This window comes from Crassaminicella indica (assembly GCF_019203185.1).
Taxonomy (GTDB): Bacteria; Bacillota; Clostridia; order Peptostreptococcales; family Thermotaleaceae; genus Crassaminicella; species Crassaminicella indica.
The window spans coordinates 1,095,757-1,211,099 of sequence record NZ_CP078093.1; the positions used below are offsets into that span (position 1 = coordinate 1,095,757).

102 protein-coding genes, 1 tRNA gene, 1 other RNA gene, 6 pseudogenes, 1 riboswitch and 1 other annotated feature (2 of these 112 only partly in view) are annotated in these 115,343 nt (G+C 30.6%); of the genes and pseudogenes, 79 read left to right on the plus strand and 31 right to left on the minus strand.

What is annotated here, in order from left to right:
* The 7 genes from KVH43_RS05185 to KVH43_RS05215 all read left to right on the plus strand — a co-directional run.
* Window positions 1-535 carry the end of a hypothetical protein gene (locus tag KVH43_RS05185; RefSeq protein WP_218283791.1) on the plus strand. 887 nt of this gene lie to the left of the window's left edge, so the window shows 535 of its 1,422 coding nt (coding positions 888-1,422); its start codon lies off the left edge, out of view; it ends in the stop codon at window positions 533-535.
* A gap of 511 nt (window positions 536-1,046) precedes the next feature.
* Window positions 1,047-1,682 carry a dCTP deaminase gene (gene dcd, locus KVH43_RS05190; RefSeq protein WP_218283792.1) on the plus strand — a complete coding sequence of 212 codons (636 nt, stop codon included), beginning with the start codon at window positions 1,047-1,049 and terminating at the stop codon, window positions 1,680-1,682.
* Window positions 1,682-2,125: a hypothetical protein gene (locus KVH43_RS05195; RefSeq protein ID WP_218283793.1), complete on the plus strand. Its 444-nt coding sequence runs from the start codon at window positions 1,682-1,684 to the stop codon at window positions 2,123-2,125. The genes dcd and KVH43_RS05195 overlap by 1 nt, the downstream gene beginning before the upstream one ends.
* Window positions 2,126-2,162: 37 nt before the next feature.
* A complete protein-coding gene (locus KVH43_RS05200) occupies window positions 2,163-2,459 on the plus strand; it encodes a DUF2584 family protein (RefSeq protein ID WP_218283794.1) in 297 nt (98 codons plus the stop codon).
* Between the two features lie 240 nt (window positions 2,460-2,699).
* The gene (locus tag KVH43_RS05205; protein ID WP_218283795.1) at window positions 2,700-3,026 is read left to right on the plus strand and encodes a hypothetical protein; all 327 of its coding nucleotides are present in this window, start codon (window positions 2,700-2,702) and stop codon (window positions 3,024-3,026) included.
* A 37-nt stretch (window positions 3,027-3,063) separates the two neighbouring features.
* Window positions 3,064-3,336 carry a transposase gene (locus KVH43_RS05210; RefSeq protein ID WP_218283796.1) on the plus strand — a complete coding sequence of 91 codons (273 nt, stop codon included), beginning with the start codon at window positions 3,064-3,066 and terminating at the stop codon, window positions 3,334-3,336.
* 215 nt (window positions 3,337-3,551) lie between these two features.
* Window positions 3,552-3,989, plus strand: coding sequence for an IS3 family transposase (locus tag KVH43_RS05215; protein ID WP_218284081.1), 438 nt, complete (start codon window positions 3,552-3,554; stop codon window positions 3,987-3,989).
* 88 nt (window positions 3,990-4,077) lie between these two features.
* Here KVH43_RS05215 and ltrA read toward each other — a convergent pair whose 3' ends face one another.
* Window positions 4,078-5,883: a group II intron reverse transcriptase/maturase gene (gene ltrA, locus KVH43_RS05220; RefSeq protein ID WP_218282640.1), complete on the minus strand. Its 1,806-nt coding sequence runs from the start codon at window positions 5,881-5,883 to the stop codon at window positions 4,078-4,080.
* A 754-nt stretch (window positions 5,884-6,637) separates the two neighbouring features.
* On the opposite strand from ltrA, the pseudogene KVH43_RS05225 reads away from it, so the two are divergent.
* The 13 genes and pseudogenes from KVH43_RS05225 to KVH43_RS05285 form a co-directional block, all read left to right on the plus strand.
* Window positions 6,638-6,820: pseudogene (locus KVH43_RS05225) on the plus strand (integrase core domain-containing protein); the annotation flags it as partial.
* A 242-nt stretch (window positions 6,821-7,062) separates the two neighbouring features.
* Window positions 7,063-8,358, plus strand: a complete 1,296-nt coding sequence (istA, locus tag KVH43_RS05230) for an IS21 family transposase (protein WP_218282865.1) — start codon at window positions 7,063-7,065, stop codon at window positions 8,356-8,358.
* Window positions 8,351-9,103, plus strand: a complete 753-nt coding sequence (istB, locus tag KVH43_RS05235; protein WP_218282866.1) for an IS21-like element helper ATPase IstB — start codon at window positions 8,351-8,353, stop codon at window positions 9,101-9,103. The genes istA and istB overlap by 8 nt, the downstream gene beginning before the upstream one ends.
* Window positions 9,104-9,493: 390 nt before the next feature.
* Window positions 9,494-9,769, plus strand: a complete 276-nt coding sequence (locus tag KVH43_RS05240; RefSeq protein ID WP_218283797.1) for an RpnC/YadD family protein — start codon at window positions 9,494-9,496, stop codon at window positions 9,767-9,769.
* A 136-nt stretch (window positions 9,770-9,905) separates the two neighbouring features.
* A complete protein-coding gene (locus KVH43_RS05245; protein ID WP_218283798.1) occupies window positions 9,906-10,523 on the plus strand; it encodes a ribonuclease H1 domain-containing protein in 618 nt (205 codons plus the stop codon).
* Window positions 10,524-10,922: 399 nt separating this feature from the next.
* Entirely contained in the window at window positions 10,923-12,533 is a 1,611-nt protein-coding gene (locus KVH43_RS05250; protein ID WP_218283799.1) for a BCCT family transporter, read from the plus strand.
* Between the two features lie 835 nt (window positions 12,534-13,368).
* A complete protein-coding gene (locus tag KVH43_RS05255; protein ID WP_218283800.1) occupies window positions 13,369-13,974 on the plus strand; it encodes a YidC/Oxa1 family membrane protein insertase in 606 nt (201 codons plus the stop codon).
* 382 nt (window positions 13,975-14,356) lie between these two features.
* Window positions 14,357-15,520 (plus strand): protease inhibitor I42 family protein, encoded by a 1,164-nt coding sequence (locus tag KVH43_RS05260; RefSeq protein WP_218283801.1) that lies wholly within the window; start codon window positions 14,357-14,359, stop codon window positions 15,518-15,520.
* Window positions 15,521-15,760: 240 nt separating this feature from the next.
* A complete protein-coding gene (locus KVH43_RS05265) occupies window positions 15,761-16,480 on the plus strand; it encodes a GntR family transcriptional regulator (RefSeq protein ID WP_218283802.1) in 720 nt (239 codons plus the stop codon).
* Between the two features lie 20 nt (window positions 16,481-16,500).
* Complete coding sequence (locus tag KVH43_RS05270; RefSeq protein WP_218283803.1) at window positions 16,501-17,814, plus strand: 6-phospho-beta-glucosidase; 1,314 nt, start codon at window positions 16,501-16,503, stop codon at window positions 17,812-17,814.
* Between the two features lie 175 nt (window positions 17,815-17,989).
* On the plus strand, window positions 17,990-18,682 hold the full coding sequence (locus KVH43_RS05275; protein ID WP_218283804.1) for a response regulator transcription factor: 693 nt from the start codon (window positions 17,990-17,992) through the stop codon (window positions 18,680-18,682).
* Window positions 18,660-20,714 carry a sensor histidine kinase gene (locus KVH43_RS05280; protein ID WP_255547821.1) on the plus strand — a complete coding sequence of 685 codons (2,055 nt, stop codon included), beginning with the start codon at window positions 18,660-18,662 and terminating at the stop codon, window positions 20,712-20,714. The genes KVH43_RS05275 and KVH43_RS05280 overlap by 23 nt, the downstream gene beginning before the upstream one ends.
* Window positions 20,715-21,007: 293 nt before the next feature.
* Window positions 21,008-22,564 carry a putative polysaccharide biosynthesis protein gene (locus KVH43_RS05285; protein ID WP_218283805.1) on the plus strand — a complete coding sequence of 519 codons (1,557 nt, stop codon included), beginning with the start codon at window positions 21,008-21,010 and terminating at the stop codon, window positions 22,562-22,564.
* A gap of 313 nt (window positions 22,565-22,877) precedes the next feature.
* Here the strand turns inward: KVH43_RS05285 and KVH43_RS05290 are convergent, their stop codons facing one another.
* Complete coding sequence (locus KVH43_RS05290) at window positions 22,878-23,489, minus strand: hypothetical protein (protein WP_218283806.1); 612 nt, start codon at window positions 23,487-23,489, stop codon at window positions 22,878-22,880.
* Window positions 23,490-23,618: 129 nt separating this feature from the next.
* On the opposite strand from KVH43_RS05290, the pseudogene KVH43_RS13220 reads away from it, so the two are divergent.
* Together KVH43_RS13220 and adhE are read left to right on the plus strand one after the other, a co-directional pair.
* Window positions 23,619-23,843, plus strand: a pseudogene (locus KVH43_RS13220) (hypothetical protein); the annotation flags it as partial.
* 466 nt (window positions 23,844-24,309) lie between these two features.
* Window positions 24,310-26,913: a bifunctional acetaldehyde-CoA/alcohol dehydrogenase gene (adhE, locus tag KVH43_RS05295; protein ID WP_218283807.1), complete on the plus strand. Its 2,604-nt coding sequence runs from the start codon at window positions 24,310-24,312 to the stop codon at window positions 26,911-26,913.
* A gap of 25 nt (window positions 26,914-26,938) precedes the next feature.
* On the opposite strand, the gene KVH43_RS05300 is transcribed toward adhE, so the two are convergent.
* Window positions 26,939-28,903, minus strand: coding sequence for a Cache 3/Cache 2 fusion domain-containing protein (locus KVH43_RS05300; RefSeq protein WP_218283808.1), 1,965 nt, complete (start codon window positions 28,901-28,903; stop codon window positions 26,939-26,941).
* Between the two features lie 240 nt (window positions 28,904-29,143).
* On the opposite strand from KVH43_RS05300, the gene murI reads away from it, so the two are divergent.
* The 5 genes from murI (at window position 29,144) to KVH43_RS05325 (ending at window position 33,776) form a co-directional block, all read left to right on the plus strand.
* Window positions 29,144-29,914, plus strand: coding sequence for a glutamate racemase (gene murI, locus KVH43_RS05305; protein ID WP_218283809.1), 771 nt, complete (start codon window positions 29,144-29,146; stop codon window positions 29,912-29,914).
* A 112-nt stretch (window positions 29,915-30,026) separates the two neighbouring features.
* Window positions 30,027-30,461 carry a DUF1893 domain-containing protein gene (locus tag KVH43_RS05310; protein WP_218283810.1) on the plus strand — a complete coding sequence of 145 codons (435 nt, stop codon included), beginning with the start codon at window positions 30,027-30,029 and terminating at the stop codon, window positions 30,459-30,461.
* Window positions 30,462-30,627: 166 nt separating this feature from the next.
* Window positions 30,628-31,173 carry an ECF transporter S component gene (locus KVH43_RS05315; RefSeq protein ID WP_218283811.1) on the plus strand — a complete coding sequence of 182 codons (546 nt, stop codon included), beginning with the start codon at window positions 30,628-30,630 and terminating at the stop codon, window positions 31,171-31,173.
* A gap of 131 nt (window positions 31,174-31,304) precedes the next feature.
* Window positions 31,305-32,099 (plus strand): Cof-type HAD-IIB family hydrolase, encoded by a 795-nt coding sequence (locus tag KVH43_RS05320; RefSeq protein ID WP_218283812.1) that lies wholly within the window; start codon window positions 31,305-31,307, stop codon window positions 32,097-32,099.
* A 165-nt stretch (window positions 32,100-32,264) separates the two neighbouring features.
* Window positions 32,265-33,776, plus strand: a complete 1,512-nt coding sequence (locus tag KVH43_RS05325) for a 2-isopropylmalate synthase (RefSeq protein WP_218283813.1) — start codon at window positions 32,265-32,267, stop codon at window positions 33,774-33,776.
* A gap of 215 nt (window positions 33,777-33,991) precedes the next feature.
* Here the strand turns inward: KVH43_RS05325 and KVH43_RS05330 are convergent, their stop codons facing one another.
* A complete protein-coding gene (locus KVH43_RS05330; protein ID WP_218283814.1) occupies window positions 33,992-34,336 on the minus strand; it encodes a sulfite exporter TauE/SafE family protein in 345 nt (114 codons plus the stop codon).
* Complete coding sequence (locus KVH43_RS05335) at window positions 34,333-34,686, minus strand: sulfite exporter TauE/SafE family protein (RefSeq protein WP_338028362.1); 354 nt, start codon at window positions 34,684-34,686, stop codon at window positions 34,333-34,335. Before KVH43_RS05335 ends, KVH43_RS05330 begins: the two co-directional genes overlap by 4 nt.
* 255 nt (window positions 34,687-34,941) lie before the next feature.
* Between KVH43_RS05335 and KVH43_RS05340 the strand changes: the two genes are divergently transcribed.
* From KVH43_RS05340 to KVH43_RS05360, 5 genes are all read left to right on the plus strand, one after another.
* Complete coding sequence (locus KVH43_RS05340; RefSeq protein ID WP_218283815.1) at window positions 34,942-35,901, plus strand: 3'-5' exoribonuclease YhaM family protein; 960 nt, start codon at window positions 34,942-34,944, stop codon at window positions 35,899-35,901.
* A gap of 210 nt (window positions 35,902-36,111) precedes the next feature.
* Window positions 36,112-36,194: riboswitch (cyclic di-GMP riboswitch) on the plus strand.
* 68 nt (window positions 36,195-36,262) lie between these two features.
* On the plus strand, window positions 36,263-37,567 hold the full coding sequence (locus tag KVH43_RS05345; RefSeq protein WP_218283816.1) for a GGDEF domain-containing protein: 1,305 nt from the start codon (window positions 36,263-36,265) through the stop codon (window positions 37,565-37,567).
* 401 nt (window positions 37,568-37,968) lie between these two features.
* Window positions 37,969-38,352 carry an aspartate 1-decarboxylase gene (gene panD, locus KVH43_RS05350; protein ID WP_218283817.1) on the plus strand — a complete coding sequence of 128 codons (384 nt, stop codon included), beginning with the start codon at window positions 37,969-37,971 and terminating at the stop codon, window positions 38,350-38,352.
* A gap of 80 nt (window positions 38,353-38,432) precedes the next feature.
* Window positions 38,433-39,284, plus strand: a complete 852-nt coding sequence (locus KVH43_RS05355; protein ID WP_218283818.1) for a M15 family metallopeptidase — start codon at window positions 38,433-38,435, stop codon at window positions 39,282-39,284.
* An 86-nt stretch (window positions 39,285-39,370) separates the two neighbouring features.
* Window positions 39,371-39,700, plus strand: coding sequence for a hypothetical protein (locus KVH43_RS05360; protein WP_218283819.1), 330 nt, complete (start codon window positions 39,371-39,373; stop codon window positions 39,698-39,700).
* A 234-nt stretch (window positions 39,701-39,934) separates the two neighbouring features.
* On the opposite strand, the gene KVH43_RS05365 is transcribed toward KVH43_RS05360, so the two are convergent.
* Genes KVH43_RS05365 through nuoE form a run of 4 tightly spaced genes read right to left on the minus strand, consistent with a single transcriptional unit; the run spans window position 39,935 to window position 44,390 of the window.
* Window positions 39,935-41,683 carry an NADH-dependent [FeFe] hydrogenase, group A6 gene (locus KVH43_RS05365; RefSeq protein WP_218283820.1) on the minus strand — a complete coding sequence of 583 codons (1,749 nt, stop codon included), beginning with the start codon at window positions 41,681-41,683 and terminating at the stop codon, window positions 39,935-39,937.
* A 12-nt stretch (window positions 41,684-41,695) separates the two neighbouring features.
* A complete protein-coding gene (locus KVH43_RS05370) occupies window positions 41,696-43,489 on the minus strand; it encodes an NADH-quinone oxidoreductase subunit NuoF (protein WP_218283821.1) in 1,794 nt (597 codons plus the stop codon).
* 21 nt (window positions 43,490-43,510) lie between these two features.
* Window positions 43,511-43,903, minus strand: coding sequence for a (2Fe-2S) ferredoxin domain-containing protein (locus KVH43_RS05375; RefSeq protein ID WP_255547822.1), 393 nt, complete (start codon window positions 43,901-43,903; stop codon window positions 43,511-43,513).
* Window positions 43,893-44,390 (minus strand): NADH-quinone oxidoreductase subunit NuoE, encoded by a 498-nt coding sequence (nuoE, locus tag KVH43_RS05380; protein WP_255547823.1) that lies wholly within the window; start codon window positions 44,388-44,390, stop codon window positions 43,893-43,895. Before nuoE ends, KVH43_RS05375 begins: the two co-directional genes overlap by 11 nt.
* 198 nt (window positions 44,391-44,588) lie before the next feature.
* On the opposite strand from nuoE, the gene KVH43_RS05385 reads away from it, so the two are divergent.
* The 8 genes from KVH43_RS05385 to recR all read left to right on the plus strand — a co-directional run bounded on the left by KVH43_RS05385 (window position 44,589) and on the right by recR (window position 51,707).
* A complete protein-coding gene (locus KVH43_RS05385; protein WP_218283823.1) occupies window positions 44,589-46,169 on the plus strand; it encodes an ABC1 kinase family protein in 1,581 nt (526 codons plus the stop codon).
* Window positions 46,170-46,391: 222 nt separating this feature from the next.
* Window positions 46,392-47,141 carry a CsxC family protein gene (locus tag KVH43_RS05390; protein ID WP_218283824.1) on the plus strand — a complete coding sequence of 250 codons (750 nt, stop codon included), beginning with the start codon at window positions 46,392-46,394 and terminating at the stop codon, window positions 47,139-47,141.
* A gap of 187 nt (window positions 47,142-47,328) precedes the next feature.
* Entirely contained in the window at window positions 47,329-48,069 is a 741-nt protein-coding gene (locus KVH43_RS05395) for a hypothetical protein (protein ID WP_218283825.1), read from the plus strand.
* 179 nt (window positions 48,070-48,248) lie between these two features.
* Window positions 48,249-48,337 (plus strand) — tRNA-Ser (locus KVH43_RS05400).
* 22 nt (window positions 48,338-48,359) lie between these two features.
* Window positions 48,360-48,624, plus strand: an RNA gene (ffs, locus tag KVH43_RS05405) — signal recognition particle sRNA large type.
* A 276-nt stretch (window positions 48,625-48,900) separates the two neighbouring features.
* Window positions 48,901-50,520 (plus strand): DNA polymerase III subunit gamma/tau, encoded by a 1,620-nt coding sequence (dnaX, locus tag KVH43_RS05410; RefSeq protein ID WP_218283826.1) that lies wholly within the window; start codon window positions 48,901-48,903, stop codon window positions 50,518-50,520.
* A gap of 173 nt (window positions 50,521-50,693) precedes the next feature.
* Window positions 50,694-51,038, plus strand: coding sequence for a YbaB/EbfC family nucleoid-associated protein (locus KVH43_RS05415; RefSeq protein WP_218283827.1), 345 nt, complete (start codon window positions 50,694-50,696; stop codon window positions 51,036-51,038).
* Between the two features lie 69 nt (window positions 51,039-51,107).
* Window positions 51,108-51,707: a recombination mediator RecR gene (gene recR, locus KVH43_RS05420; protein WP_218283828.1), complete on the plus strand. Its 600-nt coding sequence runs from the start codon at window positions 51,108-51,110 to the stop codon at window positions 51,705-51,707.
* A 14-nt stretch (window positions 51,708-51,721) separates the two neighbouring features.
* Here recR and KVH43_RS13420 read toward each other — a convergent pair whose 3' ends face one another.
* Window positions 51,722-51,904, minus strand: a complete 183-nt coding sequence (locus KVH43_RS13420; protein ID WP_218283829.1) for a recombinase family protein — start codon at window positions 51,902-51,904, stop codon at window positions 51,722-51,724.
* A 492-nt stretch (window positions 51,905-52,396) separates the two neighbouring features.
* Between KVH43_RS13420 and KVH43_RS13425 the strand changes: the two are divergent.
* Window positions 52,397-52,534, plus strand: a pseudogene (locus tag KVH43_RS13425) (recombinase family protein); the annotation flags it as partial.
* Between the two features lie 14 nt (window positions 52,535-52,548).
* Here the strand turns inward: KVH43_RS13425 and KVH43_RS05435 are convergent.
* On the minus strand, window positions 52,549-52,887 hold the full coding sequence (locus KVH43_RS05435) for a hypothetical protein (RefSeq protein ID WP_218283830.1): 339 nt from the start codon (window positions 52,885-52,887) through the stop codon (window positions 52,549-52,551).
* 591 nt (window positions 52,888-53,478) lie between these two features.
* Here KVH43_RS05435 and KVH43_RS05440 point away from each other — a divergent pair.
* The 8 genes from KVH43_RS05440 to KVH43_RS05475 all read left to right on the plus strand — a co-directional run bounded on the left by KVH43_RS05440 (window position 53,479) and on the right by KVH43_RS05475 (window position 65,347).
* Window positions 53,479-54,018: a hypothetical protein gene (locus tag KVH43_RS05440; RefSeq protein ID WP_218283831.1), complete on the plus strand. Its 540-nt coding sequence runs from the start codon at window positions 53,479-53,481 to the stop codon at window positions 54,016-54,018.
* Between the two features lie 140 nt (window positions 54,019-54,158).
* Window positions 54,159-54,461 (plus strand): YaaL family protein, encoded by a 303-nt coding sequence (locus KVH43_RS05445; RefSeq protein WP_218283832.1) that lies wholly within the window; start codon window positions 54,159-54,161, stop codon window positions 54,459-54,461.
* A 115-nt stretch (window positions 54,462-54,576) separates the two neighbouring features.
* A complete protein-coding gene (locus KVH43_RS05450; RefSeq protein ID WP_218283833.1) occupies window positions 54,577-54,849 on the plus strand; it encodes a pro-sigmaK processing inhibitor BofA family protein in 273 nt (90 codons plus the stop codon).
* Between the two features lie 401 nt (window positions 54,850-55,250).
* Window positions 55,251-58,790: a pyruvate:ferredoxin (flavodoxin) oxidoreductase gene (gene nifJ, locus KVH43_RS05455; protein ID WP_218283834.1), complete on the plus strand. Its 3,540-nt coding sequence runs from the start codon at window positions 55,251-55,253 to the stop codon at window positions 58,788-58,790.
* 144 nt (window positions 58,791-58,934) lie between these two features.
* Entirely contained in the window at window positions 58,935-59,546 is a 612-nt protein-coding gene (locus KVH43_RS05460; RefSeq protein WP_218283835.1) for a 50S ribosomal protein L25, read from the plus strand.
* A gap of 216 nt (window positions 59,547-59,762) precedes the next feature.
* Window positions 59,763-61,754: an MASE3 domain-containing sensor histidine kinase gene (locus KVH43_RS05465; protein WP_218283836.1), complete on the plus strand. Its 1,992-nt coding sequence runs from the start codon at window positions 59,763-59,765 to the stop codon at window positions 61,752-61,754.
* 72 nt (window positions 61,755-61,826) lie between these two features.
* On the plus strand, window positions 61,827-62,840 hold the full coding sequence (locus KVH43_RS05470) for an alpha-hydroxy-acid oxidizing protein (protein ID WP_218283837.1): 1,014 nt from the start codon (window positions 61,827-61,829) through the stop codon (window positions 62,838-62,840).
* A 50-nt stretch (window positions 62,841-62,890) separates the two neighbouring features.
* Window positions 62,891-65,347, plus strand: coding sequence for an EAL domain-containing protein (locus tag KVH43_RS05475; RefSeq protein ID WP_218283838.1), 2,457 nt, complete (start codon window positions 62,891-62,893; stop codon window positions 65,345-65,347).
* A 32-nt stretch (window positions 65,348-65,379) separates the two neighbouring features.
* Here the strand turns inward: KVH43_RS05475 and KVH43_RS05480 are convergent, their stop codons facing one another.
* Complete coding sequence (locus KVH43_RS05480; protein ID WP_218283839.1) at window positions 65,380-66,738, minus strand: chloride channel protein; 1,359 nt, start codon at window positions 66,736-66,738, stop codon at window positions 65,380-65,382.
* Window positions 66,739-67,097: 359 nt separating this feature from the next.
* Here KVH43_RS05480 and KVH43_RS05485 point away from each other — a divergent pair, with 359 nt between their 5' ends.
* Window positions 67,098-68,267 carry a class I SAM-dependent methyltransferase gene (locus KVH43_RS05485; protein WP_218283840.1) on the plus strand — a complete coding sequence of 390 codons (1,170 nt, stop codon included), beginning with the start codon at window positions 67,098-67,100 and terminating at the stop codon, window positions 68,265-68,267.
* A 133-nt stretch (window positions 68,268-68,400) separates the two neighbouring features.
* Here the strand turns inward: KVH43_RS05485 and tyrS are convergent, their stop codons facing one another.
* Window positions 68,401-69,627 (minus strand): tyrosine--tRNA ligase, encoded by a 1,227-nt coding sequence (gene tyrS, locus KVH43_RS05490; RefSeq protein ID WP_218283841.1) that lies wholly within the window; start codon window positions 69,625-69,627, stop codon window positions 68,401-68,403.
* Between the two features lie 46 nt (window positions 69,628-69,673).
* Window positions 69,674-69,875: a binding site (T-box leader), on the minus strand.
* A 207-nt stretch (window positions 69,876-70,082) separates the two neighbouring features.
* Here tyrS and KVH43_RS05495 point away from each other — a divergent pair.
* Window positions 70,083-70,550, plus strand: a complete 468-nt coding sequence (locus KVH43_RS05495; protein ID WP_218283842.1) for a QueT transporter family protein — start codon at window positions 70,083-70,085, stop codon at window positions 70,548-70,550.
* Window positions 70,551-71,347: 797 nt separating this feature from the next.
* On the opposite strand, the gene KVH43_RS05500 is transcribed toward KVH43_RS05495, so the two are convergent.
* Window positions 71,348-71,647, minus strand: coding sequence for a hypothetical protein (locus tag KVH43_RS05500; RefSeq protein ID WP_218283843.1), 300 nt, complete (start codon window positions 71,645-71,647; stop codon window positions 71,348-71,350).
* Window positions 71,648-71,820: 173 nt separating this feature from the next.
* On the opposite strand from KVH43_RS05500, the pseudogene tnpA reads away from it, so the two are divergent.
* Window positions 71,821-72,014: pseudogene (gene tnpA, locus KVH43_RS05505) on the plus strand (IS200/IS605 family transposase); the annotation flags it as partial.
* Between the two features lie 90 nt (window positions 72,015-72,104).
* Window positions 72,105-72,443, plus strand: a pseudogene (locus KVH43_RS05510) (DUF4158 domain-containing protein); the annotation flags it as partial.
* A gap of 55 nt (window positions 72,444-72,498) precedes the next feature.
* On the opposite strand, the gene KVH43_RS05515 reads toward KVH43_RS05510, so the two are convergent.
* Complete coding sequence (locus tag KVH43_RS05515; RefSeq protein ID WP_218283844.1) at window positions 72,499-72,942, minus strand: hypothetical protein; 444 nt, start codon at window positions 72,940-72,942, stop codon at window positions 72,499-72,501.
* Window positions 72,943-73,143: 201 nt separating this feature from the next.
* On the minus strand, window positions 73,144-73,560 hold the full coding sequence (locus KVH43_RS05520; protein WP_218283845.1) for a DUF5412 family protein: 417 nt from the start codon (window positions 73,558-73,560) through the stop codon (window positions 73,144-73,146).
* 738 nt (window positions 73,561-74,298) lie between these two features.
* Here KVH43_RS05520 and KVH43_RS05525 point away from each other — a divergent pair.
* Complete coding sequence (locus tag KVH43_RS05525; RefSeq protein WP_218283846.1) at window positions 74,299-74,559, plus strand: helix-turn-helix domain-containing protein; 261 nt, start codon at window positions 74,299-74,301, stop codon at window positions 74,557-74,559.
* 386 nt (window positions 74,560-74,945) lie between these two features.
* The gene (locus KVH43_RS05535; protein ID WP_218283847.1) at window positions 74,946-75,134 is read left to right on the plus strand and encodes a hypothetical protein; all 189 of its coding nucleotides are present in this window, start codon (window positions 74,946-74,948) and stop codon (window positions 75,132-75,134) included.
* 44 nt (window positions 75,135-75,178) lie between these two features.
* Here the strand turns inward: KVH43_RS05535 and KVH43_RS05540 are convergent, their stop codons facing one another.
* From KVH43_RS05540 to KVH43_RS05555, 4 genes and pseudogenes are all read right to left on the minus strand, one after another.
* Window positions 75,179-75,892, minus strand: coding sequence for a hypothetical protein (locus tag KVH43_RS05540; RefSeq protein ID WP_218283848.1), 714 nt, complete (start codon window positions 75,890-75,892; stop codon window positions 75,179-75,181).
* 379 nt (window positions 75,893-76,271) lie between these two features.
* A complete protein-coding gene (locus tag KVH43_RS05545; protein ID WP_218283849.1) occupies window positions 76,272-77,342 on the minus strand; it encodes a sodium:calcium antiporter in 1,071 nt (356 codons plus the stop codon).
* A 185-nt stretch (window positions 77,343-77,527) separates the two neighbouring features.
* A complete protein-coding gene (locus tag KVH43_RS05550) occupies window positions 77,528-78,727 on the minus strand; it encodes an RNA-guided endonuclease InsQ/TnpB family protein (protein ID WP_218284087.1) in 1,200 nt (399 codons plus the stop codon).
* A 25-nt stretch (window positions 78,728-78,752) separates the two neighbouring features.
* Window positions 78,753-78,845: pseudogene (locus KVH43_RS05555) on the minus strand (MerR family transcriptional regulator); the annotation flags it as partial.
* A gap of 277 nt (window positions 78,846-79,122) precedes the next feature.
* Here KVH43_RS05555 and KVH43_RS05560 point away from each other — a divergent pair.
* The 8 genes from KVH43_RS05560 to KVH43_RS05595 all read left to right on the plus strand — a co-directional run bounded on the left by KVH43_RS05560 (window position 79,123) and on the right by KVH43_RS05595 (window position 89,861).
* On the plus strand, window positions 79,123-80,907 hold the full coding sequence (locus KVH43_RS05560; RefSeq protein ID WP_218283850.1) for a methyl-accepting chemotaxis protein: 1,785 nt from the start codon (window positions 79,123-79,125) through the stop codon (window positions 80,905-80,907).
* Window positions 80,908-81,025: 118 nt separating this feature from the next.
* Window positions 81,026-81,604 (plus strand): TerD family protein, encoded by a 579-nt coding sequence (locus KVH43_RS05565; protein WP_218283851.1) that lies wholly within the window; start codon window positions 81,026-81,028, stop codon window positions 81,602-81,604.
* Between the two features lie 208 nt (window positions 81,605-81,812).
* Window positions 81,813-82,424 (plus strand): TerD family protein, encoded by a 612-nt coding sequence (locus KVH43_RS05570; RefSeq protein ID WP_218283852.1) that lies wholly within the window; start codon window positions 81,813-81,815, stop codon window positions 82,422-82,424.
* Between the two features lie 21 nt (window positions 82,425-82,445).
* On the plus strand, window positions 82,446-83,027 hold the full coding sequence (locus tag KVH43_RS05575; protein ID WP_218283853.1) for a TerD family protein: 582 nt from the start codon (window positions 82,446-82,448) through the stop codon (window positions 83,025-83,027).
* A gap of 144 nt (window positions 83,028-83,171) precedes the next feature.
* Window positions 83,172-84,362, plus strand: a complete 1,191-nt coding sequence (locus tag KVH43_RS05580; protein ID WP_218283854.1) for an HpcH/HpaI aldolase/citrate lyase family protein — start codon at window positions 83,172-83,174, stop codon at window positions 84,360-84,362.
* Window positions 84,313-86,799 (plus strand): phosphoribosyltransferase, encoded by a 2,487-nt coding sequence (locus tag KVH43_RS13370; protein WP_218283855.1) that lies wholly within the window; start codon window positions 84,313-84,315, stop codon window positions 86,797-86,799. Before KVH43_RS05580 ends, KVH43_RS13370 begins: the two co-directional genes overlap by 50 nt.
* Window positions 86,796-87,596, plus strand: a complete 801-nt coding sequence (locus KVH43_RS05590; protein ID WP_218283856.1) for an HAD family hydrolase — start codon at window positions 86,796-86,798, stop codon at window positions 87,594-87,596. The genes KVH43_RS13370 and KVH43_RS05590 overlap by 4 nt, the downstream gene beginning before the upstream one ends.
* A 273-nt stretch (window positions 87,597-87,869) precedes the next feature.
* Window positions 87,870-89,861 carry a methyl-accepting chemotaxis protein gene (locus KVH43_RS05595; protein ID WP_218283857.1) on the plus strand — a complete coding sequence of 664 codons (1,992 nt, stop codon included), beginning with the start codon at window positions 87,870-87,872 and terminating at the stop codon, window positions 89,859-89,861.
* 54 nt (window positions 89,862-89,915) lie between these two features.
* Here the strand turns inward: KVH43_RS05595 and KVH43_RS05600 are convergent, their stop codons facing one another.
* A complete protein-coding gene (locus KVH43_RS05600) occupies window positions 89,916-91,598 on the minus strand; it encodes a methyl-accepting chemotaxis protein (RefSeq protein ID WP_218283858.1) in 1,683 nt (560 codons plus the stop codon).
* Window positions 91,599-91,750: 152 nt separating this feature from the next.
* Window positions 91,751-93,775, minus strand: coding sequence for a methyl-accepting chemotaxis protein (locus KVH43_RS05605; RefSeq protein WP_218283859.1), 2,025 nt, complete (start codon window positions 93,773-93,775; stop codon window positions 91,751-91,753).
* A 397-nt stretch (window positions 93,776-94,172) separates the two neighbouring features.
* On the opposite strand from KVH43_RS05605, the gene KVH43_RS05610 reads away from it, so the two are divergent.
* Entirely contained in the window at window positions 94,173-94,718 is a 546-nt protein-coding gene (locus KVH43_RS05610) for a DUF2284 domain-containing protein (protein WP_218283860.1), read from the plus strand.
* Window positions 94,719-94,735: 17 nt separating this feature from the next.
* Here KVH43_RS05610 and aroF read toward each other — a convergent pair whose 3' ends face one another.
* Genes aroF through KVH43_RS05655 form a run of 9 tightly spaced genes read right to left on the minus strand, consistent with a single transcriptional unit; the run spans window position 94,736 to window position 101,099 of the window.
* Window positions 94,736-95,512 (minus strand): 3-deoxy-7-phosphoheptulonate synthase, encoded by a 777-nt coding sequence (gene aroF, locus KVH43_RS05615; protein ID WP_218283861.1) that lies wholly within the window; start codon window positions 95,510-95,512, stop codon window positions 94,736-94,738.
* Window positions 95,505-95,987, minus strand: a complete 483-nt coding sequence (folK, locus tag KVH43_RS05620; protein WP_218283862.1) for a 2-amino-4-hydroxy-6-hydroxymethyldihydropteridine diphosphokinase — start codon at window positions 95,985-95,987, stop codon at window positions 95,505-95,507. Before folK ends, aroF begins: the two co-directional genes overlap by 8 nt.
* Window positions 95,980-96,345 (minus strand): dihydroneopterin aldolase, encoded by a 366-nt coding sequence (folB, locus tag KVH43_RS05625; protein WP_218283863.1) that lies wholly within the window; start codon window positions 96,343-96,345, stop codon window positions 95,980-95,982. Before folB ends, folK begins: the two co-directional genes overlap by 8 nt.
* Window positions 96,333-97,190, minus strand: coding sequence for a dihydropteroate synthase (folP, locus tag KVH43_RS05630; RefSeq protein ID WP_218283864.1), 858 nt, complete (start codon window positions 97,188-97,190; stop codon window positions 96,333-96,335). Before folP ends, folB begins: the two co-directional genes overlap by 13 nt.
* A 21-nt stretch (window positions 97,191-97,211) precedes the next feature.
* Window positions 97,212-97,772 carry a GTP cyclohydrolase I FolE gene (gene folE, locus KVH43_RS05635; protein WP_218283865.1) on the minus strand — a complete coding sequence of 187 codons (561 nt, stop codon included), beginning with the start codon at window positions 97,770-97,772 and terminating at the stop codon, window positions 97,212-97,214.
* 46 nt (window positions 97,773-97,818) lie between these two features.
* On the minus strand, window positions 97,819-98,634 hold the full coding sequence (locus KVH43_RS05640) for an aminotransferase class IV (RefSeq protein ID WP_218283866.1): 816 nt from the start codon (window positions 98,632-98,634) through the stop codon (window positions 97,819-97,821).
* A 12-nt stretch (window positions 98,635-98,646) separates the two neighbouring features.
* Window positions 98,647-100,011, minus strand: a complete 1,365-nt coding sequence (gene pabB, locus KVH43_RS05645) for an aminodeoxychorismate synthase component I (RefSeq protein ID WP_218283867.1) — start codon at window positions 100,009-100,011, stop codon at window positions 98,647-98,649.
* Complete coding sequence (locus tag KVH43_RS05650; RefSeq protein WP_218283868.1) at window positions 100,001-100,594, minus strand: anthranilate synthase component II; 594 nt, start codon at window positions 100,592-100,594, stop codon at window positions 100,001-100,003. Before KVH43_RS05650 ends, pabB begins: the two co-directional genes overlap by 11 nt.
* 25 nt (window positions 100,595-100,619) lie before the next feature.
* Window positions 100,620-101,099, minus strand: a complete 480-nt coding sequence (locus KVH43_RS05655; RefSeq protein ID WP_218283869.1) for an HD domain-containing protein — start codon at window positions 101,097-101,099, stop codon at window positions 100,620-100,622.
* A 215-nt stretch (window positions 101,100-101,314) separates the two neighbouring features.
* Between KVH43_RS05655 and KVH43_RS05660 the strand changes: the two genes are divergently transcribed.
* From KVH43_RS05660 to KVH43_RS05730, 15 genes are all read left to right on the plus strand, one after another.
* A complete protein-coding gene (locus KVH43_RS05660; RefSeq protein ID WP_218283870.1) occupies window positions 101,315-102,481 on the plus strand; it encodes a THUMP domain-containing class I SAM-dependent RNA methyltransferase in 1,167 nt (388 codons plus the stop codon).
* 40 nt (window positions 102,482-102,521) lie between these two features.
* Complete coding sequence (locus KVH43_RS05665; protein ID WP_218283871.1) at window positions 102,522-104,738, plus strand: sigma 54-interacting transcriptional regulator; 2,217 nt, start codon at window positions 102,522-102,524, stop codon at window positions 104,736-104,738.
* Between the two features lie 339 nt (window positions 104,739-105,077).
* Entirely contained in the window at window positions 105,078-105,257 is a 180-nt protein-coding gene (locus KVH43_RS05670; protein ID WP_218283872.1) for an aspartyl-phosphate phosphatase Spo0E family protein, read from the plus strand.
* The gene (locus KVH43_RS05675) at window positions 105,254-107,248 is read left to right on the plus strand and encodes a methyl-accepting chemotaxis protein (protein WP_218283873.1); all 1,995 of its coding nucleotides are present in this window, start codon (window positions 105,254-105,256) and stop codon (window positions 107,246-107,248) included. The genes KVH43_RS05670 and KVH43_RS05675 overlap by 4 nt, the downstream gene beginning before the upstream one ends.
* 111 nt (window positions 107,249-107,359) lie before the next feature.
* Entirely contained in the window at window positions 107,360-107,521 is a 162-nt protein-coding gene (locus KVH43_RS05680) for a hypothetical protein (protein WP_218283874.1), read from the plus strand.
* 283 nt (window positions 107,522-107,804) lie between these two features.
* Window positions 107,805-108,848 (plus strand): spermidine/putrescine ABC transporter ATP-binding protein, encoded by a 1,044-nt coding sequence (gene potA / locus KVH43_RS05685; RefSeq protein WP_218283875.1) that lies wholly within the window; start codon window positions 107,805-107,807, stop codon window positions 108,846-108,848.
* Between the two features lie 2 nt (window positions 108,849-108,850).
* Complete coding sequence (locus KVH43_RS05690) at window positions 108,851-109,687, plus strand: ABC transporter permease (protein WP_218283876.1); 837 nt, start codon at window positions 108,851-108,853, stop codon at window positions 109,685-109,687.
* Window positions 109,681-110,448 (plus strand): ABC transporter permease, encoded by a 768-nt coding sequence (locus tag KVH43_RS05695; RefSeq protein ID WP_218283877.1) that lies wholly within the window; start codon window positions 109,681-109,683, stop codon window positions 110,446-110,448. The genes KVH43_RS05690 and KVH43_RS05695 overlap by 7 nt, the downstream gene beginning before the upstream one ends.
* A gap of 8 nt (window positions 110,449-110,456) precedes the next feature.
* Window positions 110,457-111,515: an ABC transporter substrate-binding protein gene (locus tag KVH43_RS05700; protein ID WP_218283878.1), complete on the plus strand. Its 1,059-nt coding sequence runs from the start codon at window positions 110,457-110,459 to the stop codon at window positions 111,513-111,515.
* A gap of 142 nt (window positions 111,516-111,657) precedes the next feature.
* Window positions 111,658-112,221, plus strand: coding sequence for a biotin transporter BioY (locus KVH43_RS05705; protein WP_218283879.1), 564 nt, complete (start codon window positions 111,658-111,660; stop codon window positions 112,219-112,221).
* 26 nt (window positions 112,222-112,247) lie between these two features.
* Window positions 112,248-113,225 carry a biotin synthase BioB gene (gene bioB / locus KVH43_RS05710; protein ID WP_218283880.1) on the plus strand — a complete coding sequence of 326 codons (978 nt, stop codon included), beginning with the start codon at window positions 112,248-112,250 and terminating at the stop codon, window positions 113,223-113,225.
* Between the two features lie 159 nt (window positions 113,226-113,384).
* Window positions 113,385-114,008: an accessory gene regulator ArgB-like protein gene (locus KVH43_RS05715; protein WP_218283881.1), complete on the plus strand. Its 624-nt coding sequence runs from the start codon at window positions 113,385-113,387 to the stop codon at window positions 114,006-114,008.
* A gap of 12 nt (window positions 114,009-114,020) precedes the next feature.
* A complete protein-coding gene (locus tag KVH43_RS05720) occupies window positions 114,021-114,146 on the plus strand; it encodes a cyclic lactone autoinducer peptide (protein WP_218283882.1) in 126 nt (41 codons plus the stop codon).
* 65 nt (window positions 114,147-114,211) lie between these two features.
* Window positions 114,212-114,694, plus strand: coding sequence for a hypothetical protein (locus KVH43_RS05725; protein WP_218283883.1), 483 nt, complete (start codon window positions 114,212-114,214; stop codon window positions 114,692-114,694).
* Window positions 114,695-114,708: 14 nt separating this feature from the next.
* Window positions 114,709-115,343, plus strand: partial view of a sensor histidine kinase gene (locus KVH43_RS05730; RefSeq protein WP_218283884.1) — the 5' portion only. Its footprint extends 205 nt past the window's final position; 635 of the gene's 840 nt are visible here — the first part of the coding sequence; its start codon is at window positions 114,709-114,711; its stop codon lies beyond the right edge, outside the window.

Genomic DNA, 115,343 nt, shown 5'->3' on the forward strand with positions numbered 1-115,343 from the left:
TGATAATGATATTAATATAGCGTCTATACTTTCTCAAGATGCAGTGGAAGCAGTTTTTTCAGGGGCATCTATAATAAGGAAGAATATGGAAGAAGATGTTATAGAGGGTGTTGCAGGTAAAGGCAGTGCTTTTATGATTGGAGAAGAAAGACTGTATAATCTACCAAATGATGTTATTAGAGAAGTTAAAAGGCTAAACAATAAAATACGAAGTTATTATAGATATATAGGTGAGGTATCAACAGAATGGGTTTATGATGGAGAGCATGTATGGGTAGTTCAATTGAATCAATTAAAATCAAGTGGAAATAAAAGTGTAATAGTTGAAGGCAATCCATTATATTATAAAGAATTTGATGTAAGTAATGGTCTAGATGAACTTAGAAAATTAATTACAAAATTAGAAAGAAAAGATATAGGAATTGAATTAGTTGGTAATATAGGAGTCACAAGTCATTTTGGAGATTTGTTAAGATTGTCTAAGATACCGTCAAAATTAAGGTATGATGGAAAGACTAAGAATAATATATTGTAAAACATATAGTGTGTGTAATAAACGGTATATTTTCCTAAAAAGTGGCATGATAAATATCGGCTCGGGAGGTATGCCGTTTATGACTTTTAGCAGATGAAAAGTGGAAAAAGCACATAGATAAAGTTAAATAACCAATATATATTCTTAAAAACCATAGTTATAGCGAAATGATGAACCATACCATAAATAACGGCGGTTTTGTTGATGAGTTGAAAGGTAGAATATTGAATTTTTCTTAGATGTACTGGAATATAGCCTCATTCTCTTTGGTTTTCCAAGGGACGTGGTTTTTTGTTTTGTGGGGGAATTTTAGTTAGTTGTTATTAGTTTTTAAAAAGTCGTAGTTGTCGTTGGGAAGGGCTTGAAAATGAGTAGTAATTTCAATAAAGATTGTAATAATATGACATGTATGATAAAATATAAATTTTATAAAATAGGTATAAGGTATTAAATTTTAAATTCAAGTATGATAATATATATGGTGTAGAATCAATATTAAGGGGATAGTATTATGATATTAAGTGATAAAGAAATAAGAGATAGGATTGAGAATTACAAAAAATATGATTTAGAAAAGCCACTTATAGAAAACTTTAAAGAGGAAAGACTTCAAGGGGCTTCATATGACATATCTATGAATAGTATAATTCATAGATATAAAACTGAATTTAGGACTATTGACTTAAGAAATCAGAGTGAAATTGATAATATTTATGACGAAGCTGAAATAATTAATGGATATGAGATAGCTCCAAAAGAATATATATTAATAACACTAAATGAAGTTATTAATTTGCCAAGTAATATAATAGCACATGTAAGACCAAGGACTAGATTTACTAGATTAGGATTATTACTAAGTAATCAGCACTGTAATCCAACTTATTCAGGAAAACTTCAATTAGGATTATTTAATGCGACACCCTATGCAATAAAAATATTTCCTGATTTAAAAATAGGTCAATTTGTATTTGAAGAATTAAAATCTATACCGAGTGAAAATAAATGGTATAAAAATAGTAAAAATGCGATTTATAATAATGAAGAGAAGTTCATTGGTTCTAAAATAAGCGATGAGATTAAAAGAAAAGCAGAAGATGAATATAACAATATATTGAAAAATTTGCTTAACAGTGAGGATGAGTAATGGATTGTAAAATAACAAAGAAAATGATAAATGCTTATATAGAAAGCCAAAAAATTTCTCATAGTGGGACTTTAGAAGAAATAGAATACATAAAAGATTCTGCAAAAACGAATTTTTTCAATGATATAAAAGAAGAAATAGTTGCTTTGGAAAAAGAAAGAATAAAAAAAGAAGCAGAAGTTGAAATTGAAAAATTACAACAAGAGAAAAAAATAAAACAAATCAAAGTATTAATGTATGAAGGTTTTATTATTGCTTTTTTAGTTGGGTTAATAGTAAATCAAGCTACAGAGATTCTTAATCTTTCTAAAGGAGTACCAACAAAGGCAGCAATAACTTTATTATGGATGACTGTGTTAGGAATAGGAACGTTAATTGTGTATAACCATAAGTTTTTAAGTGATATAAGTAATATAATTAAAGAAAAATTCCATAAACAATAGTCTCTATAATATAGAAGTGAAAGTGAGGATTAGAAACATGGGTGTTGTATATGAAATGAATTGGTATTTAGTAGCAGCAGATAAAAGTCAAATTATAAAGATAAATGATAATGAATATATGTTACAAAAATCAGATAGAAGAGTATATCCAATAGATTCTGAAATACCGCTTATAATTAAGAATCTTGGCTGTATAGCTATAGTAAAGATAAATAAGTTTGAAATTGATAAAAGTAGTACAAATATAATATTTTCTATTGTGAAGGAATATAATTCAGAAAGTGAAATTGCAAAACATTATTATGAAATGTATATGAATATGAAAAGGATGTAATAAGAGGATAAGGATGATATTATAGAAATGTGGCTTTAAGAAACCTCAAAGGAAAAAGCAATAAAAGGTTTAATTAGTACAGAAAATTATGAAGAATTGTTAGGGATAGAGCCACAAAGAGCCTATGAATCAGTAAATGGAGATACAATAATGTATGCAGAATTAGATTTTTAGCCTAAGAGAGTGACAAGGAAAATGTTACTTTCTTAGGCTTTTATTATTTTGAAGGGAGAGGATATTTTGAAAGCATGTGAACTAAAGAAGATAGTAAAAGAAATTTTAAAGACTTATAAAGAGGAGCTAGTAGATGATGGAGAAATTCTAGGGGAATATATTAGCATTACCCACGATGAATATGAAGACATAGTTCCCAAAGGAGCTTTTAGAAAAGAAGATGATGAATATTTAATAATGGCAGTAGGGACAGTAGAAACAATAGAACAAGAGTTAACAGTATATCTTATCTATAAGTATAACGATAAAGCATACTATCTTACAGTAGTAAATGAAGATGAAGAAATTGAAACCTATGGTGTTAGTATAGAATCATGGACACACTTAGTTTAACAAGATAAACTATAATTAGATGAAAGGGTGTGTCCGTATGAATATTAATGGTAAAAGATACAACGAAGATTTTAAACAAACAATTATTGAATTATATAACTCTGGTAGTTTAGTATCAGAGTTAGAACGTAAATATGGTGTAACTAGAACAACAATCTATAAATGGATTAAAGAAAACAAAGTAATTAAAGTAGAAGATCAAGAACCTATTACTCCTAAAGATATAGCTGAGATGAAAAAGGAAAATGCAAAGCTCAAGGAGGAAATTGAAATCTTAAAAAAGGCTTTAACCATATTCGCGAAAAAATAGATATTCAATCATTAATTTCTTTTATCGAAGATAATAAGAAAAAACATAATATTAAATTGTTATGTAAAATTTTAGAACTACCTCGTAGCACTTATTATGACTGTAGGTCCAGAGAAAAATCTAACAGATCTCTTGAAAATGAAAAACTAAAAAAAGTCATTATGTCTGTTTATCTAGATAGTAAAAAGCGTTAAGGTGCTCCTAAAATTAGATAAATACTAAAATCTCGTGGATGGTCATTAAGTCTAAAAAGAATACAAAGGTTAATGCAAAAGCTAGGTATTAGATCAATTGTTCATAAAAAATTTAAGCATTATTCTTCTAAGTGTAATGAAATAATAGGTAAAAACATCATTAAAAGAGATTTTACAGCTACTTGTATAAATCAAAAGTGGGTAGCTGATATTACCTATATTTATACTATTAAAAATGGTTGGTGTTATCTAGCATCAATAATGGACTTATATACAAGAAAAATCATAGGTTACTCATTCTCTAAATCTATGACCACTGAATTAACAATAAAAGCTTTAGAAAATGCTTATTTAAACCAAAGACCTAACGGTCAAGTTATCATTCACTCTGACCGAGGAAGCCAATACACTAGCTATGAATATATGAAAAAGGTTAAAAGTCTAGGATTATTCGAATAGGTAAGGGTTTGAAGTTATCTCCACCTTTTCCCCTCGACCACACCCTGCATGAGACTTTCGAACTCACAAGGCGTTCCATCTTAAACTTTTAATCTAAATTAATCAAATTACATTCTTTACGATATTTGTTTACTTTCTTCAACTGTTTTACGTTCAATTGAAGTTTGTTCATATATCTATCAATCGTCTCTTTTAGTGTTGCATGTATTAACTTGTGAACATCCTTGTGTATTGCTATGAGATTAGCAAATTCATCTTTTCCACCTAATTCTGTTGGCTTTATATGATGTATCTCCACTTCATTAGCACATAAGAATTTACCTGTGACCAAGCATTTTCCTTTCTGTGATGAGTATTTAGAGAGTTTGTTATCTGCTAATTCAACCGTATTATATTCGTATATATTATTCATAAGCCTTTGTATTTCAGTAGACACATTAGGTTTTAGTTTCTTGTATATTAATTCTCTACCTTGAGATGTATAGTTACATATATTTTGTGAAAAATTCATCACATTTTTAGTCTGTATGTCTGCTATTGGATGGAGATATAAACCTGCTACCTTATGTGTTTTAAAGTTATTTTTATTGAACTTTTTGTATGTTTCGTTGGGTTTAATAGGAATTTCACATTTACCTATTGATTTTAGACGATTGAATAGGGTTTTGGAAATTTGATAGGCTATTTTACTAAAATCTCTGTTAATATGCGTTGCATATTTGTAGTAGTTTTTAATCCCTATAATATATATGTTGTATTTATTGACTGTACTTGTTAAAGGATTTTTTTGTATATTTAAAATTAAATCTCTTAATCTTGATTTAATCTTCTCCTTTTTCTTTTCCATGACGAATGTATTAGCAACATGTTTGTTTCTCTTTTTTACTACTTTAATCTTGAATCCTAGAAAATCTGAACTTTTCTTTCTAAGATTTGTTATTTGAGATTTTTCTGTTGATATATCCAGTTTCAAATTATTCTTTAAATAGTTTTTAATTGCATGAAATATTTTATTTGCTGTTATGTGATTTCTAGTGTAAATTTTGAAATCATCAGCGTACCTTACAATGAACATTTCTTTTAGATTACTATATTTTTTAAGTCCCAAGTATTTACTGTCTACTCTTGAATATCTGTATTTGGTTTCAAAGGTTTCCCATTGGTCACTAACCCACCAATCTAATTCATTTAACACAATATTAGACAGTAAAGGAGATAATATACCTCCTTGTGGAGTACCTTCAGTTGGTATCCCTATTCCTTCTATTGGTGCTTTTAGCATTTTACTAACTATTCTAAGAACTCTCTTATCTTTGATACCTATATCATACATCTGTTTTAATAATTTTGTATGATTTACGTTATCAAAGAAACCTTTTATATCTATATCTACTACATGATGCATCTTCCCTATATTAATTAGGTATTGATTTCTTGACATAGCATGATGAGTTGACCTATTAGGTCTAAATCCATAAGAATGTTTGTGGAATCTTGCTTCGCATATTGATTCAAGAACTTGTTTGAACATTTGCTGTATAATTCTATCTCTCATAGTTGGTATTCCTAAAGGTCTTGTTTTACCGTTATCTTTAGGGATTTCTACCCTTCTAATCGAGTTGGGTTTGTAATTCTTTAGTGTGTCTCTTATTTCTTTCACAAATGTACCTTCATCCTTGACTTTATAATCTGCTATTGTCAATCCATCAGTACCTTTAGTTTTACTTCCTGTGTTAGCCTTGATGTTTCTATATGCAAGAAGTATATTTTCTCTTGATGTTATGATTTCATATAATCTAAGACCGTTAGTGGCTCTTTTCTTACTTCTATCATATAACCAATCGAATGTTTCTTGCATACCGTAATATTCGCTATATCGTAATGCTGTACTCATTGATGGCGTGTTGTTCTCCTTCCATACAGAAGTCCCATCATCTTACCTGACCCTATGAGTTTCATTTAATTAGTTCAGTTTTCAAAGTTCAAGACTTGGGACTATCCCTCCGCCACTTATTATCATGGTTTCATAGGTACTGTGTCCCTACTTTCACAAAAGTAAATTCATTTCAATATCATTTGATATCTTATAGAAACCAACCCGATTAGTAGTCGTTTAGATAGTTGACTTTTGCTTACAATGTTCCGATTAACTTAGCTTTTACATATATCCTTAGATGCTTACTATGAGCCTGTTAATTTATACCTTCGTTGTTAGGTATTCCGAATTTCTTAATTGACAAACATACTTTTCGGTAATTAACCCCACTAGTTGTGGTTTAAATATTTCTATTTAATAAGAATTTAGACTCGTACATTCGCAAGTTCGTCAGTTCATTTAAGAACATTCTCACCGTAGATATTTTCTAGCACTCCGACCTATCATACACTCAACCACCTCTGGTTCGCATTTCGTGGTGGTAGGTTATTATCCCACATGCCTTACGGTATACTCTTAGCCGACTTTACCTAGCTTCAAACCCTTAATGTCTACTAAACATTAAACGCTTGTAGGAGTATCAAGTAATTCGTTTCAGCCTACATGAAGGCTTCATTCCAAATTTCAGTTAATCAGTTAGATTAAATGTGATTTCATTAATCCTCTCTTTTCGTGATTAATCACTTATAGAGAAACATTTCGCACATCTATTTCTTTTAGCAGTAAGGGTAATCCCTATGATAATGCTCCAATAGAATCATTTCATTCAATATTAAAAAAAGAAGAAGTTAATCATAAAAAGTATAGAGATTTTAATGAAGCTAAAAAATCTATCTTTGAATTCATTGAGTCTTGGTACAACAGAAATAGAATACATAGTAGTATTGGTTTATGACTCCAGACCAATTTGAGAATAATTTAAAGTCAGCTTTTTAATTTGTTAAACTTTTTGTGTCCAAAATATTGACATAAGCCCAAAGAGATTGAAGGAAATGAATATGTTTTTCAAGATTTCAATAGAGCATTAACAAGGAAGGTTATAAGTGATAACATAAGAATGTAAGAAAATGATCATATAAGAATGCACAATTACTGCAAAACAATATATAATTATCTCTGAAATTAATGGAGGTAATTATGATAATAAAAAATAATATAAATACAAATATAGAAATTAATACATTAGAAGATCTTCATAAACTGAAACCTTTCATGGAGGTAGGAAACTTGAAAGTGAATAAAAGCCAAATAGCAAGAGAATTAGGCGTTGATGCTCGTACTGTTAGTAAATATATAAATGGCTATACTAAGCCCACTACAAGAAATAGTTCATCCAAAATCGATAGATTTTATCCTATAATCAAAGAATTATTAAGCGATGAATCAATACAAGTATTTTATTATAAGCGTGTATTATGGCAATTCTTAAAAGACAATTATAGCCTTGATTGTGCTCAATCATCATTTCGTAGGTACATTTCTAAGCATGAAGAATTTAATAATTATTTTAAGAAAAGGCGAAAAAATTATGCATCTAGCGTTGCCCCTATGAGATATGAAACGTCCAAAGGACAACAAGCGCAAGTAGATTGGAAGGAGAACATGGAGTTTGTATTAAGCGATGGTGAGATAATTAAAATAAATATATTTGTGATTATCCTTTCTTACTCAAGATTCAGAGTTTATAGATTGTCACTTAGTAAAACACAAGATATTTTATTATCCTTCTTAAGCGAAGCTTTTGAAACCTTCGGAGGTGTCCCACATGAATTATTAACGGATAATATGAAAACAGTTATGGATGAACCAAGAACCAATTATTCAAAAGGAAAGGTAAATGCAAAATTTCAACAGTTTGCAAGCGACTATAATTTTAAGGTTTGTCCATGTATTGCTGGCAGACCCAATACAAAGGCAAAAGTAGAAGCTCCAATGAAGCTATTAGACGAGATACGTGCGTATAATGGAATGTTAAATTATGATAAATTAAATCAACTTGTAACAAAGCTTAACAATAGAATAAATAGTACATGTCATACTGCAACAGGTAAAATACCCATTTTACATTTAGAAAAAGAAAAAGACTCCTTATTTGAACTTCCTAGGGAACAAATAAGAAATCTTTATTCAATCACAACAGTATCTGTAACAGTAAATCCTCAAAGTATGATTCATTATAAATCAAACCAATACTCTGTACCCCCAGAATATATTGGAAAGAAGCTACAGCTACAAATATATGATGGTCAAATACACATTTATTATAACACAAATTTAGTTACTATTCATAAGGTGAAAAATCAAAAACTAAATTATCATCCACAGCATTATGTAGCAATTAGCTCTTTGACTTTAAATAATCCACTTGAGGAAATAGAAACGATTGCAAAAAATAACTTGAAGATGATAGGAGAGATATACCAGAATGAATAGTTCATACACACAATTAGTAAAAAACCTAGAATACTTGAAATTAAAACAAATGATTACACATCTAAATGATGTAATAGACTTTATAAACAAGAATAATCTTTCTTTTGTAGAAGGACTTACTAAACTGACAACCCATGAAATCGACTTCAAAGAAGCAAATATGATTCGTTCAATGGTAAAAGTAGGGGCTTTCCCTCATACAAAGGAAATCAAGGATTTTGACTTTGATTTTCAACCAAGTATTAATAAGCAACAAATTTTAGATTTTGCAACTCTACGGTTCTTAGAATCGAAAGAAAATATTGTATTTCTAGGCTCTAGTGGGGTTGGTAAAACACATTTAGCTACTTCAATAGGCATTGCAGCAGCTAAAAAAAGATATAGTACATATTTTATAAAATGCCACGATCTTCTTCAGCAATTGAAGAAAGCTAAACTAGAAAATAGACTTGACGCTAGGTTAAAACATTTTGCTAAATATAAATTGTTAATTATTGATGAATTAGGGTACCTTCCAATCGATAAAGATGATTCAAAGCTATTTTTTCAACTGATAGATATGAGATATGAGAAAAAAAGTACTATCCTTACAACAAACATAAACTTTAATAATTGGGATGAAGTTTTCTATGATGCAATAATAGCTAGTGCTATTTTAGACCGAATTCTACATCATGCTCACATTATTTCTATTAGTGGAAAATCATATAGACTAAAAGATCATTTTAAACAAGATGCTGAGTAAAAAACTACATTTTTAAATGATCAAAAAGTTACATTCTTAGCTTGACATTTATATTACGAAGAGCTATATTGAGAATCATCAAATATTTATACTTATTTTAAGTGTTGTTTTGATTTTATATAACAAAATAAAATAAATTCAACTAAGCATGGAAAGAACCACAAAAAAGCAGCATGAAAGTAGAAGACATTAAGATCAAAAATGTGTTATAACATTAGGTTATGAGGTATAATAGAAGTAGGTAGGTGATGAAATGAAAATACAAAATCCTCTTTTAGAGATATATTTATAAAGGATAACAAGGGATTACAAGAATCTATCTTAAGAGCAGCAGAGTATCTACGAGAATTAGACGATAAACAAACAGGGATAGAATATTTTGAGACATTTATGAGATATGTTTTGAACGCAGGACAGAATTTAGATAAAACAGATATTGATGAAATAATTGAGAAAATTGAAAAGACCTATCCGGAAGGGAGTGAAGTAGTAATGACTTTAGCTGAAAGATTTAGAGAAGAAGGAAAAGAAGAAGGTATGAAGAAAAGCTTAGAAAGAGTGGTTCAAAAGTCAATAATAAAAGGACTTACTACTGAAGATATTATTGAAATTACAGGACTCAGTAAAGAAGAGATAGAAAACATAAGAAAAAGAATGCTTATATAGGAGTCTGTCACTTAATTTAATATAGATTAGTGATAGATTTTTCATATTTTCTAAAGATATTAGTACTTTCAGGAAGTGATAGAAATTTGTATAAATACTTATGAATGATAGAAGAATTATTTGAGGTGAAAAATATATGGGGAAAAATAAATTTTATGCTGTTCGAAAAGGACGGCAAACAGGTATATTTATGACATGGGCAGAGTGTGAAAAAGCAGTAAAAGGATACTCTGGTGCAGAGTATAAAAGCTTTTTGAAGTTAGAAGATGCTGAGTTATATATTGAAAATAAAGTAGAAAATAATGTATATAGAACAATTGAGCAATTAAAAGATTTTGAAATGATTGCTTATGTTGATGGAAGTTATGATCCTAAAATAAACTATTATAGTTATGGTGTTATTACTTTCTTTAGAAGTGAAAAAAAATCTTTTTCAGGCAAAGAAAAGATTGAAAAATTACTAGAAATGAGAAACGTAGCGGGGGAGATACAAGGGGCTAGAGTTGCTATGGATTATGCACTTCAAAAAAAAGCTAAAAAGCTTTACTTGTATTATGATTATGAAGGAATAGAAAAGTGGGCAACTTCTGCTTGGGAAGCTAAAAAAGAAGGTACAAAAGAATATAAAAAATATTATGATGAAGTATCAAAAAATTTAGAAGTAATATTTGTAAAAGTAAAAGCTCATTCTGGAGATAAATATAATGAAGAGGTTGATAAATTAGCTAAAAAAGCTTTATATGAGCAGGAATAAGGCAGAATGTTGAGGGCGTTTTGACATATGCTTGCATTTATGATATAATTCAAACGAGGGAAGTAATGGCTATGAGTAGCTCGTGCATGAGGTATAGTATGTGAAAAATAATTCTATTTTTCGTAGACTATATTCGAATGTATCATTTAAAAGTAAAAATAGTCATGAAAACCAGGTGATTAAAGAACTGGGGCTTGTTCAGGATCTATGTGAATAGGTGATGAGCTATACTATCAAGGTGGTATAATGTGAGCAATTATGCGAAACGTAAGCACTCTAACTCTTATCTTAAATGATAAGTTAGAGTGCTTTTTTGTATAAAAAAAGACTAGTAAATTTAGTGTGTTTTGAAAAATTTTAAGATGAAAAAATATAATTTATGAGGAGGAGATTGCAAGAATGAATCAGAATATTCGTAATATTAAGAAATTACACAGCAGAAATTTTCAAAGATTTGGACTGGACATGAATTTATTTGTTTCCATTGCCTCAGCAATTTTGGTTTTAGGGTTTTCAATTTTTACGATTGTTAATCCTAATGGATCAGCAACCATTTTTGATGGGGTAAAAAATTACCTTACAATTCATTTTAATTGGGTTTTTGTATTGACTGTTAATTTTATATTATTGTTTACCATTTTTTTAGGAATATCAGACTTTGGGAAGATTAAATTAGGTGGATCGAAAGCAAAACCTGAATTTTCAAATTTTGCCTGGTATTCTATGCTGTTTAGTGCAGGAATCGGAATCGGAATCTTTTTTTATGGGATTGCAGAACCAATTTATCATATGCAGAACTTACCAAATAGCCTAACAGGGAAAAATCCAATTGTTGATGCTTTTAAAATTATGTATTTACACTGGGGATTTGCTCCATGGGCTATATACTCTCTTTCTGCCATAGGATTAGGCTACTTCGCCTATAATAAGAAATTACCTCTATCTCTAAGAAGTTTATTCTATCCAATATTTAAAGATAAAATCTTTGGACTTTTAGGTGATGTTATCGATACATTAGCTGTATTGGCTGTATTATTTGGATTGGCAACTTCATTAGGTCTAGGAGCTCAACAAATCAATTCAGGACTAAATTACATCTTTGGAATTCCTATGAATGGTACTGTACAAATTGTAATCATTGCTATTATTACATTTATTGCAACTTTATCTGTAGTGAGTGGTGTTTCTAAAGGAATCAAGCTCCTTAGTGAAGCAAACTTTTTCATATCTGGTGCATTTTTATTGTTGATCTTATTGATTGGACCAACAGCTTATATATTCTCAACATATCTTTCAAGTATGGGTGCTTATTTGACAGAGTTTTTTCATATTTCTTTATTTACAGGTGTAGCAGAAGCTGATAAAGTATGGCAGGGTAGCTGGACTATATTTTATTGGGCTTGGTGGGTTTCTTGGACACCCTTTGTAGGTACATTTATTGCTAGAATTTCTAAAGGTCGAAGCATTCGCGAAATAGTATTTGGAACTATTTTCTTTTCTTCGTTTATTATTTTCTTTGCCATGACCATTTTAGGGGCTACCGGTGTATATCTTAATCAAATCCATAACAATGTTATCGTTCAGGCAGTTAACGCTGATATATCCACTGCACTATTTGAAATGATTGCAAACCTTATAAAATCTAACCTTTTACAGAGTATAATTTCTTTTATTGGAATGATGGCAGTAGTACTTTTCTTTGTTACTAGTAGTGATTCAGGTTCATTAGTGGTTGATAATCTTACAAGTGGAGGGAAAATTGATTCTCCTAAAACACAAAGAGTTTTTTGGGCTGTCATGGAAGGGTTCATCGCAGCATCTGTTTTAATGTTAGGGGGAACAAGAGCACTCACTACATTGCAATCGGCTGTCATCGCTACAGGATTACCTTTTAGCATACTCATGCTAATGATGTGTTATTCAATATATGTAGAATTGAAAAAAGAAATGAAAAAACATAAAAACTATCGATTAACACAGTTAAAAACAGAACTAGATAAGATTGCTTAATAAAGGGGCTGTCGGTAAATCATTAAATTGATTAACCGATAGTTTCTTTTATAAAAAAACATGACTATAGTAATCTGTTTGGTAGTTTTTGATTATTATGGTAATGCTTTAAATCTAGTTGCCCATTTTTAAATCTATGATATTTTTGAAATGAATAATTTAGAGACAAAAATAAGGTTTATAATAATAGTATTTAAAAATAAAATTGTAACTGGAATTTTGATGCTAAATCTCTATTAATTCTTTGAAGAATTTGTTTAATGGTAATTTATTTGATATAATTAAATTCTGGAACATTTATATACACCACCTGTTATGTTTTGTGTAGGAACTTAATTATAACAAGGTTTTGTATAAGTATTTTTTTGTTTTATCTCACTGGAAATCTATTGAATTGTTTTACACTATGATAGTATGATTAAGTATCCTTGTAAATTTTTATTTTGTAGATATATTTTATTGTAAACAAGATTTCAAATGAGAAGGATATCTAAGTAGGATACGCTATTTAAGAAGAATCTAATATTAGAGAGTTGATTTTTATGAATGTTGATGTTAGTATTTTATATTTTTTATCTTTGTTAATTTTAATACCTATAGTTTCATATGGTGCATTGATTATATCCAATAATTTTAGGAATAAATTTAATAATAACTATTTAAATTTGATAAATATCATTTGTTATCGTAGGTGTGTTAACTTTAACAAAATATTAATTGTGTCAGATTATGAATCTTATCATAAATATCAAATCTGGAAATTTTATAATCAATACTAATATTTAAAATTATTCACTCTATAAAATACTCAAATAAATATAAAGGAGAGATAATTTTGGATATTATTATAAATATATTTAATATGATCTACGATTTCACTAATGATTATGGGATTGCAATTGTTATATTTACTTTATTGGTAAAATTAATGATGCTACCCTTGACAATCAAACAAAAGAAAGCATTAAAGTTTAGTCAAGAAATATCTATTAAAGTAAGTGCTTTAAAAGAAAAATATTCTGCAAATCAAGAAAAATTGCAGCAAGAAATTACAAAACTATATTTAGAACATAAAGGTATGTCATTTGGGTTTTTATTAATGTTTTTACAAATGCCAATTTTTTATATTTTGTATAGATTATTTTCTACCAATATAATTGATACAGGGACAGTTTTAACCCCTTGGTTATTTACTTTATCAAAACCTGATCCATATTTTATATTACCAATAATCTATATACTTTTACAAATATTACCTAGCTTATTGCAGCATTTTAATGTAATAAAAAACAATGCAATTCCAAAACTAACAATCTCTACGTTCATTACCCCAATTATTGTTGCATTATTAGTTACAGTGAAATTGCCAGCAGGTTTAGGGTTATATTTTGTAACAAATACGATCATTACAAATATCGAACAAATTCTTTTAAAAGTTTAAGCTAAGGCTCTCTATGGGCTTTAGTTTTTTTATTTATCTAAGAAAAAAGAGAAAATAATCAAGGAAGATTGTTTGCATTTGTAGGAAGGTAGTGATATGCTATTATACCTTCAATGCAGATGTTAATGGAGCATTAAATATATTGAAAAAAAGTAGAGTTGTGTGCTTAAATGTACTATATAGTAGAGGCGAAGTGGATACGCCTAAAAGAATAAGGATAGTTTAGACTATCAATCTTCTTTTAAAACTCCCACTTAAACAAAGTAAGTGGGGTGTAGTTCATAGCTAGAATAAAAAATTATGATGAAGGGAACTTTTTTATAATAAACTACGTCTACATAATATAGAAAAACATTTAAGCTGGAAAGGGGAGTAGATTATTTTGAAAAAATTTAATAAAGTCGTATTAATAACATCAATGATTACAGTTGGAGCAATGTCTATAATTGGATCAGCTTCAGAAATTACTAAAAAAATTGAGGCATATATTAATCCAGGAATAAAAGTAACACTAGATGGAGAAAAGCAAATTTTTACTGATGAAGATGGGAAAATATTGCAACCTATAATGTATGAAGGGCGTACATATCTTCCTGTAAGAAATATAGCTGAATTAACAGAAATGAATGTTGTTTGGGATCAAAATACTAAAACAATTATTTTAGAACATAAAGATGTGGACAAAGCTATTGGTAAAATAAAGTTAAAAGAGAATCCTACAACAGGCTACACTTGGAAATATGATATTAAAGATAAAGATATAATTCAAGTGATTTCTGACAATTATGAACAAGGTGAATTACCTGAAGGAGCGAAGAGTATAGTTGGAGAAGGTGGAACGCATACTTGGGTAATTAAAGGATTAAAAGAAGGTGTAACTACAATAAAATTTAGTAAGCAAAGAGAATGGGAAGGAGATAGCTCTGTTGTTGAAGCAAAAGAATTTATTGTAACAGTATTATCTGATTTACAAGTGAGAATAGAAGAGAATAAAAAGGTTTATACAGGTGGAAATAAATATTTTGATGAAACAACAGGTTTTTATAAAATCACTGGGTCAGTAAAAAGCATACGACAAGGAAAAAATGGTATGATTGCTATGGTTGAAGGAGAAGGACAGTATAAACAAATAAAATTCAATATAGGAGAAAAAACTAAAGTTGTTACTATGGAAGGAGATCAACTATCACTTAATGACATAAAAGAAGGTACTAGACTTGAAGTGTTTTATGGACCTAAAATGACAAGAAGTCTACCTCCAATTGCAACTGCTGAAAAGGTTGTTGTTCAAGATACTATTTGCAAAACTGGAGAAGTAAAAAATATTTCTACTACTAAGAAAGGAACTTCAATACAAGTATCGGTTCTTAAAAATTCTATTATTTATCATATAGCAGAAAATACTGAAATAGTAGATGCTTTTGGTAAAAAACTATCTATTAAAGATATAAAAGAAGGTACAAAGATTAAAGCATATAGTGGACTTGCAATGACTATGAGTTTACCACCTCAAACAACTGCTAAGAAAATAGTAATTATTAAATAAAAAACATAATAAATATGAAGATAAAATAGTCAGAAACCATGCTTTCTATATAACATGAGGAAAGCATGGTTTCTATTTAAAGAGATATAATAATCTTAACAATCCTACACGTTTGACTTGAAATAAATAATAATATATGATATTTTATAATCAAGGTGGTATAGACCACTTATCCAATATTGGTTTTAACAAAACAAATTATTGAAATTAAAGTAAAATATGGAAGGAGTTAAACTGAATATGAAATTAGATGATAATAGTCCAATTCCTCTGTATTATCAATTAGAAAACATAATAAGAAAAAGAATTGAAGAAGGTATATATAAGGTGGATGTAAAGATTCCATCAGAGAGAAAGTTAAGCGAAGAATTCAATTTAAGTAGAATGACTATAAGCAAAGCGATCAATAATTTAGTTGAAGAAGGAATTTTATATAGAAAAAGAGGTCAAGGAACCTTTGTTTCTAAAAACAAAGTAGAATTTTTTCCAGGACTTATGGGATTTACTGAAATCATGAAAAAGAAAGGTATGAAGCCTTCAAGTAAAGTATTATCTCAAAATATAATATTACCAGACAAACATTTATGTGAGAAGCTTCAAATTTCAGAAAGTGAAAAAGTTATTTTCATACAAAGATTACGTTTAGCAGATAATGAAATTATTAACTTAGAAAAAGCATATGTTCCCTATTCTTTATGTCCTAAATTACTTGAAGTTGATTTATCTGTTGAATCTATATATAAACTCTTAACTGCTGAAGGATATAAACCTTCAAAAGCAGAGCAAGAGATTCAAGCTATTTTATCGAATGATGAACTTAGTAAGTTTCTACAAATAAATGTTGATGAACCTATTTTAAAGCGTAAAAGAATAACCTATTCAAAAAATACTCCTATAGAATATACGCTTAATTACTATAGAGGAGATATTTACACTATGATTATGACAATAAATAATTAAATATAAGGAGAGTGATGATCATGATAAATAAAAGAGGATTAAAAATAGCTGTAATTGGAGGAGGAAGTAGTTATACTCCTGAAATTATTGAGGGTTTTATTAAGAGACATGATGAATTACCTGTAAAGGATTTATATTTAGTTGATATTGAAGAAGGTAAGGAAAAATTAGAGATTGTAGGAAATCTTGCTAAAAGAATGATTGAAAAAGCTGGAGTGGATATGAATATCTACCTTACTTTGGACAGAAGAGAAGCAATCAAGGATGCTGACTTTGTAACAACTCAATTTAGAGTAGGATTATTAGATGCAAGGATTAGAGATGAAAAAATTCCTTTGAAATATAATTGTATTGGTCAAGAAACTACAGGGGCTGGTGGATTAGCTAAGGCTTTAAGAACTATTCCAGTTATATTGGATATTTGTAAAGATATTGAAGAGCTTTCTCCTAATGCATGGTTAATAAATTTCACAAATCCAAGTGGAATTATTACTGAAGCTGTTCACAAGCATACCAAAGTAAAATGTATTGGGTTATGTAATGTTCCTATACTTATGCATATGTTAAGTGCAGATGTATTAAATGTAAATAAAGATGATATAAGAATGGATTTAGTAGGGCTAAATCATTTGGTTTGGGGTAGAGATGTGATATATAAAGGAGAAAGTAAAATTGATGAGGTTATAAAACATTTAATTGCTGGAAAAGGGTATACGGCTAAGAATATTCCTGATATTGACTGGGGAAAAGAGTTGTTAGAATCTTTAGGTATGCTACCATGCCCGTATCATAGATATTATTATTTAACTGATGTTATGTTAAAAGAAGAGATTGAGACAGCTAAAAAGGAAGGCACTCGTGGAGAAATTGTTAAGAAAGTAGAAAAAGAGTTATTTGAATTATACAAGGATCCAAACTTAAAGGAAAAGCCTAAACAATTAGAAGATCGTGGAGGACAGTATTATTCTGATGCTGCTTGTGAATTGATTAGTGCTATTTATAATGATAAAGGAACTATTCATTATGTGAATATTCAAAATAACGGTACTATAAATTGTATTCCTAATGATTCGGTTATTGAAAGAACTTGCTATGTGGATAAAGAAGGTGCACATCCATTTAATGTTAAACCTTTACCATCTAAAATTAAAGGACTTTTACAGGTAATTAATGAATATGAAGCGTTAGCAGTAGAAGCTGGTGTGTATGGAGATTATGGTACTGCTCTTCAAGCTTTAATCATCCATCCATTAGTAGAAAGTAGTAGTGCTAAATATATATTAGATGATATAATTAAAGAAAATATTGATTATTTACCTCAATTCAAAAAATAGAATAGATTATAATGGAGAATCCTCAACAATTTGTTGGGGATTTTGATTTAGAAATATATAGTGTTAGGATTGTTTTTTTTTCTTAAGAAATCTGTAAGAATTATAGTAGTAAAATTTTAGAAAATATATGCTAATATAGCTATATGAGATATCTCAAAAGGTATAGGAGTGAAATATGCATATGTATAATATATTGGTTGTTGATGATGAAAAAGAAATAACAGATGCTATAGAGGTTTATTTAAAAAACCAAAATTATAATGTTTTTAAAGCATATAATGGAGAAGAAGCTTTAGAAATCTTTGAAAAAGAAGAAATTCACTTGGTGCTTATAGATATTATGATGCCCAAGTTAGATGGTACCAGTGCAACTATTAAAATAAGAGAAAAAAGTACAGTACCTATTATTATGCTTTCTGCAAAGTCAGAGGATATGGATAAAATATGGGGACTTAATATAGGGGCTGATGATTACATTACAAAGCCTTTTAATCCAATGGAATTATTAGCAAGAGTCAATTCTAATATTAGAAGATATACAAGCTATTCAAATGCTAAAGAAGATAAAGATAATGTGATCAAAATAGGAGGGATTGAGTTAAATGATGAAACTAAAGAGATATTAGTAGATGGGGAAGGGGTAAAGGTTACTCCCCTTGAGTATAAGATTCTTTATTTACTTATGAATCATCCCAATAGGGTATTTTCTATAGAAGAGATATACGAAAAAGTGTGGAAAGAACCAGCTTATAACCCAGATACAGTGACAGTTCATATAAGAAGGATTCGAGAAAAAATTGAAATCAATCCGAAGGAACCAAAATATTTGAAGGTGGTGTGGGGAATTGGATACAAATTTGAACAATGATATAAAGGATGAAGAGAGATTTATTAAAGAAAAAGCAAAAAAACAGCAAAATAAATTTAGGACATCAGCTTTTGTGACTGTATTGATGATTTTAATATTTGCAGTAGTTTCAGTAGGGAGTTATGCACCTGTAAAGGAAATTGTATTTAATACAGAAGGGAATACAAAAGCTTATATACAGAGCAATAATTTTATTTATACATTGGCTAATCTAACGAGATATTTAAAAAAATCAAAACTAGAAGGCAAGGACTGGTATAACTATAGATATGAAGAATTAAAAAGCATTAAGTATTATATAAGCAATAAGGATAAAGCAATTAGTATAAGCAACATGTCAGATGTTACAGAAAATGAAGTGCAAGAGCAAATAAATAAAAGTCAGTTTTATATGCATGTGAAAATAGATGAAAATGGAAATCCTAAAATAGAAAGTTCATTAGGAGAAAAATTTAATAAATCTGCATTTATAGATGGATTAAATTTAAGACATGTAAAGAAAATGGAATATGCTAATTTAGATATTTTATATATTGTTCCGAAAAATTTAGACAACTATAACGATATATTTATATATAATATAAAAGATTTTTCTATAATGTCATATTGTATATTAATTTTAGCAATAGGAGCATTAAGCATCATTATTTTAAGTATTATAGCTTTTTCTATACCTTATGATATACAAAGGGAAATACCTATTTGTAGGTTTTTTAATAAAATGTTTTTAGAATTTAAGGGACTATTTTGGCTTGGATTTATTTGCTGTGTTTGTATAGGAGGGATATACTATTTTGATAATAGCCTAGAAGGATGGTCTAAATTTATAGATATCATCTATAGCACTAATGTATATTTTTACCTTATATTAATTCCTATAACCTTTGTATTATACTTACTTATTTATTTAAGTATTGTATATATAAAATATATTTATCATACAGGATTTAAAAAAGGTTTTATTGAAAACAGTATTTTAGGCAAAATATGTATTTACATTTTTAGGAAAATAAAAAAGACATTTCAAGAAATAATAAAGATAGATGTAACGAAGGATATTCATAAAAAACTTATTATAATATTAGGGATCAATTTAATAGCACTATGGATTATTGCACTGTTTGGACCATTCGGAATTGTTTTAGGAGGTATTTATACTCTGTTTTTATTTAAATATTTGTTAAAGCTTATACTTAAGGTAAAGGCTTTAAATGATGCGAGCAAGAAGCTTAGTGAAGGAGATTTTAATATCGCCTTTGAAGAAAATATGGGCATATTTAGTCCTATATGTGAGAATTTAAACAATATTAAAGATGGATTTAAAGTAGCAATTGATAAAGAAATAAAAAGCCAGCAGATGAAAACAGAGCTTATTTCAAATGTTTCTCATGACCTTAAAACTCCACTTACATCTATTATTACTTATATTGATTTATTGAAAAAAGAAGAGATTAAAGATGAAACACAAAAGGAGTATATAAATATCCTTGATAGAAAATCAAAGCGGTTAAAGGCACTTATAGAAGATTTATTTGAGGCAAGCAAGGCGAGTAGTGGGAATATTGACCTTAATTTAGAAAAGTTAGATGTAGTCGCTTTATTTAGGCAAACATTAGGAGAGATGGAAGAAAAAATTAATCAAAGTACACTTCAAATGAAAATGAAGCTACCAGAAAATAAAGTTATTTGTGAACTGGATGGCAGAAGAACCTATAGAGTTTTTGAAAATATTATGAGTAATATCTTAAAATATGCGATGCCTCATTCAAGAGTATATATAGATGCTTTAGAAGATGAAAAAGAAATAAGCTTTATATTCAAAAATATTTCAGCTTATGAAATGAATTTTGATGCAGATGAGATAACAGAGCGTTTTACAAGGGGAGATAAATCTAGAAATACGGAAGGATCAGGACTAGGACTTGCAATTGCAAAAAGTCTTATGGAGCTTCAAAATGGAAATTTATCAATCACTATAGATGGAGATTTGTTTAAATTGATTGTTACATTTCAAAAATCGGAAAATATATAAATAAATCAGAAGATAATAAAGGTAACACAGAGTGTGTTATCTTTATATGTTTATTCGTAAGCGTCAAACTATAGACACATAGGAATACCAAAATTTATAAGAGCTAATACTTCTATAAAAATTATGGAGGTGTTATCTATTTTAAAATTGATAACTAAATCATATGAATGGAAGTAGTCAGTTTGTTTAGAATTATAATATCTATTCAAAAAGATTCCATAAGTAGTTCTATATTGGGTTTTGTTATATAATATAAAAAGTGGAAATTTAAAACAAAGAAAATGGAGGTATACATGAAAAATAAATCTTTTTTAAATGGTGCATTTATTTTAGCTGCAGCTGGTATTATTTCAAAATTTATTGGCTTTTTTTTTAAAGTACCTATAACTAGATTAATTGGTGCTGAAGGGTTAGGTTTATACAATTATCCTTACAATCTTTATAGTGCTATGCTTGCAATATCAATTACAGGTTTACCAGTAGCAATATCCAAGCTTGTTTCAGAAAGAATTGCGCTAAAGCAATATAGAGCTGTCCATAAAGTTTTTAAAGTAGCATTGATTTTGATGAGTTTTGTAGGGATATCTACTTCAGCTGTTCTATTTGTAGGAAGTAAAATTATAGTAAATAAATTTTGGCCTCCAGGAGCATATTATCCACTAATGGGATTAGTATTTGCACCTATATTTGTAGCCTCCATGTCAGTATTTAGGGGGTATTTTCAAGGAATGCAGTTGATGATGCCAACAGCTATTTCACAGATTTTTGAATCTTTTGGAAGATTAATAGTTGGATTAGGGTTAGCTTATTTTTTGGTTAATAAAGGAATACCTTATGCAGCTGGTGGTGCATCATTTGGAGCAACAGCTGGAGCTATATTAGGTTTAATAGTTCTTATCATTTCATATCTCAAAATACATTCTAAATTAAATAAAAATATTCAGAAATATAAAGTGATAGAAAAAGAAGAATCTTCCATATTTATTATAACTAAGATTTTATCAATATCTGTACCTATATCAATTGGTGCTGTAGCTAGTTCAATGATGTCTTTAATCGATTCATTAATGATTAATTCTAGACTTTTAATTGCGGGATTTTCTGTAAAAGAGGCTTCTGTATTATATGGTCAGTTAGGAGCTGCAAATACACTTATAAATTTTCCTCTTACTGTAAGTATTGCTATTGCAGCTAGCATTGTACCTGTAATTTCTGAGGCTAAGGTTCATGAAAATTATTATGAAATACGACAAAAATTAGAAGAAGGAATAAAAATGGGTTTTTACATTGGATTACCAGCAACAATGGGACTTTTTATTTTAGCTGATCCTATTTTAGCCTTTATATTTCCAACAATCAATGGAGGGGGAAAACTACTTCAGTTGCTTGCAGTAGCTTTAGTTTTTATAACATTAAATCAAATATTAACAGGAGCTTTACAAGGATTTGGAAAGGTTATGATTCCAGTAAAAAATCTTTTTTTAGGTTCAGTAGTCAAGGTTATAGTAAGTTATTTTTTAACCATTCAACCTGCATATAATATAAAAGGTGCAGCTATAGGAACAATAACAGGGTACATTATCGCTTTATTATTGAACTATAAAGATATTAAAAAATATACTAAGATTAAACTTAAAGTCAATGATATTTTTATAAAACCTATAGTGTCTGTAATAGGTATGTCACTTGCCGTATTCTATACATTTAACTATTGGAGTGGAGTACTTAATAGTAATAATATAGCTACTTTAATATCTATATTAGCAGGGGCTATTGTATATGGTACGATACTTCTTTGTGTTGGAGGTATAAAGATAAAGGATGTTTTAATGATTTTTAATAGGAAATAGAAATGATTTTTTAATTATTAAGGAGCTTGACCGTTTTGGAAGAAATGCTGTTGAAATATAGAAAGAATTATCAAAGTTGAAAGATACAGGAGTTAAGGTAATAATCTTAGATATGCCCTACTTAAATAGCTTCTCAAATGACGATGGATTTAATGGTACAAGATATAATGCTTACGGTGTACTCTTATATGGCTCAGATGGAACGAGAAAAAATCTCTCAAAGGGTTGGAATGGCTGTCGCAAAATCGAAAGGGAAACAAATTGGGCGAAAAAAGTTTACAGAGAAAGATTTGCCAAAATGCTTTGAAAAGAACTATTTTTTTATATTCTGAGACAACTTCTTGTTGATTTCAGTTTCAATTTGATCATTTGCTTCTTTACATATCTTATTTAGATCTCTAAAAAAAGTTTCTGTGACTTTTGGAAATACAATATTTCTAGGTAACAAATTATTGTCATCATAATAATCTAAAAAATAAATAACGTCATTTTCTTTAGCTAAATTAGTTATTTTTCTTATAGTTTTTGACTGTTCACTAAATAAAGATATATTTTTTTCTTTGAGTAAATATTCTAGATTTTTTAAATATCTACCAACTTCATATATTGTAATATTTGACGTTCCAAATTTAGGATTTAAAAGATCATATTTAGAAAGTGCAATATTTGTTCTAAATATTTTGTCTTTCAAATACTCAATCTTTTTTTCTATTTTGTTGAGCTTGTTTATTTCTAACTCATTTTTTGAAAGTAATATATTATCTAAATCTTCAAGTGTATCAATTATAATATATAAAATACCAGTAAAATTATATTTTATAAATCTGTTAGTGTCTTTTGTTTTTTGTATTAAATTATTTGTAAAAAAAATATTTAAGAAAATAGAACAAAGTAAAATACAAATTAATAACCTATTATTTTTCATAGAGACTCCTTTCGTGTAATATAGAATAATCCAAAGTTTTATTGTTTGGCATACTATTAATAGTATACTAAGCATTAGTTTAACATGTAATTATTATCTAATTATAACATAAATGTATTCCATTTATTAACAAATATTCTCTTTCAGATGGCAGATGTAGCTTTAAATAATCCTGATGGAATAATAAAAGAAGTCCTATTTCCCATTGTTAGTGAAAAAACTTTAAGTGCTTTGATTAAAGAATTTAAAAATACTGGTTCTGCATATCGTAAAAAAGTATATACAGTTATGAGATCTTTATATGGTAGACATTATCGGCGTATGGTTCCTGAGATATTAAATACATTGGATTTTTTTCGGTGTGATTTTCGCCGCAATTAATTTGAAATATAGTATATGTAAGTATCAATTGGTGAATAATAAAGGTGAAATCATATCAAACTTTGTTTTAAAATTAACAAATAAAAAATGTTAAAATATAAACAAACAAAAACCTTGTAAAATAAATTTTTTAAGCTAAAAAACGAGTGAAATGCATTAAATAAAGCACAAAACGCAAAAACAAATGGTCAGAATGGAAATAAAATGAAAAAATAATACTTGAACGATATAAAACTTTGTGATAATATTAACATATAATTTAAATCAAATAATTTTTCAGATAAAAAATATTAGAAAAATAGACTAGAAACAAAAGTTTTTGATTCTAAAAAGCAAAAAATATATTTTTTTTAAAAAATAATGTTAAAAAATTAACAAATCGATCCGATAAGATTGGATTGGTAAATAAAAAATATTTTAATAGAAAGAGGGTTTTTATATGTTAGTGACAACTACAAAGGAACTAATGAAAAAATTAAAAGAGATTAAGGAAGCTCAGAGGAAATTTGCTAATTACTCTCAAGAGCAGGTTGATGAAATATTCAGACAAGCGGCTATGGCAGCAAATAATGCAAGAATAAAGCTTGCAAAAATGGCAGTAGAAGAAACTGGAATGGGTATTGTAGAAGATAAGGTTATTAAGAACCATTTTGCTTCAGAATATATTTACAATAAATATAAAGAAGAAAAAACTTGTGGTGTTATTGAGCGCGACCACGCTTTTGGGATTACAAAGGTTGCAGAGCCAATTGGTGTTGTGGCAGCTATTGTACCTACTACCAATCCAACCTCTACAGCTATATTTAAAGCGCTTATTGCTTTAAAAACTAGAAATGGAATTATATTTTCACCACATCCAAGAGCTAAAAAATCAACTATTGCCGCTGCAAAAATTGTTCTAGAAGCAGCAGTAAATGCTGGAGCACCAAAGGGAATTATAGGATGGATTGATGAGCCTTCTGTAGAGCTTTCACAATGTGTAATGAAAGAAGCAGATATGATTTTAGCTACTGGTGGACCAGGAATGGTTAAAGCTGCATATTCATCAGGAAAACCAGCTATAGGGGTAGGTGCAGGAAATACACCTGCGATTATAGATGAAACTGCTCATATAAAAATGGCAGTAAACTCAATTCTTCTTTCAAAAAGCTTTGATAATGGTGTGATCTGTGCTTCAGAACAATCTGTTTTAGTAATGGAAGAAGTATATGAGAAGGTGAAGAAGGAGTTTATAGAAAGAGGTGCTTATTTATTAAAAGAAGATGAAATTGATAAAGTAAGAAAGGTTATATTGATAAATGGTTCGCTTAATGCAAAGATTGTTGGCCAACCAGCTTATCAGATAGCTAAGATGGCAGGAATCAAAGTGCCAGAAGCTACAAAGGTTTTAATAGGAGAGGTTGAATCTGTAGAGCTTGAAGAACCATTTTCTCATGAAAAACTATCTCCTGTTCTTGCAATGTATAAGGTGAAAAGCTTTGATGAAGCTCTTGAAAAAGCAGCAAGACTTGTAGAATTAGGTGGTTTTGGTCATACTTCTGTATTATATACAGATCAAGTTCAATCGCAGGACAGAATAGAAAGATTTGGTGCAGCTATGAAAACAGGAAGAACGATTATAAATATGCCTTCTTCTCAAGGTGCTATAGGAGATATTTATAATTTTAAGTTAGCTCCTTCACTAACTCTTGGCTGTGGTTCATGGGGAGGAAATTCTGTATCAGAAAATGTTGGGGTAAAGCATCTTCTAAACATTAAAAACGTGGCTGAGAGGAGAGAAAATATGCTTTGGTTTAGAGTTCCTGAGAAAATTTATTTTAAATATGGATGTCTTGGGGTTGCGTTAAAAGAATTGAAGGATATGGGCAAAAAGAAGGCATTTATTGTAACTGATAAGGTGCTTTACGATTTAGGATTTGTTGATGAAATTACAAGGGCATTAGATGAAATAAAAATTGATTATAAAGTATTTTCTGATGTGCAGCCAGATCCAACATTAGCTACTGCTAAAAAAGGTGCAGAGGAAATGAAAAGCTTTAAGCCAGATACAATCATTGCGTTAGGTGGAGGCTCTCCTATGGATGCTGCTAAGATTATGTGGGTAATGTATGAACATCCAAAAGTGAGATTTGAAGATTTAGCGATGAGATTTATGGATATAAGAAAAAGAGTATATAGATTCCCTAAAATGGGTGAAAAAGCTATGATGGTAGCTATACCTACTTCAGCAGGTACAGGATCAGAGGTTACTCCTTTTGCAGTTATAACAGATGAAAAAACAGGTGTGAAGTATCCACTAGCTGATTATGAGTTAACGCCAGATATGGCTATAGTAGATGCAGAATTGATGATGAACATGCCAAAAGGACTTACAGCAGCTTCAGGAATTGATGCTTTGACACATGCTTTAGAAGCTTATGTTTCAGTACTTGCTTCAGAATATACGAATGGATTAGCTTTAGAAGCTATCAGATTAATATTTAAATATCTGCCACAAGCTTATGAAGAAGGTTCAAAAAATATAAAAGCTAGAGAAAAGATGGCTCACGCTTCAGCTATGGCAGGGATGGCTTTTGCGAATGCTTTCTTAGGAGTATGTCATTCAATGGCTCATAAATTAGGAGCTATGCATCATATTGCACATGGTGTAGCTAATGGATTATTGATAAGTGAAGTGATTAGATTTAATGCAGTAGATAATCCAAGAAAGCAAGCTGCATTTCCACAATATAAATATCCAAATGCAAAATGGAGATATGCTAGAATAGCTGATTATCTAAATTTAGGTGGAAATACAGATGAAGAAAAGGTAGCATTATTGATCAAGGCTATTGATGAATTAAAATCTAAGGTGAATTTACCAAAGACAATTAGTGAAGCAGGAGTTTCTAAACACAAATTCTATGCTACTTTAGATGAAATGAGTGAGCAAGCTTTTGATGATCAATGTACAGGAGCTAATCCAAGATATCCATTGATTAGTGAGATAAAGCAAATGTATATAAATGTTTTTGAAGGATCAAAAAAAGAAGACAAAAAATAATCTCCAGTTGTCTGGAGATTATTTTTTATGAATAAATATCAGAAAACTCAATTTTTATTTTTTCTACATTGGTTCTTTTTGAAAAATCATCTTTTTGAGTAGTATTTTTTTCTTCAGGGACAAATTTTACTGGCAATGTAACTATAAATTCTGTTCCTTTACCGTATATGCTTTTTGCAGAAATATTTCCATCATGCATTTCTACTAAGGATTTTACAAGAGACAGTCCTATGCCGCTTCCTTCATGACTTCTGCTTAGTAGAGGGTCTACCTGCTTAAACCTTTCAAATATTTTTCCTATTTTATCCTTTGGAATACCAATCCCCGTATCCTTTACACAAATTTGAATTTTATCTTTCTTATCATAAATATTTACTTGTATAGTATCTCCTTTATGTGTAAATTTTACTGCATTAGAAATAAGGTTGAGCATAATTCTTTCGATTTTTTCTTCATCAAAAGCCATAAATTTTTCTTCTATATCTGTATCAAATATAAGGCTTCTTCCTTTGCTTTCTACATATTCAACAGTAGATAATGTGATATTTTCAACAACCTCTATAAGATTTTTATTTTTTAAATTTAGCTTCATGTAACCAGAATCTATTTTTGTAATGTCAATCAAGTTATTGACTAATCTTAAAAGCCGATAGCAATTTTGATGAATGATATTTATATGATGGGTCAACTTTTTACCTGTAATAACTGCATTTTCATTTTTTGCATAAAAAGAAAATAATTGTGTTGTTGATAAAATCATGTTTATAGGGGTTTTTAGTTCATGAGAGATATTTGAGAAAAATTCTGTTTTTATATGATCATGACTAATGATTTTTTGTAGCAATCTTTTGTTTTCGTTGAGCATATGATTGAAGCTGTCTGACAATATACCAATTTCATCTTTGCTTTTTATATCAGAATAAACAGTTAAATCACCTTTGCTGACGGTTTCCATATAATCTTTCAATTTATTGATAGGCTTTACTAATGTATTTGCAACAAATAAAGATACTATAACGCATATTAAGGATACTAATATGCCTATGAATAATGTCGTCTTAAGAATAGCTATGGAAGAAGATTTCAAATCATCATAGTTAGCTGTTGCAATTATGTATAAGTCCCAAGGTTTAAAATATTTATAAGCAGCCATTTTATAAACTCCTTGAAATTCATATTCTATAATGCCATTTTTTGTTTTGAATATTTTTTGAGAAAAATCAAAGGAGGATAAATTTTCTCCTTTGATTTTTGGATGAACAAGAACATCTCCTTTTGAATTCATTATATAGACATAGCCTGTTTTTCCAATTTTTATATTATTCAAGGTTTTTTCTAAATAAGAATTAATTCCTTTATAGCCTAAAGCTATAGCTCCTATAACCTTTTTATTTTTATCAAGAAGAGGCTTGTAGCCTGTTATTAACCAATCATCTCCAACTAAATGACTGCCGTAATAGGTTTCGTTATTTATTATTTTTTTATATATATTATATTGAATAGAATTACATTGATCATGATAATTACTAGCTATGCTTGTTCCTATAGCTCTTTTACCATTAATCTTTAAATTTGTAGAAACACGTATTAATTCATTATTATGCAGTAAAAATACAGAATAGATAGCTCCAATTGATTCTTTTATGCTGTTGCTTAGAGTAGTGTCTAATGTTAGATTGGTATTGCCAGCGTATAAGGCTGGCAATTTATAGTTTCCGAGTTGAATTTGTTCTTTATTCTCGATTCTTATTTCCCCTAAATTGTTTAGTAGTTCTTCTATATAATGCAAATCGGTCCACACTTTTTCTGAGAGGAGATCGTTTCGAACGCTGACCATGTTGTGAATTAATTCTACAGTCCCTTTGCTTTTTTCAGTTACTTCACGAAAAACTGCACTGTGAGATTTATTACCTATTAAAAAACCTAATATACCTACTGAAAATACAATTAACAATACATAGCTAATTATTAGTTTGGATTTGATACTCATAGACTTAACCTCGGCTTTCTATTATTTAATAGTAGAGCTGGGATGCTCGCTTTTTCTAAAATTCTACATATTACTACAAAATCCTTTTCTATTTAAACTGCTTTTGCTATCTTTTATATAAATTTAGTTAGGAATAATCGAGAATTACATGAAATACAATTATAAGAGTGTACCTTATATGTATAGAAATCTGCAATTATGATATAATATTCTATCATAAGTTTTTAGGAGGGTAAAAAAGTGAAATCTTTACCTATTGGTGTGTTTGATTCAGGGCTTGGAGGTATTAGTGTATTAAAAGAAATGAAAAAACTAATGCCTCATGAGGATTTTATATATTATGGAGATTCAAAAAATATTCCTTATGGAAAAAAAACGAAAGAAAGATTAAAAGAGCTTTGCTTTCAAATAGGTGATTATTTTATAGAGCGGGGAGTCAAAGCAATTGTTATTGCATGTAATACAGCTACGAGTGCCGCGGTAAATGAATTTAGGGAGAGATATAGTATTCCTATAATAGGAATAGAACCAGCATTAAAGCCTGCTGTTGAAAGATGCAATGGTGGAAAGATTGTTGTTCTTGCTACAGAGGTTACATTAAGAGAAGAAAAATTTTACAGACTCATGAATAAATATACAGATCAAGCAGAAATCATTAAAATGCCTGCTCCTAAGCTTGTAACACTTGTAGAGCAGGGAAGCATAGGCGGCAAAGAAGCAGAAGATGCTGTAGGAGAGCTTTTTAAAAATATAAATATAAATGAAGTAGATTCTATTGTATTAGGATGTACTCATTATCCTTTTTTAAACAATACATTTAAAAAAGTATTAGGAGAGAATATTACATTGATTGATGGAGGACTTGGGACAGCACAGCACCTTCAAGATATTCTTGCTGAAAGAGGATGGTTAAAAAATAGTAATGAAAATGGGAGTATTGAGATTATCAATTCATCTAATGATCAAAGGTTGATTGAACTTTCTTATAAGCTTCTCAATATTAATGAATAAATATAATTTTTATTTGGGATAACGAATGAATTGTCTGAAAGTTGTTTCGTATTGTCATGATACGCAAAATTTGATATCCTATAAACGAAGGTAATGTTTAGGAGTTGACTCAATGAAAGAGCTAGATTTTGCTAAGGATGTGTTAGAGAAGGAAGCATATACTTTAGTTATTGTAAAAGAGGGAAAAGTAATTTTTTCAAGTAAAGATAAAGGGATTAAGCCTATGTATACAGCTGTATACAGTATAAAGGAAAAACTTGAAGGAGCAAGTGTTGCTGACCGAATAATCGGAAGAGCTGCTGCTATACTATGTAAGTATGCAAAGATTAAAGCACTGTATACAAAGGTTATTTCAGATAGTGCTGTGAGTGTATTGAAAAACAGTGATATTTTATTTCGTTATGAAGAAAAGTCTTTATACATAAAAAATCGAGATCAGACAGGTATTTGTCCAGTAGAACAGCTGTCACAGGACATAGATAATCCGATAATTTTGATAGATAGAATAAAAAGCTTTTTAGAAGATAGAAAAAAAGAAAATATATGATCATATATAAGCAGTGATATGAAATCATTGCTATGAGAAAGAATTCTCAATAGGTTGTAAATCAATAAATGAATTTTAAAAGAAAATAAAATATTATGAAAATAAAACCATGAAGGGATTTCCATAAAGGATGCTTTCATGGTTATTTTTGTTAGGAGGAGTAAAAATGAATAAAAATTTAAAAACAAAAGAGTTGATGTTAAGTGGGTTATTACTTGCTATAGGGATTTTACTGCCAATGATTTTTCACAGTGTAGGAATTATGGGGAAAGTATTTTTACCTATGCATATTCCTGTTTTAATAGGAGGATTTTTACTATCACCTTATTTAGCTTTTATTTTAGGGGTTATTACACCAGTAATAAGTGGAGCACTTACAGGTATGCCGATCATGTTTCCTATGGCAATTATTATGGCTTTTGAATTAGGAACATATGGGTTGATAGCTTCTTTAGCTGTTAGAAGGATAGAATTGTCTGTTATTCCTTCTCTTATAACAGCTATGATTTTTGGAAGAATCGTAGCAGGTGTTGTTGTATTCTTTTTAGCTCAGTTTTTTGGGCTGAAAATGAATCCACTTATTTTTATCAAAGGTGGAATTATTACAGGTCTTCCTGGAATAGTTCTTCAGTTAATAATCATACCTACCATTTTATTTGGATTAAAAGGAATTATAAAAAAGGAATGGTCAGCTGGATCGCTTTATAAGTAAAGATTATTTGTGAACACTTCTGATAATGTTTATCAGAAGTGTTTGTATTTTCTAAAAATTGATATTAGAGGATTATATGGTATAATGCAGTAAGATAATACAATTTATTATAAATAGGAGATGTTTTTGTTATGAGATATAAAGCGGTTATTTCAGACTTAGATGGAACATTATTAAACAGCAATCATAGAATAAGCAATTATACAAAAGGCGTTATACAAAAGGTTGTTGAAAAGGGAATAAAATTTTTTATTGCAACAGGAAGGCACCATATGGATGCAGCACATATTAAAAAGCAATTAGAATTAGATACAACGTTGATTTCATCTAATGGATCAAGAGTTCATCATGGAGAAGAAGAAATTTTTGCATATGATTTAGAGGAAGAAATAGTAAAAGAGCTTTTAAGAATGGATATAGATGAAGACATTTATAAAAATATATATCAGGGAGACCAATGGTTTGCAGAAAGGGAAATGAATTGGATAAAGCAATTTAACAATGAATCAGGCTTTTTTTATAAGCTGGTAGATTTTAAAAGCTTAAAGAATTATAATGCAGCAAAAATATTTTTCATATGTGAGCAACATGAAAAATTGATAAAGGTGAAAGAAAAAATAGAAAAAAATTATGAGGGACAATTAAATATTGCCTTTTCTCTTCCTCAATGCTTGGAAATTATGCCGCAAGGTGTTTCAAAGGGGCATGCACTCAAAAATGTTTTAAAGAAATATGATATTCAGCTAGAAGAAGTAGTTGCATTTGGAGATGGTTTGAATGATTTAGAAATGCTTACAGCAGCAGGAAAAGGTCTTGTGATGGGAAATGCACATGATAAGTTGAAAGAAGTATTACCAGATCATGAAATTATTGGGACAAATGATGAAGATGCTGTGGCGAATTATTTAGAAAAATTATTCTTGTAAGAAAATAATGAAAAATTATTGACAACGATATAAATGTTTGGTAAAATACGACTCAATACATCAAAAACAATCTTATACCTCGTCCTTGAATAATGCTATCATGGGCGAGTTTTTGTTTTTATGAATACCATTTAAACAATTGGAATAGAGCGAGGAGGGATTTGTATGGCAAGGCAAATAAAGATTTTTGATACAACCTTAAGAGATGGAGAACAATCACCAGGATGTAGTATGAACCTTCAAGAAAAAATTCAAATGGCAAGGCAGTTGGAACTTTTAAAAGTAGATGTGATTGAAGCGGGATTTGCTATTGCTTCATCTGGAGATTTTACTTCTGTAAGAGAGATAGCAAAGAGTATAAAGAATTGTACTGTTGCAAGCTTAGCAAGAGCATTGCCAAAGGATATAGATACTGCATGGGAAGCTGTCAAATATGCAAAAAAGCCTAGAATACACACATTTATTGCTACTTCAGATATTCATATGAAATATAAGCTAAAAATGAGACCTGAAGAAGTTCTTGAAAATGCTGTACATATGGTGAGATATGCTAAAAAATATTGTGAAGATATTGAATTTTCAGCCGAAGATGCAACAAGAAGTAATCCAGAGTTTTTGGCAAGATTATTTGACTGTGTTATAAAGGCAGGGGTTACAGTCATTAATATTCCTGATACAGTAGGCTATACAACACCAGATGAATTTTATAATTTTATAACAACTATAAGAGAAAAATCAGATTACTTAGACAAAGTAGATATATCTGTACATTGTCATAATGATTTAGGAATGGCTGTAGCTAACACATTAGCTGCTGTAAAGGCAGGTGCTACTCAGGTTGAATGTACTATCAATGGAATAGGAGAAAGGGCTGGAAATGCAGCATTGGAAGAAATCGTAATGGCTATGCATACAAGAAAGGATCTTTTGGATATATACTGCAATGTAGATACAAAACAGATTATGCGTTCAAGTAAATTGTTAAGTACAATAACAGGGGTACAGGTTCAGCCAAATAAAGCTATTGTAGGAAATAATGCATTTGCTCATGAATCAGGGATTCATCAGCATGGGGTACTAGAAGAAAGAACTACTTATGAAATTATGACACCTGAGTCTATTGGTCTTTCTCAAAATAAAATGGTTCTTGGGAAGCATTCAGGACGTCATGCTTTTGAGGATAGATTAAAGGCTTTAGGGTATGCTTTATCAAAAGAAGAAATAATGAAAGCTTTTCAGCAGTTTAAAGAATTAGCAGATAAAAAGAAGATGATTTATGATGAAGATATTGAAGCCATTATTACAAGGAATACTATTATTTATCCAGAGGTGTATAAGCTAAAGAGATTTGTGATCAATAGCGGAAATACGATCACAGCTACTGCATCTGTAATACTTATAAATAGTGACCGAGAAATAGAAGAAGTATCTATCGGAGATGGACCTGTAGATGCAGCTTTTAAAGCGATTGAAAAGATTGTAGGTATCGATATGACATTAGAAGATTACAAACTCCATTCTGTAACAGAAGGAAAGGATGCACAAGGAGAAGCTGTTGTAAAATTAAAGCATGATGAGAAAATTTATACAGGAAGAGGTCTTAGTACAGATATTGTTGAAGCAAGTATTAAGGCATACCTTAGTTCGGTAAATAAAATACTATATTCCAAAGAATAAATGCTATTAGTAAAAGGATTAAAGAATCATTTATTTGAAATGCATCAAAAAATGCAATTTCTTAGTCTATATCATTATTTAAAAAATGATTTAGAGTATATAAAACGATTGAAAAGTCTTATTGCGTGTGGAGTGTCAAATGGTCTTTGGAAAGGGAATCTAAAATAAAAATTAGAGCTAAGAAAATTTTCTTAGCTTTTTCTTATATATTCTTTTTATTTTTTAAAAAATTCAGTAATACCCATAGCTAAAATAAAAACTCCAAAAATTTTTTTTAGAATAAAACCATCTATATTTACTGCAATCATAGAACCAATACATGCACCTAATATTCCAGTTATAATTAAATAAAGCAAAACATCCTTTTGAATATTATGATTTGCTATGTGAATAATCACAGCAGTAATTGCAGTAGGAATAAAATAAATTAAATTAATCCCTTGTGCTATTTGTTGTTTGATATCAAATAAAATTGTTAAAGCTGGAATCAGTAATATCCCTCCACCGACACCTATTCCACCAATAACTCCTGATAAAAAACCGATAATAATTAGTTTCATCCAAAAATCATCCTTATACCTGTTATAATCATAACCGTTCCAAATATTCGATGAAGCCATTTAGAAGGAAATTTATTTAATAATTTTGCTCCTATAAATCCACCTACTATTCCACCTACTGTAATATAAGCTGTAGTATTCCATTCTATATTTTGATTTTTAATATAAATCATAGCACTGATTAGTGATATTGGAAATATAGCTGCTATTGCAGTGGCATGTGCTTTATGTGTTTCTACCTTCAAAATTCTCTCTAATGTAGGAACAATGATTGTTCCTCCACCTGAACCCAATAAGCCATTTATAAAACCTGTAGCTATTCCAATGAACATTATTTTTGTTTTTTTCAAAGTCTTCCTCCTATATTATAAACCTTGTAAATAAACCATCTATCCCTGTTTCTATAATCCCCACTATTCTTCTTATATATGTAATTTCAAATATATTTAAACAAAAATATATATAAATAGCATCAACATTAAAAAAATAAATAAAGGTAAGTGAATGACTTTGATAACTTTTATAAAAAAATCTTCACAAACATTGGAAAAGTGTATAAAAAATTATAAAATGATATAGAAAGTGTATTGTAGGAGGGAGAAAAAATGATTGAAGAAAAAAGCATCCAGGAATTTAAAAATGGAGATGAAATACAAGGCTTCTTTATTGTGAGAAAAGTAGAAATGAAATTATCTGCTAATAATAAAAATTTTTTAGATTTTACATTATCAGATAAGACAGGAGAGGTAAATGGTAAATTGTGGGATTGTCAAGAAGGGCAGAATAAAGAATTTCCTATAGGAAGCTTGATAAAAGTACGAGGAAATGTAACGGAATGGAAGGGAAAGCTACAATTAAAAATCAATCGGATTAGATTAGCAAATGATGATGATAAGCAAAATATTGAAGATTATGTGCAAGCTGCACCTATAAAGGCAGAAGAAATGTTTCATGAGATTTATGAATATGTGCAAAAGATAAAAAATAAGGATATAAAGGGAATTGTAGAAAAAGTTATATTAGAATCAAAAGAAAAGCTAATGTATTATCCAGCAGCTAAATCATTGCATCATGCTATCCGTTCAGGACTTATGTACCACATACTTAGAATGTTGAGAACTGGAGAAAAACTCATTGAAGTTTATAAAAATGTGAATAAAGACCTCCTTTTTGCAGGAATTCTTCTTCATGATATAGAAAAGCTAGAAGAACTAGATTCAGATGAATTAGGAATTGCAGAATATAGCAAAGAAGGACAACTTCTTGGGCATATTAGTATGGGAATGAATAAAATAAGCAGAGTTGGACAAGAATTAGGAGCTGATGAAGAAATTATTATGCTCCTTAAGCATATGGTACTTAGCCATCATTATGAGCCGGAATTTGGAAGTCCTAAAAAGCCTATGATTCCAGAAGGAGAACTCCTACATTATATTGATATGATTGATGCAAGGATGTATGATATGGAAGACCATTTAAAAAATATTCAACCGGGAGAATTTACAGATCCAATATGGTCTTTAGATAATCGAAGATTATATAAAACGTTGCTTTGTGATGAATAAATCAAACTTTATTGTTTGGTTTATTTTTTTGTGTAACGGAGTCATAAGCCATAGTAAAAAAACATATAGATTAAACAGGAAAACATTTTCAAAATAAATTTTCAAAAAAGAAGGAAAAATTCAAAAAATATAGAAAAACAAATAATAGTACAAAAGTCCTAGCTTTATAAAAATAAATAGGACAAAATAACGATATAATTGAATGATTTATGTTGTAAATAGCAAACTTATCGAAAGGTAAGGACGCAAAGCCATGGGTCTAAGGATTTTTCTATGATTGCCAGGTTGCCGAAGCATAGATTGATGTGTAATTTTATCATGATAAAGTACAAGGCGCCTATGGTTTATAGGGGCTATTTTTATGGGTTTATTGAAATCAAAAGGGGTGCTTATATTGATATCAAAATTAGTAAAGACAAAAATAGAAAGAGCTTGCTTTAATACTTTATTTTTCGCAGTTTTTTATTTAATAAGCATTTGTTTTTTTATAGGAAATGCGATGAAAAATTTCCCAGAAACTACATCATTGTTTTATATTGTTGTTATAGGAGTAGGGACTACATTTCTTTATAAAATTTTGCTTTTAAAAGTATATGTAGTTGTAACCTTACTGATTAATTGTATAGGTATTTTTGTTACATCTAGTACATGCATTGATAAATTGACATATTTATCATATTTAATATGCATACTAATATTTACATATTTAATATCATATTACAGAATTAATAAGGATATGAAGAAACGTATATTTGAGAAGACTGCATTCAATGAGATGATGGATGCAATTTTAATTTTAGAGGAGGATACATTAAAGGTAATAGAATGCAATCTTAAGGCAATACAGTTGTTTCATAAAGAAGATAGATTAATTGGAAGAGGGATTGATGAATTGATCCTTAGTAATATTCAAAAGAAAATACCGTACAATCATTTCAAACAATATTTTAAAAATAGAAATAAAGAGTTGGCAATAATGAATGAGAAGCTTAACAATATTTGGATTGATTTACATATAAAACGATTTCACGTATTAGAAAATGCATATATATTAGTTCGTATAATTGATGTAAGTGCTCATAAGAAATATGAAGAAAAAATGAAGTATTTAGCTTACCATGATCTTCTTACAGAGCTTCCAAATAGAAGATATGGAGAAGAGAGACTGAAATTGGCTATTCATAAAGCTCTAAAGAAAAAAAGTATGCTTGGTGTCTTGTTTATAGATTTAGATAAATTTAAAGTTGCAAATGATACGTTAGGTCATGCTGCTGGAGATGAACTTTTAAAGAAGGTTGCGATTAGACTGCAAAGAAGTGTTAGAAAAAATGATATAGTAGTTAGGCTTGGTGGAGATGAATTCATGATTATATTAGAAGATATTGAATTAACTGATGAGATTATTGCAATAGCCAATAGAATGGTTAATGTATTTACACAAGCTTTTACTATAAAAGGAGAAGAAATGTATGTTACATGCAGTATGGGTATTGCAATATTTCCTCAGCATGGTGTAGATATGGAAACCTTAATGGAGAATGCAGATATTGCTATGTATCAAGCAAAGATTTGTGGACGTAATAACTTTAAAGTTTTCAATAATTTACTAGATTATAAAGCTTTATCCTGTCAGAACAATAGTTATAGGGATCCAACTTCAAAATGAAATATAAAAGATAGTTCATTCCAGATAACTTTTGAAAAAACAAAACTTCATTCCATGAAAAAATACTAAACCTTCAAAACTCACTTCGTTCAAACAATGAAGGTTCTTAACGTATTTTTTATGAAATTTCAGTAAGTTTTTTTACAAAAGTTATCGAAGTCATTCACTTATCTTTATATATTTCTTTTTTTTATGTTGATGTTGTTTACCTATAAAAAGCAATTTGTATTTATAAATATAGTATGTTAAAATGAATTTGGTTGATATCAAAAGAGTCAAACCTTAATGTTTTAGAAAAAATACTATGCATCAAAAAATTTTGCACTGATCCTTTGGACAGGGACTGATAGTAAGCCTCAGTCTTAGGAATGGTATTTTGAACAGACGAGGAGGAATAACAAATGATGCTCAATATGTTTAAAGGAAAAATACACAGAGCTACAGTAACAGAAGCAAATTTGAATTATGTAGGAAGTATTACTATTGATAAGACTTTAATGGATGCAGCAGGGATTTTGCCGGGAGAGAGAGTTCAGATTGTTAACAATTGTAATGGTGCAAGGCTAGAAACCTATGTAATAGAAGGAGAACCTAACAGTGGAGTGATTTGCTTAAATGGTGCGGCGGCGAGACTTGTACAGCCAGGGGATACAGTTATTATTATTGCTTATTGCTGGATAGATGAGCAGGAGGCAAGAAGCTTTAAGCCGAGGGTAGTTTTTGTTGATGAGGATAATAAAATCATTGAGAAAACAGATACTGAAATTCATGGAGATATAAAATAATCTTAAAACCTGGTTTTCTTTTAAAAGGAAACTAGGTTTTTTATAATATTCATGCATTTTGACTAGCGGGAGGCATGTTAATGATAGCAATAAATAAAGCATTTAATATTCTAGTGCTTGTTGCTGTAGTATTTATCATGATGAGTGGTTTAACTATTGCACAAGAACTAGAAGAACAAGAAGCTTTTGCTAAATATTCCTTAGAGGGAACGACTTATTTAAAAAATAATATAAAAATGATCAAAAATGTTGATGATCTACTTGTTTTGGTAAATAAAAATAGAAATTTACCATCAAATTATGTACCAAAGGATTTGGTATTTTCAAAGGTGCCTTTTCCATTTAAAGGGAAGCACCCTAAAAAGAAAATGAGAAGGGAAGCAGCTTTAGCTTTAGAGGAATTATTTAAAGCTGCGAAAAAGGAAGGAATAGAGCTTTATGGATTATCTGGATATAGGTCTTACAGAAGGCAAAAGGCTATTTTTAACTATAAGGTTAGGACCATAGGAAAAAAAGCAGCTGCTAAAATTAGTGCTTATCCAGGGCAAAGCGAACACCAAACAGGTTTAGCTATGGATATTACAAGTAAAAGCGTAAGATTTCAATTAGTTGAAGCCTTTGAAAATACAAAAGAAGGTCAGTGGATTAAAGAAAACAGTTATAAATACGGTTTTATTGTAAGATATCCTAAAGGGAAAGAAGCTATTACAGGGTATAGTTATGAACCCTGGCATATAAGGTATGTAGGCAGAGAAGTAGCAGAATATATTTTTAAAAGGAATATTACTTTAGAAGAGTTTTTTAAAGAATTAAAAAAAGATAAAAGCTTGTTATTTGTTGAAAATAACCAAAAACAATTGATGAAGAAGCAAGAAGAATTGATGAGGAATATACAAAAGGTACAGTTGTTATTTTTAACCATACCTTTTTAAGGGTTTTTTAGTTATAAAATCAATATCTATAATTTGTTAATATGTGGTATAATTGACCTAAACTAATGGTTAACAGGAGATTTACCATGAATGAAAAGTATAAAATTTTATTAATTAGAATTATTTTTGTTTTATTGTTTTTCGTTACAATGTTATTTGGACACTTAAGTATGAATTTTGAATTTCATTCAATCCAAGAGCGAGCTTGTACAATATTAAGATGGTCAAGTATCGGAATGGGTGGATTTTTATTTTTTGTTAATCCTGACATTGTAATGAAATCTTTTAAACATAAAAGAAACGATAAAAAAGAAGAAAATATACATATAATATATTGTGAAATTTTTGGATTAATAATTTCAATAGTAGGGTTTGAATATGCTGCAGAAATACTTTTTTGTATGATTTTTAAATAATGCAAAAGATAGACACTTAGATATGTATTATCAATTAGTTCTCTTAGGCTTTTAGTTCCACTTAGTTGAAGATAAACCATCAATTACCTGTGCAATTTTATTAAAAATTGTCTTATTATTAAGTAAAGACATAAAAAGAACCTTCTTTGTTTTGGGTGTATTGGTGTACTTCCATTAAAACAAAGGTGGTTCTTTTTAGTAATCATCATAATCTGAGAATATTAAAGCTTTTTGTTATATGCGTTCTCTTGCTTCATAATGGGTATGCAGAAGATCATGAGCTTTTTCTCCATAAGGTTCTCCGAGATATTCCTTGTATAGCTTTAATATTTCTGGATTTTCATGAGATTTTCTTAAAGCTTTATTTCTGTCTTCATTATAGATAGCCTGTTGGCGTTTTCTTACAATTTCTTCGTTGCCGTGATGATAAGGTTGTCCGCCGCCACCTATACATCCTCCGGGACATGCCATGATTTCTATGGCATGGTAATGACTCTTTCCATCTCTTATATCTTCAAGGAGTTTTCTAGCATTACCGAGACCGTGGGCAATACCAATTTTTATATCCATTTCTTTGATTTTAACTGTTCCTTCACGAATGCCTTCCATTCCTCTTAGCTGATGAAGCTCAACATCTTTTAGCTCTTCTCCTGTCATCCATTCATAGGCTGTGCGAACAGCGGCTTCAATTACACCACCTGTTGTACCAAAAATTACTGAAGCACCTGTACTTTCCCCTAAAGGATTATCAAAATCACTATCTGGAAGGTTTTTAAAATCAATGCCTGCTTCCTTGAGCATTGCAGCAAATTCACGAGTTGTTACAACGATATCTACATTGTTGTGATAGTCCTTTGTAAGCTCTGGTCTAGCGGCTTCTGCTTTTTTTGCAATACATGGCATGACTGAAACTACTACAATTTTATCTGGATCTATACCTATTTTTTCAGCATAGTATGTTTTTGCAATAACACCAAGCATGATATGAGGAGATTTGCAGGTGGAAGGAACATCTAAAAGCTCTGGGAATTGATGTTCAATGAATTTTACCCATGCAGGACAACAGCTAGTAAGAATAGGAAGCTTTCCGCCGTGTTCAATACGATGAATAAGCTCGGATGCTTCCTCCATGATTGTTAAATCAGCTGCAAAATCTGTATCAAAAACAGCGTCAAAGCCCATATTCTTTAGAGCTGTTGCGAGCTTTCCTGTAACTATGGTTCCTGGCTCCATGCCAAAGAGCTCTCCTATGGCAACGCGAATAGCAGGAGCTACTTGTACTACAACATGCTTGTCAGGATCACTCAAAGCTTCCCATACTTTATCTGTATGGTTAACTTCTGTTAGTGCTGCTGTAGGGCATACAGCTACACATTGACCGCAGTAAGTACAAGAGGAATCCTTCATAGGAATATTAAAAGCAGGACCTACAATAGCTTTAAATCCACGACCCATTGCGGAAAGGATTCCACAGGTTTGAATTTCATTGCACATAGTTTCACAGCGACGACACATGATACATTTATTGGGATCTTTTACAATAGCATCGCTAGATAAATCTTTATCATAATGCATTTTTTCTCCATGCCATTTAATTTCTCTTACTCCAAGCTCCTTTGCCAATGCTTGAAGTTCACATTCTAAGTTTTTTGGACAGGTAAAGCATTCATTTGGATGATTTGATAAAAGTAATTCTACAGCAATTCTACGTGCGTTAATGGCTCTATGAGAATCAGTTCTGATTATCATTCCCTCATCTACTTGTGTAACACATGCAGGTACTAAAGAATTACGGCCCTTTAATTCTACTGTACATACGCGGCAGGAGGCTGTTTTATTTACAAGCTTCAAATCATGCAGATCAAGATGACATAGAGTTGGAATTCTTATGTTAGCACGATTTGCAGCTTCTAATATAGTAATTGTTTCAGGTACTTGCATTTCTTGACCATTGATTGTTATTTTTACTAGCTTCTCGGACATATTCTCACCTCACTATGGTTTGATTACGGCATTGAAATTACATGCATCGAAGCATGCGCCGCATTTTATACATCTGCTTTGATCGATAACATGTGTTTCTTTTACTTTTCCACTAATGCAGTCTACTGGACATACTTTTGCACAAGCAGTACATCCTACACATTTTTCTTTGCTGATGCTGTATTTTGCAAGAACTTTGCACTCTCCAGTAGGGCAGTGTTTATCCTTAACATGAGCTAAATATTCATCCCAAAAATATTCAAGTGTACTTAAAACAGGATTTGGTGCAGTTTGACCGAGTCCGCAAAGAGAACCGTCTTTGATCATATATGACAATTGCTTTAATGCATCTAAATCCTCCATAGTAGCTTTTCCTTTTGTAATCTTTGAAAGGAATTCATGAAGACGTTTAGTTCCAATACGACATGGAGTACATCTTCCACATGATTCTTCCATTATAAATTCTAGATAAAACTTTGCTATGTTTACCATGCAGTTGGTTTCATCCATGACGATCATACCACCAGACCCCATCATAGATCCAATCTCCATAAGGTGTTCATAATCAATAGGTGTATCAAGATCCTTTTCTGTAATTACACCACCAGATGGACCACCTGTTTGAACTGCTTTAAATTTATGATTACCTACTATACCGCCACCTACATCGTATATAATTTCACGTAAAGTTGTACCCATAGGAACTTCTACAAGACCAACATTATTTACTTTACCAGCAAGAGCAAAAACTTTTGTTCCTTTGCTATTTTCGGTTCCGATAGATGAAAACCAATCAGAACCCTTTAAAATAATAGGTGGTATATTTGCAAATGTTTCTACATTGTTTACACAGGTTGGTCTGTCCCAATAACCTTTTTCTGCAGGATATGGGGGCTTGTTCCTCGGTTCTCCACGTTTTCCTTCAACCGAGTTAATAAGGGCAGTTTCTTCACCGCATACAAAAGCACCTGCACCATACTTTAAGCGAATATTAAAGTGAAAATCTGATCCAAAGATGTTTTTACCCAAAAGACCAAGCTCACGTGCTTGACGAATAGCAATGCTAAGACGTTCAATAGCAAGGGGGTATTCTGCACGAATATAAACAATTCCTTCTTCGGCACCAATAGCATACCCACCAATTGCCATAGCTTCAATCACGCTGTGAGGATCACCTTCTAAAATACTCCTATCCATAAAGGCACCTGGGTCTCCTTCATCTGCATTGCAGATAATGTATTTGGTATTACTATCAAATTTTCTTGTATATTCCCATTTGAGTCCTGTAGGAAAGCCTCCTCCTCCCCGACCACGAAGTCCTGATTTTTTCACTGTTTCGATAACCTCCATAGGAGTCATAGAAGTAATGACTTTCCCAAGAGCTTCGTAGCCTCCAAAGGCAATGTATTCATAAATGTCTTCTGGATTGATTAATCCACAGTTTCTTAAAGCAATACGAAGCTGTTTTTTGTAAAATGGCATTTTCTTATGTTGTTCAATTTTTTCGTGCTTTATAGGTTCTTGGTATAAAAGTCTATCTACTTTTCTACCTTTGATAATATGTTCTTTTACAATTTCCTCTACATCTTCTGGATGAACTCGTACATAAAAAACATTATCTGGTTCTATTTTTACAATAGGACCTTGCTCGCAAAATCCAAAACAACCAGTTTTGACGATTTGAACTTCTTTATCGTATTCATATTCTTTGATAAGCTTTTCAAAATTTTGGATTACTTTATCGCTGTCGCTGGCCATACAGCCTGTACCGCCACAGACCATTACATTCATCCTAAACTGATTCATGTTTTCCCTCCTTATGCATTTTTATGCTCTGTCAAAGGTAGCATCGATTATAAATTCCTTTAAAGGGTTTCCACCCTTAATATGCTTTTGAACTATTTCGCGACCCTTTTGACTATTTACTTTTCCATATAGAATAGGTTTTTGACCGGGCATATTTACTTGAACAATAGGTTCGCTGTGACAATGACCAATACAACCCACTTGAATAACCTTTACATTTTCAAGACCTTCCTTTGATACTTCATCTACAATTGCATTAAGTGTTTCTCTAGCACCAGATGCAATGCCGCAGGTTGCCATACCTACCAATACTTCTATTTGATCTGCATCTTCTTGTCCATGTTCTCTTAGCATTACTTTTTTCATAGATTTTTCTCTGATTTTTTTTAATTCTTCTATAGATTTAATTTGCACTGTTTACCCTCCTATCACGGTAAGCATGAATGATTTTTTCTACATCTTCTTCTTTTACTCGACCGTATACCTTCTCATCAACCATTACAACAGGAGCAAGGCCACAGGCACCAATACATCGAACTTCCCTTAAGGTAAAAAGCCCATCATCAGTAGTTTCACCTGAATTGATATTAAGATCGTTTTGCAATTTTTTAATGATTTTATCTGAACCTTTTACAAAACAGGCAGTGCCCATGCATACACTGATGGTATGTTTTCCTTGAGGTTCTGTTGTGAAATATGAATAAAAGCTTACTACGCCAAAAACTTCAGCTCCAGGAATGCCAAGCTTTCTTGCGACAAAAAGCTGTACATCTCTTGGAAGATATCCAAATATATCTTGTGCTTTGTGGAGAATTTCAATCAAAGCACCTTTTGTTGATTGAAGACTATCAATATATTTTTCTAGTTCATCAAATTTTTCTTTTGGCAAATTATTTGACAACTTAGTCACCTTCCTTTCACAGAGTTTTTAAATAATTCATTTCTTAATTTTCCCTAATTCCTGTGTCTTAATGCATTTTTAGAGAGAACTTTCTATAATATATGGTAAGTTGTGGAATTGCTACTTGTTTTTAAGTTGGTTATAATATTGGTTATAATATATGTAAGATAATTCTGAAGAATAAGAGGTAAATATGCTATGAGTAATATTAATGAGAAAAAAAGGATTAAAGAGATAGTTTCTGTTTTTGTGAAGCATGGCATTAAAAAAGGGATAATGAATCCTCAAAATGCAAGAGCTGCTCTTGAAGAATTAGGGCCTACATTTGTGAAAATAGGACAAATCCTGTCTACACGACCAGATATTTTACCAGATGAATACATTGTTGAGTTTGAAAAACTACAAGATAATGTAAAACCAGAAAAATATGATGACATAAAAAAAATACTTGAAAAAGCGTTAGGAGAATCTATAGAAAATTTGTTTTCTTATTTTAAAGAAAAGCCGATTGCATCTGCTTCTATGGCACAGGTCCATTTAGCTTGTACAAAAAATGGGGAAGAGGTTGTAGTAAAAATTCAGCGTCCTAATGTAAAAGAAATTATGATGAGTGATATTGCATTGTTAAAAAGGCTTACTAAAATAGGGAAGCTTGTTCCTCAAAAGAGTGTAATAGATTTTAAAGAAGTAGTAGAAGAAATAGGAACAACGATGGAAAAAGAGCTGGATTTTTTAAATGAAGCAGAAAATATTGAAAAATTTTATAAATATAATAAGGGCGTAAAATATATAGCATGTCCTAAGGTATATAAGGAATATACTACTTCTAGCATATTAACAATGGAATATATAAAAGGAATAAAGGTAAATAATATTGATGATTTAAAAAAAGAAGGTTATTCTCTTAAAGCTATAGCAAAAAAGCTTATGAGTAATTATGTAAAGCAGATATTTCAAGATGGCTTTTTTCATGCAGATCCACATCCAGGCAACCTACTTATTCATAATAAGAAGATTGCTTACATTGATTTTGGTATGATGGGCGTTTTAGACAAATCAATGAGAAATAAGCTCAATGATCTTTTATATGCAGCAGCAAAAAGAGATATGGAAGGTTTAACTCATGCTGTTTTAAGAATAGGAATAAAGAAAGGGAAAGTGAACATAAGAAATCTCTATTCTGATATTGAAGAAGTTTATAATAGATATGTTCAGGAAAGCCTTCAAAATATAGACCTTCCTCAGTTTGTAGATGAAATGTTTCAGGTTAGTAAGAAAAATAACCTTGCTATGCCAAATAATATGGCTTTGTTTTTAAAGGGAATTATGACTATAGAAGGGGTAGTAGCAAAGCTTGATCCTGATATGAATATGATGGAAGTGGCGGTACCATATATTAAAGAACATATTATATTAAAGAAAAATTATAAACAGGATATTATTGAGCAGATAGAAAATATTTATCAATTATCAAAATACGGTTTAAAAATTCCTATTAAAACTTTAGAACTCATGAATAGTGTTCTAGCAGGGAAGCTAAAAGTTCAGATAGAACATAAAAATTTAGAAGAAAGCATCTATCAGCTAAATAAAATGACTAATAGAATTGTTTTTTCTTTAATTATTTCCTCTATTGTTGTTGGATCCTCATTGGTGATTAATGCAAATGTAGGACCTAAAATTTATGATATATCATTTTTTGGCCTTATTGGATATTTAAGTGCTGCGGTTATGGGACTTTGGCTTTTGATATTGATTCTTAAAAATGAAAAAATGTAATGATAAAAAAGAAATCTACTAAATAGATTTCAGGTTGCTGACAAACCATTGAAATTTTTCAGTGGTTTGTCTTTTTTAAATATAAAATAAGTGTAGCTTAATATTTTTTTTTATTTTTGGATAAGCAGTAACAAATTAAGGACAAACAACATAACATGTACTAGAAAAACAGATGAGGAATTAAAATCAAAGAATGAATAAAAAATATGGGAGAGTGAATAAATGATGGGAAATAATGCAGTTGTTAATAGTGTTTACTGCACAAGCGTAACAGGAGGAAATGTGTTGGAATGCACGAATAAGCCATTTCCAATTGATCCGATTGTAGGGGGAGCTGTAGCTAAGATTCCTGTAGTATTAGCAGAATTAACTGTACAAATCAATTTAGATTCTTTTGTTGAGTTGCCAGAACCTGCTTATGAAATAAAAAAAATTAAAAAGAATGTAAAAGTTACTCAGTGTTTATTGCTACAAGATACCAATACTCTATTTATTAAGGGCTTTATCCGAAAAAATATTGAATATGCTACAAGAGATTGTTCAAATCGTAATGGATTCTGTGGAGATATCAAACATTGTACAGTAGATGTACCTTTTAGCTGTACAACACAAGTTAGTTTTAATGGTAATTCTCCTATTCCAATAGTAAATAATACAAGGGATGAATTTGAATTCTTTAAAACTAGCCAAATAACAGCATCAGGATTTGCAGAAAAGGATCAATTATTATCTGGCGATTTTTCTGAATTTAACCAAGTAAGTACAGAGTATTATAACGAATTACCTTATTGTGAACTTATTAGCAGTAAAATCGTAGAATATGATGAGTTTTTAGATAGATATAAACCTATAGATGTAGAAATTCCTTTTGAAGAAAAAGAATTTACAAAAATTGAAGAAAAAATGGTTATATACCTTACGTTGAAGCTATTACAAAACCAACAAGTTAAAATATCTGCTACAACTATATAATATAAAAAGGATTACGTTCAAAAATTTTTGGGCGTAATCCTTTTAATATTTGCTACTTTATGTTGTTTATTGCTCGAGAAAGCTGTTACAAAGTAACAAAAACGGGTGAAAATGAATAAGCTAGTAGAAATATGGTTACAAGCTGACCTTAATACATAAATAGGTCATAGATGAGGGGGAAGTAAATGTGTATAAAAAGCAACAAATACCTCAATCGAAAAAGAAGCAAGAAATAGAGAAAGTTAAAGTGGAGCTTAGTAAAGTAGGTATCAAGCAATGCGACTGCTTAAAAGTAACAGGAGGGACAACTCCCCTGTGTATGAATACCTCTGTACCAATTGATGCTATTACTACAGGTGTTATTGCGCAGATTCCTGTTGTATTAGCTGAGCTGATTGTTCAAATAAATATAAGTGCATTCATAGAGCTACCAGAACCTGCTTATAAAATAAAAGAAATTGAAAATAAGATAAAAGCTACGGAATGCTTATTAACAAAAGATGCAAATATGTTGTTTATAAAGGGAATCCTTCGAAAAAGTATTCATTATCTTGTAAAAGATGCTTCAGGAGATGATTGGATTAGTGGAGATTTAAGACAGTGTACTGTAAATGTACCCTTTAGTTGTACAACAGAGGTAGATTTTAACGGAAGTAGACCTTTTGCAGTTGAAATAAATAAAAGCAGTGAATTTTGTACGGAATTTTATAATGCGTTTCCCTATTGTCAGTTGGCAAATAGTAGAATTATAACATACAATGAAGAAATAAACGATCAAATTTCAAAAAATATGGATCAGAATTCTAAAGAAATAGAGTTTACAAAGCTAGAAGAAAAGATGGCTTTATTCCTTACAATAAAAATTCTACAAAATCGACAGGTGAAAATTCCATATTCTTCAACTATTGATATAGGAGGATGGATTTGATGAATATATAGAAAAGATTTATTCATAAGCTTTCTCAAAAAGTTTTTTGAGAGAGCTTTTTAACGTAACCACATTGATAAGAGATAGTTTATAATTGTAAACATATACAAAATTTACACACTTGTAATTTTAGAATAGATATGATATATTATTATATGTAGCGTAAAAAAATAAGAAATGGAGAGATGTCCGAGTTGGCTAAGGGGCACGCCTGGAAAGCGTGTAAGGCCGAAAGGCCCCGCGGGTTCGAGTCCCGCTCTCTCCGCCATTAAAAAAGTTTATAAAGTTTGCTGTGCTAGATGGGGAGGTAGCGGTGCCCTGTAACCTGCAATCCGCTGTAGCAGGATCGAATGCCTATCGACGGTTTGTTGTTGTAAAGTCTGCCCTGTATAAGTGGCGATGATGATCGGGTCCTGCGCAATAGGAATCTGTGAACCCCGCCAGGTCCGGAAGGAAGCAACGGTAAGCAGACACTCCTGTGTGCCGTGGGGGTGCCTGATCTGAGTTAACTGTACAGGTTACGTTTGTAACAGCCTATCAACGATAGGTGCACAGCTTTACATATAAAAGTTTGCATGTAGTTTTTTCTACATGTTTTTTTATTGATTTTTAAATACAAAGATGGATAGTATTTATATAAAAAAGGAATATATAAATATCAATGTTGTGTTAAAAATCTTAAAAGAATATAATATATATAAACAATTTCAAAACTCATTTCGTTCAAACTTTCCTAAAAGTAAAACACTTTATTTTGGCTATCAAAAGTATTTTTTATAAATAAAAAATATATAATGAAAAAGGTATACGAAAGAAAAGTAGGTGGATAAAATGGCATATGTTGCATTATATAGAAAATGGAGACCAAAAGTATTTGAGGATGTTGTAGGTCAAGAACATATTACAAAGACTCTTAAAAACCAAATAAAAAATAATAATATAGCTCATGCTTATCTTTTTTGTGGGACAAGAGGAACAGGAAAGACATCTACAGCTAAAATATTTGCTCGTGCTGTCAATTGTTTAAATCCAAAAGATTTTAATCCTTGTAATGAATGTGAGATCTGCATAGGGATACAACATGAGAGTATAATGGATGTTATAGAGATTGATGCAGCTTCTAACAATGGTGTAGATAATATTAGAGAGCTTCGGGAGAATGTAAACTATCCACCTACAAAAGGAAAATATAAAGTCTACATTGTTGATGAGGTGCATATGCTGTCAACAGGAGCTTTCAATGCATTGCTTAAAACCTTAGAGGAACCCCCTTCTTATGTCATATTTATATTGGCTACTACAGAGCCTCATAAAATTCCTGCAACTATTCTTTCAAGATGCCAACGATTTGATTTTAAGAGAGTAACAGAAGCTGACGTTGTAAAGAGAATGGCTTATATTTGTAGTCAAATGAATATAGAGGTAGAAGAGGAAGCCCTTAGATTAATTGCTAGGAATGCTGATGGGGCAATGCGCGATGCTTTAAGCATATTAGATCAATGTGTATCCTTTGGAGTAGGAAAAATTACTTATGATGATGTAATAAATATTCTCGGAACAGTTCGTGAAGACTTTTTATTTAGGCTTGTAGATTGTATGAAAGATAAAGATGCAAAAGCTGCTATGGAATTGATACAGGAACTGGTTTCTTCTGGAAAGGATATTCAACAATTTTTAAAGGATCTTATTGAACATTATAGAAATTTAATGATGACAAAGGTGTCAAAGAATTTAGAAGGGATTATAAATCTTTCTAAAGAAAATATTCAAAGACTTGTAGAACAAGGAAAAAATTTGAATACGGAGAGTATAATTCGTGCCATAAGAGAATTATCTCAAACAGCAGTAGATGCAAAATATGCTACTCAGCCTAGAATTCTTTTAGAAGTTGCTGTTGTAAAATTGACCCAGCCTATGCTAGATGATTCTATTGAAGCTTTACTAGAAAGAATTGAAGCTTTAGAGGAAATTATTCAATCGGGAACAATAAAGGTAGAAAAGGTTCTTAAAGAAGAGAAGAATGAAAAAGAGGATATAGATAATAAGCATGTGGTAGATGAGCCTGTGAAGGCAGAAAAATTAAGGCCTATAAATTTTGACAACTTAAAAAAAGGCTGGGAGAAGATATTAAAAGCTATTAAAAAAAGAAAAATTTCAGTATATGCTGTTTTGATGGAAGGAAAACTTGTAAAGGTAGAAAACAATACACTTATAGTAGCATTTGGGGATGGTTATGGTTTTCATAAGGAGGCTTCAGGAAAGAGTCCTTATAAAGAATTTATTGAAGGAGTGATTGAAGAGCTACTCGGGCAAAAGGTTCAGTTAAAATGTGTAATGGAGGATGAATTAGATGATCTTCCTAAAAGTGATAAAGATTCTTCAGAACAAGATCAAGAAATAAAAAAGATTATAGAAATGTTCGGAGAAGACTTGGTTGAGATTGTAGAATAAATACTATAAAGTATTTTGTAATGAAATAGATGAGATGTGGGAAATATAGAGGTATGCAATATAGTGGATTTTGTTGGTAAAAGATTTTATAAGGTGCTTTGTATATGGTATAATATGTTGTAAAAGTGATTAAAAAGTAAATATAATTATGAAATTAATGAGGAGGAGATAAAATGGCAAAGGGTAGGGGTAGAATGCCAATGATGCCTGGAAATATGAATAATATGTTAAAGCAAGTACAAAAGATGCAAAAGCAAATGGAAAAAACTCAAGCGGAATTAGAAGAAAAAGAAGTTGAAGCAAGTGCTGGTGGCGGGGCAGTATCTGTAAAGGTAAATGGAAAAAGAGAAATATTAGATGTAATCATTAAGCCAGAGGTGGTTGACCCAGATGATATAGAAATGCTACAAGATTTAATACTTGCTGCTACAAACGAAGCATTAAGAAAAGCAGAAGAAATGGTGACTCAAGAAATGGGGAAAATTACAGGAGGCATCAATGTTCCTGGATTATTTTAAATAAAATGCCGAGCTTTGACGCTCGGTTCTTTTTGTTGATGATATTTTTGAGAAATGAGGTGGTATTGTATGAGCTATTATGCAGCACCGATTGCAAGGCTGATAGAAGAGTTTTCAAAGCTTCCGGGAATAGGAAGGAAATCAGCTCAAAGACTAGCCTTTCATGTTTTAAACATGAGTGAAGCAGATGCAGTGCATTTATCAGAAGCTATTTTAAATGCTAAGAAAAATACAAAATACTGTTCAGAATGTGGGAACATAACAGATATAGATCCATGTAGTATATGCAGAAATGAGCAAAGAGATCAAAGTATGATTTGCGTAGTAGAATCTCCAAAAGATGTTATTGCTATGGAAAAGACAAAAGAGTTTACAGGGGTTTATCATGTTTTACATGGAGCTATATCGCCTATGGAAGGAATTGGACCAGAAGAGATTCGGATTAAAGAGCTACTCATAAGGCTTCAAAAGGATAAAGTAGAAGAAGTAATTTTGGCTACAAATCCTACAATAGAAGGAGAAGCAACCGCTATGTATATTTCAAAGCTAGTAAAGCCTTCTGGGATCAAAGTAACAAGAATAGCTCATGGAATTCCTGTGGGAGGCGACTTAGAATACGCAGATGAAGTGACTTTGTCTAAAGCGTTGGAAGGAAGAAGAGAGCTTTAAATGTTCTTTAAAGATTACCAAGCTAACGCTTGTACTTTTAAAGAACTTAGGAGATCTTTTGTGATTCTTACTAATCTATTAAAACTTTCTAAATGAATGATATTTACTTCTCTTGCATATTCCATAAGTGCTTTTAATTTGGATCTATTGGTATTTTTACTACTACACTTATCGATAAAAAGCTTTTTGATATGCATAGTGGTGGTTGGGCATAAAATTAATATATTTATTCTTAGATGAGGAGTTATTACTACTCCTCATCTATTTTTAAATTTTAAAATTATTGCTATCAACCCAAAAAACCATAAACCACTTAAAAATATAAATTTTACATCTAAGTATTCTATAAGAGGTATTTTTTCTTCTAATGAAATAACCCCTATTGTGATAAGCAGTAAGGGTTACTTTTTTAAAGCTTTATAATTGGCTTCTATGTGTTCTTCAAAATCCGTTGGTAGATCTTCATCAGGATTATTTAAAGTTGCATCTGCCATCTGAAAGAGAATATTTGTTTTTCCATTAACTCGCCTAAAATCATTGATAAGTTCTTTTTCTACTCTTCGTTCAACTCTTAACTCTTTAAATGATAGGTTATCTCCTTCTTCATCAAAACCTATTTGAGCACGATGATATTTAATAGATCGACCACGCCAATCGTATTCATCAAAGAGAGTATTTTTAAGATCAAGCTGCTTTGCAATATAAGATATCCTACAGGAAAGCTTATGCTTACCATGGTAGGAGCTATAGCTGAATTTGAACGTGAGTGCCTTTTAGAAAGGCAAAGAGAAGGGATTGCTTTGGCAAAAGCCGCAGGAAAATATAAATGATATAGATTTTTTTATTGTTCAGTATTTTCCTTAGCTTTATCAAGTAAACTATTACTTAATTTAATATTTATCCACGAACATATTACTGGAATAATAGTTATCCATAGAGGTGGTAATCTATCAAAAATTATAGTAAGTAAATTATACAGATATAAGTATGGAATATATAAAACAATATTAAATAGTAAAAATCTATAATTAATTTGTTGTATTTTTGTTGCTTTTTTAATAGTAAGCATTCTATTATCATCATAAAATAACCAAAATAACATAAATATTGGTAGATTGTAAAATAACATACCACTAAATATCAATAATATATATGGTAAATCTTGAGGGTCAAATTCCATCTAATCCTCCTTTGTTATCTTGACTTAATGAAACTATAACTGGATAATCAAACCTTCTAAATCGTTTATTGATATTTTTCCACTTATCCACTGAGCTAAATATCCACCTAAAGAGTGTCCTGTATAAATTTTTACAATTTTCTTACTAAGGCTCATTTCATATGGATCTAATACAAACTTAAAATAGCATTAATACAAGTACTGTACTAATTAATCTTTTTGCTTTTTTTACCTTCAACATCCTTTCTTTTTTTGTTATATTTATTACATAATGAAACACTTGTATATTATAGCTGAATATTCATGTAAAAAAATGTAAAATCGTGTATGTGATTATAACTTTTATTTGATTTTTTTCTCATACTACAGTATCAAAAAGTACACTTTTTGATACTATAGAAATCATGCTTGTTTTGTTGTCCCAAAATATATATAATCGTTTTATGAAATGTTCCAAAATGAATTGTTATATTTTGAAACCAAAATTATAGAAGAAGATACACTATTTATTAAATCACTAGATCAATTTGTCTTGATATGGAAAATGATATTATTTATTTGTAAAGTGAATTTAAGGAGAATAAATAATAGATGAAAAAATTTGAGGATATTTTACGTATAATTATTTTGATTTTGTTTTTCATTGTATTTATATTTTATAGACATAATGTGATAGCTACTTGTATATTAGCAGTTTTATTGTGGATAAATGTAATTATTGCAATAATAAGGATAAGAAAAAATAATTTACCAAAACCTAATTATTATATATATAAACCTGTTATAGTTAAGTATCTAAGACTAATTATGGTTATTATTTCTATAATCTTATTTGTTAAATATGTATTTCTAATTGCAACTAAAGGATTTTATAAAGAGTTTAATGGATTTATTATTATATTCACTCCCTTGCTATTATCAAATTTTTTGAATGATGATAGAAGAATATATTTTTATGATGAAGGATTAGTATGGTGTGGTATAATATTAGAATTTAATAATATAAAAATCTTCCAATGGAAAGAAGATGAAGTTAATATTCATTATAAAAATGAAGAGTATAATATAAAAGTACCTAAGACAAAATTTGAGCATGTAGATAAAATATTAAAAGAGAATATTAACTTATAATATGACAAGGGAGGATTTACTTATTTGTAAGACATGTTAAAATCAGTCCCCTAATATTGCTTATTAAGGAGTGTAGGTATGTATAATTAATCCAAAAAATGGATAAGATACATACAAAGTGGTTATAGGGGGGTAATATTATGCGTAGAGGTATGAATCGTTCAGCAAGAAATACTAAAAGTGAAAATAGTTTTTTCAGTGCAGTTGGGAATTTATATGCACAGATAATCAATGGAGAAGCTGTGCAGACGGAAGAGGATAAGATGATTCACACTATAAAAGAAGCTCATGAAGAATGGAGAAATGCTGAGAAGTATTTTCAAGATGTAACAGATCCAGACTTGATCGATTATGCTATATATAGAGTAGAAGCTGCAAAAACAAGATATACTTATCTTTTAAAGGTAGCTAGGGAAATGGGAATAAAATCTAATATTCAGTAAAGGGATCAGTAGGCAGGAATTCTTTTGATGAGGATGCCTGTCTTTTTAGCTGTTGTCATATTTTAAGCAAAAATTTTATATAATGAATTATAATATGAAAAACAGGAGGGGTTTTATGGGAATGGGGATAGAGCTTAATATTATTTTAGCTTATGCATTTGGTTTGATTTTATTATATATACTAGGATATATATTACTGATTCCTATAAAATGGATTATAAAACTAGTTTATAATGGAATAATTGGTGGAATAATGTTATTGTTAATTAATTTGGCAGGAGGTTTTTTTGATATACATATTGCTATAAATCCTATTACAGCTTTAGTCGCAGGATTGTTAGGAGTGCCAGGGGTGGTTTTGATGATTATCCTTCAGTATATATTATAAAATAATCGGATAAGAATATTTCGGTATTTGATTTAGAAATAGGTATAAATTTATTCAAAATAATGGGTTTATATCTATTTTTTTATTGTATTCAAAGCATATTGACACTAATTATTACTTCTGTTATACTAAAATTTGAGAACTGTAGTAATATACAAGGGGTAATATATATCAAATGTTTGCAAGCTGTTATAATTTTAAACCATCTATACTAGTACAGATATACAATTATACCATTGTAATACAACAGTCTTTGTGTTTTAATAGTTGTAATATTAATCAATTATTCTTTCTATTTGAAGAAAGTAGAAAATTGAAAACAGGTAGAATTATCTAAAAAAATATAATAAAATGTAACCAGGATGATCAATCATTAAAATTATTATAAAGGAGGATTTATAATGGCAAAGAAAATGAAAACCATGGATGGTAATACAGCTGCTGCTTATGTATCCTATGCGTTTACTGATGTTGCAGCAATTTACCCAATTACTCCATCTTCACCTATGGCAGAGCATTCAGATGACTGGGCTGCTCATGGAAAGAAAAATATTTTTGGACAAGAGGTACAAGTTACAGAGCTTCAATCAGAAGGAGGAGCTGCTGGAGCTGTACATGGATCATTAGCTGCTGGAGCATTAACAACAACTTTTACTGCTTCACAAGGACTATTACTTATGATTCCAAATATGTATAAAATTGCAGGTGAATTATTACCTGGAGTATTTCATGTAAGTGCGAGAGCTCTTGCAAGTCATGCACTTTCAATCTTTGGAGACCATTCAGACGTTATGGCAACTAGACAAACTGGATTTGCTATGCTTGCATCAGGAAGCGTACAAGAGGTTATGGACTTAGGAGGAATTGCACACCTTGCTGCAATCAAATCTAAAGTGCCATTTTTACATTTCTTTGATGGATTTAGAACATCTCATGAAATCCAAAAGATAGAAGTAATCGATTATGAAGATTTTGCAAAGCTTGTTGATTACGATAAAGTAAAAGAGTTCAGACAAAACGCATTAAATCCTGAGCACCCTGTTACAAGAGGTACTGCACAAAATCCTGATATTTTCTTCCAAGCAAGAGAAGCTTGTAATAAATATTATGAAGCAGTTCCAGATATTGTAGCAGACTATATGAAAGAAATCAGTAAAATTACAGGAAGAACATATAGACCATTTGACTATGTAGGAGCTCCTGATGCTGAAAATATTATTGTAGCAATGGGTTCTGCAACTGATACAATCGAAGAAACAATAGATTATTTAGTAAGTAAAGGGGAAAAGGTAGGTTTAATCAAAGTAAGATTATACAGACCATTTAGCGAAAAATACTTCTTTGACGTATTGCCAAAAACTGTTAAGAAGATTGCAGTTCTTGATAGAACAAAAGAGCCAGGTTCGCTAGGTGAGCCATTATATCAAGATGTATGTACATTATTCTACAGAAAAGAAAATGCTCCAATCATCGTTGGAGGACGTTATGGATTAGGTTCAAAAGATACAACACCTTCACAAATTAAGGCTGTATTTGACAACTTAAAAGAAGCTGAGCCTAAGAATGGATTTACAATAGGTATTGTAGATGATGTAACTAATACATCTCTTGAAATAAAAGAGCATATCACAACTGCTCCAGAAGGAACAATCAGATGTAAATTCTGGGGATTAGGTTCTGATGGTACAGTAGGTGCAAATAAGAGTGCAATCAAGATCATCGGAGACAATACTGATTTATATGCACAAGGATATTTTGCATATGACTCTAAGAAATCTGGTGGAGTTACAATTTCTCACTTAAGATTTGGTAAAAAGCCTATTAAATCTACATATTTAATCAGTAAAGCTGATTTTGTATCTTGTTCAACACCAGCTTATGTAAATCAATATGATTTATTAGAAGGATTAAGAGATGGAGGTACATTCTTACTTAACTGTAGATGGACTCCAGAAGAATTAGAAGAAAAATTACCTGCAAAAATGAAAAAATACATTGCAGAGCATAATATAGAGTTCTATACAATTAATGCAATTGATATTGCACAAAAAATCGGACTTGGTAGAAGAATGAATATGATTATGCAATCTGCATTCTTCAAGCTAACAAATGTTATTCCTCTTGATGATGCGATAAAATATCTAAAAGAAGCTATTGTAAAATCCTACGGTAAAAAAGGTGAAAAAATCGTTAATATGAATAATGAAGCAGTAGATCAAGGAATCAATGCATTAGTAAAAATTGATGTACCAGCTTCATGGGCAGATATAGAAGTTGTTGAAGAAGCTAAAGAAACAGATGAAAAGCCAGAATTCATCAAAAACGTATTAGAGCCAATCAATGCACAAAAGGGAGATTCACTTCCAGTAAGTACATTTGCAGGAAGAGAAGATGGAACATTCCCACATGGTACTGCTGCATATGAAAAACGTGGTATTGCTGTAAATGTACCAGAATGGATTAAAGAAAATTGTATTCAATGTAATCAATGTTCGTTTGTTTGTCCACATGCTGCAATTAGACCAATATTAGTGAACGAAGAAGAAAAGAAAAATGCACCAGCTGGCTTTGAAACATTAAAGGCTATGGGTAAAGGCATGGAAGGTCTTGAGTACCGTATGCAAGTAAGTACGCTAGATTGTACAGGATGTGGAAGCTGTGTAAATGTATGTCCAGCTAAAGAAAAAGCATTAGTAATGAAACCAATTGAAACACAAACAGAAAAAGAGGTTCCAAACTGGGATTATGCTATGACTGTTTCACATAAAGAAAATCCAATGAAGAAAGAAACAGTAAAAGGAAGTCAGTTTGAACAGCCACTTCTTGAGTTCTCAGGAGCATGTGCTGGTTGTGGAGAAACTCCTTATGCGAAGGTAATCACACAATTATTCGGAGATCGTATGATGATCGCTAATGCTACAGGATGTTCTTCAATTTGGGGAGCTTCAGCACCATCTACACCATACTGCAAAAACCATGAAGGAAAAGGTCCTGCTTGGGCAAACTCTCTATTTGAAGATAATGCTGAGTATGGATTTGGTATGGCACTTGGTGTGAAATCTATGGTAAATAAATTAGAAAGACTTGTAAAAGAGTTACTTGAATTAGATCTTAGTGAAGAAGTAAAAGCACCATTTATAGAATGGTTAGAAGGAAAAGATGAGGCAGAGGCTTCAAAGTCTGCTACAGCTAAAATCCTTAAAGTGCTAGAAAATAAAGATAATCTAGATGAAAAAGCAAAAGCAATTTTAACAGAAATAGAAGAAAACAAAGACTTCTTAATTAAGAAATCTATATGGATTATCGGTGGAGACGGATGGGCAAATGATATCGGTTATGGTGGACTTGATCATGTGCTTGCATCAGGAGAAGATGTAAATGTATTAGTATTCGATACAGAGGTGTATTCAAATACTGGTGGACAATCTTCAAAAGCTACGCCAACAGCGGCTGTTGCAAAATTTGCAGCATCTGGTAAAAAGGTTAAGAAGAAAGACCTGGGTATGATAGCTGCTACTTATGGTTATGTATATGTAGCTCAAGTTGGTATGGGTGCAGACAAGAACCAATTCATGAAAGCTATTACAGAAGCTGAAAGCTATAAAGGTCCATCACTAATAATTGCATATGCTCCATGTATAAATCACGGTATTAAGATTGGTATGGGAAGAAGTCAAGAAGACATTAAGAGAGCTGTAGAGTGCGGATACTGGCATCTATATAGATACAACCCAATGTTAAAAGCAGAGGGTAAGAATCCATTTATATTAGATTCTAAAGAGCCAACAGCAAGCTTTAGAGAATACTTAGAAGGACAAGTAAGATATACTTCACTTCAAAAGAGCTTCCCAGAAATAGCAGAAGAGCTATTTGAAAAGGCAGAAAAGGAAGCAAAAGAAAGATACGAAACTTATAAAAGAATGGCAGAACAAGCAATGTAATAAAATAGGTGTGTAGCTTTGCTACACACCTATTTTATTATTAGTTCGATTTATCTATTAATAAAAAATATTTGAAAAATTTACTAAAATCTGATTTAATAAAGATGTAGACATGAATTTTAATAAACAAAAGGGGGAAGATTTATGGGGATGCCATTACTTAAGGTGAAGGAAAGGAAAGAAACAAACAAAAAATATTTAAAGAAGATAAGAAAAGAAGGATTTGTTCCAGCTGTTATTTATGGACACAATAAAAAAACAAAGGAAGTACAGTTCAATAAGCAGGAACTGGATAAGACTTTAAATCATTATGGTGTTGGTTCAAGTGTACAGCTTTCTATGGGAGATGAGATTAGATTAGCAATCATAAAAGATGTTCAAAGGCATATTACAAAATTACACGTTTTACATATAGATTTACAAGAATTAGATGAAAAGGAAAAGGTAAGGGTTAAATTACCTATTTACTTAATAAATAAATCAGCTGTAGAATCTAGTACTTCTGTTATACAGCAGCAGATGACAGAACTAGAAATACAGACTCTTCCAAAATATCTTCCACAATCAATAGAAGTTGATGTATCAACTATGAAATACGGAGAACCGTTAACAGTCAAAGATCTATGGGTTTTTAATAATGAGAATATTGAAGTATTAAGTGACAAAGATGAAATTGTAGCACTCCTTGCTGCTAGTACGAAATTAGAGATAAAAGAAGAGGAAGATCCAGATGATTTACTAAGAAAATTATATTAGATTATATGTGAATATATAGATAAAAATATAGGATTTATCTGTTAAGCTTAGGTCATGTGACTTAGGCTTTTTTTTTATGAAATATTTATAAGCAAATTGTCACAATTTGCTGTATATTTTTAGGAGGAAGTTATAGAAGCCTATAGAATACTATAAAATAAACATTAATATAATTATTATAGAATCAAAAATTCTTAATAAGGGATGGGATTTATATTGAAGACAATAGGGGGACAAGAGGTTTATAGAGATAATCTTTTAAAGGTCCAGTATAAAAAAAACAAATATAACAGAAGAATTTTTGTTAAAGATGTGAGTGGACCTATTTTAGCAGTAATTATTTTAGTGTTTTTTATTACACTTACAAGGTTGGAAATAAGGACACCTAATATTATGGGTATATTTGCTATATTGGTTGTGTATTCAATGCTTTCAGGGGGATTAAAGGCTGGATATATGAGCTTTGCTGTAAGTATTATTTATTTATTATATTTTTTTATGATTACTTATAAGCGTTTTCAATTATCAAAGCATATTGAAATCCATAAAATCTATTTTACAGCACAAATCTTAAATAATATTGTATTAGTGGGGGCTACTCTTTTAGCAGGATATTTTATTCATAAGCTTAGAACATCTTATATTGAGCTTGAAAAAAGACAGCTTCAATTACGAAATGCAGAAAATTTCTCTCATATTATGATTCTTTATGGAAGCTTAGATGGAAAAATACTGAAGGTACCGTCTAGTTTTTGTAATTTAATGGGTTATTCTGAGGCAGAACTGCTTTCCATGAGCTTTAAAGATATTACACATCCTGATGATTTAAAAGATGTATCTATACAAAATAAACTTAAATCAATATATCATGGTGAGCATCAGACTGTTGAAATAGAAAAAAGGTACATAAGAAAGGATGGACAAATAGTTTGGGTTTATGTGAATATATCTATGGTAACGGAAGATGATGGAACCCCTCTTTATTTATTAGCGTATATAAAGGATATTACAGAGCGAAAATGTGCAGAAGAAGCATTAAAAGAAAGTGAAGAGCGTTATAGGCTGCTTGTTGAGTATTCAACAGATGGTATTGCTATTTATCAAAAAGGAAAGATTGTTTTTGCTAATAAAGCAGCTGCAAAAATTGTAGGACTTGATGACCCAAAGGAAATGGTAGGGAAAAGTATACTAGATTATTTACCTGCTGAATTTCATGAGCAAACCTTAAAGAGAATACGAAGGGTAGAGGAAGAAAGACAAACGGCACACTTTATAGAAGAAAAGATTGTAAGAAAAGATAACACTGTTATTGATGTAGAAAAAGTGGCAATTCCATTCTATTATAAGGGCAAAGCTGCAGTACAAGCTATTGGACGAGATGTTACTGCTCGTAAACGGGCAGAAGAAAATGAAAGGCTATTAAGAGAAGCTAGGGAATATGATAAGCTTCGAAATGAATTCTTTGCAAATATATCTCATGAGTTAAGAACCCCTCTGAATGTAATATTAGGGACACTACAGCTCTTGGAGATATATATTGATAATAAAAGCTTAGAAAAATATGTACATATAATGAGGCAAAACTGCAATAGATTATTAAGACTTGTAAACAATCTTATTGATATTACAAAAATAGATACAGGTTTTTTTGAAATAAAACCTAAAAATATAAATATTATAAGTCTTATTGAAGAAATCACTTTATCAGTAGCTGATTATATTGAAAATAAAGGAATTATATTTTTATTTGATACAGAGGTAGAAGAAAAAATTATAGCTTGTGATCCAGATAAAATAGAAAGAATTATTTTGAATCTTCTTTCTAATGCTATAAAGTTTACGGATGCAGGTGGGACTATTAAAGTGAGCATTTATGATGGAGAAGAAAGTATAAGGATTAGTATAAAGGATACAGGTATAGGAATTCCAAAAGAAGAGTGTGAAAGAGTATTTGATAGATTTAGACAGGTAGATAAAACGCTTAGGAGAAATCATGAAGGAAGTGGCATAGGCTTATCTTTAGTAAAATCTTTGGTAAATTTACATAAAGGAAAAATATATGTAAAAAGCGAATATGGTATAGGTAGTGAATTTATTATAGAGTTTCCTGTTCAAACATCACCTGAGGAAAAAAGTATGCCTGATGAACATAAGGAGTGGGGATGTATAGAAAGAATTCACATAGAGTTTTCAGATATATATTCATAAAAGCAATAATAATAAATTTTATGATAAACTATAGTAAAAAGCTTTAGTAAAATATGAATAGGAGGTACGGCTGTGAATTATAAAAAGGTTTTAGAAAATGCTAAAAAAATTCCTGATTTTAGATGTAGAGTTTGTTCAGAATGCAATGGAAAGGCATGTAGAGGTGAAATTCCTGGTGTTGGAGGAAAAGGCTCGGGTTTAGGATTTATAAGAAATGTTGAAAAGCTAAAAGAAATAAAGCTAAATATGGATACTATTTATCATTCATCTAAAGTAGACTCTTCTATAGAAATGTTTGGAAAAACATTCAAGTATCCAATTTTTGCAGCTCCTATTGGTGGTTTGATTCCATGCTATGGTGAAAAATTAACAGATTATGAGTATGCAAAGGCAATTGTTAAGGGATGTAAAGAAGCCGGTACTATAGGATTTACTGGTGATGGTGTAAAGGATGAGTATTTTATGGAGCCTCTTTATGCCATTGAAGAAAATAATAGTATAGGAATCCCTACAATAAAGCCTTGGAGTAAAAATGAAATCCTTGAAAGACTCAGAGCAGCAGAAAGCAAAAATGTACCTGCAGTAGCTATGGATATAGATGTAGCAGGACTTTCTATATTAGCTCAAGCTGGCAAGCCTGTTAGTCCAAAGTCAGTAGAGGAATTAAAAGAGATTATTAATGCTACAAGTCTTCCATTTATTATAAAAGGTATTATGACAGTAAAAGGTGCATTAAAAGCTATGGAGGCAGGAGCGTATGGAATTGTTGTTTCAAATCATGGAGGTAGAGTATTAGATCATACACCTGCTACTGTAGAAGTACTTCCAAAGATTGTACAAGCTGTAGGAGGAAAGATGAAAATATTTATTGATGGAGGAATAAGAAGTGGATTAGATGTTTTAAAGGTATTAGCACTAGGTGCAGATGCTGTTTTAATAGGAAGACCTTATGCTATTGCAGCTTATGGTGGTGGAGCAGAAGGTGTGAAGCTTTATACAGAAAAGGTAGGAAAAGAGTTGGTAGAAGGAATGATTATGACAGGATGTAGGAATTTGAAGGAAATTAATCAGGAGATTATTTTTTAAACTGATCATGATAAAATAAATCATTAATAGATTTATTTTGAGGAGATATTATGAAGAAAAATTTTATAATTTATTTAATTTTAGCCATGGTATTTTCCAATATTCTGTTAGCTATTATGATTGATAATTATGTTGAAAATAAAATAGATCATATATTAGAAGATCAAAAACAAGACATTATTAATCAATCAAAGGAGATACTATTTGCTTTTGATACAATGCTTTTGACTATAGATCAAGAATTGAAAGAAAAGACTGAGAGGGATATTTTAGCAATTAGTAAAGCGTTAGAGAAAAAAATAAAGAATCAGAGCAATATAACTAATGATGAAATGAAAAAGCTAGCACAAAAATTTTCCGTATCAGAAATTTATATTATTGACAAGGAAGGTACTGTTATTTACACATCTTTTCCTTATGATGAAAATTTTAATCTTTTTAAAATAGGAAAAGCCTTTGAAAGATTTTTAAAATCCATATATGGGCAGGGAAAGGTAAAGCATCAGAGCATTACTGTTTCTAGTAATACAGGAATATTAAACAGGTATACTTATTATAGTCCAAAGGAAAGTGATTATATTATTTCGATTTCTGTAGACATTAAAGATTATGTAAAAAAATATTATCCAAAGAAATATTATGAATTTGTGTTTTCAAGATTATTTCACTCATTTATAGAGGATAACAAATATTTAGTAGGGATTGATATATATTCTCATAATAAAGTAAATAGTTGGTCACTATTACATACAGGAAAAAAATTTGATAAAGCTCCATCGCTGATAAATAAACTGAAAAATGGAGAAAAAATTTATATTTATAAGGATGGATTGTATCACAGTTATCATGCTTTTAAATTCCACGATGCGGGTCATGATTTTACGAAAAAAGTATATATTGAGTTGGTATATGATTTTTCAGCATTAGAAAGAAACAAGAGTGATGTTTTTGCTTTTGCAATAGGGATATCTTTTCTAATTATATTGATTACATTTTTTATTACATCCAAATTTTTTGATAAGTGTGTAATAAAAAAAGTAAATATGATAAATTATGGATTAAAGATGATTGCTGAGGGGCAGTATGATCATCGTATTGAAATAGATTCAAAGGATGAATTCTCTGATATTGCAAAAACAATAAATGAAATGAAGGAAAATATAAGATGTAGGGAAGAGGAGCTTTTAAAAAGACGAGAGCAAATTCATTATTTGGCTTATTATGATAGCTTGACGGGACTGCCAAATAGAGTATTATTTGAAGAGAAATTGTCTATAGCATTAGAAGATGCAAAGCTTACCCAAGGGAAGCTAGCATTGTTGTATATGGACTTAGATAATTTTAAGAAGGTCAATGATACAATTGGTCATACGTTTGGAGACCTACTCCTTAAAAATGTAGGAAGACTACTCAAAAAATATTTAGGAGAAAAATCTACTGTTACTCGTTTAGGAGGAGATGAATTTGTTGCAGTATTACCGAGGGTAGATGATTTACAGGAGCTAGTAGCAATTATAGAAAATATTATAAAATCTTTTCAAAATCCGTGGATTTTAGATGATCGTGAATTTTATATTACGGTTAGTATTGGAATTACCTTATACCCAAGAGATGGAAAAACTCCTCATATACTTTTGAAAAATGCAGACACAGCAATGTATTCTGCTAAGAATAATGGAAAAAACAGTTATCGCTTTTATACATCTGATCTAAATGAAAAAATGTTAGAGAAATTAGAAATGGAAAACAACTTAAGACATGCTGTTGAGCGAAATGAATTTATGGTTTACTACCAACCTAAGGTACATATGCATACAGGACGGATTACAGGTGTAGAAGCATTGATTAGATGGAAACATCCTACAAAAGGTATGATTCCTCCGAGCCGTTTTATTCCAATAGCAGAAGAAACAAAAATGATTATACCTATTGGAGAATGGGTTTTAAGAAATGCGTGCAGGCAGATTAAATCGTGGGAAGAGCTGGGATATCCAGCTATGACCGTATCGGTTAATCTTTCTGTTATTCAGATACAGCAACCAGATTTTTTAGAAAAAATCAAGAGCATTTTAAAGGAGACAGGAATTAAGCCTTCTTGTTTAGAGCTTGAAATTACAGAAAATACTATTATGAAGGATTTTGAATTTACAAACAATATATTAAACGCTTTGAAAAAATTAGGTATTCGTATATCATTAGATGATTTTGGGAAAGGATATTCTTCTCTAAATTATTTAAAACAATTAGAAATAGATGTTTTAAAGATTGACAAAGCCTTTGTAGATGATATTACTGAAAATGATCATCAGCAGGCTATTGTAAAAGCTGTTATTGATATGGCACATAGCATGAATATAACGGTTGTTGCAGAAGGTGTTGAAACATGGGAGCAATTTAAATTTTTAAAAAGCTTAAATTGTGATAAGGTACAGGGATATCTTTTTAGTAAGCCTCTTCCTGTTATGGAAATGGAAGAGATGATGCGAGAAAAGAAAAAAATATGCTAAAAAATACAGATAGTGAGACCTATCTGTATTTTTTATGCACCTTTATTAATATCGTGAAGCTTTTCGAGGAACTTGTTTTTACTTTTAATTTTTATACGTGGATCTTTTTGTAGTTGTCCTATTTCACAGTTGATTTCTGTATCCATTGAAGGAGATTTATTACTAACAATAATTTGACTTGGATATATACTTTTATGCCCTACCATCAAATACCCAATTACTACAGCAATAGATGCGTATGATGCTACCTCAATGCCAAATAGCTCCATTGCTATTAGAATTCCTGCAATAGGGGTATTAGCACATGCGGCTAAGAAGGCAACCATACCTACAGCAGAGAATAGAGCAATATTTTCATTCATCAGTTGTCCCCAAGCATTACCAGCTGTTGCACCGATATAAAATATAGGTGTTAAAATTCCTCCACTACCTCCAGAACCTAATGTAACAGAGGTTGTAAACATTTTAAGAAGAAAATCTAATCCGCCGACAGGGTGTCCTAAAACACTTTTATTGATTACATCTGTACCAAGTCCTATATAATCCTTAGTTCCTGTTAAATAAACTATGCAAACTAGTATAAGTCCACCTAGTATTCCTTTGTAAGGCTTATATATATTTATTTTGTATATGGCTTCTTCAATTATATTTAGAACACGTATAAAAAGCATTGCCAAAGATCCCATAAATGCACCAAATAAAAGCATATTGAAAAACATTTTTATATCATTTGAAGCATTAAAAGAGATTACATAAGAAGGATGACATACCCCTAAAGCTTTATTTACGAGGCAGCTTACATAAGAAGCAATCAAAGAAGGTAAAAGAACAATATATGAAAATTTACCTACATATAAAACCTCTGCTGCAAAAACTGCTCCAGCAATAGGTGTTCCAAATACTCCTGCAAAGCCAGCACTGATACCACATATAACAAATCTTTTTCTGTCTAATGGCTCTTTTATTTTGAATAAATCTGAAAAAAAGGATGCAACTCCTGCACCGATTTGTGCACAAGGACCTTCTTTTCCTGCTGAACCACCAGATAGTAGAGTAATAAGTGTTGCAAGCAATTTGACAGGAATGACCTTGATATCAATTTTAGCACATTTTTGATGAACTGCTTCGATAACCTTTTCTGTGCCGTGTCCTTCTGCATCAGGAGCTAATTTTGTAATAAGTAAACTGCTTAAAAAGAATGCAACAGGCATCAATATGTAATAATTATTCCATTTGGTTGCATGATATTCTCCTAAATGAAGGAGCTTTAGAAAAAGACCTGTAACACTTCCTACAACTAGACCTGCAAATATAGCTAGTGTAATCCATTTGATGGCACTGATTAATAGAACCGTTTGCTCAACAAGATCCATTTTAAGTTTCTTTTTCATAAAAGCTATCACCTCCGAACTTATGAAAAAAGATTTATTTAATAATATATGTTTGGATATGAAAGTAGGTGGTGGACTATTCTGTAAATATTCTGTAAATTTTTCATAAATTATCCAATCACCCATTATATATTAATACCTCTTATGAATATTGTAAAGTGTAAAAATAGAATATATTCTTCAAAAAAATATTAAATAACTTGATTTGCTATTTTCCTCTATATTTTAGTATACTTGTATTGATTATAAAATTTTATTGAAAAGTTTTTAGCTGGACAAAATATATAATATGTATTTGAATATAAAATGAACTTATTTTTTATGATCTTTATTCAAAATGAAAGGAATGGTTTTTAAATATGGATAAAATACATGAATTGATAGAAAAGATTTTAAAGGAAAAAGCTTTGATCTATTGTGTTTTAAGCAACATAAGAAAAAAAGACACGGAAAAGTATCATAAAGTAACTATCCGTCCTGTTATTTTGAAAGAAAAAATGGTTTATCAGTTTACATACTATTATCAAAAGAAAGTGCTTCATGAAAATTTAAAGGAAGAAGAAATGGTTAAAAAGGTGATGCTTTTATTTGAGCAATTTAAGCAAGGACAGTTTTTTACTGACAAAGCAGATTATCAAATACTTATTAGTAAAAAGTTTAAAGTAAAAATATTAAAAAAGCCTCCTACTAAAAAACCTACCAATTTAGAGCATAATCGAAGGAAAAGGTATATATTATCTGATGATTTATCAAAGCCTTTTTTGCTTCGCTTAGGTGTTGTGAATGAAGAAGGAAAGGTACTCGCAAAGAAATACGATAAGTTTCGTCAGATTAATCGCTTTTTAGAAATGGTAGAGGATATAATGCCGCAGCTTAAAAAGAAAGATGGAAGACTCAATATTATTGATTTTGGCTGTGGGAAATCATATTTAACCTTTGCTTTATATCATTATCTAGTGGAGTTATTCAAGCTTGATGTAAAGATTATTGGATTAGATTTAAAAGAGGATGTTATAAAGCATTGTAATGAAATTGCAAAGGATTTGGGCTATGCGGACTTAAAATTTATGATTGGAGATATTCAACATTTTACAGGGGTTGATAAAGTAGATATGGTTGTAACTCTACATGCTTGTGATACAGCAACAGATGCAGCTCTTACAAAGGCTATAGAATGGGATGCGAAAGTTATTTTATCTGTTCCTTGCTGTCAGCATGAATTGCTTGGTCAAATTCATAATGACATTATGAAGCCTATCCTAAAACATGGTATTTTAAAAGAAAGAATGTCAGCTATTGTTACAGATAGTATAAGAGCAAATATATTAGAGATTATGGGTTACCAAACACAGATATTAGAATTTATCGATATGGAACATACTCCTAAGAATTTACTCATTAGGGCTGTAAAAGCTAATAAAGCTTCTCGTGAAGTAGTAGAGGAATATAAAAGAATGAAAGAATTTTGGGGTATTGATCCGTATTTTGAAAGAGCTTTAGGGGAAAGGTTATCTAAAAAGTTAAAGTGAGTTTGTGGATATATAGGACAAATATATGATTTCATCCACAAGAATGTAATAGCAAATGGTTTTTATCCACAAGCAAAAAAAAGCAAGTACATCAATGGATATTGATATACTTGCTTTTTTTGATGCTGTTACTTTAAACTAATTTTACTTGATGATATACTTTTTTGCCTTTTTTAATCATGATGGTATCATCTTTAAAATCTTCTTCTTTAACTATATGCTTTATATCTGTAATTTTTTTGCCGTCTAAAGCTATTCCACCTTGCTGAATCAATCTTCTTGCTTCGCTATTTGATGAAGTAAGCTTAAGCTTTGTAAGAAGTGCCATAAGCCCTATACCTTCTGCAAATTCAGAACGTGGTATTTCAGTAGCTGGAATATTTTCACTTGCAGGACCTTTACCAAATAATGCTTTTGCTCCTTCTTGTGCTTTTTTCGCTTCTTTTTCACCATGAACAAGCTTTGTTACTTCATATGCAAGAATTTCTTTTGCTTTATTGATAGCTGCTCCTTCTAGAGAACCCAATTTTTTGACTTCATCCATTGGAAGGAATGTAAGAAGGCTTAAGCATTTTTCTACATCTGCATCGTCTACATTTCTCCAGTATTGATAAAAATCATATGGAGATGTTTTTTCAGGATCAAGCCAAATAGCACCAGATTCTGTTTTACCCATCTTCTTTCCTTCACTTGTTGTAAGCAACGTAAAGGTCATACCGTAAGCAGGACTACTATCTATTCTTCTTATTAACTCAACTCCACCAAGAATATTAGACCATTGATCATTGCCGCCAAGTTGCATTTTACAATTGTATTTTCTATGAAGCTCTAAGAAATCATAAGATTGCATAATCATGTAGTTAAATTCAAGAAAGGACAATCCTTTTTCCATACGGCTTTTAAAGCATTCTGCTGTAAGCATTCGATTTACAGAGAAATGCTTTCCAACTTCTCTTAAGAAAGGAATATACTCAAGATTCATTAGCCAATCTGCATTATTAACCATTATCGCTTTTCCTTCAGAGAAGTCTAGAAATTTTGAAAGCTGCTTTTTAAAGCATTCTGCATTATGTTTTATTGTCTCTGGTGTCATCATTTTTCTCATATCTGTTTTTCCAGTAGGATCTCCTACCATTGCTGTTCCCCCACCGATTAGTACAATGGGTCTATGACCAGCCTTCTGCATATGCATCATTGTAATGGCTTGTAGAAAGTGACCAACGTGTAGACTGTCAGCAGTAGGGTCAAAGCCAATATAAAATGTAACGGATTCTTTTCCAAGAAGCTCTCTAATCTCATCTTCATGAGTAGTTTGTTCAATAAATCCACGTTCTTTTAGTACATCAAAAACATTTGTCATGCTAAAACCTCCTTGTTTTTATAAAAAAAATAAAGGGTTTTATCATCCTAAGGACGAGAAAACCCGTGGTACCACCTTAATTCGCATAAAGCCTCTAACCACGATAACGAGTGGGAACCGTCGAAGTTTTTAGCTTCGAAACTCCAGCCTGTAATTCATCTTACTATGTACTATAGACTTTTCAGCAACCAGTCTATTCTCTGAAATTGTAACCATAGCAGACTACTAAAAGCCTTCATTGTTTTTTACTATACAACTATTCTATCCCATATTAACATAAGTATGTGTGTTATGACAAGATAGTGAAATAAATTGTTAAGAGAAAATTATTGAGGAAAATATTTCATTCTATTGACAAGCTAATACAAAACTGTTAATATGAAGGTTGTCATTTAATAAGACATATGTCAGTTCGCAATATCCTGACATTAAACAAAACTACGGAGGGTGAAAAAATGAAAAAAACAAATTATTTAGTGCAGGCAGCATTGATTGGGGCTATTTATGCTGTACTTACTATTGCGTTTGCACCTATTAGCTATGGGCAAATTCAAGTAAGAATATCAGAAGCCTTAACAATATTGCCGATGTTTACACCTGCTGCTATTCCAGGATTGTATGTTGGATGTATTGTAGCGAACATCTATGGCGGTGGGGGAATGATTGATATTGTATTTGGAAGCTTAGCTACACTTATTGCGGCATTTTTATCTTATAAGATGCCAAAGAAATGGTTAGTACCCATGCCACCTGTTATTGTAAATGGAATCATAATAGGCTTTATTCTAAATTACCTTTATGATTTGCCATTATTTATTACAATGGGTTGGGTAACATTAGGACAATTGATTGCTTGTTATGGATTAGGATATCCATTAATGTTAACCTTAGAACGATATAAGGATAAAATTTTTAAAGCATAAAGGGCCGTCAGAAAATAAAAATTGGCCCTTCCTATTTCTCTCATTCCAGCATAATTCTACATCCTGCTCGTACCATTTTCCTACTATTATCTTTTTTACAGAAACAAGAGATAAATCGCATAGTTCTTTATGTTTTTTTAAAAAAATATCTTTCGTATACCAGTTATCACATAAAAAAATTGTTTGGTAATTGATCGGTGGAATAAAAAAATAATTAACAAAATACAATATGTCAATTTTATTAAAACAATCACTTTAGCGTTTTTTGTTTGATTTTTCTTATCGTGGTTATTGTTTGATTTGAAAAAAAGAAAATCTATTTTATATATCCATAATATAAATAAACCAGAAGCAAGCAAAAAAGAAGAAAATATAACAATAAGTATTTGAACAACTGCCATTTATAACAACTCCTTGTTTTAAATCAATATCATTTTACTTCAAGAAAATAAAATGAATAATAAAACCTAAAGTTAATACAAGTATGCTTAAAAACATAAACAAGACACCTTTTTGGGCCGCTTTTCTATTGTAACTGTTATCTTTTTTTGATGTAAAAAAGGATAAGTGAAACGTCCAATCAAATATAGACTTATACGATACCCCAATAACAGCCAAAACTATAGAAATATCTATAAGAATATGAAATATTACATTTGCAAACTGTGGTTTCATATTTATAATCATTCCTTTCCCTGGGTGAAAGGTAAAAACTGTTTATGCAAGTGGTAATGGTAGGAATCTTTGGAATTATTTAATTCTTTTAAGTTCTAAAAACACTCCATTTCGTACCACAATTATATCAAGTCATCATCTTTCACTATCATTTTTTTATAAAAAGGATTTTCACATATTTGATCGGCATAACTAGCTATTTCTTTGGAATAGACTATCTTTTTGCCTAACATTTCAACAATATCTTCTTTGCCATAAATACTAGGTATTCCTTTAGGAGTAATATTTTTCTGAACTATCCATTCTCCATAAAAGTCTTCAGTAGTTGTCTTTATATTATCTATGCCTACATTATGTATATCCTTATTATATATAGCTGTCATTAAGATAACTATTATTATAGTTATTTTAAGAGTCTTCATTCATTGCACTTTCTTTCTATTTTTTTATTTTCAAATATCTATTTATGAATATGTATACTTTTATCATTAACCATTAGTTTAACGTATATTATCCTATTCTATTATACCACATTCAATTCCATTTTTTAGCATTTATAGTATTCATATTGCTGTTATTTTAACTTCTTCATTTTGTGTTTGCACCAAAATATAGAAGACAAATAATATATGGAAAATCAAAACGGATATAGGTAAAATAATAAGAAAGGTATGTGAACAAAAGGGAGTAGAAATAATAGAAGCTAATGCATGTAAGGATCATATACATATGTTAGTGGAAATCCCTCCTAAATTAAGTGTATCGCAATTTATGGGATATAAAAATGGGTAGCTGTTAACAGAAGAACAGAGACTTGAATTTACTCAAAGACCACAGAATATAAGTTAGTGGGAAATAGAAAAATAGTATACTTTTACAGATCATGACTTAGAAATTATAAACCATCATAGGAGAGACTATAATAAAATAGGTTTTGCTCTTCAACTAGGAATGCTACGGAATCTAGGTTGTAGCTTAAATGATATAAGTGATGTACCTAATTCAGTTCTAAATTATATATCTGAACAATTAAGTATTAACCCAATAGAATTAAAATATTATGCTCAAAGAGAAAATACTAGACGTGAACATCTTCAGGAAATACGGGAAACCTATGGTTATAGAAATTTCGCTGATGAAGCCTATGAATATCTTTTGAAATTAATATTGCCTGCTTCTAACAAAAGAGCAGAAGCTTCAAATAGAGATGATTATTAATGGTTTAGGGGGGGTTATGATTTTCATAGAAACCATTTATAATTTGCAAATAAAACTAATCTTCATGAAAGTTATCTAATATTTTAGAAATTTCTACCACATTATAATTTTTAAATTTTATATTACCCCAAAAACATAAGGATTTTAAGATTATTTCTTGTTTATAGTTATTTAATTTCAATACACTATGAAATTTATTTACTTTAATTAATTTATAGTTTATATTATTTTCAATAAAATAATTTTCTGTAGCTCTTAACATTTCTGACATATTTATCATAAAAATGCTATATCTATCTTTAAAAAATGGCAAAACTGAACATAGCACTAAGGTATATATAAATATTTTTTTGATGTTTCCATTATAAACACTAATTAAACAACAGATTATAAAATATAAAATTATCAAATAAAAATCTTTAAGAATGATTTTTTTTTTAGTAATCAATAATGTCATACTAAAAATAATAAATAATAGTAATACAATCAGTTCAATCATAATTTAAAAGATCTCCTTAACCATTAGGTTAACGTATAATATACATTCCTACTATATCACAATCTTCTTATACTATAAATTTTTAATGGTTGCTTTTTCTATTTCAATTAAATCATCTCATAAATATATTATATCTTCATTATACTAAACAAAACCCAAAACGGTACGCACGGTGGTGTGAGAGGACAGTAATTAAAATAATTAATTACCTTCTACTCGATTATATTTGATTTTTATATTGTTTGACAAGTATTTTTTTTTTATAACATTAAATTCTTCGCATTTATAAACTATAATTAATGTTTTGGTATTTTCCCATTTAATATCTATAAAACTTGAATGATTTCCGATGAAAACATTTCCTACATTATGATTTGTAAATTTTTCTCCTTTTTTAAGTATTGAAACTTGAGGACTTTTACTCGTTGTAGCTCCAGCATCTCTGATAAATCCTATAGCTATGTATTTATTATTAGGACAAGTTGCTTTCTTTATAATCTCATTCTCGGCAATACAAAAAATATCATTTATATTATTGAATATGTACTTTAGCATCAGTAATGATATTATTATTAATATTAATAGTAGTATCTTTTTGAAACTAAATAGTTTATACATTGTTTACCCTCCAGTGAAAGTTTATGATAATAAGCATTAGTTTAACGTAAAATATCTACTGCCTATTATAGCATAATCCAAGGCGATTATTTCCAATTTTTTACTTGTTATTGCACTTTTTACACGAATCGTGGCCGTATCCCATAGCCATCAAGCAAAAAAATCTACTATGTACAAAAGAATTGATTTGGCAGATATAGCAATGAAAATGGATGCAGGCGAAATATTAGAATTAAAGGAAGTTAAATTCCTTAGCTTGATGGCTATGTGTTATTACCCCAAGTAAGGAAAAATTAGCAACGGCATTGTATCTTATAGGACATGCCGTTCATGATGAGAAAACAACTGCAATATATATTGTGATAGTATATATTTGTATTTTCATGCAATATATACTATTATAGTATATATTTGTATTTTCATAGGGAGGGCTAAGTTTGAGTGGTTATTTCTTTATTTTTAAATTTTTATTTATTATTTTAGGACTTCTAATAATACAGATCGCTGCGGGTTACTTTGTTTTTCCAGCTAAAATAAGATTGATGCCCTATTTTAATAAACTAGTTTCAAAAAAGTACTCCATACCAAAAGCAGTGATTTTATTGGTATCTTTCTCAATTTTAATGCGTTTATTATTTTTATTAATAATTAAATCCAATTATGCAAATTAATATTTACATTTATTTTTTATTACCATTTTCAATGATATACGGATCTGACTCACTACCTGTTCTAGCTGTGAAAATCATAGATAATATGCTTAATGATACAAACGGTTTAATTCTTGAAGCCATTAGAGAAAGAACCTTAGCTGGGCTTTCAGCGGCAAGGGCTAGGGGAAGAGTTGGCGGCAGACCACCTGTAATGGATACAAATAAAATTGCTATGGCCAAATCCATGATGGCTGACAAAAGTATCTCTGTTAAAGATATATGCAAAGCTTTTGGTGTGTCAAAATCAACTCTATACAAATACTTAAGTGAAGACAAAAAGGCTTAGAACTATCGCATGACGGATGCAATAGTTCTAATGGAATATCTAAAATCCAATTAGAAGCTCTTATACAATTATGTCAGTACTTATGTAACAAATATAGTATCAGTACTATAAAGGGTCATAGGGAATTAAGATCTACTTCTTGTTCTGGACTAAACTTTCCTTTAGGGGAAGTTAAACGGACAGTATGCAGTATCTCATATGGCGATTGTAATTTTAATACTTATACCGTAAAAGCAGGAGATATCCTATGGTCTATATCAAAATCATTTAATATGACAGTCAATGAACTGATGAAGTTGAATGGTTTGAAGAATAGTTTGATCCATCCAAATCAAGTGTTACGAATTATGTAGAAAATAAAAAAACAAAAAAAGGAGAGATTTATTATGGCAAAAAGTTATATGTTAATGGATATCAGAAATGCCATATGGGATCATATGCGTGATAGACGAAATAGTTTTTATAATTTACCTGAAGATCATAAAATAAAAATTTTATTTGAGATTCTTAGAATATATGGGAAAAGATATACAAGTCTATCATGGAAAATTGCACTACCTTATGATCATAAATGAAACTGCTCTTCTTCTTAACCTGTAACTGTGGAGAAAGGGCAGTTTTATATATTATTTTTGTATAAAAGTAATAAATAAGGAATGTAATAATTTAGAAACATATATATAAGCATCGATATACTCAATATATTTTTTTTAATCTTCACGTTTCTTTTAGTATATTTATTTATAATAATAAGTCCTGTTAATATACCTATAGGAATTCTCAAATCCCATAAATATATTGAGAAGCAATAACTTATATAAAATGCAAATATTTTAATGAAAAACCAATTTTCATTTTCTACATTTTTGGACTTTATAATTAATACCAGTAGCAATATCGACAGCATAAAAACTAATCTATAGATTAAACATATTTTTTCAAAATGAAAATAAAATCTTTTTGCAAATCCTTCTGAACTTATTAGTGTGAGTTCAGCTGTGTGATTATTCCATTCAATCTTACAATTTTCAGTAGTAAGCATACTTCCATCATTATTTATAAATGTTTTAAATATCATATGTCTTAAAATATCATATTTGCTTTTATAAAGTACGGATACAGTATTATCACCTAAAAGAACAGCGCCTTCATCTTGAACAATTAATTGATAATAACCATCTTTTGAGCTAGATATCCCTATATTCTGTACAGATAAAAATGTCCATAGTACGTTGGTTGTAGTAATTATACATAACAAAATAATACTAACATTTATGAAACTTTTTTTTATTTTTGATATAGCTCTATTAATTATATCTATACAAAATTCCATTATGATCAACACCTTTATTATTTTGTAAAAAAATTATACTGACCATTAGTTTAACGGATATTATCTTATTCTATTATACCATATTCAATTCCATTTTTTAGCATTTTCAAAACTCGTACATTCTTCCTTTCAACCTATATAACCATGATATAATATAGTAAAATAGACTATTTCAAGTAATTTTCATAAGGAAATTATCAAACTAAGAAAGTTAAATAGGATTAACCCATTAATATAATGATAGCAACAGAACAATTATAGGAGTACAGTAAAATATAGAGACTTAGAGAAATAAAAAAGAAAAAAGGACAAATCTCGAAAAAGAGATGAGTCCTTTTTGTCGTTTAATGATTTACCGACAGCCATTTTGTTTAAATATTTATACAAGTATATTTAGTGGGATTAAACCAACTGAGACACCTATTACATATAAAAGGAACAACCCATAAACAACAGCCATAATAGATGCATTTTTTTTGCTAACTCCATCTTTTTTAAGAAGCAATGCTGCTGTTGTAAACATAGATATTAACAAGAAAGCAAAGATTATAATATTTTCACCGAAGCTTACAGGGATTTCTTTTTTTGCAATAATCATAGGTACGCCTAAGCAAATACAAATGTCAAATATATTTGATCCTACTGCATTAGATACTGCTCCATCTGCATCACCTAATTTAGCAGATTTTATAGATAAAAGTGTATCAGGAATAGATGTACAAGCAGCTAATATGATTACAGAAACAAGCATTTTTGGGATGTTTAATGTATCTGAAATCACTAAAGCAGATTTTACAATAGCATCACAGCTTACCCATAAAAATGCAATGGCGATAACTATCACACCAAATATTTTTGAATAAGGCATATCGATAAAGTCTTCATCTTCACCTTCATCTTCAAGCTCACGCTGCAATTCTGCTGTGTCAGCAATCTCTTCTCCGAGAGTAAGATCTTCTCTGTATTTTTTTGTCTGATAATATAAGGTTATGATGTACCCTATATAAATACATATCAGAACTATTCCTGAAGCAGGGGAAAATTTGCCTATATAAGATGTAGCTATCAATGTTAATATACTAATAGTATAAAAAATCATATCGCGATATACACCAGATCGATCGGCTTTTAACTTTTCTGTTCCTTTGTATGCGAATATAGAAAGCATTGGAATTAATAGGATGTTAAATATTCCTGAACCAGCAATGGTAGGAACTCCTACATCTGCAAATTCCTTATAAACAATTACAGCTACCATAGCTGTTGAAAACTCTGGGAAAGATGAAGCAACAGCATCAAAGGTTGCACCTCTTACAGAGTTTGAAATTTTTAATTTCAATCCAAGCACGTGTAGAACATCTCCTAATTTATCTGATGCTTGATTTATTACCAATGCAGCAGCAAATAGCATAATAAAGGCAATCCATATATTATTGATCCAATCAAACATTGAATAATCCGTTACAAAATACCTACAAAAACTTATAAACAAACTAAAGATTTATAAGTTTAACGCTTTATTCCTTGTTCATAGAGTCCAGTTTTGCCTAAGCTACTCCTGTTTGATATGACTCTCAAAAGGCGTAAATTCCCCACTAACGAATGGGTACATATCAGTAGTATCTTTTTAAGTGATTAAGCTACCGATTTATCATATTTAGGATAATCTCTAAGGTTAAGGCTTGCGTTAAAGTCCCTATCAATTTCTAATCCACAATTATCACATATATACTTTCTATCTGATAATTTTAAATCTGATTTTACATTACCACAACTTGAACACATTTTACTTGAAGGGTAATATCTATCAGCTATGATTAAATCAACTTCATACCAATTACATTTATATTCAAGTTGCCTTCTAAACTCTCTTAGTGATTGTTCCTGTATTGCTCTTGATACTTTTTTATTCTTTAACATGCCACTTACATTCAAATCTTCAATAACAATATACTTTGGTTTGGCTTTCACCAAAGATGTTGTTATATGATGAATGTAATTGTCCCTTAATCCTTTAATTTTCCTATAAAGCTTTTTTAGTTTATTTTCAGCTTTTATAATATTTTTAGTTTTGTGGTATTCGTAACGGTTTTCACCTCCTTCTATTTTAGTTTTATTCATCTCATATTTTCTTGAAATTTGTCTTTGAAGTCTTTTATATTTCTTAATTAACTTCTTCATTTTTAGTGATTTGTTAATATTCTTATACTTATTACCATTACTAATAATTGCTAAATCTTTTACACCTAAGTCGATTCCTATAGGCTCTGTTTCTTTATCTTCTATTTCAATTTCTTCTTCAATGCCAACACTAATCCACCAGTTAAGACCATCAAAAGTTACCCTTGGATTAATATATTTAATGTTTTCACCTGTCGGTATCCTATCTTTTTCACTCAACTTAATCCAATTTAATTTTTGTCTATTTTTCTTTCTACTTGTAGTTAACTTTTCTAGTTTAACATGAGTATCTGTAAATTTTATCTTCTCTATATCTTGATAAAAGCTAGGTTTAGTTCTTTTTTTAGACTTAAACTTTGGAAATTCACTATATCCATTGAAAAATCTTTTATAAGAGTTACAAGCATCTTTAATAGCTTGTTTTGTGATATTGTTAGAATACTCATTAAGCCATTTATGTTCTTCTGTTTTCTTTAGCTGTGTTAGTTCTTTCCTTAAAACGCTATCATTTAAGAATTTACCACCATTTTTATAATTTTCTTTTTGTCTACCTAAAGTCCAATTATATGCCCATCTGCTTACTCCTGCACATTCAAATAATTTAGTTTTTTGCTTGTTGTTAGGTTTTAACATTACTTTATATGTCCTAATCATCACTTCTCAACTTTCTTATCATTGCAGGTTTTAATTTAGCACTATTATCCCAGTTTCTCAGTGTTTGCTGAGTTTTTCCAATTAATTTAGCAAACTCGCCTATGCTATAATATTTCATATTAGCCACCTCATAATTAATTATGAGTATAAAACTATAGAAAATTACAAGATTTTTATAAAAATTTATAAATATATTTTGGCTTTTAATTTACTTCCTTTTTATTAATTTTCAAAGAAAAAATTTTTATAGCTATAACATATATTTTATCAGTTTATAGAGCTTTTCACAACTAAATGTTTAGAATGTATATTGTAAAATAATACAAATTTTACTTATGGTAGCAGGAAATAATAGGGACTGTGTCGAAATATTTCTAATATGGAGGGGTGAAAAAATGAGTATTAAAAAATTTAATCTGAAGCTATTTAAAAAAGAAAAACTAAAAAATATTAAAAAGAAGGTAAATAGAAAAAAAGGGAATAGGTTTTGGAACGATTTAAAAATAGGATATAAATATGGATTAGTTTTAGCAGTTGTAATCATTTTTTTCAGTATTTCTGTAGGTATGACTATTCATTCCATATTTAATATCAATGAAAATATAAAAAAGATTGAAGCTATTGATCAGCGAAGCATTATGATAACTCAAATGGGTTCAATATTTAGAGAAAAGGACGTACAAATAGGAGAATTTATTTTTTATGGACAAGATAGGTATATTAATGAATACGAAAATACAAGAAGAGATTTTACTATTTTATTAGATGAAATTAAACCTATTATGAATACAAAAGAGCTAAAGGATTTGTATGACAATATTGTTATAAACAATAAAAAAGTGCATGCTATTGTACAGCAGGAAATTGTTCAAGCAGTAAAGCTTAAAAATAATGAAAAGCTTATTGCTGCAAAGAGAAAAACATCTACTATTAGAAAAAATACAGTAGGTTTCTTAAATAAAATGAAAGAGATAATAGAGCAGGATCGTCAAGTGGCAATTAAGCAGGCACATGAAGATATGGAAAGAACTGTGAAAATTCTTTTGATTACGTGTATATGTATTGTTCTATTTAGTGTTATAATTATGTTTATGATAAGCAGGAGTATCAGAGACAATTTAAAAAGTGTCATTCAAATCAGTAACAAAGCGGCTCAAGGAGATCTTACAGTAGAGAGTATTGATTATGAGGGAAAAGATGAGATTGGACAGTTAGCTTCTTCTATTAATCAAATGGTGAATAATCTTAGAGGTATGTTAAATGAAATCGTATATGTATCAGGAGAAGTAAATGCTCAAGCGAATACTTTTATGAATATATCAAAAGAAGTAAGAAAAGGAAGTAAACAAATTGCAGCTACTATGCAGCAAATGGCAGTAGGTGCTGAAGAACAGGCAAATTCTGCAACGGATATTGCTCATGCCATAAATAATTTAAGCAAATTAATAGAAGAAACTAATTTAAAGGGAGAAGAGCTTAAAAAGAGTTCAGAAGAAGTATTAACAGCATCAGAGATAGGAAATCAGAATTTATTAATGTCTGTAGATCAAATGGATGTAATCAATCATATGGTTAAGAATTCTGTTAATAAGGTAAAAAGATTAGATCAAAAGACTCAAAATATATCTCAATTAATTAAGGTTATTAACGATATTTCAGAACAGACAAACCTTCTTGCTCTAAATGCAGCGATTGAAGCAGCACGAGCAGGAGAAGCAGGAAGGGGCTTTGCTGTGGTATCTGAAGAAATTAGAAAGCTTGCAGAGGAAGTTAAAAATTCAGCTTCTGAAATAAGAGAAATCGTGGAAGATATTCAAAATGAATCAAGCAGCATGACAAAAGCATTAGAAGATGGATATGCACAGGTAGAAGATGGAACAAAACAAATAAAGGATACAGAAAAATCTTTTAATAAGATAAATGAAGAAGTAAGAAATATGGTAGAAAAAATTCAGCATGTATCTAAAAACCTAGAGAATGTAGCTTATCATAGTGGTGAAATTGGATCAGCTGTAGAACAGGTTGCAGCGATAGCAGAAGAAAACTCAGCATCTATTGAGCATACATCAAGTCTTGCACAGCAGGAGAATAGTGCTATGCAGTTGATGAAGGAAGAAAATGATAAAATAATTGAAACTATGGAAAATTTAAAGAGCTTAGTAGATTATTTTAAGTTATAAAGGTATATTTTTAGTAAATTTGAAAAATACTTGACAAATAGAAGGAATTTAGATGAATATGAAGAATTCTTACAATGATAGGTAGTCCATAAGAAGATATAAAATAGGAGGTCTTAGTATGGCAATTAGCTTACAAAAAGGACAAAAGGTAGATTTAACAAAAACAAATCCAGGGCTTACAAAGGTGTTAGTGGGACTTGGATGGGATGTAAACAAATATGATGGTGGACATGATTTTGATTTAGATGCTGCTGCTTTTATGTTAGGAGAGAATGGAAAGGTTACAAGTGAGAAGGATTTTATCTTCTATAATAACCTAAAGGATGAAGCACAGTCTGTAATGCATCTTGGAGATAATCTAACAGGTGAAGGAGATGGAGATGACGAACAAATAAAAATCGATTTAAGTAAAGTACCTCAAAATATACATAAAATCGCTTTTACAGTTACTATCCATCAAGCAGAAGAGAGAAATCAAAATTTTGGACAAGTATCTAATGCGTTTATTCGTATTGCGAACGAAGCTACAGGAGAAGAATTGATTAGATATGACCTTGGAGAAGATTTTAGTATAGAAACAGCTGTTGTGGTAGGAGAACTTTATCGCCACAGTGGAGAATGGAAGTTTAATGCAATCGGTAGTGGTTTTCAGGGAGGACTTGCAGCACTTTGTAAAAACTTTGGACTAAATGTATAAAATAAAAAAGGGAGAGCCTTTTATTTTGGCTCTGCCTTTTTTGTCAGATAGATGTTAATGGAGCAGTGGGGTGTAGTTCACGGGATGTATGTTAGGCAGAAATGCGAAATATTTAGCAGGAATTTTTAATAAAAGTTAGAATTAATAATATTATATATAAAGGTTACTTTTGGTTGTAAGAGCAGCCTTATGTTAAGGAGGAGCAATCATGGCGATTAATCTACAAAAGGGACAAAGAATTGATCTAACAAAATCTAATCCTGGACTTTCTAAAATTATAGTTGGGTTAGGATGGGATCCTGCTCAACAAACAAGTGGAGGAGGCTTTTTATCCAGTCTTTTTGGAGGAGGAAATACGCCAAATATCGACTGTGATGCATCTGTGCTAATGCTAGATGCTAATGGAAAGCTTACTAGAAAACAAGATCTTATTTATTTTGGAAATTTAAGAAGTACTTGTGGAAGTGTTATTCATTCAGGGGATAACCTTACAGGGGAAGGAGAAGGGGATGACGAACAAATATTTGTAACCCTTAATATGATTCCTCAAAACATACATAGATTAGTGTTTGTTGTAAATATTTATGATTGCATAAGAAGAAAGCAGGATTTTGGATTAATTCAAAATGCTTTTATTCGTATAGTAAATGGAGCAGACATGAAAGAGTTAATTAGATATAACCTATCAGACGATTATGCAGGAAAAACAACTTTAATAGTAGGAGAAATTTATCGTTATAATGGAGAATGGAAGTTTGCTGCAATCGGTGAAGGAACAAATGATACATCACTTAGCGAAATTGTAAAAAGATATATGTAAGATACAAGGAGGTTGTAACTTATGGGTATTAATTTATCAAAGGGACAAAGAATTGATTTAACAAAATCAGATCCTTCACTTAAAAAGATTATTGTAGGACTTGGATGGGATACTAATAAGTATGCAGGAGGATATGATTTTGACTTAGATGCTTCAGCATTTTTAGCTGGAGAGGATGGAAAAGTTAAATATGATCAGGACTTTGTTTTTTACAACAACCTAGAGGGCGGAAAAGGTTCTGTAATTCATACAGGAGACAATAGAACAGGAGAAGGTGATGGGGATGATGAACAAATAAAAATAGATTTTTCAAAAGTCCCTGAATATATACATACTATTGGTATTACTGTTACAATTCATGAGGCAGAACAAAGAGGACAAAATTTTGGACAAGTTTCAAATGCTTATGTTCGTGTGATAAATGAAGAAACAAATGAAGAAGTACTTCGTTATGATTTAGGAGAAGAATTCTCTATCGAAACAGCTTTAGTTGTTTGTGAAATTTATCGACATAATGGAGAATGGAAGTTTAAAGCGATTGGAAGTGGATTTCAGGGAGGATTAGCTGCTCTTTGCAGAAATTATGGACTTCAAGTAGATTAATAACTTTCATATAAAACCCAAAGCGTTTTACGTTTTGGGTTTTGTATTTAAAAAGTATTTCAAATTATTTATTTTACTATTGGTTTTGACAAATTTTCTTGATACAATTTTTATAAACCAAATAAATTTTGAAGGGGATTCGGCATGAGGTATTTTGATTATTTAACTGATGAGGAGATTAATGCTATTTTTTATTCTCCTCCAGAAGCTTTTCATAAAGATAGTTCAAAAGAAATAGTATCCTATGCTCTTGGTGCAGTTTTATATATGCCTGCTACTAAGGAAAACATTGTAAAGGATATCATACATAAAAAAAATACAGGAATGGTATCTATGGTCATGTGCCTTGAGGATGCTATTGGAGATAAAGCTGTAAGAGAGGCTGAAGAAAAGGTATGTGAAAACCTAAATGCTTTATCTATGGCTGTAAAAGATGGAAGGATAGATTATAAAAATATTCCTTTTATTTTTTTAAGAGTACGGGATGCTGATCAGATGCTTAGGATTGCAGATAAAATAGGAGAAAAGCTTTCATTTCTTACAGGGTTTGTATTTCCTAAGTTTTCATGGAAAAATGGAGAGAACTTTTTTAAAAGCTTAAAAAATATCAATACTATTTTAGGAATTAAGCTATATGGGATGCCTATTTTAGAAACATCGGATATACTTTATAAAGAGACTAGGATGGCATCATTAAAAGGGATTAGGAATATATTAGATGAATATGAAGAGTTAGTACTAAATATAAGATTAGGTGCAACAGATTTTTCAAGCTTCTTTGGTCTTCGAAGGGGTTATGATATGACGATTTATGATATTTCTATAATCAGAGATTGTATTGTAGATATATTAAATTATTTTACAAGGGTGGACAAGGATTATGTTGTATCTGCTCCTGTATGGGAGTATTTTTCAAGTGGAGATAGAGTATTAAAGCCACAGCTTAGAACAACTCCTTTTGAGAAGACTTATGGACAAGAAGGTATTGAAGTTAGAAGAGAATTACTAAATGCTTATTTAGATGGATTGATTCGTGAAGTTTTGTTAGACAAAGCTAATGGTTTTATTGGAAAAACTATTATTCATCCAAGTCATATTACTCCTGTACAAGCATTATATGTGATAAGCCATGAAGAGTATATGGATGCATTAAGCATTATAAAAAATAATGATGGATTGGTTGGAGTAATGAAAAGTCAGTATGAAAATAAAATGAATGAAATTAAGCCTCATCTTAATTGGGCGAAGAAAATACTAAAAAAATCAAAAATATATGGGGTGTATCATGAAGGAGAAAATTTTACAAGCTTGCTTACCAAAAAGACACATTTATAATATACTTAATGATTTACGTGTAGTTATAAATATTACAAAGAATCAATACGAAATTCCTTTGGAGTCGCTTTTTTCAATGGCTGCAAGAAGAAATAAAAAAAGAGGCTTTTTATTTGTCAGTAAAGTTCTTGGAAAGCATATTCCTGTTATTCCACAAATATCGTTACTGACGGGAGCTTTACTTGCTAGAGCATTGATGAAAGAGGTCTATAAAATTGATGACTCTCATACAGAAGATATAGTTAAAGGGATAGTCGATCAAAAAGAATGTAAAAAAATATATGAAAGTATTAGAAAACAGACTATCACACTACCAGAGAAGGCTTTATTGATTGGATTTGCAGAAACGGCTACTGCTCTTGGATATAGTGTTTTTGAAAAACTTCAAAATGTTAGCTATATTCATACAACAAGAGAAGATATTTTAAACATAGCTTCAGAGATTAACTTTGAAGAGGAGCATTCTCATGCTACTACGCATAGATTTTATCCACTAGATAAGGACTTACTTCAGTCAAAAGAGCCTATTGTTTTGATAGATGATGAGATTACAACAGGAAAAACAGTAGTAAATATTATTGAAGCTATACAAAACAAATTTCCAAGAAAAAATTATGTTGTTTTATCTATATTAGATTGGAGAAAAGAAGAGGACATAAAAAGATACGAAGAACTAGAAAAAAGATTAGGGATAAAAATATACACGGTTTCATTAGTTTCAGGAACTATTGAGGTGGAAGGAAAGCCGGTAGATGATGTAGCTATTGAAAAAGAAAATAGAAAAGCTGTAGTAGAGTCGAAAATAAATGTTATCAGATTAGAGGAGCAATATTTTAAACAATTATTATTTTCATCTATAGATAGCCGAGGGAAAATAAATACATGTCCTTATTTAAAGGAGACAGGAAGGTTTGGCATAAAAAGTGAAGCTTGTGAAGAAGTTGGTCATGTATGTAGAAAAATAGGGGAACTTTTAAAAGTAAAAAGAAAAGGAAAAAAAACCCTTTGTCTTGGAACTGGAGAATTTATGTATATTCCTATGAAGATTGCAGCTTATATGGGTGATGGGGTATTATATCATTCTTCAACAAGAAGTCCTATTCATCCTGCTACAAAATCAGAATATGCTATTAAGAATGCTTATTCATTTAAAAGCCCTGATGATCCATTTATCATGAACTATCTTTATAATATTCCTTATGGATATTATGATGACTGTTTTATATTTTTCGAAAGAGAAGTAGCTAAAGAGAGAATGGATGAGATTATGGAAACTTTAAGAAGCTTAGGTATTCCATATATCAATGTGATTGTATGCTCAAATAATTATAAATTGCAAGAACCTAGTAAAATGGGAAGCTATGATAAAGATGATGTTACTTTTTTGTTGAAGGATATAAGCAATATGATGGAAGAGAAGGGAACAAAGGAGCGAGAAAAATTAATTCAAAGTGGTATACATTATTCTGAAATGCTCCCGAAAGAATATAAGCCTACAAAGGAATATATAGATTTATTTCATATTTCTTTAAAAGAATCAGCTAAAAAGCTAAGCTTAGCTGTAGGGGTTGTTGCTGAAAAAATAATAAAAAATAGAGGGGAAAACATTGTTATTGTATCATTAGCAAGAGCCGGAACTCCTGTAGGGATACTTATCAAACGCTATATAGCATATAAATATGGATTAGATATTCCTCACTATAGCATTTCAATCATAAGAGGAAAAGGAATTGATGAAAATGCTATAAAATATATTCTAAAAAAACATCCAGATAAAAGTATTCAGTTTGTAGATGGTTGGACAGGAAAAGGAGCTATTACAAAGGTACTTGAAAAGGCATGCAAGGAATTTGAAGAAAAATACGGCGTTCATTTGAATGATGATTTGGCAGTACTTGCAGACCCTGGATACTGCGTAGCTACATTTGGTACTAGGGAGGATTTTTTAATTGCTAGTGCATGTTTAAATGCTACTGTTTCAGGACTTGTGAGCAGAACTGTACACAGAAAAGATATGATTGGTCCAAGAGATTATCATGGAGCTAAATATTATAAAGAATTAGCTGACGAGGATGTATCGAATCTATTTATAGATACTATTACAAAGGAGTTTGGAGCAGTAAAAGCTTTGGTAGCAGCAGCTATAAATGAAGTACAAGAAACTACGCCAACATGGGCAGGATTAAAGGATATAAAAAATATTCAGAGGGTTTTTGGAATAGATGATATCAATCTTATAAAACCGGGAATAGGAGAAACTACAAGAGTACTATTGAGAAGAGTTCCGTGGAAAATTCTAGTAAAGGATATGAATAATCCTAATTTAAAGCACATTTTATTACTAGCAGAAGATAGAAATGTGCCAGTTGAAATCTATAATGATATGACTTATCAATGCTGTGGAATTATAAAACCTTTAAAAGGAGAAGAAAAATGATCTTTGCAAGCGACTTGGACAGAACATTAATTTATTCAAAAAAATTCATTTCTAATAGAGAAGGTATTAAGCTCATTGAAAAAAAAGATGATGAAGAAATATCTTTTATGACAGAAAAGGCAATAAAAGAGTTAAAAAAATTGAGGGAAGAATTATTATTCATTCCTGTAACAACACGTACTATCGAACAATATGAAAGGATCACACTTTTTCAAGAGGAAGTACCTAAGTATGCAGTTGTTAGCAATGGTGGAAATATATTAATAGATGGAAAAATAGATGTAGAGTGGAACAATTCTATTCAAAGGAAAATAAAAGAGGAATGTCTGCCTTTTGAAGAGGTTTTGCTAAAATTTAAAGAGATTGCATCTAAGGAATGGGTTATAAAAAGAAGAACAGCTGATCAGCTATTTACTTACTGTATTGTTGATAGAAAGAAAATGCCTATAGAAAAAATATATAGCTTCATGGATTGGTTGGAGAAGAGAAACTGGAAGGTATCACTACAGGGACGAAAGCTGTACTTTGTTCCGCATTGTGTATGCAAATGGAGAGCGCTTCAATATATAAAAGAACAAGAAAACATAGATTTTATTATTTCGGCAGGAGATTCACTTTTGGATCTTCCCATGCTTAAACGAGCAGACATAAGCTTTGCTCCTGCTCATGGAGAAATCTATAAAAGCTATAGAGCTGATGGAGAAGCAAAAAATATCATTTTTACAGAAAGGGAAGGTATTCTAGCTGCAGAGGAAATACTAGAAAAAATCAATAGCTATGCGAAGAAAGCAGGATAAATAAGCGGTTAATACCGCTTATTTTTATGTAAAAAGAAAGAACAGGATATTACATTTAATGGAAATATATAAGAATTTATAGAAATTTCGAGCATATGAAAAAGAAATGGCTTTTCTTTCAAAAAATGATAGAATTCTATCGAATTTCACAATTTAGGTACATAGCAATATGGTAATAACTGCTATATACTATAAAATGTGGTGTGTTATATAATTTAATGAAAAATATTTAAACCGTCAGATAATAAACCTATTAAGAAGGGAAGGGAAAAAATGAAGAAAATCAATGAAGTTGGAATACGATTCAAGTTAATTGCAATATTTGTAATTCTTATTGCTTTGCCACTAATGTGCTTGGGAATAAATGATTATTTGAAGTCGGTAAGTGTAACGGAAAGAGAACTAAAGGCATCTTCTGCACAGACAATAGAGCAATTAAATATGGCTATTACAAATTATTTAGATGGTATTGAGATTTTTGTTGGAGTTATGTCTAATGAAGCAGATTTTGGCGAGATTTTTTCTGATCAAGATGAATTAGAAGAAGTAATGGAAAAATTCGAAAATTTTAAAAATATTCGCAAAGATATTTTATCTATATATATAGGAACAAAAGATAAAAAAGTATATCCTCAACCAAGAGAAAGCTATGATCCTACTCAAAGACCTTGGTACATAGAAGCTGTAAAAAAACAAAAACTAATATGGACACAACCATACAAGGATGAGTTTACAAAAAAATGGATTATCTCATCAGCTAAACCTATATATGATGAAAACGATCAATTAGTTGGGGTATTAGCAGTAGACATAGGATTAGATACTTTAAAGGAAATGCTTAATGATGTAAAAATAGGAGAAAGAGGATACCCTTTTGTAATAGATAGTGATGGAAGAGTTATATTCCATAAAAATAAAGATATTATAGGAAAGGAGCTACCTATTGAGAAAGTAGCTCAAGCAATGGAAAAAGAAAAAAGTGGTGTTGCGAATTACAATTGGAAAGAAAACGGAATGATATATGAAAAATTTGCTGTATATACTACACTAGATAAATTAAATTGGAAAATTGCTGTAGGAATGTATATAGATGAAATAAAAGAAAAAACGGATGATATTTTAAAACATGCTCTTATTGTGGGGAGTATTTCTCTACTGATAGCTATAGGTATTGCATATGCATTTGCTACATCTATTACTAATCCTATCAAGACTCTTGTTCAAGACATGAAAAAGGTAAGTGAGGGCGACTTATCCATAAGGAGAAAAATAAAAAGAAAAGATGAAATCGGACAACTAGAATATCATTTCAATAGCATGGTAGGAGATTTAGCTAACCTTACAAAGAGGATAAAGGATGTATCTATGGATATTACAGCATCAGCTCAAAATTTAGCTGCAACTTCTGAAATGACTAATTCATCAGCTGAAGAGGTAGTAGCAGCTATTGATAGTATTGCAAAGGGTGCAGCAGATCAGGCAGTTGATGCAGAGAAGGGTGTTAATCTTACCATAGAGTTAGCTGATAATTTTAATAAACTAGCAATAAATTTCGATCATATGAAAAAGTCTGCTGGACATGTGATGCGTACAAGTGAAGTAAGTATGAATATGGTCAATGAACTAAAAGAAAAAACAGAACTCAATAATGAAGGTACGCAAGCTATTGAAACAGCTATTATTGATTTAGACAACAGGATAAAAGATATAGGAAATATATTAGAAACTATTGATGCTATTGCAGATCAAACAAATCTATTAGCACTAAATGCTTCTATTGAGGCAGCAAGAGCAGGAGAAGCAGGGAAAGGATTTACAGTAGTTGCTGAAGAGATCAGAAAACTTGCTGAAGAATCAAGAATTTCTTCTCATGAAATCAAAGAAATTATTATAAACGTTCAAGAAGAAAGTAACAATACTGTAGATATTATGAAAGAAGTAAAAGAAAGATCTAAAGGACAAACAGAAGCAGTTGCAGAAGTATACAGATCGTTTGAAAAAATATCAAATGAAGTTCATACGATAACAGAGAAGATTGAACAGCTTAGTGATTTTGCAAATCATTTAAAGGAGGAAAAAGATATTATTGTGAAAGCCATAGAAAATATTTCTTCCGTATCTGAAGAAACTGCTGCATCAGCAGAAGAAGTAAATGCTGCTGTTCAACAGCAAGCAATATCAGTAGGACAAGTTGCAACAGCAGCAGATCGATTGGATGAGTTGGCTATGAAACTCAATAATGATATGGAGAGGTTTACAGTTTAGGTGATATAAAAAAACTCCACTATGGATTAAAATAGTGGAGTTTTTTATAAGCTATTAAATTTTGAAGCGTTCTACTTCTTTTTTTAAGTTTCCAGCTATTTCCTCTAAATGAGTTGCCATAGAAGATACTTCTTCTATTGTAGCTGTCTGTTCTTCAACGCTTGCACTTACTTCTTCTGTGGAAGCTGCTGCTTGCTCAGAGATAGAAGCTATACTTTCTATAGAACGAAATACAGATTCTTTATCATGGTCGATCTGTTCGATGCTTTGTGTAAGCTTTTCTACCTGTTGAATATTTTTTTCAACAGTTTTTATTATGGCTTCAAAGGCATCTGTTGTTTGTATAGATGCTTTAGATGTATCAGAAACAATTTCATTTGCTGTAGCCATATTTTCATTAGCACTTTTTATGCTTGATTGCATTTCGGAGATGATATGCTGGATATCTTCAGTAGCTTTATCTGTTTGTTCAGCTAGTTTTCTTATTTCATCGGCTACTACTGCAAAGCCTTTTCCTGCTTCTCCAGCTCGTGCAGCTTCTATAGATGCATTAAGTGCTAAAAGGTTTGTTTGTGTAGCGATTTGTTTGATAGTATTTACAATATCTCCTACTAAGTCAGATTTATTTGATAATGTATTTACATTTTCATTTACTTTTTTTGTAATATTCAATGTATCATTGATTTTCATTTTTAAGTTATATATGGAGTCCATACCTTGTTTACTTGTAGTACCAGTTCCTTCAATGTTTACTTTTACAAGCTTTGCACTTTCTGTAGTATGGTTTATTGCTTGTCCAAGACTTGATAGCTTTTCTATTCCTTCTGATGATGCTTTTGCTTGATCAGTAGCCCCTTGTGCTAATTCATCTGTAGCTTTTGCTACTTCGCTAATGGTTATGGCTGTTTCATTGGCTGCTGTAGAAAGACTTTCTGAGTAATTATAGGTTTTTTCAGAATGATTTTTAATACTTATAATCATTTTTCTAAGAGCAGTTCTCATGTCTAAAATTGCATTTGCCATAATACCTGTTTCATCATTAGCTTTTTGTAAAGCATCATAAGTTGTATCCTCTGATAAATCTAAATTTGCAGTAGCGTTAATTAATTTTGATAATTCTGTGAGAGGATTTAGTAATCTACCTATTGCAATAAATAAACCAAGACCTATTATTATAAAGGCTATGATTGATGAAATTATGGTTTTTTGAATTACAGCATTTATTGTTTTTTCAATGCCATAAATAGGAATACCTACATCTAAAGCACCTATATGTTTTCCATTGATATATAAGGGAACCATAATATCATAGGTCCAAATTTTTTGTACATCTGCATAGAACTTAGAGGTTTTGATATTTCCATTTACTGCTCCATCTTCTGTATAAGGATCATCTTTATAGACTTTGCCGAGCTTTTGACGATCGCTGTGTGCGATTGCTGTAACATTTTTGTCGATGATTATAGCATAGGCTATATTGTCTTGACTAGCTTTTTGTTCAACAATTTTTTGCATAATTTTTTGAGAGTTTATTTGATCATTTGCTACTCTACCTTCTATTTCTTTTTCTATTTCTTGAGCTAGTTCAATACTTTTTGTTAAAAGAGCTTCTTCCATGTTTGTCTTTACTGTATGTATGATGAGTGTTATCAATCCTGCAAGAATTAGTCCAAACATGAATAAACAGAGGATAGTAATTTTAGATTTTAATGATTTAGTTTTAGAATGTTTTTTCATAGGTGCCCTCCTTATAGACAATTTTCTTTATATTTTGATTATACTAGGAAAATGAATACACTTCAAATTGAAATTAGTTTATGATAGTATCAAGATGCAACATAAAAAAATAAACCCCTTTGAAAGTAAAGAGGTTTATTTTTGGTTATATATTATTTTTCATCATCGTATTCAAATTTGTGAATAGCAGTTTGTAATTCTTTGATAATCTCTTCTAAATCTTGTATAGTTTTTACCATACTTTCAATAGCAGCAGTTTGTTCTTCTGTGGATGCTGCTACTTCTTCTGTATTTGCAGAGAATTGTTCTGTAATGCTGCCTACCTCGTTAATGTTTCTAGTAATGATTTCTGATTTTTCATTGACAATTGCTATTTTTTGATTAGTTGTATACAAGCTATTCTTGGTAGCAGTAAATTTTTCAACAATGTTTTGGAATGAGTCTAATACTTCTGCTAAAACAATTTTTCCTGCTTCGGCTTCATTACTTCCTTCTTCAATAGAATATAGTGCTTTTTTCGTATAATTTTGTATAGTGGTGATCAGATCTTTAATATTGTCTGCTGAGTGCATTGATTCTTCTGCTAATTTTCTTATTTCTTCTGCTACTACTGCAAAACCTCTTCCTGCTTCCCCAGCTCTTGCTGCTTCAATAGATGCATTGAGTGCAAGTAAATTTGTTTGAGTAGCAATGTTGTTAATGATATCAACAATATTTCCTATTTCATTAGAGGTTGATTCTAATTGGTTGATGACATTGGAAGAAGAATTAACACTATTTCTAATTTTATCTATTTGTAGAGCCATGGCATCTATTTTTTCTTCACCAATTGATAAAATTGTATTGGTTTGGTCTGCCTGATCTACAACTTTTGTAATTTCAACTTTCACATCTTCTATATTTGTAACTACACTTTGAATACTTTCTGTTGCTTCGCTGATGGACATAACTTGTTTTTCAGCACCTTCTGCAATGCTTTGGGTTGCACTTGCTATTTGTTCTGAAACATCTTCTACTTGTAAGGATACATCTACTAATTCTTTAGTATCTGATAAAACAGATGTAGAGATGGTATTGATTTTACTGATCATTTCTTTTAAATTATCTATCATTTTATTAAAGCTATTTCCAAGAAGACCGATTTCGTCATTGGAATGTATATTTATTTTTTCAGTCAGATTTCCAGAAGAAGTTTTTTCAGCAAGATTTGATAAATGTTGTAATGGAGCAATGAGTCTTTTAACAAATAAGATTAATAAAAAGCCTCCTATTAATAATGAAATCGTTGAGATAAATATTGATTTTTTAAGGATATCATTTTTTGTATGGTCGAGGTTTTTTAAGGAAAGTCCAACATTTATTGCTCCTATATGTTTGCCATTTTCATATATAGGGATTAATATATCATAAGAAAAAATGCCAGGCTTCCATTCGTATATATCACTATATCTTTTTCCTTCTATCGCAGCATCTTTGCTACCTATATCGTCTAAAGTTTTTCCTATACGATTCTTTTCATTATGTGCTACAATTTTTAAATTTTTATCGATGATACAAGCATATAGTATGTTTTCGTTTTTAGTGATTTCTTCAATAATCTTTTGAGTACCTATTTTATTTTTTAGTATATTTAATTGATCTGCTGATATACCTACTTGTACAATACGATTACGATTTAAAGCTACTGCACCATATTTGAATAATTTACCTTTTTCATAATTGCTTTCTCTAATATTTTCCATCACTTCCCCTTCTCCTTTTTCAAATAAAGGAGATATACAATGGTTTTGAGGATAATTAGTATTTAAAAGAAGCTGGTTATTTGAATAGCGTATAGTTCTATTTGCATCAGCAATATTGATCTCAGAGATATTTAAATTAGTAACAACTTGCTGTAAATATTCATTAGAAATATTCTCTTTTTGCCCTACTAAATATGCGACAGTCCTAATTTTATCCTCTAATAATTTTTCTAGGAGTATTTCAGTTGTTTTGCTATTTTCTATTTCTTTTGCTATTTTTTTTGCTAAAAGTAAGCCATCTACTTGTAGCTGCTCTTGCATTTCTTTATTAACAGTATGTATGGATATAGTAGTAGTAAAGAAAACAATAACGACTAATATGCATAAGAATATGCTTGCAAATTTAAATTTGATAGATATATTTCTCTTTTTCAAATTTTTAACCTCCTCTTTATAATTTAAAGTTATTTTGTATTATAAAATATTTTTTAAGAGAATGATATAATCCCAATAGCTATTTGTTTTTTTAAAATACAATTGTTATAAAAATCAAAGATTTTACGATGAATGCATGCTATGAAAATGCTGAATTTTATAGTGTTTAATATATTAAGGAATATTTTTTAGTCATTGAGTCATTGAAGGTCACGCTCCTTTTGAGTTATAAGTAGTGAAACGTATGTAAAATACTTTATCGGATTATTATTTTAACATAAATTTTATGAAATATAAGGAAAAAGCATGATGATAGGAGAGATAAAATTAATTTTATAGATTATTGTGATGAATGGTAGAATATAAAATAGATATGATAATAGGGAGATGATTATTAGTGGATAGATTAAGAAAGCTAAAAGATTATATAAATAGTCAAGACATATATTTAGTAAAGGAGATACTTGTAGAAGTATTGCTTGTATCAAAAAAAGTAAGAGATATATGTATGAAAAATAAATGCGGTCAGTATCATAACAACTTCATGTGTCCTCCTTATGTAGGAGCTTTAGAAGACTTTGCTGATAGCTTGAAAATGTATACGAAGGGGTTTTTAATTTTGGTAAAGGATAAGATAGACGATCCTTTAGATTATAATTCTTTTTATAAATCAGCAGATGTACTGCATGAAATAATGCTGGATATAGAACAGTATGGAAAAGAATTGGGATATGATAAAGCTTTTGCTTTCATAGGAGGTCACTGTAGACTTTGTGAAATATGTGCTGCTAAGCTTGGAAAGGAAAGCTGTGTAGACACTAAAAGGGCTAGACCTTCTTTAGAAGCAGTAGGTGTAGATGTGATTGAAACATGCAGCAAAGTAGGAATCAATATAGAATTTAAAAAAGATGAGGTTACATGGGTTGGATGTTTATTAATATAGGGACAGATGATCTGTCCCTAATGGATTTCTTCAAATAACTTTTGATATTGTTCAATAGTCAATGATTGATGTCCATCACTTAATGCTTTTTCTGGGTTTGGATGCACTTCAATCATTAGTCCATCAGCACCACAAGCAAGGGCTGCTTTTGACATTGGATTTATTAGTTCTCTTATACCTGTTCCATGACTTGGGTCAACGATTACAGGCAGTCCTGTTTCTTTTTTCATTATTGGAACAGCAGCTAAATCTAATGTGTTTCTTGTATAGTTTTCAAAGGTTCGGATACCTCGTTCACAGAGAATAATATTTTTATTACCATATGCTGCAATATATTCTGCTGCCATGACCCATTCTTTGATGGTAGCACTCATGCCTCTTTTTAGAAGAATAGGCTTTTGGATATTTCCTAAAGCTTTTAGCAGAGAGTAATTATACATATTTCTAGAACCGATTTGAATAATATCAGCATATTCTAAAACTATATTCATATTTTTTTCATCCATAAGCTCTGTAATGATGGGAAGACCTGCTGCATCTCCTGCTTCTCTTAAATATTTTAATCCCTCTATTTCAAGTCCCTGAAAATCATAAGGACTTGTTCTAGGCTTAAAAACTCCTCCTCTTAGGATATGGATACCTACTTCCTTTAGTCTTAGGGCTGTTTCTAGTATTTGCTCTCTTGATTCTACAGAACATGGTCCTGCAATGAAAATAGGAGGATTATCTGTCCCAATTTTTAAATTGCCAATAGAAATAGTGATTGCTTCGCCAGTTAAAACTTTTTTATTCATATTCAACCTTCCTAACTTCTTCTTCTTTGAGTTTATTTACAATGTCTTTGATTTTTGTGTGATTAATAGTGAGATCTTTATTGATTTCATAAAGAGGGATCATAACAAAGGCTCTTTCATGCATTCTAGGATGAGGTATGATTAAATTTTCATCATTAGATGAAAAACCTTCATAAAGCAATAGATCTACATCTATTGTTCTCGGACCCCATCTGATAATTCTTTTTCTTTTCAATATTTTTTCAATATGCTGACAGTAGGATAATAGTTTATATGGATCTAAATTAGTAACAATTTCAAGGACTATATTTAAAAACCAATCTTGATCTGTATAGCCTACGGGTGCTGTTTCATAGAAAGATGATATATTTAAAACTTTAATATCTGGGTGTTCTTTTAACAATTGTACGGATTTTTTTATATTTTCTTTTTTATTTCCCATATTGCTGCCGATTCCAAGATATGCTCTATTCATTTCGCTTTCTCCTTATCTCTACACCAAAATAGTCAAATATGCCCGGTACAGGTGCTTCAGGTTTTTTGATGATAACGTTGATTTCTTGTACTAATGGGAAAGCTTTGAGAATTTCACCTGCAATATTTTCTGCTAATGCTTCAATGAGGTGAAATTTTTTATTTGTTACAATATCTCTTATAAGTGAATAGGCTTCTCCGTAGTGAACTGTATCCTTTACATTATCTGTCATGCCTGCTTTTTTCAGTTCCACGTATAATTCTATATCTATAAAGAATTTTTGACCAAGTATATTTTCTTCATGCATTGCACCGTGATAGCCGTAAAAGCTTAAATTTTTCATTATTATTTTATCCATGGCGTATTACCTCTAACAATAGCATCAGCAACCTTTACTGCTCTAATATTCTCTTTTACATCATGAACTCTCAAAATATCCATTCCGTGCATAATGCCTATGACAGATGTTGCGATAGTTCCTTCTACCCTTTCATTTGCTGGCAGGTCTAGTATTTTTCCAATCATGGATTTTCTAGAGGTGCCTAAAAGAATAGGGTAGCCAAGATCATTTAATTCATGCAGTCTTGACATGACATGGATATTTTGCTCTGGAGTTTTTCCAAAGCCTATTCCTGGATCTAGAATAATATTTTCTTTTTTTATACCTGCATCAAGGGCAATATCAATAGATTTTTTAAGGAATACTTTTATATTTTCCATAATATCTCCATCATATTCTGTACCTATTTGATTATGCATAATCACAATAGGAACCTGATATTTTGATACGACCTTTGCCATTTGTGGATCCTTTTGAAGCCCCCAAACGTCATTGATCATATGAGCACCCATCTCTAATACTTTTTCAGCTACAGCTGCTTTGGTAGTATCTACTGATATAGGAGCATTGATTTCTTTTATGAGCCTTTTGACAACAGGAAGTACTCTAGTTATTTCTTCTTCAGCAGATACTTCAGTATGTCCTGGTCTTGTAGATTCTCCACCGATGTCAATAATATCTGCCCCCTCTTTGATCATTTCCTTTGCATGATGTACTGCCTTTTCTATATCTATAAACTTTCCACCATCAGAAAAGGAATCTGGTGTTACGTTTAAAATTCCCATTATATAGGTTCTACTTCCTAAATTTAATGTATATTCTTTAGCTTTTATATCAACTTTCCTTGAAAAATCATAGTACATTATTTTCCCCCCCTAAAAACCTTAAAATTTAATGAGTGCCATGGCTTCTGCTCTAGCTTTTGCATCCTTTTGGAACAATCCTCTTACAGCAGAGGTAATAGTTTTAGAGCCAGGTTTTTTGACACCTCTCATTGTCATGCACATATGTTCTGCTTCAACTACTACGATGACACCGTAAGGTTCTAGCTTTTCTACTAGTGCATCTGCAATAGAGGTAGTGAGTCTTTCTTGAAGCTGAGGCCTTTTTGAAATAGTTTCTACAACTCTTGCAAGCTTGCTAAGTCCTGTAAGTTTACCATTCTTAGGAAGATATCCAACATGAGCTTTTCCAAAGAATGGAACTAAGTGGTGTTCACATACAGAATAAAAAGGAATGTCCTTTACTAAAACGAATTCTTCATGCTTTTCTTCTTGGAAAAATATTTCTAAATGTTTTTTTGGATCTTCTTTAAGTCCTGAAAAAATTTCTTCATACATATTTGCAATCCTTTTAGGTGTATCTTTTAAGCCTTCTCGATCTGGGTTCTCGCCGATGGCTTCTAATATATCTTTTATGGCTTTTTCTATTTTTGGCTTGTCCATTTTAATTCCTCTTTTCTTATATTTTTATGGATAAAATATAATAGTCTTATAAAGTATCATAATAGAAATGATGAAAATTTTCCATCAATAAATGGGTTGTAGTGCATTTATCTAAATCAAAGGTTTTATCTTCTAATTGAGCTACGGGCATTAAATCCATTAAAGAATTTGTTAGAAAAATTTCATCTGCATTATATAAAGCTTCTTTTGTAAATGTACCAATTTTTAATTGTAAATCAAGCGCATAAATCAATTTAATGATTTGCTTTCTCATGATTCCAGGCAAAATACCACATTGGATAGAAGGCGTATAGATAATTTTATCTTTTACAAAAAATATATTTGTACAGCTGCCTTCACTTAAAAATTCATCAGTATTTAGAAATATAGCTTCGTCATAGCCATTTTTTAGAGCTTCTTTCTTCGCTAATATGTTTTCTAAATAGTTGTTTGATTTTATATAAGTTAGTTTAGAGTATGGATTTTTCTTTGCAGCTGCAAAGGAAACCATAAATCCTTTTTTATAGCTTTCTTTACTGTACGTATTTTCTCGAGTAGTAATCAATAAATCATATCCAGTTTTATTTTTTGCATAAATAATTTTTACTACTCCAAATAATAAGTTATTAAAATGAATGAGTTGATATGTATATGCTTTTATAAGCTTTAAATCATAGTGTAGCTTAATGTTTAATTCCTTGCAACCATTTTCGAGACGGTTAATATGTTCATCTATAAAGTAAATTTTTCCATTATGAACCTTTAATGTTTCAAAGAGTCCATAACCATACTGAAATCCTTCATCGAAAGGGAGTAAAGCTTCTTGAGCCTTTAATAATTTGCCATTGAATGAAATATACATAGATTCCCTCCCTTATCCTTCTAAAGCTTTTATTAGTGCTTTTGCTTTGTGAAGTGTTTCTTCGTATTCTAAATTTGCATCAGAATCCCAAACAATGCCGCCTCCTGCTTGAAAGTAAGCTGTATTATTTTTACAAAGCATAGTTCTTATGACTATGTTTAAATCTATATCTCCATTAAAGCCAATATAACCAATGGAGCCTGTATAGATATTTCTTTGAGTAGGCTCTAGCTCATCAATGATTTGCATAGCTCGTATTTTAGGGGCTCCTGTAATAGAACCACCCGGAAAAGCTGATTTAATACAGTCTATTATGTCATACTCATCCTTTATTTCTCCTATTATAGTAGAAACGAGGTGATAAACGGTTGGATAAGCTTCTAAATGAAATAACTCTGTTACCTTTACCGAATTTGTTTTTGAAATTTTGCTCAAATCATTTCTTTCTAGGTCTACGATCATTAAAAGCTCAGCTTTGTCTTTTTCGCTAGATAAAAGTGTTTCTTTGTTTTTTGTATCTTCTATAAGGCTTTTTCCTCTTGGGATAGTTCCTTTGATAGGTCTTGTTTCGATGATATTTCCTTTTATTTTTATAAATCTTTCAGGAGAACTAGACACAATATGAAAATCACCATAATCTAAAAAACTTGCAAATGGTGCAGGATTGATCTCTCGAAGACGTTTATATATGGAAATAGGATGTTCATAAATACTGCATGAAAATCTTTGAGTTAAATTTGCTTGATAGATGTCTCCTGACTGAATATAATCTTTGATTTTATGTATAGCTTTTAGGTAATCTTCTTTTTTAAAATTAGATTGTAATGATAAAGCCTTTTTTTCTTTAGAGCTTTCTATTTTGGGCAAAGCTTTGCTTTTGATAATATTTTCAATATCTGATATTATTTTTTCTGCATTATCCTTTATCCCTAAAGCAGCAATAGATACTTCATCGGTTTGATGGTTGATAATAATGATGCCATCATAAAAACATAAAAAACAGTCTGGGATATTTACATCATCTACAGCAGTTCTAGGAAGCTTTTCTATGTGATGGCACAAATCGTAGCTGAAGTACCCTACAGCACCACCTAAAAAAGGAAGCTCGGTTTGATAATCCATTTTATATAAGGAAAAAAGCTCTTTAAGCTTTTCAAACGGATTTCCTGTATAAGTTTTTGTATTATGTTTTTTTGTAATAGTGATTTTTGTATTTTTACTTTGAAATATTAAAAAAGGATCAAAACCGATAAAAGAATATTTCCCCAATTTCTCATGATCCATGCCGCTATCTAAAAAGAAGCTGTATTGCTTGTCTTTAAAAAGCGTATATAATTCAAAGCTGTCATATGAAGTATTTATTTTTTTAATAAGCATTACAACACCTACTTTTTTTGGCTTCTATTAAGAAGTTTTCTAAAATTTCCATTCCTTTTTCTGTTAGAATTGCTTCAGGATGAAATTGAACCCCTTCTATAAGATAATTTTTATGCTTGATTCCCATAATTTCTCCATCACAAGTCAAAGCAGTAATCTCAAAGCAGTCTGGAATACTTTCTCTTTCTATGACAAGGGAATGGTATCTTGTTACTTTTAAAGGATTTGGAAGGTTTTTAAATACGCCTTTATTAATATGCTTTATAGGATGAACTTTTCCGTGAACAGGTTCTTTTGCTTTGATGATTTTTGCGCCAAATACTTGTCCGATAGTCTGATGGCCTAAACATATTCCTAAGATAGGAATTTTTCCTTTAAAGGTTGCTACGACATTTTTACAGATACCTGCTTCGTTTGGCGTACAAGGACCTGGAGATAGAACAATCATTGCTGGATCTAAGCTTTCTATTTTCTCTAAGGAAATAGCATCATTTCTATATACAATAACTTTTTCATTTAAGCATTCTAAATATTGTACAAGATTATAGGTGAAGGAATCGTAATTATCAATCATCAGTATCAAGTAAAAAACTCCTTTCTTATGATATTTAATAGTAAAGCTTAGGTGTTTTTCCTACATCAAACCTTTTGCACTGGTCTACTGCACGACATTTAATACAAGGACGAGATAGCTTATCGCCTTTATAAATTATTTTATCTAAAGGATGATTTTTTGAATCATATCTTCGATGGTTTTTAATGGCTTCTTGTATGAGAGCTTGTTCAATATGATCAAAACCACTGCTTTCTAATAGCTCTTTTGCTAGTTTTGCACCTGCAAAGGCATGGTCAATACCTTCTAAATATTCTTTCCACCTTCCGATATCATGAAGAAGAGCAGCTGCATAGATTATATCTTTTTTTATAGAAAGCTTTTCTTCTAAAGATAATATATAAGCAATTCTTGCTACATCTAAAGCGTGTTGAAGGTCGTGATGGCAAAAAATCCGATCTTTTTCAGCTGCTGCATTTTTGTTTAAGTAATATATATATTTTTTATTTTTAATGATTTTGTTTACTCTTTCCATGAACTTACTCCTATCTAAAATTTCAGCTTCATCTACAATGATGAAGTGGTCTCGTCTATTTTTCGTCAATTATTAGCATCATCTCTTACTTTATTATAGCCACTACCCTTTATTCAATCAATACAACAAAAGTATAGAAACAAGAATAAAAAGCTATGTTTATGCTATAATAAAAGCAATTAAAAATTGAAAGATGAATGTAGGAGAGAGATAATATGGCAAAGATTGAATTGATTGCAACAGCTACCTTTGGATTAGAAGAAATGGTAAAGCTTGAAGTAAAAAAATTAGGATATGAAAAAATGACTGTTGAAAATGGAAAGGTTACTTTTATCGCCAATGAGGCAGCTATTCCTAGAGCAAATTTATGGCTTAGAACAGCAGATAGAGTTCTTCTTAAGATGGGGGAGTTTAAAGCAGTAACCTTTGAGGAGTTATTCCAGCAGACAAAGGCTTTGCCTTGGGAAGAATGGATTCCTGAGAATGGAAGATTTCCTGTTACAGGAAAGTCTATTAAATCACAGCTTTATAGTGTATCTGATTGTCAGGCTATAGTAAAGAAAGCTATCGTTGAAAGGCTAAAAGAAACTTATGGAATAGAATGGTTCAAAGAAGATGGAGCAGAGTTTCCAGTAGAGGTAGCACTGCTAAAGGATACAGTTACATTGACTATTGATACAAGTGGTGCAGGATTGCATAAAAGGGGATATCGTGCAAAAGCAAATCAAGCACCTCTTAAAGAGACATTAGCAGCAGCTATGGTTTTAATCAGCAGATGGAGAGAAGATCGCGTACTAATTGATCCATTTTGTGGATCTGGTACGATTCCTATAGAGGCAGCAATGATTGGAAAAAACATTGCACCTGGGCTTCAGAGGTCATTCATTTCAGAAGGGTGGGAAAGAATTACTAAAGAAGAATGGAAAAGTGCAAGAGTAGAAGCATTAAAGGCGATTAGACAAGATGTAGATATTAATATTTTGGCTTCTGATATAGATGAAAAAGCTCTAGAGATTGCAAAAGATAATGCTTATGAAGCAGGAGTAGATGATAGTATTACCTTTTTATTGCAAGATATGGGAAAAATAAGATCTGATGCTCAATATGGATATATTATATGCAACCCTCCTTATGGAGAAAGACTAGGAGAGAAAAAAGAAGTACAAAGACTTTATGAGAGAATGGGAAAAGTATTTGCTAGATTTGATACCTGGTCTAAATATATTCTTACTTCTGATGAAGAATTTGAGAAGCTATATGGAAAATCAGCAAGTAAAAAAAGAAAATTATACAATGGAAGAATTAAAGTAGACTATTATCAGTTTTTTGGACCAAAGCCTCCGAAAAGTATGCTAGGAAATAACAGAAAACAAAGCTTATAGACTTTCTTTCATTGAGTAAAAGCATAAGGGGGATACAGTAGTGAAGGGTAGAGAGCATATCGAAGAAATAAATATAGATCAGAGGCTTATGCAGTCAGAAATACTTAATATGATAGAGCAAAAGATGATATTTTTTATTTTATATAAAAATCAGTTTGTTTATGTGAGTACATCTTTTGAAGCAAGTCTTGGCTATTCAAAGGACGAATTGAGGCATAGAAGCTTTGAAGAAATTGTGGATAAGGATTTTAAAGATATTCTTAAAGAATATCGAAAGGATGGAGAATTTCATACTATCAAAGCATATAAAAAGAGTGGGCAAGAGATTTGGTTAGATGCATGTATGAAAGCTTCAAAAGTAAAAGAGAAAGAAATAATAATGGTTGTAGCTTGTGAAGTAACAGAATTTATCCAAATAAAAGAAAAATTAAAAATAAAAGAGCAGCAATATGATGATATATTAAATACTCAGACAGAATTAATTATCCGTATGACAACAGAGCATGAATATGTTTTTGTGAACGATGCATATTGTGATTATTTTGGAGTAAATAGGGAGGATTTGATAGGAAACAAGAATTTTTTTCATATTTATGAGAAGGATTATCAGAAAATAGCAGAAGCTATTAATCAAGCAACTATTGATGACCCTTTTATAAATGTAGAAGCAAGGGCAATCAAAAAAGATGGTACATTAGCTTGGGTAGAATGGACAGGATGTATGTTTTATAATGAATCAGGAGAAGCTGTAGCATATCAAGGGGTAGGAAGAGATATTACTGAAAGAAAAAAAACTCAGGAAGCATTAGAAAAGCTTCAAGAAGAATTAGAAATGGAGATTGAAAAACGGACATATGAACTAAATAAAGCAAATAAAGAACTGACATTGATCAATAGCTATATGAGAAGTATTTTGATGAATATGCATGAAGGAGTAGCTGTTGTTGATGAACTAGGAAATTTTAAAAATTTAAACGGGGTTCTTGAGAAAAAATGGAAACCTTATATAAAAGAGATAAAAGAATATTTTAAAAATACGATTTTAAAAGGAAATAATAATGATATTTGTAAAATGCTAAAAGAAAAAAAGTCTTTTTATGGTGTTGAATTGATTATACCAACGAAAAATAAGGATTTACAGTTTTTTATATCTGGAGATCCTATAGATAATTTTGAAGATGATGTTAGAAGAGGGGTAATTATCTTTAGACCTATTGAAGAGGTTCATAGGCTTGTAAACCGCTTGAGTGGTGCACAGGCTAGGTTTACTTTTTCTGATATTATTACAAAGAATAAAAAAATGGTACAGACAGTGGAGATAGCACGTAGGGCTTCTTTGGGAGATGGAAACATATTGATACAAGGAGAGAGTGGTACGGGGAAGGAATTGTTTGCTCAAGCTATTCACAACCATAGCAAACGTTGTAGCGGTCCTTTTATAGCTGTAAATTGTGGTGCTATTCCGAGAGATTTAATTGGTAGCGAATTATTCGGTTATACAGAAGGTGCTTTTACAGGAGCAAAAAAGGGAGGAAAACCTGGAAAATTTGAATTGGCTTCAGGAGGGACTATCTTTTTAGATGAAATAGGAGATATGCCACTTGAACAGCAAGTAGCATTACTAAGAGTTATCCAAGAAAAAAAGATTATGCGTATAGGAGGGGAACAAGAGCTTCCTATAGATGTACGTATTATTTGTGCTACAAATAAAAATTTATTTGATGCCATAAAGCAAGGTAGCTTTCGTGAGGACTTATATTATAGGTTAAATGTTATTGCTATTAAAATTCCTTCACTAAGAGAACGTCGTGAAGATATTCCTTTACTATTTGAATATTTTATAAAAAAAACAGCTAAGCATGGAGATAAAATTTTAAAAAATATGGATTCACAGGTGATAAAGTATTTAACAAAATATAACTGGTATGGGAATGTTCGCGAATTACAAAATGTTGTAGAAAGAATTGTGCATATTGTACGGGATAATTATGTAACAGTAGAGCATCTGCCAGAAAATATTATCAAAGCTAATGATGACGATATGGAGGAAACAGCTGATGCATTAGAACAGCCAATAAGCATTAAGGAAATTATAGAAAGGGAAAGAAAGCTGCAAGAAGAACAATTGTGCAATGAGATATTGAGGCTTTTTAAACAATATAAAGGAAATATCAGTAAGATTGCTAGGGAAATGGGTATTTCTCGCAGTACCCTTTACCGAAAAATGAAAAAATATAAGATTGAAAAGGATATATAAATGCTTTATATTGTTTCAAAGTGTTGCATAATGTTTTGAACAAATAAAAAAAGTGATACAAGTTAATACAATGCGATACAGATTGATATAATTTGATAAAAAAATATCAAAATAAAGAAATAGCAAAAAATGTAGAAAATTATAGAAAAATATAGAAATAAAAGTAAAATAATAGAAAGTCATAGTAGCTATGAATTCTATTATTTTTTTTTATGAAATTTATTATTAAGCTTTAGATTTGGAATAAATTTTGCAATATAATTTGATGACTAGATAAAAAATATGAAATGGGGATAAATTTGGAATAGATTATTACGAAAGAAAAAAGGGGGTATAAATATGCGTAAGAGTATAGAAGAAAAAATAATATACCTAAGAAAAGATATGCAAAACCTTATTGAACGAAAGGACAATCTTTTGGATCCAGAAATCATAAGAATTAGTCAGGAGTTAGATGTTTTATTGAATCAGTATAATATTTATTTAATTAATAAAGGGGTTAAGGGGGGAGTAAAATGAAAAGTATTCAAACAAAAATAATTGTGTTTTTTTCTATCGTATTATTGCTTGTGTGTGGTATTTTAGGGACTATTTCCTATGTGAAAGCATCAGGAACATTAACAAACAGTGTTGAACGTAATTTAGAAAGGATTGCAAAGGAAGCTTCTAAAGTGATCAAAGCAAGGGTGGATATTCAATTAGAAAAGCTAGAAGTAATAGCTAGTAAAACAAGCATTGCTAATCCAAATGCTCCATTAGAAGATAAACTGAAAGCATTAAGAGAAGAAGTAAAAAGAAGTGGTTATTTGATGATGGAGATTGTAGATCCAAGTGGTAAAGCAGTGGATACAAATGGAAAAGTTTATGATTTAAGTGATCAGGAATATTTTAAAAATGCTTTAAAGGGTGAAACATTAATGTCTGATTTGATTGTGAGAAAAGCAGATGGAGCTTTGATTTTAGCTGTTGCTACACCTATAAAACATGATGGAAAAATAATAGGGGTATTGGTTGCTATTAGAGATGGAAATAATTTGAGCAAGCTGATCGAGGATATTACTATTGGAAAAAGTGGTTATGCTTATGTAATAGATCACGAAGGTACTATTATAGGACATAAAGATAGAGCTTTAGTAAAAGAAAGGTATAATCTGTTAGAAATGGTGAAAAGTGATGAAAAATACAAAGCATTAGCTGTATTGACAGAAAAAATGATTGAGAGAGCATCAGGGACTGGAAGATATTATTTTCAAGGGAAAGATAAAATTATGGGTTATGCCCCTATAGAAGGGACTACTTGGGCTGTTGCTGTTACTTCATATGTTTCTGAAGCATTATATGATTTAAATACTGTGAAAAGAGCTATATGGATTATAACTTTTGTGCTTTTAATTTTATCTATAGGAGCAGCTACTTTAATAGGAAGACAGATCGCAGTACCTATTATTTTAGCTACAGAGTATGCAAAACAAATGGCATCAGGTGATTTTACAAAGGATGTACCAGAAAAATTTTTAGAAAAGAAAGATGAAATAGGACAATTAGGAAAAGCATTTGATGAAATGACGAAAAATTTTAGAAATCTTATAGGCAATATGCTTGAATCCTCTCAGCAAGTAGCTGCATCATCAGAGGAATTGGCGGCTACATCTGAGCAATCTATGAAAGCATCAGAAGAAATTGCTAAAACTGTGGAAGAAATAGCTAAAGGTGCTACAGATCAAGCAAAAGATACAGAAAATGGTGCAAATAATGTGCTTGAGCTAGGTCATCTTATTGAAAAAAATCAAAATTATTTGAAAAAGCTTAATAAAGAATCTGAAAAAGTAAATCAGTTAGTTGAGGAAGGGTTGAAAATAATAGAGGATTTAGATAAAAATACAGATGAAAGCAGCAATGCAATAAAAGAAGTCTATGACAATATTTTAAAAACTAATGCAAGTGCAGAAGATATTGGACAAGCTAGTCAAGTTATTGCATCTATAGCAGAACAGACAAGTTTATTAGCACTAAATGCGGCTATTGAGGCTGCAAGGGCAGGAGAACATGGAAGAGGCTTTGCGGTAGTTGCTGATGAAATCAAAAAATTATCTGAACAATCTGCATATTCTACAACCTTGATTGATGAAGCAGTGAATAAATTACAAAGTAATTCTAATATTTCAGTAGAGACAGTTAAGAAGGTTTTGGAATTTATGGATATTCAAACAGAAAGCGTAAAAAATACAGAAAGTAAATATGGAGAAATTACAAAGACTATTCAATCTTCTGAAGAGACCATTAAAGATTTGAATAGTTCTGGAAAGAATATGGAGAAGAAGAAACAAGAGCTATTAGACATTATTCAAAATCTATCGGCTATTGCTCAGCAAAATGCAGCAAGCACAGAGGAAGGAGCTGCAGCAGCACAGCAACAGACTGCTTCTATGAATGAAGTTGCTGATGCGAGTGAAGGATTAGCACGGTTAGCTCAAGAGCTTCAAGAAGAGATCGCTAAATTCAAGATATAGCATAATTAAAGTGAAGGAAATAGTATGAAAATGTAGAATATATTGAATATCGTATAAAACGGAGGAATAGAATAAGTATTGGATGAAATGAGCTTATGGGGGGATGGAGGGGTGCTTGAGCTGTTCAAGAAAAATATAAAGACGAATTTGCTTTTGATAGGGGGATTGGTTGGATTTTTTTTCACTATGTTTTCAAATTTTGTGGTAGGATATATTGTTGGTGGAGCTATAGGATATGCTATAGGATATGAGATAGAAAAAAGACTGCTTTAAATAAGAAAAAGTATTTTGTTATAAAAATAGAGGACTGTTTTTATATAAATGATATTATAAGCACTTAGGTTAAATCTAGGTGCTTATTTTTTATATATCGTAAAAATTCATGCTTGTATATAGAATATAAGCTAAGCTTATTGACAAATTGCTCCAAAAAAAATATAATAAACTGGTTTTAGTTTTAATAAACTTTAAGGTTACAAATACTAAATATTTTTTTCTTTGAGAATAGGAAAAATGATACAATTAATGTTATTATAAAGTAAGGAGGGCTATGAATATGGAATCGTATATTATTGAATTAAACGATGTTTTTAAGACATTTGAAGATAAAGAGGTTTTATGTGGTATAAACTTGTGCATAAAACCAAAAGAATTTGTCACCCTTTTAGGGCCGAGTGGATGCGGAAAGACTACTACACTTAGAATTATTGGAGGCTTTGAACATGCAACGGCTGGAGATGTTTATTTTGAAGGAAAAAAAATCAATGAAATTCCTCCATTTAAAAGACAAATAAATACAGTATTTCAAAAGTATGCCCTTTTTCCACATTTAAATGTTTTTGAAAATATAGCTTTTGGCTTGAAGATAAAAAAGATAGAAAAATCCTTAATAGAACAAAAAGTAAAAGCAATGTTAAAGCTAGTGAATTTAGAAGGCTTTGAAAACCGTAGGATAGATTCTTTGAGCGGTGGACAACAGCAAAGAATTGCAATAGCAAGAGCCCTTGTGAATGAACCAAAGGTGCTTCTTTTGGACGAGCCTCTTGGGGCTTTAGATTTAAAGCTCAGAAAAGAGATGCAAATAGAATTAAAGAAAATTCAGCAAAGAGTAGGAATCACTTTTATTTATGTAACGCATGATCAGGAGGAAGCCTTGACTATGTCTGATCGTGTAGTTGTTATGAGTGAAGGATATATCCAGCAGATTGGAAAGCCGCAAGATATTTATGATGAGCCTGTCAATCAATTTGTGGCAGATTTTATTGGAGAAGGAAATATACTAGGTGGTTTTATGCTAAAAGATTTTTGTGTGAAGGTAGAGGATAAAATACTGCCTTGCGTAGATAAGGGATTTACAAAAAATGAAGCTGTGGATGTTTTGGTAAGACCTGAGGATATAGAAATTGTAAAGGCTGATGAAGGAATGATCAAAGGAAAAGTTACCTCTGTTATATTTAAAGGAGTTCATTATGAAATAGAGGTTCAAGATGAAAGTGGATTTCAATGGATGATTCATAGTATACATATGCCAAATATAGAAGAATATGTGGGTCTTAAAATTATACCAGATGCTATACATATCATGAAAAAGGCGGTGTAGGAATGAAGAAGAAATATCTTTCTATTCCCTATGCATTATGGTCATTAATATTTAGTATTGCACCTATTATTATTATCATGGTATATAGCTTTTGTAAGCGTTCTCCTTATGGCAGGATTGTTTATGAATTTACTTTAGATAACTATAGAAGCTTCATGGAGCCTATTTACTTAAATGTATTGTGGAGATCGATTATTCTTGCAGCTATTAGTACGATGATTTGTTTATTGATTTCCTATCCTATGGCTATGATTATTGCCAGAAGCTCTTTAAAGAGAAGGAATGTACTGATTATGTTATTTGTTGTTCCACTTTGGACAAACTTTTTGCTCAGAACATATGCATGGATGGTTTTGTTGAGGGATCAAGGGATTATTAATCAGTTTTTAATAGGACTAGGTGTGATAGATAAACCTTTAGGATTTTTATATAATGCTGGAGCAGTAGTGCTTGGCATGGTATACAACTTTCTTCCCTTTATGGTGTTGCCGATATATTCTGTACTTGTTAAAATTGATGATAGTTTAATAGAGGCAGCGCAGGATTTAGGGGCTACATCTAGGGAGGTTTTTATGAAGGTGATTTTCCCTTTAAGTATACCGGGAGTAGTATCAGGACTAATTATGGTATTTATGCCTGCTGTAAGTACTTTTGTTATATCTGACTTGTTAGGAGGAGGACAGACTATTCTTCTTGGAAACTTAATACAAAATCAGTTTTTATTTGCAAGAAATTGGCAGTTTGGTTCAGCTATTTCTATGATTATGATGGTATTGATTTTAATTGGTATGGCTATAAGTAACAAATATCAAGATGAGGAAGGGGGAGGATTATGGTAAAAAGAATAATAAAAAGGCTTTATGCTTTTTTAGTATATTTATTTTTATATCTTCCCATATTCCTGTTAATAATCTATTCTTTCAATGATTCAAAATATCGAGGCAAATGGAATGGGTTTACACTTAGATGGTACAAAGCTTTATTTTCTGATCAGACTGTTGCTCAGGCTCTTTATAATACATTTGCAATAGCAATACTTGCAGCAATCATTTCAACGATTATAGGAACGATTAGTGCTATTGCTATACATAAAATGTCACCAAGATGGAGAAGCATTTTTATGAATGTAACTTATTTGCCTGTAATGAATCCAGATATTGTGATTGGTATATCCTTGCTTGCTTTGTTTGTAGCATTAAAGATAAGGTTAGGGTTTATTACACTGCTTCTTGCACATATAACCTTTAATATACCTTATGTGATTTTAGCAGTGTTACCAAAGCTAAGGCAGTTAAATCCTTATCTTGAAGAGGCAGCCTTAGACTTGGGAGCAACACCTATGCAGGCATTTTTCAAGGTAATACTTCCTGAAATTATGCCGGGAGTTATTACGGGTGCATTGCTTGCATTTACATTGTCATTAGATGATTTTATGGTAAGCTTTTTTACGACTGGGTCAGGTGTAAATACTTTGTCTATTAAGGTATATTCTATGACTAAAACGGGGGTTACTCCTAAAATAAATGCTTTATCTACCCTTCTTTTTATAGGGGTTTTAGGGTTATTGCTTTTATTACAAAAAAGAGAAAAAACGAACTAAAGGAAAGGATGGTTGGATTGAAAAAAACTTTATGGCTTGTTGTATTTTGTATGGTTTTTGTTTTATTTACTGGATGTGGAGAAAAAGTCAATGAACAAGGATATTATAGTAAGATCAATGTATACAATTGGGGAGAGTATATAGACCCACAAGTATTAAAGGATTTTGAGAAAGAATATGGTATAGAAGTGAATTATGAAACTTATGCAGGAAATGAAGAAATGCTTGCAAAGGTACAAGCTGGTGGAACAGATTATGATGTGATTTTTCCATCAGATTATATGGTAGAGGCAATGATTAAGGAAGGTTTATTACAAGAGTTGGATTATAATAATTTACCAAATTTCAAAAACATTAGAGAAGAATTTAAAAATCTTCCTTATGATAAAGAGCATAAATATTCTGTTCCTTATCTTTGGGGAACTATTGGCATATTGTATGATACTACAAAAATCAAAGAGGATATCGATAGCTGGAATGCTTTATGGGATAAAAAATACAAAGGTAATATTGTTATGTTTGACAGTGTGAGGGATAATCTAGGTGTAGCTTTAAAAAGACTAGGATATTCTATGAATACAAAAAATATAGATGAGTTAGAAAAAGCAAAGGAAGAATTGATAAAACAAAAGCCTTTGGTAAAAGCTTATGATTCAGATGCTTATAAAGATATGATGGCTTCTGGAGAAGCAGCAATATCCATGTGCTTTTTAGGAGATGCTATGGTGTTAATGGAAGAAAATCCAAATCTTAAATATGTTCTTCCAAAGGAGGGAACAAATCTTTGGTTTGATACGATGGCTGTTCCAATTACAAGCAAGCATAAAAAAGAAGCAGAGCTTTTTATAAATTATTTGATGCGTCCAGAGGTAGCTGCAAAATGTGCACAATTTGTAATGTATGCAACTCCTAATAAAGAGGCTATGAAGCTGCTTCCAAAAGAAATAAGAGAAAATGAAATTATCTATCCAAAGGGAAATTTCTTTGAAAAGGGAGAGGTATTTATAGATTTAGGAGAATTTACAACAGAGTATGATAGAATATGGACACAAGTGAAAGCTTACTAATCTCAAATGTTTACAGTCTGTTTTTATAGAAATAGACTGTAATTTTTTTTTGCAAAGGTAAACTTAAACATTGAGCATGGTTGACAAAAGAAATACCCTCATATATGATAAAAGTAACATTGTATAAAGGGAGAGGTGCTTTATGAAAATTAAGACTAGAGATATGATATTGGTTGCAATGTTTGCAGCACTTATGGCTATTGGTGCTTTTATAAAAATTCCAACACCTATTGTTCCTATTACATTACAGTATTTGTTCTGTGCTTTTTCTGGAGTGTTTTTAGGGGCTAGATTAGGCATGTATTCGCAGTTGTTATATGTATTTATTGGACTTTGTGGAGTTCCGATCTTTACAGGAGGGGGAGGGCTGAAATATATTTACAAGCCTAGCTTTGGTTATTTGATTGGATTTATACTTTGTGCGTATATAATAGGTAAATTTACTGAGAGATTAAAAGAAGTAAAATTTAAAAATATATTTTTCCCAGTTATTGGAGGATTGGTAGCTGTTTATAGTATAGGTGTACCTTATATGTATATGATTATGCGTTTTTATTCAGGAAAGTCAATTACTTTTATGACAGCATTAAAATTTGGATTTTTCCCATTTGTTATACAAGATATTTGTTGGAGTATACTCATTGCTTATACTGCTACAAAAGTAGTTCCAGCTCTTCGTAGGGCAGGATATGTATCTATAAAGTAAAAAAAGAATTTTAGGAGCTAGATAAAATGAAAACCTTTATAACGGAAATAAAGACAAGAATATTAGCTGGTGGAGAAATTACTTATGAAGAAGCGGTAAAATTAATGGCAATTGATGAAAAAGATGAAGAGACAATAAAAGCTTTATTTGATGCAGCAAATATGATTAGAGAGAAATTTGTAGGAAATAAAGCAGATTTATGTAGCATTATTAATGCAAAGAGCGGAATGTGTTCTGAGGATTGCAAATATTGTGCTCAATCTATTCATTATCAAACAGGCGTAGAGGTCTATGATTTATTAGATTATGATGAAATTCTAAAAAGAGCTTTAGAGATGGAGCGGGAGGGGGTAAATAGGTTTTCGTTAGTTACAAGTGGAAAAGGAATAGATCAAAGGGATTTTGATAAACTTATCAAAATTTATGAAAGACTTACAAGAGATACAAATTTGAAAATATGTGCATCTCATGGAATAATATCATATGAACAGGCGGTAAGGTTAAAAATCGCAGGGGTAAACATGTATCATCACAATGTAGAAGCTAGCAGTAGCTTTTATGAGAATATTTGTAGTACTCATACCTATGAAGATAGAATAAATACAATAAATAATGTGCAAAAAGCAGGACTAAAGCTATGTTGTGGTGGTATTATAGGATTAGGAGAAGCTGTAGAGGATCGTGTGAAGATGGCTTTTGAAATAAAGAATTTAGGGATTAAATCTGTTCCGATCAATATTTTAAACCCTATTAAAGGAACACCCTTAGAAAATGTTGATAAGCTTTCTCCTCTAGAGATATTAAAAGCAATGGCTATTTTTAGATTGATTATACCAGATGGAGTTATTCGATATGCTGGAGGAAGAGTTTCGCTAGGAGCAATGCAGCATATGGGATTTAAGGCAGGTGTAAATGCTGCTTTGGTAGGAAATTATTTAACTACTGTAGGAAATAAAATTATAGATGATATAAGGATGATTAAAGAGCAGGGATTTGAATTATAACATATGGTCTACTGAGGCTGTATGTTTTTTATTTTGGAAATATATCAAAAAAATTACAAATTTTTAGAGGAATATTTGTGATTATGGAGAAATTAAATACTGTTGCACTAATGAAAAATGGTATTATTTTACTATTGTCAAATAAAGGGGAATTTAGGGATGGAAAAGTGCATAGGAAGGATTTTAGAAGTATATAAAAATTATTTGGGGATTGATGATAATCAAGAAGCGATTTTGAGATATTCTTTGTATCTGATGATGAGTGCGATTTTGGGGTATTTTTTAGCACTTGCTGCTGCGTGGTTGTTGGGAACCTTTTCATATGTATTTGTGATTATGATTACCATATCAATATTGCGATCTTCTTCAGGAGGGGCTCATTGTGAAAGTATGTGGAATTGTGCAATTTTTGGAATGGTTGTATCCAATGCTTTAGGGCTATTAATAAAGGTTATTGTACCTACTAAGGAGATTACATTGTCAATTTTAGTGTTTGTATTTTTATTTGGGTTATGGAGCATAAATAAATACGCTCCAGCAGATACACCACAAAAGCCTATCAATACTTTTGAAAAAAGGGAAAAATTAAAAAGACGATCACTAGTTATTTTAGTAGTGTGGTGTTTTTTGAATATAGGATATTATATTATTTTCAAAAGGGGTCACAGTATGGTCATAGCATCTAGCTTAGGAGTTTTGTGGCAGTGTTTTTCCATAACAAAGGTGGGATATAAACTCTGGCATAAGTCAGATTGTTTATTAAATAAAATATTGGGAAAATAAGGGGGGATACAAATGATGAGAAGATTACTACAATTATCAGTTGCTGTTCTTACATTTTTTGCAATTACAAATGCAGCATCAGCATGTGCTACTCTTGGTTATCAACCAGAACTACCTGAGCAGTTAAAAGGTATGTAAGGACTAATGGCAATAGAGCAATGCTCTATTGCCATTGGCAACTGGTAAAGAGAAAGGAAGAGTATATGGATATAGTAGAAAGACTAGCAAGTTATTGTATCGAATGTTTTTTTATGATTGGAGCAGGCTTAGGTCTTATAGGAATACGTCTTAAGTTAAGAAGAATAATGCTGATTGCTATTGTACAGGGAATAATAGTACATGTAGTTAGAGCTTTTTATATCAAGAATAATATTCCCTTTGGGACACATATTTTTATAATATTTATGTGTTATGTGATATTGCTTGTATTAATTGGAAAACAAAGAATATTAGATAGTATTATTTCTGGACTGATAAGCTTTTTACTGTTGCTTTGGGGGGAAGGAGTATTTTTATTTCCATTCTTGAAATTATTTCAATTTGACCCAGCGACATTAATGAGCAGACCAGGTGGAACGCTGATAGGGATGTTGTTATCTGATTTTCTTTTGATTGTTGGATTTTTAATAGGCTATGTATTTAAGATTACTATTATAGATTTTAAGCATTTTCATGAAAATAAATGATAAGGATGATTCATATGAAGCTTTCTGTTCGAGCATATATATTGATAGGTTTGATATTATTACAAAGCTTTATGGTGATGTTTTTAACTAATGGTACAATTCTAAGCTTGATGAATAATGTAGTTATAAGCTATAAATATCCATATTATATGGGAATTTTAATAAATATACTTGGAATAAGTGCAATCATTTGTATTTTTTATATTTTACATTTTTTAAAGAGGGAAAAAGAGAATATTATAAAATTAAACAACTCGAAAGAGGTAATAGATGCACTGCAGGGGCAAAAGCATGATTTTATTAATCATCTAAATTTGATTGCTGGAATGCTTCAGCTTGAGCAAAGCAAAAAAGCGTTAGATTATATTTTTAAAATCTCTCAAAAGGTTGAGGGTGTTTTCTCCATTTCTAAAATAGAGAATGTTGAAATAGCTGCTACTTTAGGGAGAAAGTGTACTATTGCAGAAAGCAAGGGGATAAAGGTAGAATTAGATATTACTACTTCTTTAGAGCTTTGTACTGTACTTTTTAATCTAATAGATAATGCTATTTATGAATTAGAGCATTGTAAAGAAGAAGATAAAATTCTTATAATAGATATTGCTGAGCATGATGAAGAATGTGTTATTTTAATAGGAAATTCTTATCC

Excerpts from the sequence above, each read along its gene's own strand:
- KVH43_RS05310 (WP_218283810.1), top strand. The coding sequence starts at position 30,027 with ATGAAAGAGCTAGATTTTGCTAAGGATGTGTTAGAGAAGGAAGCATAT.
- aroF (WP_218283861.1), bottom strand. The coding sequence starts at position 95,512 with ATGAATAAAAAAGTTTTAACTGGCGAAGCAATCACTATTTCTATTGGC.
- KVH43_RS05705 (WP_218283879.1), top strand. The coding sequence starts at position 111,658 with ATGAAAATTAAGACTAGAGATATGATATTGGTTGCAATGTTTGCAGCA.
- KVH43_RS05475 (WP_218283838.1), top strand. The coding sequence starts at position 62,891 with ATGAAGAAAAATTTTATAATTTATTTAATTTTAGCCATGGTATTTTCC.
- KVH43_RS05725 (WP_218283883.1), top strand. The coding sequence starts at position 114,212 with ATGGATATAGTAGAAAGACTAGCAAGTTATTGTATCGAATGTTTTTTT.
- KVH43_RS05320 (WP_218283812.1), top strand. The coding sequence starts at position 31,305 with ATGAGATATAAAGCGGTTATTTCAGACTTAGATGGAACATTATTAAAC.
- folB (WP_218283863.1), bottom strand. The coding sequence starts at position 96,345 with ATGGATAAAATAATAATGAAAAATTTAAGCTTTTACGGCTATCACGGT.
- KVH43_RS05545 (WP_218283849.1), bottom strand. The coding sequence starts at position 77,342 with ATGTTTGATTGGATCAATAATATATGGATTGCCTTTATTATGCTATTT.
- KVH43_RS05560 (WP_218283850.1), top strand. The coding sequence starts at position 79,123 with ATGAGTATTAAAAAATTTAATCTGAAGCTATTTAAAAAAGAAAAACTA.
- tyrS (WP_218283841.1), bottom strand. The coding sequence starts at position 69,627 with ATGACAAATGTTTTTGATGTACTAAAAGAACGTGGATTTATTGAACAA.
- KVH43_RS05325 (WP_218283813.1), top strand. The coding sequence starts at position 32,265 with ATGGCAAGGCAAATAAAGATTTTTGATACAACCTTAAGAGATGGAGAA.
- KVH43_RS05670 (WP_218283872.1), top strand. The coding sequence starts at position 105,078 with ATGCGTAAGAGTATAGAAGAAAAAATAATATACCTAAGAAAAGATATG.
- KVH43_RS05700 (WP_218283878.1), top strand. The coding sequence starts at position 110,457 with ATGGTTGGATTGAAAAAAACTTTATGGCTTGTTGTATTTTGTATGGTT.
- KVH43_RS05500 (WP_218283843.1), bottom strand. The coding sequence starts at position 71,647 with ATGAAGACTCTTAAAATAACTATAATAATAGTTATCTTAATGACAGCT.
- KVH43_RS05460 (WP_218283835.1), top strand. The coding sequence starts at position 58,935 with ATGGGGATGCCATTACTTAAGGTGAAGGAAAGGAAAGAAACAAACAAA.
- KVH43_RS05245 (WP_218283798.1), top strand. The coding sequence starts at position 9,906 with ATGGGGAAAAATAAATTTTATGCTGTTCGAAAAGGACGGCAAACAGGT.
- istB (WP_218282866.1), top strand. The coding sequence starts at position 8,351 with ATGAATAGTTCATACACACAATTAGTAAAAAACCTAGAATACTTGAAA.
- KVH43_RS05285 (WP_218283805.1), top strand. The coding sequence starts at position 21,008 with ATGAAAAATAAATCTTTTTTAAATGGTGCATTTATTTTAGCTGCAGCT.
- KVH43_RS05485 (WP_218283840.1), top strand. The coding sequence starts at position 67,098 with ATGGATAAAATACATGAATTGATAGAAAAGATTTTAAAGGAAAAAGCT.
- panD (WP_218283817.1), top strand. The coding sequence starts at position 37,969 with ATGATGCTCAATATGTTTAAAGGAAAAATACACAGAGCTACAGTAACA.
- KVH43_RS05290 (WP_218283806.1), bottom strand. The coding sequence starts at position 23,489 with ATGAAAAATAATAGGTTATTAATTTGTATTTTACTTTGTTCTATTTTC.
- KVH43_RS05195 (WP_218283793.1), top strand. The coding sequence starts at position 1,682 with ATGGATTGTAAAATAACAAAGAAAATGATAAATGCTTATATAGAAAGC.
- KVH43_RS05370 (WP_218283821.1), bottom strand. The coding sequence starts at position 43,489 with ATGAATCAGTTTAGGATGAATGTAATGGTCTGTGGCGGTACAGGCTGT.
- KVH43_RS05655 (WP_218283869.1), bottom strand. The coding sequence starts at position 101,099 with ATGGAAAGAGTAAACAAAATCATTAAAAATAAAAAATATATATATTAC.
- KVH43_RS05495 (WP_218283842.1), top strand. The coding sequence starts at position 70,083 with ATGAAAAAAACAAATTATTTAGTGCAGGCAGCATTGATTGGGGCTATT.
- KVH43_RS05435 (WP_218283830.1), bottom strand. The coding sequence starts at position 52,887 with ATGGAATTTGACCCTCAAGATTTACCATATATATTATTGATATTTAGT.
- KVH43_RS05340 (WP_218283815.1), top strand. The coding sequence starts at position 34,942 with ATGATTGAAGAAAAAAGCATCCAGGAATTTAAAAATGGAGATGAAATA.
- KVH43_RS13370 (WP_218283855.1), top strand. The coding sequence starts at position 84,313 with ATGAAGGAGAAAATTTTACAAGCTTGCTTACCAAAAAGACACATTTAT.
- KVH43_RS05695 (WP_218283877.1), top strand. The coding sequence starts at position 109,681 with ATGGTAAAAAGAATAATAAAAAGGCTTTATGCTTTTTTAGTATATTTA.
- KVH43_RS05275 (WP_218283804.1), top strand. The coding sequence starts at position 17,990 with ATGCATATGTATAATATATTGGTTGTTGATGATGAAAAAGAAATAACA.
- KVH43_RS05690 (WP_218283876.1), top strand. The coding sequence starts at position 108,851 with ATGAAGAAGAAATATCTTTCTATTCCCTATGCATTATGGTCATTAATA.
- KVH43_RS05330 (WP_218283814.1), bottom strand. The coding sequence starts at position 34,336 with ATGAAACTAATTATTATCGGTTTTTTATCAGGAGTTATTGGTGGAATA.
- KVH43_RS05550 (WP_218284087.1), bottom strand. The coding sequence starts at position 78,727 with ATGATTAGGACATATAAAGTAATGTTAAAACCTAACAACAAGCAAAAA.
- KVH43_RS05450 (WP_218283833.1), top strand. The coding sequence starts at position 54,577 with ATGGGAATGGGGATAGAGCTTAATATTATTTTAGCTTATGCATTTGGT.
- KVH43_RS05595 (WP_218283857.1), top strand. The coding sequence starts at position 87,870 with ATGAAGAAAATCAATGAAGTTGGAATACGATTCAAGTTAATTGCAATA.
- KVH43_RS05570 (WP_218283852.1), top strand. The coding sequence starts at position 81,813 with ATGGCGATTAATCTACAAAAGGGACAAAGAATTGATCTAACAAAATCT.
- KVH43_RS05265 (WP_218283802.1), top strand. The coding sequence starts at position 15,761 with ATGAAATTAGATGATAATAGTCCAATTCCTCTGTATTATCAATTAGAA.
- ltrA (WP_218282640.1), bottom strand. The coding sequence starts at position 5,883 with ATGAGTACAGCATTACGATATAGCGAATATTACGGTATGCAAGAAACA.
- pabB (WP_218283867.1), bottom strand. The coding sequence starts at position 100,011 with ATGCTTATTAAAAAAATAAATACTTCATATGACAGCTTTGAATTATAT.
- KVH43_RS05480 (WP_218283839.1), bottom strand. The coding sequence starts at position 66,738 with ATGAAAAAGAAACTTAAAATGGATCTTGTTGAGCAAACGGTTCTATTA.
- KVH43_RS05535 (WP_218283847.1), top strand. The coding sequence starts at position 74,946 with ATGGCAAAAAGTTATATGTTAATGGATATCAGAAATGCCATATGGGAT.
- KVH43_RS05345 (WP_218283816.1), top strand. The coding sequence starts at position 36,263 with ATGGGTTTATTGAAATCAAAAGGGGTGCTTATATTGATATCAAAATTA.
- KVH43_RS05520 (WP_218283845.1), bottom strand. The coding sequence starts at position 73,560 with ATGTATAAACTATTTAGTTTCAAAAAGATACTACTATTAATATTAATA.
- KVH43_RS05300 (WP_218283808.1), bottom strand. The coding sequence starts at position 28,903 with ATGAGTATCAAATCCAAACTAATAATTAGCTATGTATTGTTAATTGTA.
- recR (WP_218283828.1), top strand. The coding sequence starts at position 51,108 with ATGAGCTATTATGCAGCACCGATTGCAAGGCTGATAGAAGAGTTTTCA.
- KVH43_RS05360 (WP_218283819.1), top strand. The coding sequence starts at position 39,371 with ATGAATGAAAAGTATAAAATTTTATTAATTAGAATTATTTTTGTTTTA.
- KVH43_RS05715 (WP_218283881.1), top strand. The coding sequence starts at position 113,385 with ATGGAAAAGTGCATAGGAAGGATTTTAGAAGTATATAAAAATTATTTG.
- bioB (WP_218283880.1), top strand. The coding sequence starts at position 112,248 with ATGAAAACCTTTATAACGGAAATAAAGACAAGAATATTAGCTGGTGGA.
- KVH43_RS05675 (WP_218283873.1), top strand. The coding sequence starts at position 105,254 with ATGAAAAGTATTCAAACAAAAATAATTGTGTTTTTTTCTATCGTATTA.
- KVH43_RS05515 (WP_218283844.1), bottom strand. The coding sequence starts at position 72,942 with ATGATTGAACTGATTGTATTACTATTATTTATTATTTTTAGTATGACA.
- KVH43_RS05575 (WP_218283853.1), top strand. The coding sequence starts at position 82,446 with ATGGGTATTAATTTATCAAAGGGACAAAGAATTGATTTAACAAAATCA.
- KVH43_RS05210 (WP_218283796.1), top strand. The coding sequence starts at position 3,064 with ATGAATATTAATGGTAAAAGATACAACGAAGATTTTAAACAAACAATT.
- KVH43_RS05565 (WP_218283851.1), top strand. The coding sequence starts at position 81,026 with ATGGCAATTAGCTTACAAAAAGGACAAAAGGTAGATTTAACAAAAACA.
- KVH43_RS05660 (WP_218283870.1), top strand. The coding sequence starts at position 101,315 with ATGGCAAAGATTGAATTGATTGCAACAGCTACCTTTGGATTAGAAGAA.
- nifJ (WP_218283834.1), top strand. The coding sequence starts at position 55,251 with ATGGCAAAGAAAATGAAAACCATGGATGGTAATACAGCTGCTGCTTAT.
- KVH43_RS05640 (WP_218283866.1), bottom strand. The coding sequence starts at position 98,634 with ATGTATATTTCATTCAATGGCAAATTATTAAAGGCTCAAGAAGCTTTA.
- adhE (WP_218283807.1), top strand. The coding sequence starts at position 24,310 with ATGTTAGTGACAACTACAAAGGAACTAATGAAAAAATTAAAAGAGATT.
- KVH43_RS05720 (WP_218283882.1), top strand. The coding sequence starts at position 114,021 with ATGATGAGAAGATTACTACAATTATCAGTTGCTGTTCTTACATTTTTT.
- dcd (WP_218283792.1), top strand. The coding sequence starts at position 1,047 with ATGATATTAAGTGATAAAGAAATAAGAGATAGGATTGAGAATTACAAA.
- KVH43_RS05385 (WP_218283823.1), top strand. The coding sequence starts at position 44,589 with ATGAGTAATATTAATGAGAAAAAAAGGATTAAAGAGATAGTTTCTGTT.
- istA (WP_218282865.1), top strand. The coding sequence starts at position 7,063 with ATGATAATAAAAAATAATATAAATACAAATATAGAAATTAATACATTA.
- folE (WP_218283865.1), bottom strand. The coding sequence starts at position 97,772 with ATGGACAAGCCAAAAATAGAAAAAGCCATAAAAGATATATTAGAAGCC.
- KVH43_RS05540 (WP_218283848.1), bottom strand. The coding sequence starts at position 75,892 with ATGGAATTTTGTATAGATATAATTAATAGAGCTATATCAAAAATAAAA.
- KVH43_RS05270 (WP_218283803.1), top strand. The coding sequence starts at position 16,501 with ATGATAAATAAAAGAGGATTAAAAATAGCTGTAATTGGAGGAGGAAGT.
- KVH43_RS05445 (WP_218283832.1), top strand. The coding sequence starts at position 54,159 with ATGCGTAGAGGTATGAATCGTTCAGCAAGAAATACTAAAAGTGAAAAT.
- KVH43_RS05250 (WP_218283799.1), top strand. The coding sequence starts at position 10,923 with ATGAATCAGAATATTCGTAATATTAAGAAATTACACAGCAGAAATTTT.
- KVH43_RS05580 (WP_218283854.1), top strand. The coding sequence starts at position 83,172 with ATGAGGTATTTTGATTATTTAACTGATGAGGAGATTAATGCTATTTTT.
- KVH43_RS05240 (WP_218283797.1), top strand. The coding sequence starts at position 9,494 with ATGAGATATGTTTTGAACGCAGGACAGAATTTAGATAAAACAGATATT.
- KVH43_RS05440 (WP_218283831.1), top strand. The coding sequence starts at position 53,479 with ATGAAAAAATTTGAGGATATTTTACGTATAATTATTTTGATTTTGTTT.
- KVH43_RS05600 (WP_218283858.1), bottom strand. The coding sequence starts at position 91,598 with ATGAAAAAACATTCTAAAACTAAATCATTAAAATCTAAAATTACTATC.
- KVH43_RS05200 (WP_218283794.1), top strand. The coding sequence starts at position 2,163 with ATGGGTGTTGTATATGAAATGAATTGGTATTTAGTAGCAGCAGATAAA.
- KVH43_RS13420 (WP_218283829.1), bottom strand. The coding sequence starts at position 51,904 with ATGCATATCAAAAAGCTTTTTATCGATAAGTGTAGTAGTAAAAATACC.
- dnaX (WP_218283826.1), top strand. The coding sequence starts at position 48,901 with ATGGCATATGTTGCATTATATAGAAAATGGAGACCAAAAGTATTTGAG.
- potA (WP_218283875.1), top strand. The coding sequence starts at position 107,805 with ATGGAATCGTATATTATTGAATTAAACGATGTTTTTAAGACATTTGAA.
- KVH43_RS05390 (WP_218283824.1), top strand. The coding sequence starts at position 46,392 with ATGATGGGAAATAATGCAGTTGTTAATAGTGTTTACTGCACAAGCGTA.
- KVH43_RS05355 (WP_218283818.1), top strand. The coding sequence starts at position 38,433 with ATGATAGCAATAAATAAAGCATTTAATATTCTAGTGCTTGTTGCTGTA.
- folP (WP_218283864.1), bottom strand. The coding sequence starts at position 97,190 with ATGTACTATGATTTTTCAAGGAAAGTTGATATAAAAGCTAAAGAATAT.
- KVH43_RS05415 (WP_218283827.1), top strand. The coding sequence starts at position 50,694 with ATGGCAAAGGGTAGGGGTAGAATGCCAATGATGCCTGGAAATATGAAT.
- folK (WP_218283862.1), bottom strand. The coding sequence starts at position 95,987 with ATGAATAGAGCATATCTTGGAATCGGCAGCAATATGGGAAATAAAAAA.
- KVH43_RS05315 (WP_218283811.1), top strand. The coding sequence starts at position 30,628 with ATGAATAAAAATTTAAAAACAAAAGAGTTGATGTTAAGTGGGTTATTA.
- KVH43_RS05365 (WP_218283820.1), bottom strand. The coding sequence starts at position 41,683 with ATGTCCGAGAAGCTAGTAAAAATAACAATCAATGGTCAAGAAATGCAA.
- KVH43_RS05590 (WP_218283856.1), top strand. The coding sequence starts at position 86,796 with ATGATCTTTGCAAGCGACTTGGACAGAACATTAATTTATTCAAAAAAA.